The organism is Tranquillimonas alkanivorans, from assembly GCF_900115595.1.
In the GTDB taxonomy this organism is placed as follows: Bacteria; Pseudomonadota; Alphaproteobacteria; order Rhodobacterales; family Rhodobacteraceae; genus Tranquillimonas; species Tranquillimonas alkanivorans.
In genome coordinates this window covers 112607-222342 of record NZ_FOXA01000005.1, presented here as the reverse complement: position 1 = coordinate 222342, position 109736 = coordinate 112607, and the positions used below count along the sequence as shown (strand labels likewise).

The window sequence follows — 109736 nt, the reverse complement described above, 5'->3', positions numbered from 1 at the left end:
GATCGTCCTGCGGGATCGGCTGAAGCGAGTTCATCCAGTACGTCAACTCGACCTCGGAGGCAGGGCCGCGACCGGGTGCGGCATAGTTCCACGACGCCCAGGCACCACGCCGCACCGGCATCACCGACGGGTCGGCGTGCAGCACCGCCCGGTTACCCTGGTAGCGCACCGCCGTGAGCGCAGCCCGCTCGACGCCGGTGACGTCGGACAGAAGGCGGAGCGTGTCGTCGGCATGGGTGGCGAACACTACCTGGTCGAAGCTCTCCGCCTCCGCCCCCCGCACCCGCAGCCGGACGCTCCGCGGCTCGCGTGCCACGGTAGCGACCGGCGCGGCGAGTCTCAGCGCGACGCCCTTGGCGACCAGCGCCGCCTGAAGCCGCCGGACGTATTCGGCCGAGCCGCCGCGCACCGTGTACCAACGGTGCTGGCCTGTGTGGTGCAGCAGTGCGTGGTTGTCGAAGAAGCGGACCAGCGCCTGCGCCGGGAAGTCGAGGATGCGCTCGGCGGGTGTCGACCAGATCGCGGCGGCGAGCGGCAGCAGGTAGTAGTCGCGGAACCACGCCCCCGTGCCCAGCCGGTCGAGCAGGTCGCCGATGGTCAGGTCCGGCCCGTCCGCCGCCGCCAGCGCGCGGGCGTTGAAGCGCAGCACGTCGCGCAGCATCGACCAGAACCGCGGGTCGCACAGGTTGCGCTTCTGCGCGAACACCGCCCGCAGGTCGCGCAGGCCGAACTCGAGCCGGCCGCCGTCGATCGAGGCGGCAAAGCTCATGTCGCTTTCCGCCACGGGCACTTCCAGATCCTCGAACAGGTTGACGAGGCGCGGATAGTTCACGCGGTTAAAGACGATAAAGCCGGTGTCCACCGGTTGGTCGCCGCGCCGGCCCGCCAGCACGGTGCGCGCATGTCCGCCCAGCCGCGGTTCGGACTCGTACAGCACGACGTCATGCCGGTCGGCCAGCATGTAGGCGGCGGCCAGCCCAGAGATGCCGCCGCCCACCACGGCGATGCGTCTGCGGCCGGCCCGCCCGGTTCCCTGCGGCATCTGCGTCCCCTCATTCTCGCGCCGCTCCACTACGCGCGGCTTCGTGTCGCGGATCAAGCGCCGCTGCGGAACCTTATGTCCGATCGACGAATTTTCCGACCGTTCCGGTGATCCGCTCTCGTCCTGCCGGCGTAAGACAGGACATGCTGACCGATGCTTACCTGACGGAGAAACCGGGTGCGACCGCACCGCCGCCGCGTTACGCTGCGCTCAATGCGCCGGCGAAACGGCGCGGGACAAGCAGGAAGCAGATGGTCGCCGAGACGAGACAGACGGACTGGATCGAGCATGTGCGCCGCATCGAACAGGAGCGGGACGAGACCGCGTTCGCCGAGTTGTTCCAGCATTTCGGCCCGCGCGTGAAGGCGTTCCTGATGAAGTCCGGCGCGAACGAGACATTGGCAGAGGAATGTGCGCAGGAGGTCATGGCGACGCTGTGGAACAAGGCGCACCTGTTCGACCCTTCGCGGGCGAGCGTGGCGACGTGGATCTTCACCGTCGCGCGCAACCGCAGGATCGACGCGCTGCGCAAGCAGAAGCGGCCCGAGCCCGAGGATCTGCCCTGGGGGCCCGAGGCCGAGCCGGACCAGGAAGAGGTGCTCGCCCTCCAGCAGGACACCGCACGGCTGGGCCGCGCGCTCGCCGATCTGCCGGAAAAGCAGCGGCACCTGATCGAGAAAGCCTACTTCGGCGATCTGAGTCATACCGAGATAGCGGAGGAAACGGGCCTGCCGCTGGGAACGATAAAATCGAGGATACGCCTGGCGCTGGATCGCCTGCGCCACGCGATGAGGTGACGACACCGATGGACACGATCAAGCACCATCTGACCGAGTCCCTGCTTATGGGATACTCGTCAGGCAACCTGCCCGAGGCGTTCAACCTCGTGGTCGCCGCGCACATTTCGATGTGCGACGACTGTCGGGCACGCCTTGCCAGCTATGACGCGGTAGGCGGCGCGGTGCTGGACGACACGGCGCCGGCCTGTCTGGCCGCCGACAGCTTCGAGCAGACGCTCGCCCGCATCAAGGGCGAGGCGCCGGGCCGGCCGACGATCAGCCGACCCGCGCCGGGCGTTCTGCCGGCGCCGCTGCGGGAATACGTCGGCGGCGACGTGGACGCGATCCGCTGGCGTCCCGTGGGCGGTGGTGTGAAGCAGGCCGTTCTGCCGACCTCGCAGGACGCGACCGCCCGCCTGTTGCGCATCCCGGCGGGTGCCGCGGTGCCGGACCACGGGCACCGGGGGCTCGAGTTGACGCTGGTGCTTCAGGGGGCGTTTCACGACGAAACCGACCATTTCGGACGTGGCGACGTGGAGGTGGCCGGTGAAGAACTTCACCACACACCCACGGCCGAGACCGGAGAGGACTGCATCTGCCTTGCCGCAACGGACGCGCCGCTGCGCTTCCGGGCGCTGATCCCGCGACTGGTCCAGCCGTTCCTCGGCATCTGAAGGATCCGACAAAGAAAAGGCCGCGCGGATCACGCGCGGCCTTCCTGATTCCGGTCGCTTGGCTAGTGGCGCTCAGCCCTCACCGTCGTCCTGCGGCATCTGCTCACTCATCCGCTCGCGCAGCATCGCGGTGATGCGCTCGTTCAGCGCCTCGTCCGTGGTCGAGGCTTCGCCGATCGCGATGTACTCCTCGACCGTGATGCCGTCGGCGTTCTCGATAGCTTGGCGCATTTCCTCGTTCGCATCCTCGATGAGCTGGCGGCGCTCGTTCTCGTCGGCGGCCTGCTGGATGTCGCCCGAGTAGCTTTGCTGAAGCTCCGCCACCTCGATGGCGGCTACGACGAAGGCGTCGAGCTGTTCGTCGGAGAAGTCCGTACCGCCCGCGTCAGCGGTCGCTTCGCCTTCGGGCATCCCGGACATGTCGTCCTGCGTGTTCATCATCTCGCCGTCGGAGGATTGCATCATCCCGCTGTCGGCGTCGTTCATGTTCATGCCGTCATCCGTCGCCTGCTGCGCGGAAAGCGGCGCGGCGAGTGCGAGAGCGGCGGTGGTGGAAAGCGTGGCGATGTAGGTGCGGAAGGTCACTATCGGTTCCTTTCGTGCATTCTTGGATGAGGGCGCGTCGGCGCCGGCTCGGGCTGACAACGTGCCCCGGCCCGCCAGGTTCGGCACGAAGGGGTCACGACAGCGTCACCGGCGAAAGCTTGCACGAATCCTTGCAATGGTTGGCGGATGCGCGCATATGAGTCGGGCGACGTTATCTCTATCGATCCCCTGTCTGACTACCTGGCAGCAGCGCACTCGATCAGCTCTGACTACGCCAGGCTGCTGCAATTTCGCGAGCAGCACTCAGACAGGAGTATTCACGATGGCCACCGGCACCGTGAAATGGTTCAACACCACCAAAGGCTACGGCTTCATCGCGCCCGATAACGGCGGCAAGGACGTCTTCGTCCACATCTCGGCCGTAGAGCGCGCCGGCCTCACCGGCCTTCAGGACGACCAGAAGGTCACCTTCGACCTCGAGTCGGGCCGCGACGGCCGCCAGAGCGCGTCGAACCTGGCGCTGGCGTAAGCCGGCCTTCGGGCGCCGCCACCGCGGCGCCCTTCCCTACGGCGGAGGGTCATCCGCCGAACTCTCCCGACAATTCAGACCAGAGCGCCCGCACTTCGTCAGCCGCGGGCCCTGTGCGTTTGCGCTCCAGCGCGCTCGACCCGTCGCCCAGTGCCTCGGCATAGATGACGCGGTTGCGCACGATGGTGTTTGCCCGGCCCGCGTCCAGCTCCGCGACAGCCCGCTCGACCCGATCCGTCAGACGCGCCCGGGGCGCTGCCCGATTCAGCACGATCCGTGCCGGCCGCCCCTCGCGCCGGGTCAGGTCCAGCACACTTTCAACCGCCCAGAGATCCAGGTGCGACACCGCCACCGGCACCAGCACCAGCGACGCCTCACGCAAAGCCGGCCGCAGGTCGGCGTCGACCTTGGGCGGTGTGTCGACCACGACAAGGTCGTGCACCTTGCGCAGCTTCTCGCACTCATACGACACGCCCCACGCGCTGGCCGTGGCGAAGTCGAAGCCCGGCGCTTCCAGCCGTTCCCGGCGCGCCATGAACCAGCGGCCCAGGCTCCCCTGCGGGTCGGTGTCGAGCAGGGCCACGGAAAGCCCGGCCTCCCGCGCCGCACAGGCGAGGTTGACCGCCAGCGTTGTCTTGCCCGCGCCGCCTTTCTGCTGAGCCAGTGTCAGTACGTGTCCCATGTGTCCTCACCCCCGCTGCGGCGCAGCATAACGACGCAAGGGCAGGCTTGGAAAGCGCTGTGACGCGCCACCCGCTGGCCATTGCGCAAGTGGCGTATAGGTTGCGCGGCACATGCCCTTGCAGGAGGAACTGGAATGATCATCGTTGTCGGGCTTCTGGTTGCCTTCGTGCTCCTGCTGGTCTTCGCCCCACGCGGGACGCGGAACTGCCGCTGGCGCGAGCGGCGGTCCTTCGACCGCGACGGCGAGCGATACTTCCACTGCGCCTATTGCGGCGCGGAGACCTGGAAGGAGGGGGACGCCCCGCCCAAGCGCTGCCTGCGCGACGCCGGGGAGTGAGCGGCTTTCCTTCCCCCGGCCGCCCGGCGATAGTGCCCGCATGATGCCAAAACACGCCGCCCCAACCGACGCCGAAGACCGCCGCGCCGTCCCGCCGGTGATCTGCTACCCGACCGAGACGCTGCCGAAACCGGACCTGGCACTTTATCAAGCCGCGCGCGGGGAGGCCAAACCAATCCACGCCGTCGACGTGCCCCCACGCGACGCCCGTTGCTTTCACGTCGAAGCCGGGCAGTTCTTCCGCATCTCCTGCACCGAAGGCTCGCAGGTGGGCGACCTGAACCTCTGGTCGGAGTCCGATTTTTCCGAGCGGTTCTATTCGGGCAAGACGCGGGCGCTGCACGGCACGCACGTGTCGACCGGCGACCGGCTCTGGTCGTGCTTTCCGTATCTGAGGCCGATGGCCACCGTCATCGAAGACACGCTCGACTGGTACGGCATCGACGGCTACGGCGGCGGCGTGCACGACGTGATCGGGACGCGCTGCGACCCCTATACCGGGCGGCTGCTGTCGGGCGGCGACTACCACTATTGCTGCCACTCGAACCTGACGCGCGCCTTGGCCCAGGAAAAGGACCTGCCGCTGCACGAAGCCGAGGCGCATGTTCACGACGTGCTCAATGTCTTCATGTGCACCGGTTTCACCCGCGACACCGGGCAGTATTTCATGAAGGCGTCGCCCGTGAGGCCCGGCGATTACATAGAATTCTTTGCCGAGATCGACCTGATCGGGGCGCTCAGCGCCTGTCCGGGCGGCGATTGCGGCGACGAACATTCAAGCGACGCGGCACGCTGCCATCCGCTGAAGGTCCAGGTGTTCGCACCACATGCGGGGGTGCTTGAAAGATGGACGCCCCCGACGCGAAATGCGTACGGGGGCGCGCACGGAATCTGAAACGGCCCGACCGGGCCGTGGCAGACCGGCCGATCAATCGGCCTCGATCTCGTTTTCGAACCCGTCGGTCGGTGCTTCGACCGACTCTTCGAAGATAACGCCTTCGCTGTCGTAGCCCATATCGTCGCCCATCGTTTCGCAGCCGGCGAGGAAAAGCGCCACGGGAGCCATCAGTGCAAGCTTCATCTTGGTCGTCATAACACACTCCTTTACGTTCGCACGCGTCCGGAATTGGCCGCGCCGCTCCCCTCTTACTTGTCTTGCGACATACGTCCGTCAAGGGCGGGACTGCTGGCGAAAGCCGCGGCGAGGGCGATTTGCACCATATCGCCAAAGCTGCGCTCACGTTCCGAGGCGGGCATTTCCTCTCCGGTCAGGAGGTGATCCGAGATCGTAAGCACGGCCAGAGCACGGCATCCGTACCGGGCCGCAACCGCATAAAGCTCTGCCGTTTCCATCTCGACCGCCAGCGCTCCGTGTCGCATGAGCAGTTCGTTCAGATCCTCGCGCGCGTCATAGAACGTATCGGACGAATAGATGCCACCCACATGCGTGCGCACGCCCTCCGCCCCGGCCGCGGCATGTGCTGCCGCGAGCAGCCCCCAGTCCGCCGCAGGCGCGTAATTCAGCTCACGGAAGAGGCTGCGGGACGGAGTCGAGACCGAGGAAGCGGTCATCGCGAGGACCACGTCGCGCAGACCCACGTGGCGCTGCATGGCCCCGGCCGACCCGATACGCACCAGTGTCTTCGCGCCGAAGTCACGGATCAACTCGTTCGCGTAGATCGACAGCGACGGCATGCCCATCCCGCTGCCGTGGATTGTGACGGGCCGTCCGTTCCAGGTGCCGGTGAAGCCGAGCATGCCGCGCACCTCGTTCACGAGCCGCGGCTGGTCGAGGAAGGTTTCGGCGGCCCACCGCGCGCGCAGGGGATCGCCGGGAAGGAGCACGGTCTCGGCGATGTCGCCGGGCCGCGCCCCGATATGAACCGTCATGCGCCGGCGCTCAGATCTCGAATTCTTCGATCGAGCGGCCCTGCTTCAGCGCGTCCTTGATCCAGCCCGGCTGGCGGCCACGGCCGGTCCACGTCTGGTTCGGATCCTCGGGATTGCGGTACTTCGGCGCGTTCTTCACCCGCGATTTGCCCTTGGTGCCGTTCACCAGTTCCTCGAGCGCGAAGCCGTGCTCGCGAGCCATTTCCTCGGCTGCGCGGCGCGCTTCGGCCTTCCGGCGCGTCTCGAGCGTCTTGAGCGCCTTCTCGACATCGCTTCGCAGCTTTTCCAGCTCCTTGCGCGAAAGCTTGTCGAGGTCGACCTGTTCGATTTCCATTCCTGTATCTCCGCATAGTGTTTTTGCGCAGATAGAATCTGCGTCGCGCTACATCTATGCTAATTCGAGAAATGGCAATAGGAAAATAAAAATTTTGGCCGCATATATACTTTCGTTAAAACCCCTGAAACGACGAATGGAGTACTTTCATTCCGCGGCAGCAGCCTCGCGGTCGCACAGCCGCAGAATGTCCCGCATGATCGCATCAAGAAGATAGTCTTTCGGCGTATAGACTCCCGCAATTCCGCGTTCGCGCAGTCGCCGCGCATCGGCCTCGGGAATGATGCCGCCGACAAGCACCGGAATGTGGCCCGCACCCGCCGCGTCAAGCCGGTCAAGCGTCTCTTCCACCAGCGACACGTGGCTTCCCGAAAGCACCGAAAGCCCGATAACATCGACCTCTTCCTCGACGGCTGCGCCGACGATTTCTTCCGGGGTCATCCGAATGCCGCGATAGCATATGGCCATGCCGCAATCGCGCGCCCGCGCCGCGATTTGTTCCGCCCCATTGGAATGGCCGTCCAACCCCGGCTTTCCGATCAGAAGGCGCGGCACGCGGCCCAGTCGCGCCGCGACCGCATCCACCTCGGCCCGCAGATCGTCCAGCCCCTCAACCCGGTTCGACGGCGCCGGAGAGACACCGGTGGGCGCACGGTATTCTCCGAAAGCCGTCCGCACCACGTCGCCCCATTCCCCGGTTGTCGCGCCGGCTTTCGCGGCTTCGACGGACGGCGGCATGATGTTGTCGCCATTGACCGCCGCGACCCTCAGCGCGTCCAGCGCCCGGCGCACCGCTGCCTCGTCCCGCTCCCGGCGCCAAACATCTAGGCGGGCGATTTGGTCCGCCTCCGCCGCCGGGTCCGCCTGCATCACCGCCTCGGGTCCTGAGGTCAGGGGTGACGGCTCTCCGTCCCTCCATCGGTTCACCCCGACAACCGTCTGCGCGCCGCGCTCGATCCGCGAAATGCGTTCCGCATTTGCTTCGACCAGCCGCGCCTTCATGTATTCGATGGCCGAAACGGCGCCGCCCATCGCCTCGATCTGGGCGACTTCCGCACGGGCGGCATCCTTCAACGCGGCGACCTTTTTCGCCACCGCCGGGTTCCCGTCGAACAGGTCCTCGTATTCCAGAAGGTCCGTCTCGTACGCCAGGATCTGTTGCATGCGCAGCGACCACTGCTGATCCCAAGGACGCGGAAGGCCAAGCGCCTCGTTCCAGGCCGGCAATTGAACGGCCCGTGCACGCGCGTTCCGGGAAAGCGTCACCGCCAGCATTTCCAGAAGGATGCGGTGGATGTTGTTCTCGGGTTGCTGCTCGGTCAGGCCAAGGGAATTGACCTGAACGCCGTACCGGAAGCGTCGGTATCTCTCATCCTCGACGCCATAGCGTTCGCGGCAAATCTCGTCCCAAAGCTCTACGAAGGCGCGCATCTTGCACATCTCGGTGATGAACCGGATCCCTGCGTTCACGAAGAAAGAGATGCGGCCGACCATCTTCGGAAAATCATCGGCCGCGACCTTGCCGCGCAGATCATCGAGAACCGTGGTGGCGGTCGCGAGCGCGAAGGCGAGTTCCTGTTCCGGCGTCGCCCCCGCCTCCTGCAGATGATAGGAACAGACATTCATCGGGTTCCATTTCGGCAGATGCGCGCGCGTGAAGGCGGCGACGTCGGTGATCATCCGCAGCGACGGCGCGGGCGGGCAGATATGCGTGCCACGCGACAGGTATTCCTTGATGATGTCGTTTTGCACCGTGCCCTGCAGGGCGGCGATGTCGGCACCCTGCTCCCCGGCCACGGCTATGTAGAGCGCCAGCAGCCAGGGCGCGGTCGCGTTGATCGTCATCGACGTGTTCATCTGGTCGAGCGGGATCCCGTCGAACAGCGCCCGCATGTCGCCAAGGTGCCCCACCGGAACGCCCACCTTGCCAACCTCGCCCCGCGCCAGCGGATGATCGCTGTCATAGCCCGTCTGCGTCGGCAGGTCGAAGGCCACGGACAGCCCCGTCTGCCCGCGCGCAAGATTACTGCGGTAAAGCGCGTTCGACGCGGCCGCCGTCGAATGGCCCGCATAGGTTCTAAACAGCCACGGCTTGTCTCGGTCCGACATCGGCACCTCGCGCGCTTGATGTATTATTTCAAATTTCACCAACTATACAGAATAATAATGCTCGTAAAGATGCTGCGTCTGCGAAATGACCTTAGCTTTCGCCCGGCGTGTCGTGAAATCTTCCGCCCGGTCGCGCGATCTGCCACTTTGCCGGGCATGACGGCAACCGTGGACATCCCGATCTGGCTTCTGGTGCTCATCCTGCTTTTCGCAGGAATTGCGGCGCTGGACCGCGTGCTTGGCCCGACCGTGCGCTGGTTCCTTCGCCGGCGGATGGAGCGTGTGGTGGCCGAGCTGAACAAGCGGCTCGAACGGCCGATCCAGCCATTCAAGCTGGCCCGCCGCCACGACATGATCCAGCGCCTGATCTATGATCCGAAGGTGGCCGAGGCGGTGGCGATGCACACGCGCGAGACGGGCCTGCGCGAGGACGTGGCCTTTGAAGAGGCGCGCCGCTACGCGCGCGAAATCGTGCCCTCCTTCTCGGCCTCGGCCTATTTCGGGTTCGCCATCCGCGCCGCGCGCTGGCTCTCGACCCGGCTTTACGACGTGCGGCTCGAGACTGTGGACGAAGCGGCGCTGGCCGCCATCGATCACGATGCGACGGTGGTCTTCGTCATCAACCACCGCAGCAACATGGATTACGTGCTCGTCACCTACCTGGCGGCCGAGCGGTCGGCCTTGTCCTATGCGGTCGGCGAATGGGCACGGGTCTGGCCGCTCAGCCGTCTGATCCGGGCGATGGGGGCGTATTTTATCCGCCGGAAGTCGCGCAACGCGCTCTATCGCCGGGTGCTGGCGCGCTACGTTCAGCTTTCCACATCGGCGGGCGTGACCCAGGCGATCTTCCCCGAAGGTGGGCTTTCGGTCGACGGCCGCGTGGCGCCGCCGCGCATGGGCCTTCTGAGCTATATCGTGGCCGGGTTCGATCCGCGCGCGCGCGACGTGGTCTTCGTGCCCGTGGCGCTGAACTACGACCGCGTCATCGAGGATCGCGTGCTCGTCGCGGCCGCGCGCAGCGGCGATCGACGGTTCCGGGGCTCGTTCCTGACCGGCGCGCGCTTCGCCGCCCGCTGGCTCTGGCGGCGGGTGACCGGTCAGGCCCGCCGCTTCGGCGTCGCGGCCGTGTCCTTCGGCGCACCGCTGTCGATGAAGGCGATCCGGGACGAGACACCGCAGGCCGGCCCCACCACCGTCGCCGACATGCTGATGGCGCGCATCGCGGCGCAGGTGCCAGTGACGCCGGTCCCCCTTATGGCCGCCGCCCTGGCCGAGACCGGAACGCCCGTCATGGCCGAGGACCTGCTGGCGCGGGCGCGGACGCTCCTGCCGCCGGGTGTGACCCGTCCGGAGGACCTGGAGGGCGCGCTACGAATGCTGAAACTGCGCCACATCCTCGTGGACGGCCCGGACGGCATCACGATCCGGCCGGGGCAGGAGGCGGTCGTGGAGTACTACGCCGCTTCGGTCGAGCACCTGATCCGGCCCCGGCGCATCGCCTCCGAGCCGGCTGCAACGGCAGAGTCATAATATTTCACAGATGCCATATTTAAGGTTGCTAAATTACCCTGCCGATCCTATCCGGTAGAGAGCGCGGCGATTCTGCGCCGCGGCATCTTGAGGCGAGGGAGATGGCTGAAATGGCTCTGGACACCAACACCGGCCCGCTGACCTATGACGCGCCGAAGAAGGATCTTTACGCCGTGGGCGAGATGCCCCCGTTGGGTCACGTGCCGGCGCAGATGCACGCCTGGGCAATTCGGCGCGAGCGCCACGGAGAGCCGGACACGTCGATGCAGCTGGAAGTCGTGGACGTGCAGAAACCGGACAGCCACGAAGTGCTCGTGCTCGTGATGGCCGCCGGCGTGAACTATAACGGCGTCTGGGCCGGTCTGGGCGTGCCGATCAGCCCATTCGACGTGCACGAGGCCGAGTACCACATCGCCGGCTCCGACGCGTCGGGAATCGTCTGGGCGGTGGGCGACAAGGTCACGCGATGGAAGGTCGGCGACGAGGTCGTGATCCACTGCAACCAGGACAACGGTGACGACGAAGAATGCAACGGCGGCGACCCGATGTTCTCTCCCTCCCAGCGCATCTGGGGATACGAGACGCCCGACGGTTCGTTCGCGCAGTTCACCTGCGTGCAGGCGCAGCAGCTCATGCCGCGCCCCAAGCACCTGACGTGGGAGGAAAGCGCCTGCTATACGCTGACGCTGGCCACCGCCTATCGAATGCTGTTCGGACACCACCCGCACGAGCTCAAGCCCGGGCAGAACGTGCTGGTCTGGGGCGCGTCGGGGGGGCTCGGGTCCTATGCAATCCAGCTCATCAACACCGCGGGTGCCAACGCCATCGGCGTGATCTCGGAGGAGGACAAGCGCGAGTTCGTGATGTCGCTCGGCGCCAAGGGCGTCATCAATCGCAAGGACTTCGACTGCTGGGGGCCGCTACCCAAGGTGAACACGCCGGAGTACAAGGATTGGTTCACCGAGGTCCGCAAGTTCGGCAAGGCCATCTGGGACATCACCGGCAAGGGCGTGAACGTCGACATGGTGTTCGAGCATCCCGGCGAGGCGACGTTCCCTGTGTCGACCTTCGTGGTCAAGAAAGGCGGCATGGTCGTGATCTGCGCCGGGACCACCGGCTATAACCTGACGATGGACGCGCGCTATGTCTGGATGCACCAGAAGCGCATCCAGGGATCGCACTTCGCGCACCTCAAGCAGGCGGCGGCGGCCAACAAGCTGATGATCGAACGGCGGCTCGACCCCTGCATGTCCGAGGTCTTCGGCTGGGACCAGATCCCGGCGGCGCACATGAAGATGCTGCGCAACCAGCACAAGCCGGGCAACATGGCGGTGCTCGTGCAGGCCCCCCGCACCGGCCTGCGCACGTTCGGGGACACGCTCGAAGCCATCTGAGCCACCGCGCCGCGAAAGCGCTTCAGCCGGCGCCGCCCGACCGGCGGCCGCCGGCATTTCCGCGTCGCGGCCGAGCCACGGCCGCTTCGCCCTCGCTATTTATGGGGAGGACGAATGCGCGAATACCGGCGACACTTTCAATTCGCTATATTTGAGTAACGGATCGTTAACCAATGGGTACGAGGCTCGATCATGGCAGACGAATGGATCCTCGACGTTCTGGCGGACCTGCATGGCTTTGCACGGGACAACGGGATGCCTGCCCTCGCGTCGCAGTTGGACGAAGCCGTCCTTGCCGCGGCGCGGGAACTGGCGCCGAAACCCGGAGGACGACCCGCGGATGCAGCGCAAAACCCAGGCTGCCATCGAGGCGCTCGAGGCGACGGAGTCGCTGGATGAGCTGAGCGGATTCATCCACCGGCTGCGCGACATCCTTGAGGTCGAGCACCTCGTCTATCACGCGGTCAACGGCACCGGCGGGCAATACGCCGCGCTCACCTATTCCGCCGACTGGGTGGCACGCTACGTGGCCGAGGATTACGCCCGCATCGATCCGGTCGTTCTGGAAGCCCAGCGACGATTCCGCCCCGTCGACTGGAGCAAGCTCGACTGGTCGAATCGAACCGCCCGCGCCTTCAAGGCGGAAGCGCTCGACGCCGGCTTGGGCCGCCAGGGTTTCTCGCTCCCCATCCGCGGGCCGGCTGGGCAGTTCGCGCTTTTCAGCGTCAATCACCGGTGCCCGGCGGAAGAGTGGCAGAGGCTGACGGAGAGCCACCTGCCCGACCTCATCCTGCTGGGACACCACATCAACCAGCGCGCGCTAACCATCGAGCGGGGCAGCGACAAGGTGCCGTCCTGCCGCCTGTCTCCGCGCGAGATAGACGCGCTGACCCTGCTGGCCGCCGGACGAAACCGGTCGCAGGCAGCCGAGACGCTGACGATTTCCGAGCATACGCTGCGAGTCTACATCGAAAGCGCCCGTTTCAAGCTGGGCGCCAACAACACCGTCCACGCCGTTGCCATGGCGATGAACCAAGGCCTTCTGCTGCTCTGACCGTACGGTATGGCTGCGCGGCGTTAACGCTTTTGCGGGCATAAGCCTCCGACGAAAACGGAGGACTTCCATGATCCGCTACATTTTCGGCGACGCGCTCGACCGCTATCCCCTGCTGCGCGACAGCATGTTCCGCGACCGCGCCGCGCAATTCCGGGCGCGGCTTCACTGGGACGTGACGACGGACGCGGCCGGGCACGAGCGCGATCAGTACGACGCGCTCAACCCGCTTTACGTAGTGTGGCAGCGGCCCGACGGGCGGCACGGCGGCTCTTTGCGCTACATGCCCACCACCGGCCGCACGATGTTGGCCGAACATTTCCCGCACCTGGTAGATGTGCCAATGATCCGCAGCCCCCATATCTGGGAATGCACGCGCTTCTGCCTTGCCCCGTGTGCGCCGGGCCACGTGTCGGCGGCGCTGATGCTGGGCGGGCTCGAGGCCGGCCTGCGGTTGGGGCTGAGCCACGCGGTCGGCGTGTTCGACGAGCGCATGATCAAGGTCTATCGCCGCCTCGGCTGGCCGCCCGCCCCTCTGGGCAGCACCGGCGAGGGCCGCGACCGCATCTGTGCCGGGCTCTGGGCGTTCGAGCCCGAACTGCGCGCGCCGCTCGCCCGCCGGGCCGGGATCGCGCCGGACCTCGCGGCGCACTGGTACCACCGGGCCTTCGGGGAGGGGCCGCTTGCTCTTGCCGCATGACGACCGCGCGGCAAGGCTGGCGGGCGTGCGCCGGTCGGGCTAGGGTCCGCGCCATGTCGGTGCCCCAGCTCCAGTTCTCAGAAGACCAGGCGGAAGCCTTCGACCGCGTGACCGAGGCCCTGCGCGGCGCGGGCATCGACCTCGACAACGAGGCGCTGCGCCCGATGCAGGCGTCGAAAAGCCAGACGCTTGCCGTCATCGGCAAGGCCGGGTCGGGCAAGACGATGCTTCTGTCCCGCCTCTACCAGTCGCTGGTCGAGGCGGGGGTCGAGGTCGTGGGCGGCGACTACGAAGCGCGCAAGAAGCACGAGCGGCGCACCCTTGCCATCCTGGCCCCCACGAACAAGGCCGCCAGCGTCCTGCGCAACCGCAAGGTGCCCGCGACGACGATCCACCGCATCCTCTACACTCCGGTCTACGACCCGGAATACGAGAAGATCGCCGAGTGGCTGGCCGGCAACGAGGACCGTCCGACCATCGAGGGGATGAGCGACGAGGCGCTGAACCGCGCGCACGCCTTCTTCCAGACGCACGCCTCGATTCCCGGGGCGCTGGCGGCGGCGGGGCTGCGCGGGTCGGACTTCATCACGGGCTGGAAGCGGCGGGACGACCCGCTCGACATCGGGTTCGTCGACGAAAGCTCGATGCTCGACAAGCGCCAGCTCGAGGATCTGCAGGAGATCTTTCCTACCCTCCTGCTCTTCGGCGATCCGGCGCAGCTTGCCCCCGTGAACCAGTCGGGGACGATGGTGTTCGACACGCTGCCGGACGAGGGCAAGCTGGTGCTCAACCGCATCCACCGGCAGGAGCGTGACAACCCGATCCTCGACCTCGCCCACGCGCTCGCCGACGAGAACCTGACCTTCGAGGGGTTTGAGCGGATGGTCGAGGACGCGGCGCGCAAGGACGACCGGGTGGTTCTGGGCCAGCGGGTCGAATCCGACCTGATGGCGCGCTCGCCGGTGCTGGTCTGGCGCAACGCGACCCGCATCCGGCTGATCCACGCCTTCCGCAATGCATATGGCGCGCCAACCGACGCGCTGCTGCCGGGCGAGCCACTGATCTGCGACGGGATCGAGCTGCCGCTGAAGCACCGCAAGAAGCGCATCGACCTGGAACAGCGCGGGCTGATCAAGGGGGCGCAGGTGATCTGGCTGGGCCCCGGCAAGCGGCAGGGCTTCTCGCGCCTGCACGTCATTGGAGCCGAAGACCCGCAATTCAGCGCCGCCTCGATCGTGAAGATCGAGATGCCGGACGAGGAAGAGCCGTTCATCCCCTTCGCGGCCAACATGGGCGCGGCCTTCCTGCACGGGGCGGCGGTGACGATTCACAAGGCGCAGGGCTCGCAATGGCCGGTGGTGCAGGTCTTCGCGCCCGACCTTTATGCCGCGGCGCGCGTGGGGCGGATGGAGGCGGGAGTGCCGCTGTGGAAGCGGCTCGCTTATGTCGCCATCACCCGCGCCGAGGAAAAGCTGATCTGGGTGGTCCGCAACCGACTGGCCCGCCCGACCGAGCCGCTTTCGACAGAGGACCTGCGCGCCAAGCCCGCGCCGCTGAAGCTGGAGTCCGACACGCCCGAAGCGTGAGGCTCAGGTCCGCAGGTACCGGAACGCCGCCGACGCGCCCCACCCCGCCGCGATGGCGATGACGAGCGACAGGATGCCGTAGGCCAGGGGCCGCTCGTGGGCCAGCACGAACAGAAAGCGCTCCAGCCCGACCTTCTGCACAAAGATCGCGGTCGAATAATCGCTGACCACGTGCCCTTCGCGCGTCAGGAAGATGCGGACGTCGTAGTTTCCCTCGACCAGGTTCGCCGGCAGCACGACCGAGGTGTCGAACAGCGTCTGCTCGGTCACGTCCACGGTGCCTTCGTTGAACTGGTAAAGCCCCTGCCCCGACCTGATGCGGATCAGCGCCTCGGTAAAGCGGGTCGGATCCTCGACCTGCGCGCCGACGGCGCGGATGGCCCGCGGAACGGTGATGGCGTGGCGCAGGTCGTCGGTGTGGCGCAGCACCTCTTCGATCGGCCCGCTGGTGGCCACGGCGTAGAAGCTGGGCGCGGCGTCCACTTCCACGAATTCGGTGTTTACCCAGATCAGCGCCGTGCGCGATTTGCGGCGCACCGTCACCGGGCGGCTCGGCCCCGAGACCGTGATCACAACCTCGAGCGGCGGCTCCTCGATGATCGGCTCTTGCCGCTTCACCGCGCCGAAGACCAGTATCTCGGAGCCGTCGAAGTTCGCGGTGATCGAGATGCGACTCTGGCTCAGGCCGGCCACGACCTCCTCGGCCCGCACGGGCAGCGCGAGGCAGGCCAGCAGCAGGGCGAGCCGCAGCATCAGGCGCCCTCCGTCCCGAGCGAGTAAAGCTCGTTCGGCTCGATCAGCAGGTCGAGCGCGATCTTGCCGCAGACGGCCAATACCATGATCGCCAGCAGGATGCGCAACTGCTCGGCCTTCAGCAGCAGCCCGATTTGCGCGCCGACCTGCGCGCCGACCACTCCGCCGATCAGCAAGAGCAGCGCCAGCATCATGTCGACGGTGTAGTTCGTCGTCGCGTGCAAAAGCGTCGTGAAAGCCGTGACGAAGATGATTTGGAACAGTGACGTGCCCACCACGACCTTGGTCGGCATCCCCAGTAGATAGATCATCGCCGGCAGCATCACGAAGCCGCCGCCCACGCCCATGATCGCGGCAAGCACGCCGACGAACAGACCCACGAGAAGCGGCGGGATCACCGAGATATAGAGCCCCGAGGTCCTGAACTTCATCTTGAGCGGCAGGTTGTGCACCCAGTAGTGCTTGCGCCGCTGCGTGCGTCCGCCGGACTTCTTGGCCTTGCGGATGGCGTTCAGGCTTTCGATGAACATCAGCAGCCCGATGGTGCCCAGAAACAGCACGTAGCTGAGCTGCACCAGCAGATCGACCTGTCCCAGCTCGCGCAGAAGGGCAAAGACGCGCACGCCGATGGCCGAGCCGACGAGCCCGCCGATCAGCAGCACCGTGCCCATTCTGAGGTCCACCGTCTTTCGTTTCAGGTGGGCCAGCACGCCCGAGAACGACGAGGCGACGATCTGGTTGGCCTGCGTGGCCACGGCGACTGCGGGCGGGATGCCGATGAAGAACAGCAGGGGCGTGAGGATGAACCCGCCGCCAACGCCGAACATACCCGACAGGATCCCGACGATGCCGCCCAGGCCCAGCAGAAGGAAGATGTTCACCGAAACTTCGGCAATGGGCAAATAGACTTGCATCGGGCGGTCCGGCATTGGGCGCATGTCCTAGAAAGCACCGTTTGGCCGAAATTTCCAGCCCGAGCGGAAGAGGCCGCGTCGCGCGGGTCCGGGCATGGCGTGGGGGAACACCGGAGCTTATCGCTGGTCAGTCCGGGCCAGCGGCCGGCCACGCCTTGGAGCGGGCGCCAACCTGAGGCAGTCACGCCTCATGCAAGCGCAACGTCGTCATTCCCGCGGAAGCGGGAACCTTTCAACGTCAGCGCCAAGATCGGTGCGAAGCGGAAAGAGGCCCCCGCTTGCGCGGGGGTGACAGCGGGAGACCGGGGCCGCGCCCTGTCCGCTCCTCACGCGCCGCGCAGGAACCGCCGCAGCACTTTCTCCAGCTTCGCCGCGCCGAGCGGCGCCATGGCCTTGGTATGCTCGTGGCTGATCGCCTCGTCGCTCATGCCGGCGGCCATGTTGGTGATGGTCGAGATCGCGGCGGCCTTCAGGCCCAGGAACCGCGCCAGAATGACTTCGGGCACGGTCGACATCCCCACGGCGTCCGCGCCAAGGGTGCGGATGGCGCGGATCTCGGCCGGGGTCTCGAAGGAGGGACCGGAATACCAGGCATAGACGCCCTCGGGCAGATCGACCCCCTCGGCCTGCGCCGCCTCGGCCAGCCGCGCGCGCAGCGCCGGGTCATAGGCGTCCATCATCGGGACGAAGCGGGCGTCCGTCGGCTCGCCGATCAGCGGGTTGAGGCCCGAGAAGTTGATGTGGTCGTTCAACATCATCAGGCTGCCGGTCGGCATCTCGGGGCGCAGGCTGCCGGCCGCGTTGGTGGCGATCAGCGCCTCGGCCCCCAGCGCCTTGAGCACCTCGAGCGGCAGGCGCATCGCGTACGGCCTGCCGTGTTCGTAGTAATGCGAACGGCCGCCGAAGACGGCGACGCGCACGCCTTCGAGTTCGCCCACCACCAGCTTGGCGTTATGTCCCGAGACGCCGGTGCCCGGAAACCCAGGAAGCTGGCCATAGTCGATGGCCACGCCCTCGACCTGCTCGGCCAGCGCGCCCAGTCCCGACCCCAGGATCAGACCATAGAGCGGCGGCTCGGCTCCTGCCCGGTCGCGGATGAAGGCGGCGAGGTCCTCAGCGTTCCTTGACATAGGGCTTTCCTCCGGCACGGGGCGGGATCGCGCGGCCGACGAAGCCGGCCAGGATCACCACCGTCAGGATGTAAGGCAGGGCCTGCATGAACTGCACAGGCAGTTCGAAGCCCACAAGCTCGATGTTCTGGTACCGGTTGCCGACCGCCTCGAGCAGGCCGAACAGCAGGCACGCCCACAGCGCGTACCACGGCCGCCACTTTGCGAAGATCAGCGCAGCCAGCGCGATGAAGCCCCGCCCCGCCGTCATGTCCTTCACGAACCCGGCGGCCAGCCCGGTGGAAAGGTATGCGCCCGCGAGGCCGGTCAGCAGGCCCGCGATCAGGATCGAGGCATAGCGCAGCCGGACAACGGACACGCCGGCCGTGTCCACGGCTGCCGGGTTTTCGCCCACCGCGCGCAGGCGCAGGCCGAAGCGGGTGCGGAACAGCACGTACCACGACACCGGCACCGCCAAGAGCGCCACGTAGACAAGGATCGTGTGGCCCGAGATCATGTCCCAATAGATCGCGCTCAGCCCCGTCGGATCGCCGTCCCCGGCCCGTTCGGCGCGGAAGGCGTCACGCATCGCCACGGCGCCCGGCCAATCCAGAGAGTCGAAGCGCGCGTCGCCCGACAGCGATGGCGTGCGGCCGCCTTGGCTGAACCAGTCCTGCGCGATCAGCACCGTCATGCCCGAGGCAAGGAAGTTGATTGCCACGCCGGAAATGAGCTGGTCGCCCTTGAACGTGATCGAGGCCAGCCCGTGGATCAGCGAGAACAGGACCGCCGACACGATGCCCGCGCACAGGCCGATCCAGACCGACCCGGTCATCGCCGCCACGGCGGCCGAGAAGAAGGCCGAGACCAGCATCTTGCCCTCGAGCCCGATGTCGATGATGCCCGAGCGTTCGGAGAACAGGCCCGCGAGGCAGGCCAGCAGCAGCGGCGTCGCCAGGCGGATCGTCGAGTCGAGGATCTGGATGATCGTCAGGAAGTCCATGTGCTCACTCCGCCGGGGTGGTGCCGGGCTGCGGGTCGCGCTTGCCATAACGCAGGAACATCCGCTTGACCGGGTCGCGCACCATGTTGTCGAGTGCGCCGGTGAACAGGATGACGAGCGCCTGAATCACCACGATCATCTCGCGCGGGACGCTGGTTTCGAACTCAAGCTCGGCCCCGCCCTGGTAGAGCGCACCGAACAGGATGGCCGCCAGCAGGACGCCCACCGGGTGCGATCGGCCCATCAGCGCCACGGCAATGCCGACAAAGCCCGCGCCCAGCACGTTGTCCTGCAACAGGCGCTGCTGTTCGCCCATCACCGCGTTGACCGCCATCAGCCCCGCGAGCGCGCCCGAGATCAGCATCGCGAGCATCACGATGCGGAAGGGCGAGATGCCGGCATAGACGGCGGCGGACTCGGAATGGCCGAAGGCGCGGATCTCGTAGCCCAGCTTCGTGCGCCACATCAGCAGCCACACCAGCCAGCAGGCCAGAAGGCCCAGCAGGAACGCGATGTTGAGCGGCGAGCGCCCGAACTCGATCCCAACGGCGGCGAAGATGTCCCGCGCGTTGGGCAGGAATGTGCCGGGCGGGAAGCGCTCGGTCTCGGGCGCCATGCCGGGGGCCTTCAGCGTCTCGACCAGCAGATAGACCAGCAATGCCGAGGCGATGAAGTTGAACATGATCGTGGTGATCACGATGTGGCTGCCGCGACGCGCCTGGAGATAGGCGGGAATGGCCGCCCAGGCCGCGCCGAACAGCGCGCCGCCGATGACGGCCACGGGCAGCGCGAGGATCCAGTGCGGCCACGGGATGGCCAGGCAGACCAGCGCCACGCCGAGCGAGCCGATCTGCGCCTGCCCCTCGCCGCCGATGTTGAACAGCTTGGCATGAAATGCCACCGCCACGGCGAGGCCGGTGAAGATGAAGTTGGTGGCGTAAAACAGCGTGTAGCCCCAGCCATAGGTCGAGCCCACGGCGCCGCGCACCATGATCGCCATCGCCTCGAACGGGTCCTCGCCGATCAGCGTCACGACGATGCCCGACACGACCAGCGCCAGGACGAGGTTGATCAGAGGGATCAGGGCGACGTCGGCCCATTTCGGCATCTTTTCCATCACATCACCTTTCCACGGGCGTGGGCGAGGTTCTGTTCGACCTCGGCGGCGTCATGCGGCTTTTCGGTGTCCGAGATGCCGGCCATCAGCAGGCCCAGCTCGCGCTCGTCGGTTTCGGACGGCAGGCGCTCGCCCATGATGCGGCCGTCGAACATCACCGCGATGCGGTCGGACAGCGACATGATCTCGTCCAGCTCGACGCTGACCAGCAGCACCGCCTTCCCCGCGTCGCGCAGGGCCACGATCTGCTGGTGGATGAACTCGATCGCGCCGATATCCACGCCCCGCGTGGGCTGGCCTACAAGCAGAAGGTCGGGGTTCCGCTCGAGCTCGCGGGCGATGACGATCTTCTGCTGGTTCCCGCCCGAGAAGTTCTTGGCCGTCAGCCAGCAATCGGCGGGCCGGACGTCGAACTTCTCGATCTTGCGGCGGGCGTCATCGCGCAGGGCGTCGTTGTTCATCAGCCAGCCCCGGTTGTACTCGGGGTCGTCGTGATAGCCGAAGCCGACATTCTCCCACGCGTAGTAATCCATGATCAGGCCCTCGCGCTGCCGGTCCTCGGGCACGTGCGCGATGCCGCGCTTGCGCCGGGTGCGCGCGTCGGAGTGCTTGCCGGTCAGGTCGATCTCCTGGCCGTTCACGCGGATCGTGCCGGTGCCGGTGCGCATGCCGCCCAGCACCTCCAGAAGCTCGGACTGGCCGTTGCCGGCCACGCCCGCGACGCCCAGGATCTCGCCGGCCCGCACCTGCAGGTCGATGCCGCGCACGCGCTCGACGCCCTTGCCGTCGATCACGCGCAGGTTCTCGACCTCGAGTACCACGCGCCCGGGCTGGGCCGGTTCCTTGTCGACGCGCAGCAGGACCTTGCGGCCGACCATCAGCTCGGCAAGCTGCTCGGGGCTGGTTTCGGCCGTCTTGACCGTCGCGGTCATCTCGCCACGCCGCATGACGCTGACGGTGTCGGTGATCTCCATGATCTCGCGCAGCTTGTGCGTGATCAGCACGATCGTCTTGCCTTCGCGCTTGAGCCCTTCGAGGATGCGGAACAGGTGGTCCGCCTCGGCCGGAGTCAGAACGCCCGTCGGCTCGTCGAGGATCAGGATGTCGGCCTGCCGGTAGAGCGCCTTGAGGATCTCGACCCGCTGCTGCATCCCGACGCCAAGGTCCTGGATCAGCGCGTCAGGATCCACGTGAAGCTCGTATTCCTCGGAAAGTTGCTTGAGCAACTTTCTCGCCTTCGACAGCGACGGCGTCAGGCGGCCACCCTCCTCGGCCCCCAGCACGACGTTTTCCAGCACGGTGAAGTTCTCGACCAGCTTGAAGTGCTGGAACACCATGCCGATGCCGGCGGCGATGGCCGCCTGGCTGTCGGGGATCGGCGTGCGGTTGCCGTGGATGAAGATCTCGCCGCTGTCGGCCTTGTAGAAGCCATAGAGGATCGACATCAGCGTCGACTTGCCGGCGCCGTTCTCGCCGATGATGCCGTGGATCGTGCCCGGCATGACGCGGATCGAGATGTCCTTGTTCGCCTGGACGGGGCCGAACGCCTTCGAGATGCCTTTGAGCTCGATCGCGGGGGCGGTCGCTTGGTTCATGAGCTGAATCCGATCGGTCGCGCGACCCGTTCTCTGGCGTTCGGGTCAGAAGGATGACGGGCCCCGCGCGGCGCACGCGTCGCGAACGGCGACGGGGCGTGGTCCGTTTGGCCCCGGCGGGCCGTCCGCGTCAAGGGGGCCGCTGCGTCCCATCGCGGATGAAAGAGGCCCGGAGCGGGCGGCTGCGCCCCCGCTCCGGGCCGGTGCCATGCCATTCGGGGGCGGTCCGGGATCGTTCCCCGCATGCGCCGCGCCCGGCCGGCCCGATCGATCACTCGACCGGGCAGCTGTCGGTGGCGGTGTAGTCGTGCACCTCGATCTCGCCCGAGATGATCTTCTGCTTGGCCTCTTCGACGGCGGCGCTCATCTCGTCGGTAATCAGCGCCTCGTTATGCTCGTCCACGGCATAGGCCACGCCCTCGGACTCGAGGTCGAGCACCTGCACACCGGTTTCGAATTTGCCTTCGGCGGCCGACTGGAACGCGTCGTAAACGGCGTTGTCCACACGCTTGACCATCGAGGTCAGGACCGAGCCCGGGTGCAGGTAGTTCTGGTTGCTGTCCACGCCGATGGAATAGATGCCCTCGTCCGCCGCGGTCTGGAGCACGCCAACGCCGGTGCCTCCGGCTGCGGCATACACCACGTCGGAGCCCTGGCTGATCTGGGCGCGGGTCAGCTCACCGCCCTTCACCGGGTCGTTCCAGGCCGACGGGGTGGTGCCGGTCATGTTCTGAATGACCTCGATCTCGGGATCGACCGCCTTGACGCCCTGCACGTAGCCACAGGCGAACTTCCGGATCAGCGGGACGTCCATGCCGCCGACGAAGCTGACGGTGCCCGTGTCAGACGCCATGCCGGCCAGCATGCCGACGAGATACGAGCCCTCATGCTCCGAGAACACGATCGACTGCACGTTCGGCTGATCGACGACCGAGTCCACGATGGTGAAGTTCGTCTCGGGATAATCGGGCGCGACCTTCTCGAGCGTCGAGGCGTTGGCGAAGCCCAGGACGACCACCGGGTTCGCACCACGCTCGGCCATGCGGCGCATGGTCTGCTCGCGCTGCGCCTCGGACTGAAGCTCGGTCTCCATGTAGTCGCCGCCGGTCTCTTCGACCCAGCGCTGCGCACCGGTATAGGCGCTTTCGTTGAACGACTTGTCGAACTTGCCGCCGAGGTCGATGATCAGGCCCGGCTCGGCCATCGCGACACCGGCGCTGAGCGCCACGGTCGCGGCCGCGCCGAGGAATTTGTGCATCAGGGTCATTCGGGTCTCCCAGGGTTTATCAGCCTTGGAGCGGGGGGCGCGGGACGCGCCGCCCGCCCGTGAAACGCGTAGATCCGCTTCAGATCATTGGCAGATAAGGCCGCAGCCCCGGGAGGGGGTCAACAGGTTTTTCCCGCCCGCGTGGTGCACGCGGCGGCACATGCCCGTGAATTGAGCGTGTGACGTGCGGTCACCCGGCGCCGAGGTGACGGTGCATCAGTACCGCGTCCACCGCGCCGCCCTCGGTCACCCGGTAGTAGCGCGGTCGGCAGCCCGTTTCCGCCCACCCGGCACGAGCATAAAGCGCCCGCGCGGCGGCGTTGTCGGCGGCGACTTCCAGGTGCGCCTCGACGGCATCGCGGGCGCGGGCCTCGGCCTCGAACGCCGCGAGCGCCCGCGCGCCCAGTCCCTTGCGCCGGTGGGCGGGATCGACGGCAAGTGTCAGCAACTCGGCCTCTCCGGCCACGGCGCGCCCGAGGGCGAAGCCGTGCGGGACGGTGACGAGGAAGACGCCGGGCAGAGTCAGGAGGTCCGCGAACTCGGTCGCGCTCCACGGTCGCGGAATCCGCATTGCCACAGCGTGCAGCGCGGCCAGCTCTGCTGGTGTCATGGCAGGATCAGCGGCGCCGGGTCACGCGGCGGCGCGGCGTCGGCGGGACGCACATAGAGCGGCGCGGGGCGCCCGCTCTCGGCTCCGTCCGCCAGCTTCCGCGCCGCGATCTCGGCGATGCGGGCGGGCAGCACCGGCGGTTCCGCTTCGACAGGTTCACCCTTCAGCCGCTCGGCCAGCCGCGGCGCGGCCGGCCCGACAAGCCGCAGGCCGTCCCGCCTCAGGTCGTCCACCGGCGCGTCCGGCTGAAGCAGGCGCGGCGCACCGCGGCTCCCGTCCGCTTCGAACATCTGGACGAACGCCTGCTCGCGCGGGGCGTCCAGGCAGATGAGGCAGGGCGCGTCGGCTGCCCAGACCTCGAAATTCGAGACACCGACCGCCGGCACGCCCAGCGACAGCGCCAGTCCGCGCGCGGCGGCGACAGAGATGCGGATGCCGGTGAAGTTACCCGGCCCGACGCCGACGGCGATGGCGTCGAGGTCACGCCAGCCAAGCCCCTGCCCGGCCAGCACCTCCTCGAGCAGCGGCATCAGCCGCTCGGCCTGTCCGCGCGCCATGGACTCTTCCCGCACGTCGAGCAGCGAACCGTCCGAACGCAGCGCGGCCGCGCAATGCGCGGCCGACGTGTCGAATGCAAGGATGGTCGGAGACGTCATCAGACGGCGACGGGACGCACCTCGACCACTTCCGGGATGTAGTGGCGCAGCAGGTTCTCGATGCCCATCTTCAGGGTCAGCGTCGACGACGGGCAGCCCGCGCAGGCACCCTGCATGTGCAGGTAGACCACGCCGCGGTCGAAACCGTGGAAGGTAATGTCGCCGCCGTCCTGCGCCACGGCCGGGCGCACGCGAGTGTCGAGCAGTTCCTTGATCTGGCCCACGATCTCGGCATCCGGGCCGTCATGCGCGGCATGGCCGCTCTCGGCCGCCTCGCCTTCCATGATCGGTGCGCCGGACTGGAAGTGCTCCATGATCGCGCCCAGGATGGCAGGCTTCACGTGGTCCCATTCGACCGGCTCGGCCTTGGTCACGGTGACGAAGTCGTTGCCGAAGAACACGCCGGTGACACCGTCGATCGCGAAAAGCCGCGACGCGAGCGGCGATTTCCCGGCCGTCTCGGCGCTGGGGAAGTCAGCGGTGCCGGCCTCGAGCACGGTCTGGCCGGGCAGGAACTTCAGGGTCGCCGGATTCGGCGTGGATTCGGTCTGGATGAACATGCGCGCCTCCTGTCTGGACACTCATATGCGGAGCGGCCGGCGCCCTGTCAAGTTTTAGAAGCGTTCTAATCTGGGTGCGCCGCCGAATATCCCTCAGGCGCCGTAAAGACCGCCCCACCGCGCCAGCAGCGCCCGCTGAAGATTGCGCGACCGGCCGATCCAGTACCGCCCGCCCTCGGGCCGTTCGCGCTGCGACGGCGCGAGCGCGTCGCGCCGGGGCACGTCGGCGCAGAAGATGGCGAAGGCCAGTTCGCGCCCGTTCGGCGCCGTCTCGAAACCCGTAAGCGCCGAGACGAAGTTCAGCGTGCCGGTCTTGGCCGCGACCTCGACGCCCGGCATCGCCTCAACCGGAAACGGCTTCATCAGGTCGCGCAGGCGGCTGTCGGGGCCGGCCTTCACCATCGCCTTCACCATGTCGGCGGCGCTGATGCGGGAATCGTCGCCGAGGCCGGAGTGATCCTCGAACGCGGCCGAGCGCGCCAGCATCGTCTCGCCCAGCCAGCCGCTCATGTGCCCGGCCGAGGCGGCGAGCGTCGGCACCTCGCCCATCCGGCGGCGCGAGGCGGTCAGGCCCACGATTTCGGCCGTGAGGTTGGTGGAGTACTCCATCATGTCGCGCAGGATGTCGGAGAGCGGCGCACTCAGGTGCTCGACCAGCACCTCGCCCTCGTCCGACTGCGCCCGGCCGGTTTCCTGCCCCAGCTGGATGCCGTGTGAGCGCGCGAGGGTGCGGAACACCTCGGCCGCATAAAGCGCCGGGCGACGCACCGGCAGCCAGCGCGCGCCGCCGCCGCCCAGCGCGCCGCGCGCGACGGTCCAGGCGTCGGCGTCGCCCGTGTCGGTATAGGTGTAGACGGGTGTGCGGCGGTCCACGACTTCCATCTGCGCCACGCTCACGCCGGGGCGGAAGCGGGCGTCGCGCGCCTCGATCGACACCTCGTAGGTGTCCTTCGTCCGCTCCCACCCGAAGTAGACGCGGTTGAAGTTCAGGTTGAGCCCGCTGATCGACGGGTTGTAGGCGACGTGGTCCGGCTGCTCGGCGTCGACCTCGCGCACCTCGGGCAGCGCGCCGGTCCAGATACGGAATGTGCCGGTGATCTCGCGCAGCCCCGCCTCCTTCAGCGCGGCGGCCATGTCGCCCAGCGCGTCGGTGTCGAGCGTGGGGTCGCCGCCGCCCGCGAGGATCAGGTCACCCTCGAGCCGGCCGTCGACCAGAGGCCCGGTCGCCACCAGCCGGGTCGCGAAGCGGAAGTCAGGGCCCAGCGCGTCCAGCCCGTACAGCGTCGTCAGCGCCTTCGCCGTGCTCGCCGGCGGCTGCGGCAGAAGCGGCGCGCGGGACTCCAGGATCTCGCCCGTGCCCGCGTCTGCGACGGCGAAGCTGACCCGGCCGCCCAGGTTCGCCGCGTCCACGAGGTCGCCGGCCGAGGGGATCAGCGCCTTGCGCAGCTCGGGGTCGCGGGCCAGCGGCCTGGGTGAGGTCGCCGGCGCGTTCGCCAGAACCGGCTGCGCCGCCCCCGCCAGGAGCCCCGCCATCATCGCGCGCCGCGTCAGTGTCATGCGCCGTCTCCTTCGCCGATCCGCTTCATTGTGCCCGCCGCCCCATGCGGGGCAACCCTAGCGTGTCCATCCGCCGCGGGCGCGGATCGCCGTGGAGCTTTCCCCGCGCATCGGCATGTTCACGAAACACCAGGCCGGCGTGGGCGTCCGTGGAAGAAGGTGCGACCGCCGCGGGGACAGCCGCGCGTGGCGGAACGCCGAGGCGGCGGGCGACATGCGCGCCGCGAGCCCCTGCCCCGGCCGCGCCAGCACCCCCACCGGGACGTTCCGCATGATCCATCGCCAGTTGTCCCACCGGTGCAGCGTGGCCAGGTTGTCCGCCCCCATCAGCCAGACGAAGCGCACGCCGGGATAGGCGTCATTCAGCCTGCGCAGGGTCTCGGCGGTGTAGCGCGTGCCCAGCCGCGCCTCCAGATCGGTGACGGTCACCTTCGGGTGATCCATCACCGCCCGCGCCTGCGCAAGCCGACGCGCCAGCGGCGCCGGCCCCTCGCGCTTGAGCGGGTTGCCGGGCGACACCAGCCACCAGACCCGGTCGAGCCCGAAGCGCTTGACCGCCTCGCGCGTCAGGTGGACGTGTCCGCCATGGGCCGGGTCGAACGACCCGCCCAGCAGGCCCACCGCCTGCCCGGGCCGCGCCACGGGCCATCCGGGACCGCGGTCACCCATCGGCCGGCCTGGCGTGCGCCGCATGCCGCGGGCGAAACGATCCTTCGACGAAGGATCGCGCGCGCCCGTGGCGCGCCCCGATTTTTCGACCAAAAATCGGGGCCTCCGGCGGGAGTATTTCGGGCAAGAGGATGCGCAGGGCTCAGACGCCCTCGGACGAGCGCGCCCAGAGGTTGATGTCCTCTTCCTGCGCGACGGCGTCGATCTCGGCGAGCTCGTCCCGGGTAAACACGAGGTTGCCGACCGCTCCGGCGCAGTCGCTCACCTGTTCAGGCCTGGAGGCGCCGATGAGCGCGGTGGTGATGCCCTCGCCCCTGAGGACCCAGGCAATCGCCATCTGCGCCAGCGTCTGGTCCCGCCGCTCGGCGATGGCGTTGAGCTTGCGGATGCTTTCGATGGCGGCGTCGGTGATCCATCCCTCGGACAGCGACTTGCCCTGCGCCGCGCGGCTGCTCTCGGGAATGCCGCCGAGGTATTTCTTCGTCAGCATCCCCTGCGCCAGCGGCGTGAAGGCGATGGAGCCGACGCCGAGCTCCTTCAGCGTGTCCTTCAGCCCGTCGCGTTCCACCCAGCGGTTGAGGATGTTGTAGGACGGCTGGTGGATGAGGCAGGGCGTGCCGAGGTCTTCGAGGATCGCCACCGCCTCGCGCGTACGCTGGGAGTTGTAGGACGAGATGCCGGCGTAGAGCGCCTTGCCCGAGCGCACGATCTGGTCGAGCGCGCCCATCGTCTCCTCGAGCGGCGTGTCCGGGTCGAACCGGTGCGAGTAGAAGATGTCGACGTAATCCACGCCCATGCGCTTGAGCGAAGCGTCGCACGAGGCGATCAGGTACTTGCGGCTGCCCCACTCGCCGTAGGGGCCGGGCCACATGTTGTAGCCCGCCTTCGACGAGATGATCAGTTCGTCCCGGTAGCCGCGGAAATCCGTCGCCAGGATCTCGCCGAAGGCTTCCTCGGCCGAGCCCGGCGGGGGGCCGTAATTGTTGGCGAGGTCGAAATGCGTGATGCCGTGGTCGAAGGCCGTGCGGCAGATGTCGCGCTTGGTCTGGTGAGCGAAGTCGTGGCCGAAGTTGTGCCACAGGCCCAGAGACACGGCCGGCAGCTTGAGACCGGAATTTCCGCAGCGGCGATAGACCATCCGCTCGTAGCGGTCTTCGGCTGGAACGTAATTCATCCGGTCCTCCTCGCGTCCGTTTCAACGCGAACAGGTGTCGGCGCGGGCGGCGCGGATGTCAATTCGCCTCCCCCTGCGCCACCGCAGGGGGATCGACCGCGCTGCCGTCGCTGAGGAAACTGCCCAGCACCCGCAGCGCCGGAACGTGGTCGCAGACGACCTTGAGCAGGACGAGGAACGGCACCGCCATCAGCGCCCCCGGCACACCCCAGAGCCAGGCCCAGAACATCACCGTCAGGAACACCGCCACGACGTTCAACTCGAGCCGCCGGCCCACCAGCATCGGCGTGACGAACTGCCCCTCGAACGCGGTCAGCGCGAAGTAGACTAGCGGCACCACCAGCGCGTAGCCCAGCGAGTCGTAGGTCAGGATGGCCACGATGGCGGAGGCCGCGACGCCCACCATCGCGCCCAGGAACGGCAGGAAGTTCAGCAGGAACGCCGCCACGCCCCAGAGCCAGGCCAGCGGCATGTTCAGAAGATGCATCGCCAACCCGATGCACAGGCCCAGCCCCGCGTTGATCAGGGTGATCGCTCCCAGATATCGCGAGATCTGGCGTTCGATGTCGCGCACGATGGTCAGCGCCTGCTTCTTTTCGTGCAGCGTGGTGAGCGCGTTGATGATCCGCCGCTGGATCGCGTCCGAGGCCGCGAGCAGGAACATCGACAGGATCATCGCGACGAACAACGCCGTGCCCGCGCTGGCGACGCTGCCCACGGCCGCACGCAGAAGGCCGCTCGATTCGCGCACCTGGACCTGCTGCACGCCCGGCTCGCCGTCCCCTTCGGTGATCTTCTCGACCTGTTCGCTGGCCTCCTGCACCTGCTCGACCGAGGCCATGACCGAGCGCAGCTTCGTTTCCAGCCGCGCCCCCACGGTCGGCGCCTCGCGCACCACGCGGGTGAGCGGGCCGCTCATGGCGTAGACGCCGAGGGTCGAGGTGACGGCTATGCTGGTCACCAGCACCACCGCCGAAATGGGACGCGGCACCCCCCGGCGATAGAGCCAGCGCACCACCGGCGACAGCGTCAGCGCGATCAGCACGCCCAGCACAATGGGCAGCAGCACGTCCTTGGCGAAGTAGGTGGCGGTGAACACCGCCATCAGGAAGATGCCCAGCAGGAAGCGTTCGATCTTGCGCAGGGAGCGCGCGATGTCGTCGACCGCGCGCCGCTGCGGGGGCGTGCTGTAGCGTTGCTCGGGTTTTGTCACGGGCGCGTCCTCGGGGTCCGAGGATCAACGTAGCGCGAAACGGCGGGTTCCGGTGATCACATCTGGTGCCGCGCGGGCACCGCTTTCCGGTTTGCCAGCGCCCCTGCCCCCGAATACACAGGGCGCTGACATTTTCCGACCAGCCCCGGAGGACCCCAGATGGCCAAGTATCAGTACGTCTACCACATGGACGGCGTCTCCAAGACCTATCCCGGTGGCAAGAAGACGTTCGAGAACATCCGCCTGTCGTTCCTGCCCGGCGTGAAGATCGGCGTCGTCGGCCCCAACGGCGCAGGTAAATCGACGCTGCTGCGCATCATGGCCGGCATCGACAAGGACTTCTCGGGCGAGGCCTGGGCGGCCGAGGGGGCGCACGTGGGCTACCTCCCGCAGGAGCCCGAGCTCGATCCCGACCTCGACGTGCGCGGCAACGTCATGGAGGGCGTGAAGGCCAAGCGCGAGATCCTCGAGCGCTACAACGAGCTGGCCATGAACTACTCGGACGAGACGGCCGAGGAGATGGCGAAGCTGCAGGACGAGATCGACGCGCAGGACCTGTGGGACCTCGACAGCCAGATCGACGTGGCGATGGAGGCCCTGCGCTGCCCGCCCGACGACGCCATGCCCGACCAGCTTTCGGGCGGCGAGAAGCGCCGCGTGGCGCTGTGCCGGCTGCTGCTGGAACAGCCCGACATGCTGCTTCTGGACGAACCGACCAACCACCTGGACGCCGAGACCATCGCCTGGTTGCAACAGCACCTGATCGACTACAAGGGCACCTGCCTGATCGTCACCCACGACCGTTACTTCCTGGACGAGATCACCGGCTGGATGCTGGAGCTCGACCGCGGCCGGGGCATCCCGTACGAGGGCAACTATTCCGCGTGGCTGGAACAGAAGGCCAAGCGGCTCGAGCAGGAGGCGCGCGAGGACAAGTCGCGCCAGAAGACGCTCGAGCGCGAGCTCGAGTGGATGCGCCAGGGCGCGAAGGCCCGGCAGGCCAAGCAGAAGGCCCGGATCAACGCCTATAACGAACTCGCCAACCAGACCGAGCGCGAGCGGGTCGGCAAGGCGCAGATCGTCATCCCCAACGGCCAGCGGCTGGGCTCCAAGGTGATCGAGGTCGAGGGGCTGAAGAAGGCCAAGGGCGACAAGCTGCTGATCGAGGACCTGTCCTTCTCGCTGCCGCCGGGCGGCATCGTTGGCGTGATCGGCGCCAACGGCGCGGGCAAGACCACGCTGTTCCGCATGCTCACCGGGCAGGAGCAGCCGGACGAAGGCAGCATCGAGTACGGCGACACGGTGGACCTGTCCTATGTCGATCAGTCGCGCGACGCGCTCGATCCGAACAAGACCGTGTGGGAAGAGATCTCGGGCGGGGCCGAGCTGATCCCGCTGGGCAATGCCGAGGTGAACTCCCGCGCGTATTGCGGGGCGTTCAACTTCAAGGGCGGCGACCAGCAGAAGAAGGTGGGCCTGCTTTCGGGCGGTGAGCGCAACCGGGTTCACATGGCCAAGCTGCTGAAGTCCGGCGGCAACGTGCTTCTGCTCGACGAACCGACCAACGACCTCGACGTCGAGACGCTGCGCGCGCTCGAGGACGCTCTGGTGGACTTCGCGGGCTGCGCCGTCGTGATCTCGCACGACCGCTTCTTCCTCGACCGCATCTGCACCCACATGCTCGCCTTCGAGGGCGAGGCCCACGTGGAATGGTTCGAGGGCAACTTCGAGGAATACGAGGAAGACAAGAAGCGCCGCCTGGGCGACGACGCGCTGGAGCCGAAGCGGATCAAGTACAAGAAGTTTGCGAGGTGAGGGGTAAATGGTAGCGCACGTACGGGGTAGACTTTCGACCGAAGCGTTTTCGAGGACTTGATCGCTGACGTTCGGAAAGGCGAGATTAAGGTACCTAAGTTTCAGCGGCCTTTTGTGTGGAACGATGAACAGGCACTTAAGCTGGTTGACAGCATCGCTCGCGGCTATCCAGTCGGAAGCGTTCTACTCTGGCGCACGACAGAGAAACTCAAGTCTGAGCGTGAGCTAGGACGATTTCGCCTTCCTGAAACGGACGAGATGACGCCCACAAAGTATGTCCTAGACGGGCAACAGCGCATCACCGTTATATACTCTGCGCTTGGCGCCGCAGCAGCGGAAACAGGGTTTTCTCCGATCTACGATCTTCGCAAGGAAGAATTCGCCACAGAGCCAGAGAATCGAGAAAAGCACCATTTCCCTCTGCGGTTCGCCTACAGAACCACCGATCTGCTCAATTTTCGAACCGAACTACAACGCCTTGAGGACAGCGGGGAGCTTCAAGAGCGCCTAGACTCTCTAATAGGTGCAGTCACTGGGTATCGCATTCCAGTGGTCGAACTTCGGGACCTTAGTGTTGAGGAAGTTTGCCCTATCTTCGAGCGCATCAACAGCTCAGGAACACGACTTTCAACCTTCGACCTAGTCGCCGCCGCAACTTGGTCTCAAACTTTTGATCTTGCAGATCACGCTCAGACTATCTCAGACGAGCTAAAGCCCAAGGGATTTGCAGGAATTACCAACGAAACGATTCTGAAATGCATCTCAGCGCAATTGATCTCCTCCGTAAAGAAGGAGGATGTACTGAAACTGCGCGAACAGGAAGAAGGCAAGATTGAATCCGCGACCTCTGAAACAAAAGAGGCGTTGAGGAAGACAATCGACTATCTTCAGAAAGACTTCGGCATCCAAGCGATGTCCTTCATGCCATATGACGCCCATATGATATGCATGAGAAAAATTTTCAGCGAAGAGAAGAACCTCACCGCAGTACAAAACAGGAGACTTCGGCAGTGGTTCTGGCGCACCGCTTTCTCCCAACACTTTCGAGGCGCATCTGAAGCCTTCGTCACCTCTTCAATCGGGAGCGCAATTGCTTGGATCCTGCGTGGCGAAGGTGCCGCTGATCATTTCGGGCAAGCACCGAAAGCTGACGCAATAAGATCGACAAAGTTTCATTTTCGTGCGGCCATTGCTAAGGCATTTGTGATCGCATTGGCAAAATCAGGTCCGCGCAATATCACGAACGGCGCAGCAGTGGACTTGGTAGATGCTTTATCTACATACAACAACAAGCAGTATCACCACATCTACCCGCAGGCTTGGCTCAAGGCAGAGAAAATCACGAACATCGACTCTCTTTCCAACATCTGCATGCTTTCCGCCTCCCAGAACAACAAGGTTTCAGACACGCCACCGCACGAGTACTTGCCGGCAGCGATAAATGAGTTGGCTTCTGAAGCCGAAGGCGTGTTCGCATCGAACCTAATGCCGTCGCCAGAGGTTACCGACTACTCGACGCTCACATACGACGACTTCTTGGCAGCGCGCTCTGAGGAGATTGCTAGGCACGTTGAGAGCTTGTGCAACGGAGACCTGTGAGGCAGCAATCAGACTGCACTAGGTTACCTACCCCGCAAACCCCACGATCGCCTCTGCCCTGACCGCCCCCGACTGGCGGGCCGTCTCCCGCCCCCGCTCGAAGCGGAGCATCGTCGGGATGCCTCGGATGGCGTAGCGGGCGCCGGCCTGGGGGTCGGCCTCGGTGTTCAGCTTCACCAGGCGGGCGCGGCCCTTGAGCGTCGTGGCGGCCTTGGCGAACTCGGGCGCCATCATCCGGCAGGGGCCGCACCAAGGCGCCCAGAAGTCCACCACCAGCGGCAGCTCGTCCGTCTTCGCCGCCTTCTGCAGCGTCGCCAGGTCCACCTCGGCCACCTTGCCCGAGGCCAGCCCCGCGCCGCAGGTCCCGCATCTCGGCCCTTGCTCCAGCCGCTCGGACGGCACGCGGTTCACCTGGCCGCAATCGAGGCAGACGAGTTTGACGGTAGACATGGGCGGGCTCCTGTAACGCATTCCGTTCGGAAGATGTGTTGTGGGCGGGGGAGGTGCAAGGGTGGTGTTCAGCTTCCCGGTGGCGTCCGTGGCGGTGCGCGATGGCGGGTGGTGGGAGGTCCCCACTTGCGTGGGGATGACAGGGGGATGCCCACCGTTTCCCCCGGTGTCACCCCCCGCGCAAGCCGGGGCCTCCCCGGCACACGCAATACGGTAGCCCCCCCCTCACCCCCACAATTGACAGCTGTCAACTCTCCTCGACGAACTCCGACGCGGACAGCTTGCGCGGCTCGCTTTCGACCGACTGCGCCGGCGCGATGGAGTCGCGGGCCGAGACGACGCCCATCGCCTCGAACTTCCGCGCCGAGGGCAGGATGCGCCCTTCCAGAGATCCGACCGCCTTGTTGTAGTGCTCCACCGACTGGCCGAGCGAGCGGCCCACCCGCTCCAGGTGCCCGGCAAAGGTGCCCAGGCGGTCGTAAAGCTCCTTGGCCAGCTTCTGCACCTCGACCGCGTTCTCGGCCATCTTCTCCTGCTGCCAGCCATAGGCGATGGCCTTCACCAGCGCCATCAGCGTGGTTGGCGTGGCGATGAGCACTTTCTTCTCGAAGGCGAACTCGATCAGGCCCGGGTCGGCCTCGACCGCGGCCGAGACGAAGGTCTCGCCGGGGATGAACATCACGATGAAGTCGGGCGTGGTGGGGATGTTGTCCTGGTACGCCTTCGACGCCAGCACCTGCACGTGCTTGCGGACGTGGGCGGCGTGCAGGCGCAGCTTTTCCTGCTGGAGGTCCGGCGTCTCGGCCTCCAGCGCATCCAGATAGGCTTCGAGCGGCGTCTTGGCGTCCACGACGATGCTCTTGCCACCGGGGATGTGCACGACGGCGTCGGGGCGGCGCACACCTCCGTCGGTGTCGATGGTCTTCTCCAGCACGTAATCCACGCGCTCGGCCATGCCCGCCATCTCGAACACCTGGCGCAGCTGCATCTCGCCCCAGCGGCCGCGGGTCTTGGGCGCGCGCAGGGCCTGGACGAGCTTGCGCGTCTCCAGCCCCAGCGACTTCTGCCCGTCCGTCAGCTCGCGCACCTGCGCCCGGATCGCACCGTAGGCCTCGTTACGGGCCTTCTCGATCTCCTTGATCTGTTGATCGAAAGCGCCGAGCTTCTCGTCCAGAGGCTTGACGAGGTTTTGGATCGCTTCCTCGCGCTTCTTCAGGTCGGCGTCGGCGGCCTGGCTGTGCTTCTGGAACCGCTCGGTGACGAGGCCCAGGAACCGCTCGGAGTTGGTCTGCAGCACGCCCGAGGCCAGCTTGGCGAAGCGGTCCTCGAGGTCGGCCTTCATGCCGCGCAACTCCTCCAGCCGCGCCTCGTGGGCCTGGCGGGTGGTGTGGAGTTCCGATTCCAGACGGTGGCGGTGGCGCGTCTCGTCATTCCTCTCCTCGCGGACCTCGCGCAGTTCGGCCTCGACCTGCGGCAGCCGTTCGGCCTGCGCACGCGTGGCGGCGAGTTCCTCGCGCACGCGGCGCAGGGCGTCGAGTTCACGCCGCTGTTCGCGGATCGTGCCGCCGCGCGACATGGCGAGGGCGGAGGCGCCGACAAACAGCAGCGCGAGCGCGCCGCAGGCGGCGAGGTACAGTTCGGGGTCGAGCGCGAGCGCCTGTTGCAGCATCGTGTCCTCAATGTCCGCCCCTCTGCCGGGGGCTCAGGTGCGGCCGAAAAGCCGCTCGATATCGCCGAGTTTCAGTTCGACGTATGTGGGACGGCCATGGTTGCACTGGCCGGAATGTGGCGTCGCCTCCATCTCGCGCAGAAGCGCGTTCATCTCCTCCCCGCGCATCCAGCGGCCCGAGCGGACCGAGCCGTGGCAGGCGACGCGGGACAGCACCGCCTCGATCCGGGCCTGCACGGTCAGGCTTTCGCCGAGGTCGTCAAGCTCGTCCAGGATGTCGCGCAGCATCGCCTTCGCATCGACGTGCCCCAGGATCGCGGGCGTCTCGCGCACCGCGACCGCACCGCCACCGAAGGGCTCGACGACCAGGCCGAGCCGGGCGAGGTCGCCGGCCATGTCCAGGAGTCGCCCGGCGTCGCCCTCGGACAGCTCCACGATCTCGGGGATCAGCAGGGCCTGGCTGGCGACGCCGTTCTCGGCCATCTGCTTTTTCAGCTTTTCATAGACCAGCCGCTCGTGCGCGGCGTGCTGGTCGACGATGACGATGCCGTCGGCGGTCTGGGCGATGATGTAGTTCTCGTGCACCTGCGCCCGCGCTGCGCCGAGGGGGCGCTCGGTGGCGGGCGGTTCGGCGCTCTCCGACGGCGCGTCCTCGACCACCGGCTCCACGCGGGCGCTGGTGCCGGCGAAGGAAGGTTCGGAGAAGGACGGCTCCGCGAAGCCCTGAGGCGCCGCCGGGGCCTGAGCGGCATAGGACGCGGTGCGCGCGCCGAGCGAGGGGCGATCCATCTGGTAGACGCGCGCGCCCTGCGGCTCGGGCCGCATGGCGCCCAGCGTCGCGCCGGCCACGGTGGTCGATGCGCGGTGCCCGGCCTCCGCCAGCGCGTGGCGCAGGGCCGAGACGATGAGCCCCCGCGCGACGCCGGGTTCGCGAAAGCGGACCTCGGATTTCGCGGGGTGCACGTTCACATCCACGCGCGTCGGCTCGCAGTCGATGAACAGCGCCGCCGCCGGGTGCCGGTCGCGGCTGAGGAAGTCGGCATAGGCCCCGCGCAGCGCGCCGTAGAGCAGCTTGTCCCGCACGGGACGGCCATTGACGAACAGGTACTGCGCCACCGCCGAGCCGCGGGAATAGGTCGGAAGCGCGGCGTAGCCCGCCAGCCGCAGCCCCTCGCGCTCGGCATCGACCTTCAGCGCGTTCTCGGCGAACTCCGCGCCCAGCACGCGGGCGAGCCGGCCATGCAGCGCGTCGAACAGGTCGCCGGTCTGCGCGTCGGCGCGGAACACGACGCGGCCTTCGCCGCCCCCGGTGACGTCGCGCAGCACGAATGACACGAAGGGCTCGGCCATCGCCAGCCGCTTGACCACGTCGCCGATGGCCTGCGCCTCGGCCCGGTCCGAGCGCATGAACTTCAGTCGCGCGGGCGTGGCGTAGAAGAGCTCGCGCAACTCCACCACCGTGCCGCAGTTCAGCGCCGCCGGGCGCACCGGGTCGAGCTGGCCGCCCGCGACCGACAGGACCGCTGCCTCGCCACCCGCCACGCGGCTGGTGACGGTCAGGCGGCCGACGGCGCCGAGCGAGGGCAGCGCCTCGCCGCGGAAGCCGAAGGACTGGATGTTGAGCAGGTCGGAGCCGTCGATTTTGGACGTCGCGTGGCGCGACAGCGCCAGCGGCAGATCCTCGGGCGACATGCCGCATCCGTCGTCCGTCACGCGGATCAAGGACTTGCCGCCGTCGGCATAGGCGATCTCGATCCGCCGGGCCTCGGCGTCGAGCGCGTTCTCGACCAGTTCCTTGACGGCCGAGGCTGGGCGCTCGACCACCTCGCCGGCGGCGATGCGGTTGATCGCGGCGTCGTCGAGTTGCCGGATGACGGGGCGAACTTGGCTTATGTTGGGTTGCGAAGCGGGCATACCACAACGACTAGCACGCCCGCCCACGATTCTGCCACCGGAGAAATCAGTTGGCGACGGTCTCGCCGTCCAGCCCCTCGGGCTCTCCGACCACCACGAAATGCAGGTCTTCGGGGCGGTATATGCGCTCGGCCACGCGGTTGGCCTCTTCCAGCGTCACCGCCTCGATCCTGTCGTTGCGGGTGGCGATGTAGTCGATAGGCAGGTCGTCCATCTGCATGCCCACCATGATGTCGGCGATGCGCCCGTTACCGTCGAACCGAAGGGGATAGGCGCCGGTGAGATAGGTCTTCGCGTCCTCCAGTTCCTTGGCGGTCACGCCGTCCTCGGCGATACGCTCCCACTCGTCGCGGATCACGTCGATCGTTTCGGACGCGCGGGCGTTGGCAGTCGACGCCTGCCCCAGGATCAGCTCGGCATGCTCCATCGGGGCGAGGTAGGTGCCGATGCCGTAGGTCAGGCCCCGCTTCTCGCGCACCTCTTCCATCAGGCGGCTGTCGAAGCCCGAGCCGCCGAAGATCTGGTTCACCACATAGGCGGGGAAGAAGTCGGGATCGTGCCGCTCGATCCCCTCGTGGCCGAACATGATGACCGACTGCGCCGTGTCCATGGGCACCACCGTCATGTCGGCGGTCAGCTGGAACTCGGCCTCGTCCGGCATCGGCGCGCCTTCCTCGGGCAGGCCGGCGAACAGATCGTCGAGCAGGCCGCGCAGTTCGTCGGGCGTGATGTCACCCACCGCACCGACATAGATGCGGTCGCGGGCCAGCGTGCGCTGGTGCGCCTCGACGATGTCCTCGCGCGTCAGGGCCGACACGCTTTCCACGGTGCCGCTGCGGTCCGAGCCGTAGGGGTGGTCACCGAAGGCCAGATCATCAAAGGTCTGGCCGGCCACAGCGTTCGGATCGGTGGCGTCCGAGCGGATGCCCGAGATCACCTGCTGGCGCACCCGCTCGATCGCATCCTCGTCGAAGCGTGGTTCGATCAGCGCCTTGCGCAGAAGCTCGACCGCCTCGTCGCGGTTCTCAGTCAGGAACTGGGTCGAGACGGCGATGGAGTCGTCATAGGCTGCGAACGAATAGCTGGCGGCCAGCGCCTCGCGCGCGGCGGCAAATTCCTGTGCGTCCAGGTCGGCCGCCCCTTCCTCGATGAGCGCCGTCATCAGGTTCACCGCGCCTCGCTCGCCCTCGGGGTCGAGCGAGGCGCCGCCCTTGAAGCGGATCTCGAGCGCAATGAAGGGCAGCGAATGCTCTTCGACCAGCCAGGCGGTGATGCCGCCGGGCGAGGTCACTTCCTGGATGTTCACGGCGGCGCGGGCGGGCAGCGCCGCGACGACGGCGAGCCCGAAGGCGAGTGCGAAACGGATCATTGGGTCACCTCTTCGGCGGCGGCCTCGGCCCCCTCGGGCGCGCGAAGCCAGCCGGTCACGGCGTTGTCACGGTCGAACACCTCGCGGCCGGCCGCGATGATGTCTTCCTCGGTCACGTTCTGCAGGATCTCGGGCCAGGCCTGCACGTCCTCGACGGTCAGGCCGCTGGTCAGCGCCTGCCCGTAGCGGCGGGCGCGGGCCTGCGCGCTGTCCTGCGCATAGATGTTCGACGCGCGAAGCTGCATCTTGATGCGGTCGAGCTGCTCGGGGTCAACGCCTTCCTCGAGGAACTCGGCCACCTCGCGGTCGAGCGCGGCCTCGGCCTCTTCCAGCGACACGCCGGGGGCGGGGACGATGACCAGCCCGAAGGTCGTGTCATCGAGCGACACGCCGCTGTAGAAGGCGGACGTATAGAGCGCGGTCTGCTCTTCGAACTGAAGCTCGCGGCCCAGGACCGAGGTCTGCGACGAGCCGCCCAGCACCTCGGCCAGCAGCGTCAGCGCCGCGGCCTTTTCCTGGTCGCCCGCGTCCCGCTCGGGGGCGAGGTAGGTGCGAATGACGTAGGGCTGCGCGATGCGCGCGTCCTCGTACACCATGCGCCGTTCAGCCAGTTGCGGCGGCTCCTGCGGGCGCTCGCGCTCGGGCAGGTTCTCGGTCGGCTCCAGCGGGCCGTAATGCTCTTGGGCCAGCGCCTTCACCTCTTCGGGGTCCACGTCGCCCGCGACGATCAGGATGGCGTTGTTGGGGGCATAGAACGTCTCGTAGAAGTCGAGCGCGTCCTGAAGGGTCAGGTTCTCGGTCTCGTGCATCCAGCCGATGATCGGCGTGCCGTAGGGATGGTTGAGGTACTGCGCCGCGCTGCGCTGTTCCGAGAACAGCGCGCCGGGGTCGTTCTCGGTCCGCTGGTTGCGCTCTTCCACGACGACCTGCCGCTCGGTCACGATGTCGGCCGCGTCGAGTTCGAGGTCGCGCATCCGGTCGGCCTCCATCTCCATCATCAGGCCAAGCCGGTCGGCGGCCACGCGCTGGAAATAGGCGGTGTAGTCGTAGGAGGTGAAGGCGTTGTCGGTGCCGCCCTGCGCCGCCACAATTTCCGAGAACTCGCCGGGGGCGAGGTCGTCGGTGCCCTTGAACATCAGGTGTTCGAGGTAGTGCGCGATGCCTGAGGTGCCCGCGGGCTCGTCGGCGGCGCCGGTCTTGTACCAGACCATGTGAACGACGACGGGGGCACGGTGATCCTCGATCACCACGACCTCCATCCCGTTTTCGAGCGTGAAGGTCGTCACCTCCTCCTCGGCCGCGCGCACGGGCAGCGTGGCGGCGAGGCTGGCGAAGGCGGCGAGAGCGAGGCTGCGCAGCATGGGCGTTCCCTGTGATCCGTCGGAAGTCACGGCACAATCTACGCCCGCCCTGCGCGGGTTCAATGCCGCCCGGTGCCACCTGTCGGGGTTGTGAGAGCCCGTGGGCGCTGTCGCACGCTCACGCAGCGCCTATTCGGCGGCGGCCTCCGGCGGCGGAGCGGCCGGGGTGCGCACGCCCGCGGCGCGGAAGCGCTCGAGCTCCTGGTACTGGTCCAGCGAATAGGGCTCGTAGGCGTCGAAGTAGGTGTTCATGCTGAACATCCGCTCGAACAGCAGGCCGCGGTGACGGCGGCGGTATTCGAGGTCGGCGGCGGCCAGGTCCTGGCGGATGCCGGGCTGCACGCCGAAGCGGGTGACGTAGTCCACGAGGCCCGGATCGCGCACGCCACCGCCCCGCCGCACCGCGGCCGGGCTGCCGCCAAGCGCCGCCACCGCGTCGGCCTCGGGCGTGGGATCGGTCAGGTTGCCGGCGCCCGGCGTGGGCGCGGGCAGCGCGGCGAAGTCCGGAGGCGACTGGAGCGGCTTGTTCGGCACGATGGCGAACTCGTCCGGGCCCCGGCCCTCGGCGCGCAGGTTCAGAAGCTCGGGTTCGCCCCCGCTTTCGCACCCAGCGGCCAGCAGAACCGCCAGCAGCGCCGCACCGATCTTGCCTGTCGTCGCGCCCATCGACGCCCTCCCCGCCTTCTTCGAGCCCGGTTTAGACCATCGTGCGCGGGTCGTCACGGGGTCTTTCCCCGGCCCGAGAACAGCACCAGCCCCAGCGCGCCCGCGAAAATCGCGATGTCGGCGACGTTGAAGGCATAGGGGTTCTCGATCCCGCAGCACGACATGTTGAGAAAGTCGGCCACCGCGCCATACAGCAGCCGGTCCACGACGTTGCCGATCGCGCCGCCGACCAGAAGCCCCGCCGACAGGAACGACCAGCGGCCGGGGCGGTCGCGGTTCATCCACCACAGGACCCAAGCCGAGATGGCAAGCGCCACCGCGATCAGCACCCAGCGCATCAAGTCGGCGTCATTGGACAGCAGGCCGAAGTTCACGCCCCGGTTCCACGCCATCCGCAGGTTCAGGAACGGCGGCAGCACGTCGATCTCGCCCACCGAGCGCAGGTTCAGCACGTGGACGACGATGACCTTCGTGATCTGGTCGAGGACGAAGACGACCGCCGCGGTCAGGAACAAAAGCCGCATGTCAGTGCCGGAAGTGGCGCATGCCGGTGAAGACCATCGCCAGCCCCGCCTCGTCGGCCGCGGCGATCACCTCGTCGTCGCGCATGGAGCCGCCCGGCTGGATCACCGCGGTCGCGCCGGCCTCGGCCGCCGTCAGCAGGCCGTCGGGGAACGGGAAGAAGGCGTCGGAGGCCACGACGGAGCCTTTCGTCGGCACCTCGGGCAGGCCCACCGCCTCGGCCATGTCCTGCGCCTTGCGCGCGGCGATGCGGGTGGAGTCGACGCGGCTCATCTGCCCCGCGCCCACGCCCACGGTCGCGCCGTCCTTGGCATAGACGATGGCGTTCGACTTCACGTGCTTGGCGACGCGCCAGGCGAACAGCATGTCGGCCATCTCCTCGTCCGACGGTGCACGCTTGGTCACCACCTTCAGGTCGTCGAGCGACAGGCGGCCGTTGTCCTTGTCCTGCACCAGGAACCCGCCCGAGACCTGTCGCAGCATCGTCCCCGCCTCGGCGGGGTTGGCGAGGCCATCCGTGGTCAACAGCCGCAGGTTCTTCTTGCGGGCGAACACCGCTTTCGCCGCGTCGTCCGCGCCGGGCGCGATGACGACCTCGGTGAAGATCTTCACGATCTCCTCGGCGGTCTGCTCGTCGAGCTTGAGGTTCAGCGCCACGATGCCCCCGAACGCCGAGGTCCGGTCGCAGTCGAAGGCGCGGGTGTAGGCGTCGATCAGCGTCTTGCCGCGCGCGACACCGCAGGGGTTGGCGTGCTTGATGATCGCGCAGGCCGGTCCGTCCTTGGGCAGGAACTCGGATACCAGCTCGAACGCGGCGTCGGTGTCGTTGATGTTGTTGTAGGACAGCTCCTTGCCTTGGTGCTGCACAGCACTCGCCACGCCGGGGCGGTCCGATCTGTCGCGGTAGAAGGCGGCCTTCTGGTGCGGGTTCTCGCCATAGCGCAGCGTCTGCGCCAGCGTTCCGGCGAAGGCGCGGCGGCGGGGGGCGGTATCCTCCAGCGCGCCGGCCAGCCAGGTGGACACGGCCGCGTCGTAGGCGGCGGTGCGGGCATAGGCCGTCAGGGCGAGTTTCTGACGGAATGCGGTGGTGGTCGCGCCGTCGTTCGCGTCGAGCTGTTCCAGCAGCGCACCGTAATCCTCGACGTCAACCACGACGTTGACGTAGCGGTGGTTCTTGGCCGCCGCGCGGATCATCGCAGGGCCGCCGATGTCGATGTTCTCGATGCACTCGTCGTAGCCCGCGCCCTTCGCGACCGTCGCCTCGAACGGGTAGAGGTTGACCACCAGCAGGTCGATCGCGCCGATGCCGTGCTGCTCCATCGCCGCCGAGTGCGCCGCGTCGTCGCGCAGCGCCAGCAGGCCGCCATGGACCATCGGGTGCAGCGTCTTCACCCGGCCGTCCATCATCTCGGGGAAGCCCGTGACCTCGGCCACGTCCTTCACCTCGAGCCCCGCGTCGCGCAGCGCCTTCGCGGTGCCGCCGGTCGACAGAAGCTCGACGCCGCGCTTCGCCAGCGCCTCGCCCAACTCGACGAGCCCGGTCTTGTCGGACACGGACAGAAGCGCGCGGCGCACGGGATGGAGGTCGGTCATCGGTGGTCCCCTTTCGCTCAGGTCGTCTCGAGCTCGTCGCGCTCGAGGTCGCGCACGGCATCGGGCGTTTCCTTCGCCTTTGCAAGGGTCCAGGCGACGCGGGTGGCGTATTCGCGCGCGGAAGAAGACAGGACGATCTGCGACGTCGCGCGCGGCGACAGCCGACCGGGCTCCAGAAAGACGCTGGCTTCCAGCGACATGCGGGCGCCGTTGGGGTGGCGGAAATGCCAGACCTCGCCGCTGCGCAGGCGCAGGCGGATGCTGCGGCCGTCGCCCTCGTGCTCGGCCTCGACGTCGGGGTGCAGGTGGAAGCGCACCTTGAAGGGCACGCCGTCACCGCCGGCCTGATCACGGGCCGTGTCGAAGCGGCGCTCGTCCGGGCGCTCCAGCGTCACCAGCAGGTCTTCGCCCTGAAGGCTGCGCCCGTCCGTCGACAGATAGACCTGGCGGACATGCGTCAGCCCGTGGGTGGCGAGATAGCCGTCATGCGCCATAATAACACCGTTGGCGAGGTCGGTATCGTGCCGCTCCATCCGCACGTCGGTGGGCGCATCGACCAGCAGTTCCGCCGTGCCGCCCGCAGTCAACCCCTCGACCCCCAGCCGCGCGGAGGAGAACCCGTCGAGCGCCAGCGTCGAGTGCGAAGCGGTGGCGCGCCCGGCGCGACGCCACTTTTCCCCGAACGCCGCGCCGGTGCCGCAGTTTACGATCAACGGACGGCGGCCGGATGTGACCTCTAATGCCAGGGTCGAGGCGTGTCCGTTGGCCGAGGCTTCCCCCTCGGGCGGCGCGGCGGCGTCGAGGATGACGCTGGTGCGGCCGTGGCGCAGCCGGGCGAAGCCCATCGCCAGCCCCTCGGCCGGGCCCGAGCGCACTGCAGACAACGCCAGCGCATGCTCGAGCCGCCCCTCGGCCCCGCGCCCGCCGCCGTGAAAACGCGGCAGGCCGCCGTCGCCGTGGCGCAGCGCGCGCAGCGTCGGCGCGATCCGCCGCACCGCCGCCAGTTGCTCGGGCTCGGGCGCGCGTCCGGACTCGGCCAGCGCCGCCGAGGCCCAGGTGAGCAGGGTGAAGATCTCCAGCAGCTCTTCGGGGTTGCGGCTGGCGATGCCGCCGCCATCGTCGATGCATTGCCCGGCCTCGCGCGCCAGTGCCTTGGCCGCCGGGCCGGCATGCGCCTGCGCCCCTTCAAGCGCCAGTCCCGCCAGCAGCAGGGCCGTCAACGCCTCGACCCGCGGCAGCCCGCGGGGCGTGGCACGGCAGCGGCGGGCCAGGAAGCGGGTCTGATGCGCGAGCGAGCGGCGGAACGCCTCGGCCACGGGACGGCGCACGCCGTGCAGAAGGACGTCGGCGTGGTCGATGCATCGCACCAGCCGCCGCGCGGTCAGCTCCGGCGTCCAGCCCGGCCCCTTGCCGCGCCCGTAGCGGCGCACCCAGTCATGCGTCCAATCCCGCGCGCGCCGCCGCGCCGCGCCGGTTCCATCGGCGGCAAGGTCGTCGAGCCAAGTGAAGCCATGCAGCGCCGCCTCGAACCGGGGGGCGGGCATGGGCAGGTCCCACGGCGCCGTATCCTCGGACTCGACCAGGTATCCGGCGAAGAGAAATTGGCCGTCGAGCAACTGCCGCCCCCGCCCGACCTGGCCCATCGTCCGAGGCTCGGTCTGTACGGCGAAGCGCGGAGAGGTGCGGGACAGCGTGCTCAGCCGCGCGTGCAGACGGTTCATCAGCCGCGCGTGGCGCGTGCTCCAGCTTTCGCGTCCGGACATCCGACCTGCCCCGCCTTTGCGGCGTGTTCCCGGTTTCCTGCTCTTCCGCGAGCATACGGACGCGGGGCGGTCCTGTCATGGACAAAGGTTAAGATTGCCTTGCCGAAAGGCCGGCGGGAGAAGCTCAAGGCCGCGTCAGCGCCGTGACGAAGAAGCCGTCCATGCCGCCGCGATCGCTCCAGAAGTCGGGGCGCAGCCGCAGGCCCTCGGCCCCGATCCAGGCCGGGTCGATCCCCGACCGTTCGAGCGCCGCGCGATCCACCGTCAGGCCCGGATGCCGCTCCAACGCGTCGCGCACCTGCTCCTCGCCTTCGTCGACGAGAAGCGAGCAGGTGCAGAAAACAACCCGGCCGCCGGGCTTCACCAGCGACAGCGCCCGGTCGATCATGTGCGCCTGAAGCTCGAAGAGCGTCGGGAAATCCGAGGCATCCTTGGCGTAGGGCAGATCGGGATGACGCCGGATCGTGCCGGTGGCCGTGCACGGGGCATCGAGCAGCACGGCGTCGAAGGGCGCGCCAGCCTCCCATTCCAGCGCGTCGGCCACGACGGGGCGCGCGGCGAGCCCGCAGCGGGTCAGGTTTTCCTCCACCCGCTTCATCCGGGTTTCGGAGATGTCGAGCGCCGTGACCTCCGCCCCCGCCGCCGCGATCTGGAGCGTCTTTCCGCCCGGCGCGGCGCACATGTCGAGCACGCGCTCGCCCGGCTGCGGGTCCAGCACGCGAACCGGCACCGCCGCCGCCGCGTCCTGCACCCACCAATCCCCCGACTCGAACCCCGGCAGAGCCGAAACCTGGCCCGCCGTGACCAGCCGGACCGAGCCAGAGGGCAAGGCTTCGCCGCCCAACCGCGCCGCCAGTGCCGGGGCGTCGCCGTCCTTCGGCGTCAGGTCGAGCGGCGCGCCGGCCGCGTGCGCGGCCTCGATCGCCGCGACGACATCTTTCCCGTAATCGGCCACCAGCGGCTTGCGCAGCCATTTCGGCAGGCGCGGCGGCGGCAGCTTCTCCCACGCCTCATGGCCCGCCCGCAGCACGTTGCGCAGCACGGCGTTGACCAGCCCCGCCTGACGCTCGGTCTCGGGCCGCGCGCGCATCAGCGACACGGCGGCATCCACCACGCCGTGCGGCGCGGCCTGTTCGACGAACATCTCGAACACGGCCAGGCGCAAGGCGTTGTGCGCGGTCGGATCGGGGCGACGCTTGAGATAAGGGCCCAGAAGCCGGTCGGACCGATCCAGCCAGCGCAGTGCGCCGGTGGCTAGCCGCTGGGCGCGGGCGCGGTCCGCGGGGTCGAGCGCCTGCACGCCGCCGGGCAGCGCCTCGGACATCAGCCGTCCCTCGACGGTCACTGCGTCCATGAGCGCGACCGCCGCGCGGCGCGGAGCGAGACCGGGTTTCGCCATGAACGGCCTCCGTCATCTTGGCTTCGGATCGCGCGGACGTATATCAGGGGCACGACAGGAACAAGGACCGAGCCCATGTCCGACGCCGCCGACCGCCCCGACCTGCCCCCCGCCGCCCGCCGCGCCCTGGCCGAGGCAGAAGAGCGCCGCCGCAAGGAACGGGCGCTGGAACTGCCGACCGAACTGGGCGGCCGCGACGGCCCCGAACCCGTGCGCTTTGGCGACTGGGAGAAGAAGGGCCTCGCCATCGATTTCTGAGGCGCGGCCGATGCCACATGCCACACAGGGCACGGGAGACGCGCATGAGATCTAGGCGAATCCTGTCGGCCGTGCTCGCCGCCATCGCGGCGATGCCGCTGCCGGCCCTCTCGGCCGATCTGCGCGTGGACGTGACCGGCCTGCGCAACAGTGCGGGAGAAATCCTCGTCGCGGTCTGCCCCGAGGCGCTGTTCCTCGACCCCGCCTGCCCGTATCGCGAGCGGGTCCCGGCGGCGGACAGTGGCCTGACCTTCAGCGATATTCCCCCGGGCGACTATGCCGTTCAGGCGTTCCACGATGAATACGCCAACGGCGAACTCGACCGCCGCGCCTTTTTCCGCCCGCTCGAGGGGCTCGGCTTCAGCCGCGATGCGCGCATGCGGTTCGGGCCGCCCGACTTCCGCGACGCGGCCGTCCGGATAAGGGAGCCGGGCGGCCGCGTCGCGGTGCGGATGCGGTACTACCCCTAGCGCTCAGCCGATATCGGCGAGCGCGGCATCGCAGGCGTCGGCGCAGCGTTTGCAGGCTTCGGCGCAGATGCGGCAATGTTCGTGCATCTCGGCGTGGGTCGAGCACTCGTCACCGCAGGCGCGGCAGGCGGCAGCGCAGGCTTCAATCGTCGCGCGCAGCACCGGCTCGTTCGAGCCCGCCCGGCGCGATCCCATCTTGCCCGCCGCCGCGCAGATGTCGGCGCAGTCGAGGTTGAGACGGATGCACCGGCGCATCTCGGCAACCTTTTCCTCGGCCAGGCAGGCGTCGGCGCAGGCGGTACAGGTCTGTGCGCAGGCGAAAGCCTCGTCGATGAAGCGCACCAGTGCCTCGCTCACGCTGCCCTGCGCGGAGGGATGGGTGGCAATGATCTCTCGGGTTTGCATGTCGTCCTCCTGACGTTCGTCGGTGGAAGTGCGTGTCGCACCTGCCGCCCGACGCGCGGCACCGTCCGGAGTTCCGGCAAACACGGCACACGCCGCCGGGACCGCTGCGCGGCCCGCAACATGACGTCACCGGGTAGAAGAGTGGTGAGCCGTGCAGGATTCGAACCTGCGACCCACTGATTAAAAGTCAGATTCTTCGGGAAAACGCTATCTAACGAATCCTGCCGAGATTCTCCATTTTTCGGAAGCTTTGCCAGTCGCTTACACAGGATAATCGACAGAGTTAGGAACAGCGCCTAACATTCCGTATCAGATGAATCCGTTACCCCAGTGTTACCCCAGCTGGACCATCTGATATTTCATTGGAGCATCTGACATGGCGCGCAAGGCTCTTACCACTCGATCGATTGAAGCTCTCAAGCCGGACCCGGACAGGCGAGTCGAGCATCCGGATCCCGCCCTGCCGGGGCTCTATTTGCAGCTCCAAACCAGCGGCGCGAAGTCGTGGGCCGTCCGCTACCGGATGGCCGGAAAGTCGAAGAAATTGACGCTCGGCAAGTGGCCGGCGATGGGCTTGGCTGACGCCCGCGCGGCGGCCGCCGAGGCGCTCGAGGAAGTCGCCCAAGGACGCGATCCTGCCCTCAAGAAGAAGGCGACGAAGGCCGCGCGGCTCGAGGCGCAGCTGACGGAGCGCGACAAGGTGAGAACGCTGGTCGAGCAATTCGACCGGCGCCACTTGAGCACCCTGAAGAGCGGCGCGGAGGCGCGGCGCCTTCTATATCGCCACGTCGTGCCGGTTTGGGGAAATCGCGACGTGCACGAGATCACCCGTCGCGATGTGGTCGAGCTTCTGGACGGGCTAATGGACACCGGGCGCGGCGTGACGGCGAACCGCACACTGGCCGTCGTCCGAAAACTCTTCGCGTGGGCGGTCGAGCGCGACGTTCTTCAGGTTGCACCGACAGCGGGCCTGAAGCCGCCGGCGAAGGAAGTGCCGCGCGATCGCGTCTTGAGCGATGCGGAACTGCGCCTGTTCTGGCGGGCCTGCGAGGCTGTCGGGCAGCCGTGGGGACTGCTCGGGCAGGTGCTCGTGTTGACCGCACAGCGGCTCCGGGAAGTCGCCGAGATGACCTACGACGAACTCGACGGCGACCTCTGGCACCTGCCCCCAGCCCGGACAAAAAACGCTCGACCACATTCGGTGCCGCTGTCTCGACCGGCGCTCGAAATCCTAGACCGCATGGATCGCATCGGCGACACCAGCTTGATCTTCACGACCAACGGGGCGCGTCCCGTGAGTGGCTTCAGCAAGGCGCGGGACAGGATACACAGGAAGATGGAGGAGATCGCGGCGGAGGAGAGCGGCGAGCGGGTCGATCTGCAGCCTTGGCGCTTTCACGACCTCCGCCGCACAGCCGCCACGGGAATGGCTCGCCTCGGGGTCCCGGTTCGCGTGACGGAGAGCGTGCTGAATCACGTCTCGGGCACAGGCGGCGGGATCGTCGGTATTTACCAGCGTCACGACTTCAGCGACGAAAAAAGGCAGGCGCTCGAGGCGTGGGCGCGATTCGTTTCGGGCCTGGCCGAGGGGCATTCCGACAACGTCGTGCCGCTCGAGCGCGGGAAAGCGCTGTAACTCACCTAAAAGTGCGCCTCGCTGGAATATCGCAATTAGCGACTTTCGCTTGGGGGGCGAAACAGAGGGAAAAGGCGAAATCGGAAACGTGGATCGCTATTAGCGATATATCTGGATCGCCACCCTCCTTCTCCACACCCTAGATGCAGAATTTCTCCTTGTCAGAAGGGGCGCGGCACGCTCGCATATCGGTGTGCCACGCTTTCTAACACGAGGACGGATCATGCCCTCTGAAACCGAGAACAGATTAATCCCGGCCGTCGCCGTTCGGGAAATGATTGGCGGCGTAAGCGACATGACAATTTGGCGATGGCAGCACGATCCGGAGCTGGAATTCCCCAAGCCAACAAGAATTTCTCGCCGTCGCTATTGGCGCTTAAGCGAAATCGAGGCCTGGCTCGAGAAACAGGCGAAGGCGTCATGAGGAGATCAAGCTGATGGGAAATGTCGTCTACGTCCGAGCCCCCGAAGCGCCCGGCGGCGTCGGCGTCTCGTGCGCTATTCAGGAGGGCCGGTGCGGTCCGGTCTTTCTGGTCACGGTTCACGGCCCTACGCAGCGCGCGCGGCTCCTCTTTCATGATGCGGACGAGGTGGCGACCTTCGCCGACGGGATCGTCGCTGGCCGGTTCCCGGACGCGACACGCAGCGGGAGTGGCGCATGAGCTTCCGAGTTCGCGAGCTGGTGGAGGAGCGCGCGATTGGCAAGGCATCGAAGGCCTCGGCCGCAGCTCGGAAATGCGTTCTCCTGGCGATGGCTGACAGGGCGGACGCTGGAGGCGACGACATCTACCTCTCGCGCAACACGCTTTCAGAACTGACGGAGCAGTCGACGTCGACCGTGAAGAACGTCCTGGCCAGCCTCCGGAAAGACGGCCTGATTGCGCGAACCGGCACGCGCCCATGTCGTGGCGGCCATACAGTCAATTACCGGATAGACTTGGAAAAGCTGCAATCCCTACCGCTGAACGCGATCGGCCGTCATCGGCTCGAGAAGGCGTCTGCGACCGACCAAGAGGGCCGGAGGTTGCCCCCCCCAAAGCGGATGGACGAACCGGCCAAGGGGGCCGGAGGTCACCCACTGGTGGGCCGGAGGTTGGCCACGGGTGGGCCGGAGGTTGCCCCCAAACCATCCATTAACCATCCATTAACCGTCCATTCGCAGAGAAAGAGAGATGACTCCTCCGCAGTGAATTCCGCGCGAGGGCATCACTGCGGCGCGGACCATCTCTCCGGAGACGCCGAATTCGAAGAGTGGGTCGAAGAGGAGCGGCGGCGGGCGCTGTCGGAGGCGCGGGAGGACTTCGAGGCGCTCGACGATCCCACCGACGCGAGGGCGTGGGGATGACCAACCCGATGCGGATCAAACAGGAGATAGACTGCGATGGCGAAATATAAGTTCGGGGACTTGAGGGCGTGGACGCGCAAGGTCGGGCAGCGCGCAACCCACGTCGTCCAGCGCTCGACGCACGACGTGTTCGAGGATGCGCAGACGCCGCAGGACAAGGGCGGGCGAATGCCGGTCAAGACCGGGCGCCTGCGCAACAGCCTGAGCGTCCGCCTCGGCGGCGGTCTGAAGCTGAAGGGTGCGACGAGCTACCAAGCTGTCGCGGCCGCGATGCAGCCGGGCGATGTCGTCGCGGGCGGCTGGTGGACGGGGTACGAGCGGGCGGCCGAGTACGGCGACAGCCTCCGGCCGCCAGCGATGTTCCGCGAAACCGCCGCGGGCCGCTGGCTGGGGATCGTCGCGCGCAACACGGCCGAAGCGAAGCGGAGGTTTCGCTGATGGTCCCAATGGCCGGAACATCCGCTCTGGGTGGGGTCGCGGGTCGGGGTGTTCTTTTCTCTCTCCCCAAAAATTCTGGGGGGCAGAATGACGGCTGAGACCGCTCTCCGCTTCCTCGAAACTCTTCGGATCCCGGAAGGGCCGCGGGCGGGCGAGCCTCTGCGCCTGGCGGAGTTTCAGCGCAGATTCGTTCGTGGTGCGCTCGATTCTGCGAACATGGTCGCGATCCTCTCGATCGGGCGCGGCAATGCCAAGACGGCCCTTTCGGCCGGCGTCTCTCTCGGCGCGCTGATGGGTGTGTGGGATCCGCAGCCGCGGCGGGAGGTGATCTTCGCGGCCCGAAACCGCGACCAGGCGAAGATCGCCTTCAACTTCCTCACCGGGTACGTCGAGGGACTGGCGGCGGCGGAACAGGAGTTGTTCACCATCCGCCGGGGCTCGCGCCTCGAGGTCGAGTATTCGGGCAACGGCGGCGGACTCGCTCGATGTATCGCGGCTGACGGCCGTTCCATCCTCGGCGGCGCGCCAACGCTGGCGGTGCTGGACGAGCGGGCCGCTTGGGAACGCGACAAGGGCGACAATCTCGAAAACGCGATCCTCTCCGGCCTCGGCAAGCGCGACGGCAAGGCGCTGATCATCTCCACCTCGGCGCCGGACGATGCGAACACCTTCTCGCGCTGGATGGATGAGCCCCCGCCGGGCACCTACGTCCAGGAACACCGCCCGCCGTTCGGGCTCCCGGCGGACGACCTCGAGTCGCTGCTCATCGCCAACCCCGGCGCAACCGAAGGCATCGGCGCCTCGGCGGATTGGCTGGTGGCACAAGCGCGGCGCGCGATCGCTCGCGGCGGCTCTGCGCTTTCATCGTTCCGAAACCTGAACCGCAACGAACGCGTCTCAACCGAGGATCGATCGGTGCTCGTCACCGTGGACGAGTGGCTCTCGGCGGAAGTGGCGCCGGACGAGCTGCCGGAGCGCGAGGGCGAATGCATTCTCGGCGTGGATCTCGGCGGCTCGCGCAGCATGAGCGCGGCGGCCTGGTATTGGCCGCAGACGGGGCGGCTTGAGGCGCTGGGAACCTTCCCCTCGAGCCCGTCTCTCTCTGACCGTGGTGCCGCCGATGGCGTCTCGGGGCGGTACGCCGAGATGGCGGAGCGGGGCGAGCTTTCAGTGCTGGGCGAGAACACGGTTCCGCCGGGGCCTTGGCTCGCGCAGCTCGCGAAGCAGGTGGACGGCGCCGCGATCGCCTGCATCGTCGGCGACCGGTTCCGGCACGCGGAGTTCACGGAGGCGATGGCGAAGGCCGGCCTGCGCGTCCCGTTCGTGTGGCGCGGCTTCGGATGGAAAGACGGCTCGGAAGATATCGAGCGATTCCGGCGCGCGCTGTTCGACGGTCAGATCCGGACCCGGCCCTCCCTGCTGCTACGCTCCGCCTTCGCGGACGCTATTACGCTCATCGATCCTGCCGGCAACGCCAAGCTCGCCAAGGGCCGCAGTCTAGGCCGGATCGATGCGGCGGCGGCCGCAGTGCTGGCGGTGGCCGAGGGCGCCCGACGCGTGGCGCGGCCCGCTCGACAGGGGAGGGCCGCGGTATGGGTCTGAGGTACGACCGCCATGGCGCGGCCGTTTACCGTGACAAGCGGTGGCCGGCGCTCCGGATGGCCGCAAAGCGCCGCGACGGGTGGCGCTGCGTCCAGTGTGGCTCCCGTCACCGCCTCGAAGTCGACCACGTGTTGCCGGTGCGTGAGAACCCCGGCCTCGCCTTCGACTTGGGCAATCTACAGACCCTCTGCGGCTCCTGCCACGGCCGCAAGACACGCCTGGAATGCGGGCATCCGCCGCTTTCCGACGACCGCCAGAAATGGCGCGACCTGGTGCTCGACACGCACCGTCAACCTATCAAGCAGGAAGGAACGAACGATGCTTGAATCCGTGAAGATCCAGCGGCGGCAATCCGAAATCCGTCAATCTCTCGCCGAGCTGGTGGCGAAGCCCGAGCCGACTGAGGACGAGACGCGTTCGATGGACACGCTCGACAAGGAATACCGGGCGAACGAGACCCGGTATCGCGCCGCCCTCATCGCCGAGGACGAGGAGCGCCGGGACGCAAAGGGCGAACTCGAAACGCGCAGCGATCGCGAGTGGTCCGAGCTGATGGGCCGGTTCGAGATGCGGCAGGTTGCCCTCGCCCTCGATGAAGGACGTAAGCTCGACGGCCCGACGGCGGAGATTGTCGAGGAGCTGCGCGAGCGCGGCGGCTACCGCGGCGTTCCGGTGCCCTGGGAGGCGCTGGAGGTTCGCGCCGGCGAGACGATCGCGAGCGGCACGCCGGACCCGATCCAGACGCGGCCGATTATCGATCGGCTTTTCCCCGACTCCGTGGCGAGCCGGATGGGCGCGCAGATGATCAGCATCGACCACGGCGAGATTGAATGGCCGGTGGTGACGCAGGGTGCCAGCGTGGGCTGGCAGGCGTCGGAGACCGGCGCTGTCGGCTCTCCGCAGGCGTTCCAGACCACGGACAAGGCGCTCGCGCCCGACCAGACGCTCGGCGTGCAGATGAAGATCACGCGCAAGACGCTGAAACAGTCCGGCTCGGCGCTGGAGCAGGCCGTGCGCCGCGACATGAACTCGGCGATGGCGGTCGAGATGGATCGCGTCGTGTTCCTGGGCTCCGGTTCGTCGGGGGAGCCTCTCGGCGTCATCGCCGGAGCGGCGACCTACGGCATCACCGACACCGATCTCGGCGCCGCGCCCACTTGGTCGGCGTTCCGCTCGGCCGTTGTGCGCTTCATGCTCGCCAACGCCGCGGGCTCGCCTTCGGCCGTACGGCTGATGCTTCGGCCCGAGGTGTGGGACGCGATGGACGCAAGCTACATCGACGCCGGCACCGCCGTGACGGAATGGGACCGCCTCGCGAAGAACGTCTCAACGATCGCCATGACCACCAACGGTCTGGCGACTCCGACGGGCACGCCGGCGGCCTCCAAGGCGCTCTTGACGACGAACGCGGGCGGCGTGGCGCCGATCTTCGTGGGCAAGTGGGGGGCGGTTGACCTCATCCGCGACCCCTTCACCGACGCCGCCTCGGGCGGCCTGCGGATTACGGCGCTTGCGACTTTGGACGTGACGGTTGCACGGCCGAAGCAACTCGAAGTGGTTTCGGGGATCCAGTGATGCACTTCGGCCCTCATCTCGGCGGCCTCGAGCTGCGAAAATCCGGGGGCGGCTCAGTCCGCCTCCGTGGCACGTTCCCGTATGGCAAGCTCGCTACGCTGTCGGACGGGGGCAGGAACGGCGGACGCCCGAAGAAGGAGCAATTCGCACCTCGGGCCTTCGCGTACAACGTCGAGCGCGAGGACGTAGACATCCTGTTCTTGTCCGGGCACCGGTACGACAAGCCGCTCGCCAGCCGAAAGGCCGGGACGCTCGACCTCGAGGACACCGACGACGCGCTCATCATGAACGCGACCATCACGCCCGACGTGCAGGAGACGACCTGGGCGCGGGACTTCCTCAAAGCCTATCGTGCCGGTCTGGTCATGGGCCTGAGCCCCGGCTTCCGGCTTCCTCCGCAGCGCACGGTGCCGAACGCGGAGAAGGTCGAGGACGAGGACCCCGCCCTTGGCAACGCGCTGATCCGCACGATCATGGCGGCGTTGCTGTACGAGCTCTCGGCCGTGACGAAGGCGGCATACGAGGATGCGCAGATCGAGGAGCGCAGCTGGCAGGTGACGCCCGCCTCGGCCCGCACCGTTAGCAGATTTGCTCACACGTACCGGTGGAGGGTCTGATGGCGACGACGATCCGACAAGTGGAAGAGAAGCCGGCGGCCTATCCGCCTGCCCCGACCGTGTCCGGCCAATCGCTCACGCCCGACGACGCCGCTGTCCTGTGGCAACGGCTCGAGAGCTACATCGTGCACCGCTGGACGCCCCGACAGGTTGTCTGGACGGTCGAGGGAGAGGGCGAATGGACTCCGCCGCTGACGCCCGCCGATGTGACTTCGGTGGAGGTATGGGAGTCCGGCGCGTGGGTTGCGACGACGCCGCCGGCGGGTCCGCTGGGCGGGTACGATTTTCCTGGCGACGGACCCTATCGCGTCATGGCCACGGCCGGCGACACGGGCGTGCCCGTCGAGGAGGTCAAGCCGCCGGAGGATGTTCTGTGGGCCTTCCGGCGCCTGGCGGCGTACTGCGTCAGCCCGGCTCGGCACGCGAACCTGCTGTCCGCCACCTCAGTCGAGGAAGAAGAACGCGCCGGCGACGGCAGCACGGCGCGCCTGTCCTACGAGCGGCCGGCGACGTGGTTGGGCCGCGCCATCGTCAATTCGGGCGCGGCGGATCTGCTGCGGACTTATCGGAGGGTCCCGTGATGTGGCCGTTTCGCAGAAAAGAACAGCCGGTGGAGACGCGCTCGGCCGCGGCGGGCTTCACCGCCGAGATCATGGCGGCGCGCGAGGCGTACGTCGCCGGCCGCACCGGCATCGCGGAGCTGACCGCGACGGTGCAGTCTTGCGTGAGCCTCTGGGAGGGTAGCTTCGCCCTGGCCGACGTGGACGGCACGGCAATGCTCGACCGGCGGTCGATGGCGCTGGTCGGGCGTTCCCTGGCGCTGCGCGGAGAGTGCGTATTCCTGATCGGCGACACCGAACTCGTGCCGTGCTCGGATTGGGACCTGACGACCCGCGACGGCATCCCGCGGGCCTACCGCGTCAGCATCTCGGAGACGGGCGGCGGGCGGACGAGGACTGCGCTCTCGGCGGAGGTGCTGCACTTCCGGATCGGCAGCGACCCGGCGGCGCCCTACTACGGGACGGCACCGCTGCGGCGTGCTCAGCTGACTGCCGGGCTGCTAAACGCGGTCGAGTCAGCGCTGGCGGAGGTGTACGAGCATGCGCCGATCGGCTCGCAGGTGCTCCCGTTCCCGGAGTCATCAGAGGTCGACCTGGAGAAGCTCGGCCGAGGCTTCCGGGGGCGGCGCGGTCGCGTCCTGCTGCGGGAGTCCGTCAACGTGACGGCGGCCGGCGGCCCGACTCCGGTGCAGGACTGGCGGCCCTCCGATGTGACACCGGACCTTTCGAGAGCGATGACGCGGGAGACGCTGGCGGCTGCACGGGACGCGATCGGCGCCGTCTACGGCGTGCTGCCGGGACTCATGAACCCCGCCACGACTGGCCCGATGGTCCGGGAGGCACAGCGCCACCTCGCCAGCTGGACGCTCCAGCCGATCGCCGCGCTCGTCGCGGAGGAGGCCAGCGCCAAGCTCGGCGGCGAGATCAGGATAAACACGCTCCGGCCCCTCCAGGCGTACGACGCTGGCGGGCGGGCACGAGCGATGGCAGGCATCGTGCAGGCTCTGGCGATGGCGAAGGAGGCCGGGGTGGACCCTGACCTCGCCGCGAAACTTGTCGATTGGGAGAGAAGCCAATGATCGAGATCTTCGGACTGAAACGTGTCCAGAATCCGAGGCCGAACAGAAGCGGCGACACGATACTCGCGTTCTTCGATGCGCAGGTCGAGTGGCTGACGATCGAAGGCGCCGCGCTGGTTCAGCTCGGGAGCGGCGCCGGCATCACGGTGTGGGAGCCGCTCGCCAAGGCTGACCAGCGGCCGCGGCGCTGCATGAGGATGGACGGCCCGGTGCGGCAGAAGGTGGCGGAGGCGGCATTGCCGTTCTTCCAGTCTCTCGGCGGCCGGCTGGACTGAGACGGAGGGAAGAAACCATGACCATCTCGGACGCCCTGCTGCACTTCCTCGAGGTCGCCCCGATCCATGAGAAAGCGCGCCTCGAGCTGATCGTCGCTGCCATGCACCGCGGCGACGAGCACACCTGGCGCGGCCTCATGGCGATGGAGTTCGTCGGTCCCGCAGAGGAAGGGCATTCTGCACTGCCCCCAGATTTGGGGGCAACAGGTCCTTCCGGATTTGGACGGGTCGTGGAGGCGCCGGAGGCCTGGCCCGGGCTCTCGGGCGTCCTCCCACATGACGAGCGTGTCGCCTGGGCGCGCCTGGCGGTGGCGGCGATCGAGGCCGGGGACCGGGAGGCGCTGGCGCTGATCGAGAGACTCGTCCTCCGACGGGCAGCTCACTAATGCCAGAAGCGGAGCGCGTCCTGTGGCTCTCCGTCATCTACGTCGGGCTTCAGGATGCGGCCCGCGGGCAGGACCCGCACTGGCTCTACAGCGACGACTTCAAGACAGTCTGCGCCTTGGCACAGGTCGACGCCTTCTTCGTCCGGCTTGCCTTCCGGGAACGGCAGGAGGAGTTTAAGCGCCCCTCCTACCGGCGCGCCTAGCTCTGCGTACCCCAAGCCCCAGGCTTGGGCTTCGTGTCCACAACATCAAGGTAGATCGCCGGCGGTTCGTTCGAGCCCTCATCGACGTGAAGCCGGCGAGCCGTCACGACATAGCGGGTCGGCTCATCCTCGCCCGGACGCCGCAGGACGATCTGATCATCCTTCTCCGGAACGAAGGCAGCCTCGATGGTGGCGAAGGAGTCGTGCGGCTCTTGGCCTGCTAGCAACAGGCGGATCTGAAAGGTCATCGTAAGCAGCCTCCGGAAGGACGAGTCACCCCTTCCAAGGGGAGCGGCCCGCCGGCCTCGCGTCAAGGTGCTGGAGGCCGCAGTCCCATTCCGTCGGTGCCGGGTTCATCCTCCATTGGAGGACGTCGTATTACGCCCCGCTCGGCCAGCCGTTTGTTACCCCCAGCGTTACCCCACGCCGTTCACGCCGAAAATTAGCCCCCTCGGAGCGAGGCTCCGGAGGTCGATTTTCTCTGCGCCTTCTGAGGCTTGGAGTGGTGAGCCGTGCAGGATTCGAACCTGCGACCCACTGATTAAAAGTCAGTTGCTCTACCAACTGAGCTAACGGCCCACTCGAGGCGCCCTCCTAAAGGTGGTGCCCGGGGGCGTCAAGCGCGTTTTGGAAGAAAAGTTCCGCAACTCTTTCATTGGCTCCGGGCGCGGGATATATGCCGCCGCGATGACCCAGGGTGACACATACGACGGCCTCGCATTCATGAAGATGCACGGGCTGGGCAACGACTTCGTCGTGATTGATCGGCGTGCGGGCGGGCAGCCGGTGACGGCCGCATTGGCGCGTGCGCTGGCCGACCGGCACCGCGGCGTGGGCTTCGACCAGCTTGCGGTGATCGAGGCGGACACGCAGGCGGACGCGGCGCTGACCTTCTTCAACGCTGACGGCTCGCTGTCTGCCACCTGCGGCAACGCCACCCGCTGCATCGCGCGGCACCTCATGGACGAAAGCGGCACGACCGCCCTGACCCTGCGCACCGAACGCGGGGGACTGCGGGCCGAGGATGCGGGCGACGGGCTGACCTCGGTCAACATGGGCCACCCGCTGGTGGACTGGAAGTCGGTGCCGCTGTCGCAGGACGTGGAGACCGACCGACTGCCCATCGAGGGCGTGCCGGTCGCCACCGGCATGGGCAACCCGCACTGCACGTTCTTCGTGGACGATGCCGAGGCGGTGGACCTTCCAACCTTCGGATCGCGGTACGAAACGCACCCGCTGTTCCCCGAGCGCACGAACGTCGAGGTCGTGCAGGTGCTTTCGCCCCGCGCCATCCGCCTGCGGATATGGGAGCGCGGCACCGGCGTCACGTTGGCCTCGGGCTCGTGTTCCTGCGCGGCGGCGGTGGCGGCGGCGCGGCGCGGATTGACCGAACGGCGCGTGTCGGTGCAGGTGGACGGCGGCACGCTGCACATCGACTGGCGCGAGGATGGCGTCTGGATGACCGGTCCCACCGCCCATGTCTTCACCGGCACGCTCACGCGCGCCTTTCTCGAGGGCCTCGCATGACCAAGCCGCCGATCCTGTCGACCCACGGCTGCCGCCTGAACGCCTATGAAAGCGAGGCGATCAAAACGCTCGCGGCCGAGGTGGGCCTGGGCGACGCGGTGATCGTGAACACCTGCGCCGTGACGGCCGAAGCGGTGCGGAAAGCGCGGCAGGACATCCGCCGCCTGCGCCGCGACAACCCCGAGGCGCGGATCATCGTCACCGGCTGCGCCGCGCAGACCGACCCCGACACCTTCGCGCAGATGGAAGAGGTCGACCACGTCGTCGGCAATGCCGAAAAGATGCGCCCCGACACCTGGGCCGGGCTCGCCCCCGACTTCATCGGCCAGACCGAGCGTGTTCAGGTCGACGACATCATGTCGGTGCGCGAAACCGCCGGTCACCTGATCGACGGCTTCGGCACCCGCTCGCGCGCCTATGTGCAGGTTCAGAACGGCTGCGACCACCGCTGCACCTTCTGCATCATCCCCTATGGCCGGGGGAACTCTCGCTCGGTCCCCGCAGGCGTCGTGGTGGAACAGATCGCGCGGCTGGTGGACGGCGGCTTCAACGAAGTCGTGCTGACCGGTGTGGACCTGACGAGCTGGGGCGCCGACCTGCCGGGCGAGCCACGTCTGGGCGACTTGGTGTCGCGCATCCTGAACATGGTGCCGTCGCTGCCGCGGCTGCGCATCTCGTCCATCGATTCGATCGAGGTGGACGAGGCGCTGATGCGCTGCATCGCCGAGGAGGAGCGGCTAATGCCGCACCTACACCTGTCGCTCCAGCACGGCAGCGACCTGATCCTCAAGCGCATGAAGCGCCGCCACCTGCGCGGCGATGCCATCCGCTTCGCGCAGGAGGCCCGCCGCCTGCGCCCCGATATGACCTTCGGCGCCGACATCATCGCGGGCTTCCCGACCGAGACCGAGAATCACTTCGCCGATTCCCTGAAACTGGTCGAGCAGTGCGGCCTGACCTGGCTGCACGTCTTCCCCTATTCCCCCCGCCCCGGCACACCGGCGGCGCGGATGCCGCAGGTCGACGGGCGCGCGATCAAGGAACGCGCGGCGCGGCTGCGCACGGCCGGCGCGGCGGCGGTCGAGCGGCACCTGTCGGCGCAGGTGGGTCGCACCCACCGCGTGCTGATGGAAAACCCGCGCATGGGCCGGACCGAACACTTCGCCGAGGTCCGCTTCGCGACGGACCAGCCCGAGGGGCAGATCGTCGAAACGCGGATCATGGGCATCGACGGCGAGACGCTCACCGGCGCACCCGTGGCGCGCGTCGACATCGCGGCGGAATGATCCGCTCGTACCGGATCGAGGCGCATGCCTGTCGCCTGGTCGAGGGAGAGGCCGATCTCGAGACGGCGGTGTGGATCGACCTTCTCCACCCCACGCCCGACGAGGACCGGACGGTCGAGGACGCCACCGGCGCGCAGATTCCCACGCGCGAGGAGATGGTTGAGATCGAGCCGTCGAGCCGGCTTTACTCGGACGAGGGCGTGTCGGTGATGACCGCGCCGGTCATGGTTCGCTCGACCGGCGACTATCCGCAGATGACCGAGGTCAGCTTCGTCCTGACCCGGCGCCAGCTGATCACGGTGCGTTACGACGAGCCGGTGTCGTTCGAGAACTTCGCCAACGCCGTCATGCAGGCCCCGCGCATCTGCACCGGGCCGGGGACGGTGTTCGTCTCGCTGCTCGACGCGATCGTGGACCGCATCGCCGACACGCTGGAAGCCGCCGACCGCGAGCTCGACGCGCTGGGCCGCGACACCTTTACCGGCGAACGGCAGAGCGGCGAGCTGCACAAGCGGATGCAGCGCCTGGGCCGGGCGGGCGAAGTCGTGTCGAAGGCGCGCATGAGCCTTGTCGGCCTGTCGCGCGTCGTCGCCCATGCCCGCGGCCTCGACGCGCTGCGCCGCCACGACACCTCGGACAACCTGCGGCTGGTCCAGCGCGACGTCGAGACCCTGATCGAGCACGCGGCCTCGCTGGCCGGGAAGTCGACGTTCCTGCTAGACGCGCTCCTGGGCATGATCAGCATCGAGCAGAACGCCATCATCAAGACGTTCTCGGTCGTCGCGGTGCTGTTCCTGCCGCCGACCCTGATCGCCAGCATCTACGGCATGAACTTCGCTTTCATGCCCGAGCTCGACTGGCGCATCGGCTACCCGCTCGCCCTGCTGGCGATGATCGGGTCGATGGGCGGGACCTACGCGTTCTTCAAGCGCAAGGGGTGGATTTGAGCAGGGGCCGGCGTAGGCGCGGCTTCACCGATGGCGCGACGGTCGAGAGTCACCCGCTGTCGCGGGTATGACAGTTGGGACGCGGATCGCCCCCTGTCATCCCGCGCATCGCTCTCACACTGTCATCCCCACGAAGGTGGGGACCTCCCAGCACCAACGCGACGCCCCCAACGCCGCTCCCGCACATGGACACCCGCTTCGCCACCTCCTAGGCTCCGCGCCGATCCAAGGGAGGCCCACATGCTCAGACTGCACCACTCCGCCGCCTCGCCCTTCGTGCGCAAGGTCATGGTCCTGCTCCACGAAACCGGACAGGTCGCGGATGTCGAGATCGTCCCGGCGAATGTCGGGCCGCTCAAGACCGGCGACCCGACGCTGTCGCACAACCCGCTGGGCAAGATCCCGACGTTGACCCGCGACGACGGCCCCGCGCTGTACGACAGCCGGGTGATCTGCCGCTACCTCGACGCCCGCACGCAGGCCGGGCTCTACCCCGAGGCGCGGCTGTGGGAGGCGCTGACGCTCGAGGCCACGGCCGACGGGATCATGGACGCGATCGTGCTGATCGTGACCGAGGGCCGCGTGCGGGACGAGGCGATGCGCTCGCAGCCGTGGATCGAGGCGCAGTACCTGAAGGCGACGCGCGCGCTCGACGTGATCGAGGACCGCTGGATGAGCCACCTGTCCGGCCGGCTGGACATCGGGCAGATCGGCGTGGGCTGCGCGCTTGGCTATCTCGACCTGCGCACGTCCGACCGCGACTGGCGAGCCGCGCACCCGGCGCTCGCCCGCTGGTACGCCCGTTTCGCCGAACGGCCCTCGATGCTGGCCACCGCGCCGCCGGTGTCCTGAGGGTCACGACACGCGACTGCGCCGGAATGTCCGCTGGACGCAGGGGAGAGCGCCTTATAATACCCCGCCAGTCGTGTGCGGATCGCGCGATCCGCTAGAGTTTGGCCCGCCGTCGGGTCCCGCAATGGAGAAAATCGTGTCCCACGCAGAAGAACACGGAGGCACACGCCGGGATTTCCTGTACTACGCCACCGCCGGAGCCGGCACGGTGGTCGCAGGCGCCGCGGTCTGGCCCCTCGTCAATCAGATGAATCCCACGGCCGACGTGCAGGCCCTGGCCTCGATCCGCGTCGACGTCAGCAACGTCGAGCCCGGCTCGCAGCTGACCGTCCAGTGGCTCGGCAAGCCGGTCTTCATCCGCCGCCGCACTGAAGAAGAGATCGCCGAGGCCAACGCCGTCGACGTCGAGGACCTGCCCGACCCGCTGGCGCGCAACGCCAACATCGACGGCACCGCGCCGGCGATCGACGCCAACCGCGCGCTCGGCGAGACCGAGGAATGGCTGGTCATGATGGGCGTGTGCACGCACTTGGGCTGCGTCCCGCTGGGCGACGCCGGTGACTTCCATGGCTGGTTCTGCCCCTGCCACGGCTCGCACTACGACACCGCCGGCCGCATCCGCCGCGGTCCCGCGCCCGAGAACCTGCCGGTCCCGCTGGCCCGGTTCGACGACGAAACCACCATCGTGCTCGGCTAAGGGAGAGAGCGATGTCAGGAATTCCGCACGACCATTACCAGCCGAACACCGGCGGTGAGCGCTGGCTTCATCGCCGTCTTCCGATCGTGGGCCTGCTCTACGACACGATCATGATCCCGACGCCGAAGAACCTCAACTGGATGTGGATCTGGGGCATCGTCCTCATGTTCACTCTGGTTCTTCAGATCGCCACCGGCATCGTGCTGGTGATGCACTACACGCCGAACGTCGATCTGGCCTTCGCCAGCGTCGAGCACATTATGCGTGACGTGAACGGCGGCTTCATGCTGCGCTACATGCACGCCAACGGCGCCTCGCTGTTTTTCGTCGCCGTCTATGCGCACATCTTCCGCGGCCTCTACTACGGCTCGTACAAGGAACCGCGCGAGGTCACCTGGATCATCGGCATCCTGATCTACCTGCTGATGATGGGCACCGCCTTCATGGGCTACGTGCTGCCCTGGGGCCAGATGTCCTTCTGGGGCGCCACGGTGATCACCGGCCTGTTCGGCGCGATCCCCTTCATCGGCGAGACGATCCAGACCTGGCTTCTGGGCGGGCCCGCGGTGGGCAACTACACCCTGACGCGCTTCTTCAGCCTGCACTACCTGTTCCCGTTCGTGATCCTTGGGCTCGTCATCGTGCACGTCTGGGCGTTCCACCACACCGGCAACAACAACCCGACCGGGGTCGAGGTGCGCCGCACGTCGAAAGAGGAAGCCGCCAAGGACACCGTGCCGTTCTGGCCCTACTACGTCCTCAAGGACCTCTTCGCGCTGGCCGTGATCCTCGCGGTGTTCTTCGCCATCGTCGGCTTCATGCCGAACTACCTGGGCCACCCCGACAACTACATCGAGGCCAACCCGCTCCAGACCCCCGCGCACATCGTGCCGGAATGGTACTTCCTGCCGTTCTACGCCATCCTGCGCGCCTTCACCTCGGAAGTCTGGGTGGTGCAGATCGCCTCGTTCGTCACGGGCGGGATCATCGACGCCAAGTTCTTCGGCGTGCTGGCCATGTTCGGCGCGATCGCGGTGATGGCGCTGGCGCCCTGGCTCGACACGTCGTCGATCCGCTCGGGCCGCTACCGGCCGATGTTCAAGTGGTGGTTCGCCCTGCTCGTCGTGGACTTCTTCGTCCTGATGTGGTGCGGCGCCATGCCGGCCGAGGAGCCCTATGCCTCGATCTCGCTGATCGCCGCAGCCTACTGGTTCGCCTACTTCCTGGTGATCCTCCCGCTTCTGGGCGTCATCGAGAAGCCCGCGCGGCAGCCCGCCACGATCGAGGAGGATTTCAACGCGCACTATGCGCCGAACACCGGCGGGTCGCAGACCCTGGTGAAACCGGCCGAGTGAGAAAGGACCCGCTGACAATGCTCAAAGCGATCACCATCTCCGCGGCCCTCGCGCTCGGCCTCACGGCCGGCGCGGTGCAGGCGGCCGAGAGCGAAAGCCACGTCGTCGACTACGACTTCTCGTTCGAAGGCCCGTTCGGGACCTACGACTCGATGCAGCTCCAGCGCGGCCTGCAGGTCTATACCGAGGTGTGCTCGGCCTGCCACGGGCTGAGGTACGTCGCGTTCCGCTCGCTGGCCGAAGACAGCGGCCCGAACCTGCCGGCCGACCAGGTGCGGGCCTATGCCGAGTTCTACGAGGTGTGGGACCCCGACCTGTTCGACGGCGAAGGCGACTTCCGCCCCGCCAAGCCGACCGACCACTTCCCGGAAAGCGCGATGAACAACGCGCCCGACCTCAGCCTGATGGCAAAGGCGCGCGCGGGCTTCCACGGCCCCTACGGGCTGGGCATCAACCAGTTCTTCCGTGGCATCGGCGGGCCCGAGTACCTGGCCAGCGTGCTGACCGGCTATACCGGCGAAACGCGGGAAGAGGCCGGCGCGGTGCTGTACGAGAACACTGCCTTCCCCGGCGGCTGGATCGCGATGCCCCCGCCGCTCTACGGCGACGACGTCACCTATGCAGACGGCGCGCCCGCGGATGTCGAGAGCCTATCCAAGGACGTCTCGGCCTTCCTGATGTGGACCGCTGAACCCAAGATGATGGCGCGCAAGCAGGCCGGCTTCGTCGGGGTGATGATGCTCACGGTACTCGCCGTGCTGCTTTACCTGACGAACAAGCGCATCTGGGCGCCGCTCAAGCATCGCACGAAAGAGGGCGACACGGCCTGATCCGCCACCGCCCGAGAAACCACGAAGCGCGCCCCTCCGGGCGCGCTTTTTCGTTTTCGCATCCCCTGCCCCGCCCCATCTTCGGTCCGGAAGTATCCTCGGGGGTGAATGCGCCTGAAGGGCGCAGAGGGGGCAGACAGCCCCCTTCCGATCTTTCGTCGGAAGATCGGCCAGCGTATTTCGCAGAAATTTCGGCTCGCCTCAGGCCCTCGCGGCCTGCGCCCGCCGCCGCGCCCCGGGCTCGGCCAGCATCAACATGGCCGGCGTGACCACCAGCGTCAGCACCGTCGCCACCACCAGTCCGCCGGCGATGGCGCTCGACAGCTCGGTCCACCATTGCGTCGACGGCGCGCCGTAGACGATGGCGCGAGCGAAGAAGTCGATGTTCACCCCGATCACCATGGGCATCAGCCCCAGTGCCGTGGTGGCCGAGGTCAGCACCACCGGCCGCAGGCGCAGCGCCCCGGTTCTCAGCGCGGCTTCGAGCGGCGACAGCCCCTCGCGGCGTAGATCGTTGTAGGTGTCGATCAGCACGATGTTGTTGTTCACCACGATTCCCGCCAACGCGATCACGCCGATGCCGCCCATCACCACGCCGAAGGGCCGCCCCGTGACCAGCAGCCCCAGCAGGACGCCCGCGACCGAGAAGATGATCGCCGACATCACGATCAGCGCCTGCCGGAAGCTGTTGAACTGCAAAAGCAGGATGGCGAACATCAGCCCGATGGCGGTGGCGAAGGCTGCGGTCAGGAAGCTCATCGCCTCCTGCTGGTCCTCGGCCTCGCCCGCGAAGGACCACGCCACATTGTCCGGCAGGTCGGCGCGCATTAGCGCCTCGCGCAGCGCCTCGATCTGGTCGTTTACCAAGAGCCCCGGCGCGACGTTCGCCTCGATCGAGATGACGCGCTCCTGATCGATCCGCTTGATGGTGCCGGTGCGCGGCGCCGGCTCGAAGCTGACGAAATTCGACACGGGCACCAGACCCGCGTTCGTGGGCACACGCAGCGCCTGAAGTTCCTCCAGCGTCCGGTCCCCGGCGGGGAAGCGCACCCGGATGTCGACCGGCCCCTCGGCATCGTCGGGGCGATAGTCGGCGACGGTAATGCCCTGCGTCAGAAGCTGCACCGCCTGGCCCAGCAGCGACACGTCCGCGCCGAATCGCGCGGCCTCGGACCGGTCGACCTGCACACGCCATTCGACGCCCGGCAGGGGCCGGGTGTCGGTGATGTCGGTGAAGCCGCCCAGCCGCTCCATCTGCGCCAGCGCCGTCTCGACCGCCTCGGCCTGCGCCAGCGGGTCGTTCGACACGATCTCGAGGTTGACGGGCTTGCCCGCCGACGGTCCGCCGGACTGCGTCTGCACCTGCACGTCGATGCCCGGGATCTCGGCCATCTGCGTCCGGATCTGTGCGCCGATGGCCTCGGCCGCGCGCCGCTCGTCCCACTCGATCAGTTCCAGCTGGATGGTCCCGATCACCTCTTCCCCCGCCTGCCGATCAGCGCTCGACCGGGCGTAGACGCTGGCGATCTCGTCGTACTCCAAAAGCCGCGCCTCCACCGCGCGCACCAGGTCGTCACGTTCGTAGATCGAGAAGTTGTCGCGCGCGCGCACCGTCACCTGCATGAACTCGGGCTCCGGCTCGGGGAAGAAGGTCAGCCCGTGCCCGAAACTGGCATAGGCCGAGAACGCCCCAAGCAGCAGTGCCACCGCCAGCAGCACCGTCGTCAGCGGCCGCAGGATCGCCCATTGCAGCACGCGGACATAGCCGCCGGTCCAGCCGCCGATGTCGCGGGGATCGCCATGCTCGGCGGCGAAAAGCGCCCGCTTGGCCGACGCGGGCTGGGGCTGTCGCCGCCCGATGATCCCGCCCATCACCGGGATGAACACCAGCGCCATGGCCAGCGAGGCCGACAGCGTCAGAATCACCGTGATCGGCAGGTATTTCATGAACTCGCCCACCACGCCGGTCCAGAACAGCAGCGGGAAGAACACGCTGAGCGTCGTCGCGGTCGAGGCGATGATCGGCCAGGCCATCCGCTTGGCGGCATGAGCATAGGCCGCCTTCGGCGGGTCGCCGTCGTGCAGCCGCCGATCCGCCAGTTCCACGGTGACGATGGCGCCGTCGACCAGCATGCCGACCACTAGGATCAGCGAGAACAGCACCACGATGTTCATCGTGTACCCCAGCGCATAGACCGCCGCGACACCGGCCAGGAAGGCGCCGGGAATGGCCAAGCCAACCAGCACGGCCGAACGCAGGCCCAGCGCCCAAACGATCACCACCATCACCAGGATGATCGCCGCCAGCACGTTCGACTGAAGGTCGGCCAGCGTCGTCTCGACCTGTTCGCTTTCGTCCTGAAGATAGGTGATGCGCACGCTCTCGGGCCACTCGCCGCGGCTGGTTCCGATGACCTCCTTCACGCGCGCCACCGTCTCGATGATATTGGCGCCGACGCGCTTCTTGACCTCGAGCGCCAGCGCCGGCTGCCCGTTGATCCGGGCGAAGCTGGTCGGATCCTCGAAAGTCCGGCGCACCGTGGCCACATCGCCGAAGGTCACGACCGTGTCACCGCGCACCTTCACGGGCAGCTCCATCACGTCGCCGACCCCCTCGATCAGGCCCGGCACCTTGAGCACGATTCGCCCCGCCTCGGTCTCGATGGCGCCCGCGGCGATCAGGCGGTTGTTGCGGTTGATCTGCGCGATCAACTCGTCGAACGAGAGGGTGTAGGTCTCGAAGATCGTCGGATCGATCAGAACCTCGAGCAGTTCGGTCCGCGCGCCGCCCACATCGACCTCGAGCACGCCCTCAACCGCCTCGATCCGGTCGGTCAGGTCCTCGGCCAGGTCGTTGAGCGTGCGCTCGGGCACCGGACCGGACAGAATCGCCGTCAGGATGGGGAAGAGCGCGGTGTTCACCTCGTTCACGCTGGGCTCGGTCGCCTCCTCGGGCAGTTCCTCGGCGGCGCGGTCCACCGCCTCGCGCACGTCGGAGACGGCCTCGTCCGCGTCGAAGCCCGGCTCGAATTCCAGCGTGACCGAGGCATAGCCCTCGCCCGCGCTGGCCTCCATCTGCTCGACGCCCGTCAGGGACCCCAGCTCGGTTTCCAGCGGCTCGACCAGCAGCCGCTCGGCATCCTCGGGCGAAATGCCTTCCAGCGTCGTGACGACGTATATGACCGGGATCGGCACCTCGGGCGCGCTTTCCTTCGGGATGGCGACATAGGACACGCCGCCGACCATCAGGATCAGGCCAAGAACCAGCGCCACGAAGCGCGAACGCGAAAAGGCCGCGTCGATCAGCCCGTTCATTCCAGCGCCTCCGCCGTCTCGGCCTCGACAGCGCCGGCCTGCGTGATGTCGACCTCGGGCTGCGGCGCGACCAGTTCGCCCGCGCTGACGAAGCCTTGCCCCACGGTGATGATCTCTGCCTCCTGCGGCAGGCCGGCGACCCAGACGCCGTCGGTCTGAGCGCGCACGATCTCGACCTCGTGGAACACCACACGGTCGTCCTCGCCCACCGTCTTGACGCCCAACTCGCCGTCGGGGCCGAGCGAAAGGATCGCGGGCGACAGGAAGTGCGCCACGGCCTCTCCGGTGGGGATGCGTACCTCGGCGCTGACGCCGGCCGGAATGTCCGAGTCCTCATTCGGCACCTCGATCTCGGCCAGGAAGGTGCGCGTCTCGGCTGCCGCGCTGGCGCCGACAAAGACGACCTCGCCTGTGGCCTGCTGGCCGGTGATGAACGACACCTGCGCGGGCTGCCCGACCTCGAGCGCGGCCAGCGATTGCTGCGGCACCTGGATCGCGACGGTCAGCGGCACCGCATCCACGACCTCGGCCACCGTCGCGCCGGCGGTGACGAATTCGCCCTCCTCGATCGGCAGCGCCTCGACCCGGCCGGCGAAAGGCGCGCGCACGAACGTGGCGTCCAGCGCGTCTTCGGCCGCCGCTACCTGCGCGCGCACCGCCGCCACGGTCGACCGCGCCTGCGCCACCCGGTCCACGGTGCCGGTGCCGCGGTCAAGCAGGGTCTCGGCGTTCTGAAGGTCGCGCTCGGCCCGGCGCAGCTCTTCCCGCGCGCCCTCCAGGTCGGCCTCCTGCCGCGCCGGGTCGAGCCGGGCGATCAGGTCCGCGTCCTCGGCCATCGCGCCCTTGCGCACGGCGAGCTCGACGACCTCGCCCGCGGCCTCGGCCAGCACGACGGTGCGGCGCTGGGGCAGTGCCTGCCCCTCGGCTGTGAAATACTGCGTCACGGGCTCGGCCGCCGACTCGCGCACCGCCACGGCCACGGCGCGCGGGGCCTCGCTCACCGGCGTGGCGCTCTCGGTCTCCTCGCTCGGCAGCACGAAGCCGCTGGCCATCCACGCCACCAGGGCGACCACCAGCGCGGCGGCAATCCACTTCGAACGCGAGGCGCCGCGGTCGCTGTCGAAGGTCAGCGGCTGGCGCGCGCCGCGGTCGTCGGGGATGTCGGGCAAAGGCTCGGCTCCGTTGCAGGGCGTCCGCGGCCGCGGACATGTCATAGCACATAGGGATGCGGCCCGCTGTCGCCAGCGGGAGCCATTCCGATTCAACAGGCACTCAGCTTTCGGGTTCCGGCTGCGCCTCAGGCGTGCGCGCCGCCCGCGTCAGCGCCGCCTGCGTCATCACCGGGCCGATCAGCTCGAACGCGACGGTCGTGCCGATCGTGACGGCCAGGATCACGTCGCCGTGCTGCGGGAACCGCTCGCTCGCCACCAGCGCCATGCCCACGGCAACGCCGGCCTGCGGCATCAGCCCCATGCCGGTCAGCACCCCGCGCCGCCCGCTGAGCCCGGCCAGCCGGCCGCCGCCCCAGCCTCCGGCCAGCCGCCCCGCGATCCGCAGCACGAAATACGCCACCCCCAGCAGCCCGGCGGCGCGCAGATGCTCGACCTCGAGCGAGGCGCCGGCCATCACGAAGAACAGCAGCAGGAACGGCCACTCGATGCGCTCGATCTCGTGGAACGGCTGGTCGTGGTGCCGGGCGAGGTTCACGACAACCGCTCCGCAAACGATTCCCGCCAGCAGGTACGACAGCTCGAGCCACAGCGCGATTCCGGCGATCAGGAACACGACGCCCAGCGCCTCGAGCAGAGTTGGCTCGCCCGGCTTCAGCCGCCCGGTCAGGTAAGCCGCCGGTACGCCCACGATCAGCCCCAGCGCCACTGCACCGCCGGCTTCGCGCGCGCCGTGCGCCAGCGCGCCGTTCGCCTCGCCCCCGGCGATCACGCCGGCGGCGGTCAGGGCGGCGCTGAAGATCACCAGTCCCCAGACGTCGTCGATCGCCACGATGCCCAAGATCGTGCGCGCGAACCGGCTGTCACGCAGCGGCGACTGCCGCACCACGTCGCGCGTTGCCGCCGGCGCGGTCGCGGTCGAAATCGCCCCCAGCATCACCGCCAGCACGACGGGCGCCCCGATCAGCCAGAGCCCGCCCGCGACGATCATCATCGACAGAAGCGCCAGCGTGACTGAGACGATCATGATCTCGCGCCCCTGCGCCGCCAGCGTCCGCCGGTCCAACGACCCGCCCAGCAGGAAGGCCACCATCGTCAGCGCCGTGGGTGCCAGCACCGCGTTCGCCCGGTCGATGTCGAGCGGCAGCAGATCGAGCCCCGGCCGCCCCAGCGCCACGCCCAGCAGGATCAGCAGCGTAACCCGCGGAACGTGCACCCGGTGGCCCAGCGCGTCGAGCGCGAGACCCGCCAGGAACAACACGCCGATGGCGGCCAGGACAGGAGCCCACTCCATCGCATTTCCCCTTCACCACAGCGATCTTCCGCCTCTTTACGCGGTCGGCGGCACCCTGCTGCCGCCGCTCTGGCCTCGCCTTGACCTGCGTCAACCGGGCCGCACCCGCCCGGCGCAAGGACGAAATCCGCCTTGACGGGCCACACCCCGCGCACGCAAAGATGAGGGCGCATGGTGCCCCCCGTCCCGCGCCCAAGCGCGAGGGGGCCAAATGGGAATGCAGTGAGGGCGACCCAAGCCGGGGCCCGAAGCCGCAGCCGCCCCCGCGACTGTAAGCGGAGAGCGCCCGTCAACTACGCCACTGGGGCTTCCCGGGAAGGCAGACGGAGCGTGACGACCCGCAAGCCAGGAGACCGGCCATGCACGGGCGCGACAGCGTCCGGCCTGCATAACGGACGGGGTGTTCCGTGAAGGGTAAGCCTGGCACGCGACGGGCCGCCTTTCGACGAGACCCCCCTTTCTAACGAACGGACCGAAAGGGGACAGACATGAAGAAACTGCTTGCACCGGCCCTGGCGCTCACCGCCACGCCCGCCCTCGCCCACCACCCGCTCGGCGGGATGGAGATGACGACCTTCGCCCACGGCGTGCTGTCGGGTGTTGGCCACCCGATCCTGGGCTTCGACCACCTGTTCTTCGTGGCGCTCATGGGCATCGCCGCCGTCTTCACCGGCCGCGCCGCCACCGCGCCGCTGGCCTACATCGCCGCCATGATCGCGGGCGTCGTCATCGCCACCTTCGGCCCCGCCCTGCCGCTGGCCGAGGCGGTGATCGCCGTCTCGCTGCTCGCCCTAGGCGGCGTCGTCCTGTCGGGCCGCGCGCTGTCGGCCCCCGCCGCGCTGGCGCTTTTCGCCGGGTTCGGGCTGTTCCACGGCTCGGCCTTCGGCGGTGCCATGGCCTCGGCCGAGGCGGGCGCGACACTTCCGGTCCTCGCCGGTTACCTGCTGGGCCTCGCCGCGATCCAGTACGCCGTCGCCCGCGCCGCCGGCTGGGTGGCGCAGAACGTCTGGCAGGCGACCGACGCGGGCGCGCTCCAGCCCCGCCTCGCCGGCGCCGTCGTCGCGGGCGTGGGCCTGTTCCTGTCGCTCGAAACCGTCGAGGGCGCGCTTTTCGCCTCGCTCGGCTGGGGCTGATCCCCGCCACATGACGCCCGACACGGCCCTCCGCGCCCCGCGCGGAGGGTGATCCCCTTCCCGGAGACCTCCCGCATGCCCGCCAAGATCCCCGCCACCATCGTCACCGGCTTCCTCGGCTCAGGCAAGACGACCCTGATCCGCCACCTGCTGGCCAATGCCGACGGCCGCCGCATCGCCCTGATCATCAACGAGTTCGGCGACCTCGGCGTGGACGGCGATATCCTGAAGGGCTGCGGCGACGAGACCTGCACCGACGACGACGTGATGGAGCTGTCGAACGGCTGCATCTGCTGCACCGTGGCCGAGGACTTCGTGCCCACCATGCAGAAGCTCCTGGCCCGCGGGACGCCCCCCGACCACATCGTGATCGAGACCTCGGGCCTGGCCCTGCCGCAGCCGCTGGTGCGCGCCTTCAACTGGCCCGAGATCTCGACCCGCGTCACCGTGGACGGCGTGGTGACGGTGGTGGACGGCAAGGCGGTGACCGAGGGCCGCTTCGCCCACGATACCGCAGCGGTCGACCGGCAGCGCGCGATGGACGACAACCTCGACCACGAGACGCCCCTGTCCGAGCTCTTCGACGACCAGATCGCCTGCGCCGACATGATCGTGGTGAACAAGACCGATCTGCTGGACGAGGCCGAGAAGACCGACCTCCTGTCGAAGCTTGAAACCGACAGCCGCGCCGGCGTTCACGTTGTTCCGGCCGTGATGGGCCGCCTGCCCGCCGATGTCCTCCTCGGGCGCTCCGCCGCCGCCGAAAGCGACATGGAGGGGCGTCACGAGGTGCACCATCACCACCACGACGACGAGGACGACGACGACCACCATCACGACCACGACGACTTCGAGAGCTTTGTGGTCACGCTGCCCGAGGTCACCGACCCCACGGCCTTCGCCGAGCTGGTGTCCAGCACCATCCGCGCCCACGACATCCTCCGGCTCAAGGGCTTCGCTGCCGTGCAGGGCAAGCCGATGCGCCTGACGCTCCAGGCCGTCGGACCGCGGATCGAGACCTACTTCGACCGTCCGCTCGCCGCCAACGAACCGCGCGAGGCGCGGCTTGTCGTCATCGGCCAGGCCGGCCTCGACCGGGAGGCGATCACCCGGGCGCTATCGGCATGAAGCACGATCCAGCGCCGCTCGTCATTCGCCCGCTGCACCCGCTGACCGCCGACGCCCGCGCCCTCATCGACGCGAGCCAGATGGCCCTGCTCGAGGTCTATCCCCCAGAGGAGTGCTTCTCCAGCACGGCCGAGGAGCTCGCCGTCCCCGGCGCCCAGTTCTTCGCCGCCTACCTGGGCGACGCGCCGGTGGGATGCGTCGCGCTGGTGGACACCGGCCGCTACGGTGAGGTCAAGCGCCTCTACGTCGCGCCCGAAGCCCGCGGCCGGGGCGTCGGCACTGCGCTGATGGACACGCTCGAAACTGCCGCCCACGACTTCGGCCTGCCTGTGCTCAAGCTCGAAACCGGCGAGGCCCTCGCCGCCGCCTGCGCCCTTTACCGCGCGCGCGGCTACGTGGAGTGCGAGCCCTTCGGCGGCTACCCCGACATCGAGTCGAACCTGTTCCTGGAAAAGCCCCTCTGACACCCGGTCCAACGGGCCACGGAGCCTTCTGATGCACCTCCTCGCCGCTACCCCCGGCGCGATCGACGACGGCACCGAACCGGTCGACCTCGGCCAGGATCCCGCCGACGTCGTCGTCCTCTCCGCCGCTGACACCGAGCTCGCCGCGCTGAGCGAGGCGCGCGCCGAGATGGAGACGCCGCCGACGCTGCGGCTGGCCAGCCTCAACCACCTGCGCCACCCGATGTCGGTGGACCTGCACGTCGAGCGCTGCGCCACGAGGTCCCGCCTCGTCGTCGCCCGCCTGCTGGGCGGCGCGGGCTACTGGCGCTACGGGCTCGAACAATACGCGGCCCACCTCCACGCCGCCGGCGTACCCTTCGCCGCCCTGCCCGGCGACGACAAGCCCGACGCCGAGTTGCGCGGCCTCTCCACCGTCTCCGACGCTGATTACGACGCGCTCTGGGCCTACCTTGTCGAGGGCGGGCCCGAGAATGCCGCCAACTTCCTGCGCCACGCCCGCGCCATGCTGGACGGGGCCGAGGCGCCGCCGCCCGCCAAGCCCCTCCTGCGCGCCGGCCTCTACTGGCCCGGCGCCGGCACCACCGACCTCGCCACCTTGCGCGAAAGCTGGACCGAGGACGCGCCCGTTGTCCCGATCGTCTTCTACCGCGCGCAGGTGCAGGGCGCGGGCCTCAACCCGATCAACCGCCTCACCCGCGCGCTCTTGCGCCAGGGCCTCAACCCGATGCCGATTTTCGTGGCCTCGCTGAAGGACCCGCTCTCGGCCGCCACGCTCGAGGGCCTCTTTGCTGAGGCGCCGCCCGAGGTCATCCTGAACTGCACCAGCTTCGCCGTCGGCTCGCCGCACGACGGCGGCAGCGCCGATAACCCGCTTGCCGCGCCCTTGGCCAACGCCGCGCCAGTGTTCCAAGTCGTCCTCGCCGCTTCCTCCGAACAGGCGTGGGAAGAGGGCGAAAGCGGCCTGTCGGCCCGCGACATCGCCATGAACGTGGCGCTGCCCGAGGTGGACGGCCGCATCCTCGCCCGCGCTGTCAGCTTCAAGGGCGAGGCGTTCTTCGACGACGCCACCCAGTGCCCGATCGCCACTTATCGCGCCCGCGGCGACCGCATCGATTTCACCGCCCGCCTCGCCGCGAACTGGACGCGCCTGCGCAGAACCAAGCCGCAAGAGCGCAAGGTCGCCCTGATCCTCGCCAACTATCCCAACAAGGACGGCCGCCTCGCCAACGGCGTCGGCCTCGACACCCCCGCCGCCACGGTCCACGCCCTCCAGCGCCTCGCCGCCGAAGGCTACGCCATCGATGTCGCCCCCGCCGACAGCGCCACCCTGATGGACCGTCTGATGGCCGGCCCCACCAACTGGCTCACCGACCGCGCCGTCCGCGCGGGCGGAGAAACGCTCCCCCTCGACACCTACCTCGCCCATTACAAGACGCTCCCCTACGCCCTCCGCCAGAAGATCGAAGAGCGCTGGGGCGGCCCCGAGCAGGACCCCTTCCTCTCTGGTCCTCAAATATCCCCGCCGGAGGCTTCGCCCGAAGGGCGAAACGGGCATGAGAAGGCCGTATTCCACCTCTCGCTCCACCGCTTCGGGAACGCGGTGGTCGGCCTGCAGCCCGCCCGCGGCTACAACATCGACCCGACCGAAACCTACCATTCGCCCGACCTCGTCCCGCCGCACAACTACCTCGCCTTCTACATCTGGCTGCGCGAACACTGGGGCGCGCACGCGGTCGTCCACATGGGCAAGCACGGCAACCTGGAATGGCTGCCGGGCAAGGCGGTGGCGCTGTCCGACGCCTGCCTGCCCGAGGCGGTGCTGGGCCCGATGCCGCATCTCTACCCCTTCATCGTCAACGACCCCGGTGAGGGGACGCAGGCCAAGCGTCGGGCGCAGGCGGTCATCCTCGACCACCTGACCCCGCCGCTCACGCGGGCCGAGACCTACGGCCCCCTGCGCGATCTCGAGGCGCTGGTGGACGAGTATTACGAGGCCGCCGGCGTCGATCCCCGCCGCATCGCCCACCTGCGTGACGAGATCCTGTCGCTGGCGCGCACCACCGGGCTGGATGCCGACGTCGGCATGACCGGCGGGGATGCCGAGGGCGACCTCGCGAAGCTCGACGCCTATCTCTGCGAATTGAAAGAGGCGCAGATCCGCGACGGCCTGCACATCTTCGGCCGGGCGCCCGAGGGCCGGCTGGAGCGCGACCTCGCCCTCGCCCTGCTCCGCACGCCGCGCGGCGACGGCAAGGGCGGCAACGCCTCGCTGATCCGCGCGCTGGCCATCGACCTCGCGCTCGACTTCGACCCGCTCGACCCCGACATGGCCGCCCCCTGGACCGGCCCGCGCCCCGAAGCCCTCGCCGCCGTCTCCGACGCCACCTGGCGCAGCACCGGCGACACGGTAGAGCGGCTGGAACTCCTGGCCCAGAAGCTCCTCGACAGCGAGGTGGCCCGCCCAGGGCCGACGAGCGATACCGTGCTGCAGGAGGCCGAACGCACGATCCGCCCCGCCATCACCGCTTGCGGCCCGGCCGAGATCGACGCGCTCGTCGCCGGGCTGAATGGCCGCGCCATCACCCCCGGTCCGTCCGGCGCGCCCACGCGCGGGCGGCCCGACGTGCTGCCCACCGGCCGCAACTTCTTCTCGGTCGACAGCCGCGCCGTGCCCACGCCCACCGCCTGGTCACTAGGGTGGAAGTCGGCCAGCCTGCTGATCGACCGGCACCTGCAGACCCACGGCGACTGGCCCCGCGCCATGCTTCTGACCGTCTGGGGCACGGCGAACATGCGAACGGGCGGCGACGACATCGCGCAGGGCCTCGCGCTGATGGGCGTGAAGCCGCAGTGGGATAGCGCCAATCGCCGCGTCACGGGGTTCGAGGTGATCCCCCACACCGCGCTCGGCCGCCCGCGCGTCGATGTGACCTTCCGCGTCTCGGGCTTTTTCCGAGACGCCTTCCCGCAGCAGATCGCGCTGCTCGACAGCGCCGCGCGCGCCGTCATGGCGCTTGATGAGCCCGAGGACGTGAACCCCGCCGCCGCCCGCGCCCGGGCCGAAGGCTCCACCGCCCGTGTCTTCGGCTCGAAGCCGGGCGCCTACGGGGCGGGTCTGCAGGCGCTCATCGACGAGCGCATCTGGTCCGACCGCGCCGACCTGGCAGACGCCTATCTCGACTGGGGCAGCTATGCCTATGGCGCGGGCGAGGAGGGACGCAAGGACCGACGCGCCTTCGAGACCCGCCTGTCCCAGACCGAGGCCATCGTCCAGAACCAGGACAACCGCGAGCACGACCTGCTCGACAGCGACGACTATTACCAGTTCGAAGGCGGCGCCGCCGCCGCCGTCGCGACGCTCCAGGGCCAGGATCGACCCATCTACCACAACGACCACTCGCGCCCCGAACGCCCGCTGATCCGTACCCTGGAAGACGAGATCGGCCGCGTCGTCCGCTCGCGCGTGGTTAACCCGAAGTGGATCGAAGGCTGCAAGCGCCACGGCTACAAGGGCGCCTTCGAGATTGCGGCGACCGTCGATTACCTTTTCGCCTTCGCCGCCACCACGCGCGCGGCAAAGAACCACCATTTCGACCTGGTCGAGTCCGCCTTTCTGGAAGACGACGCCACCCGTGAGTTCATCGCCGACGCCAACGCGCCTGCGCTGCGCGAGATCGCGGAGAGGCTACAGGAGGCCATCGACCGCGGCCTCTGGTCACCGAAGTCGAACTCCGCCCGCGCGCGTATCGACGCCCTGCGCAGCGGCTAGCACACCAGCTCCGCCCGCTGAATCGATTGGTCGCCTTCCAGCGTCCCGGCGGCGATCCCGCACCCCGTGGTGCGCCGGATCGCCGTCACGCTTCGTCGGAAGACCCCGGCCTTCGACGGCAGCCATTCGAAGCCCGTCCGGTGCACCTCCACCCTGTCGCCCAGCCGGTGCACGGTGAAGGTGCTGCCGCCGACCTCCACCGCCTGCGTCTCCGCATTTCGGAAGGCAAGGCTTGGGCCGGAACAGGCGGCGAGGAGAAGGAAAAGCACGGTGTATCTCATGTCGCCGATCCTCGCTCACAACAGTTAATCCCGGCTTAACCTGCCCGGCTTGCCCCGCGCGCCGCAGTCTCTAGGATCGCCGGGCCGACCGGAGCCCGTGCATGATCCTGAACGTCACCATCCTGCTTCTCTTCCAACTCGCCGGCGAAGTTATGGCGCGCGGGCTCGGTCTGTCGGTCCCCGGACCCGTGCTCGGCCTTGCCGGCCTCTTCGCGTTGCTCCTCGCCCGTCCCTCGCTCGCCACCCGCATGTCGAAGACAGCGAACGGCCTTCTGGCGCATCTCTCGCTGCTGTTTGTCCCCGCCGGCGTCGGCGTCGTAGGCCACCTGGGCACCTTCGGCTCCGACGGGCCCGCCCTCCTCGCCGCGCTCGTGGGCAGCACCGTGCTCGCTATCCTCGCCGCCGTCGCCGCCTTCCTCGCCGTCGCCCGCCTTACCGGGGCCGCCGATGAGTGACGTGACCGACCTCTGGAGCTACCTCGCCCGCGAGCCGCTCCTGTGGCTGACCGCGACGCTCGTGGCATACGTCATCGCGGACGCGACGGCGGAGAAACTGAAGCGCCACCCGCTCGCCAACCCGGTGCTGATGGCGGTGATCCTGCTGGCCACCCTGCTCGCGGCCACAAGCACCCCCTACGCTACCTATTTCGAGGGCGCGCAGTTCGTGCACTTCATGCTGGGCCCCGCGACCGTCGCTCTGGCGTTGCCGCTCCACGCCAACCTCAAGCGGATCCGGGCCAGCCTGCTGCCCATGCTGGCCGCGTTGTTCGCCGGGTCGCTGACCGCCATCCTCTCGGCCCTCGGCATCGCCGCCGCGTTCGGCGTCCGCGGCGAAACGTTGCTGTCGCTCGCGCCGAAATCGGCGACGGCGCCCGTGGCCATCGGCGTTTCCGAGGCGATCGGCGGCGCGCCGACCCTCACCGCCGTGCTGGTGATCCTGACCGGCATCATCGGGGCCATCGTGGCCACGCCGATCCTCAATGCGCTGAAGATCACCGACTGGCGCGCCCGAGGCTTCGCCGTAGGTGTCGCCGCACACGGCATCGGCACCGCGCACGCCTTCCGCGTCCACCCCACCGCCGGGGCCTTCTCGGGCATCGGCATGGGGCTGAACGCCCTGCTCACCGCGATCCTGGCGCCCCTCGTGGTCGCCTGGCTACTCTGACCCCGGAGGACGACATGACCGACGATCCCGACCGCCACGCGCAGAAGATGGCCAAGAAGAAGGCCGCGCGCGACAAGATCATGGCCACCAAGACCGACGAGAAGGGGCTGGTGATCGTCCACACCGGCAAGGGCAAGGGCAAGTCCACCGCCGCCTTCGGCATGATCTTCCGTTGCATCGCCCACGGCATGCCCTGTGCCGTCGTGCAGTTCATCAAGGGCGGGATGAGCACGGGCGAGCGCGACCTGATCCTCGACCGTTTCCCGGACGTCTGCCAGTTCCACACAATGGGCGAAGGCTTCACCTGGGAGACGCAGGACCGCTCGCGCGATACCGAGATGGCGCAAGCGGCGTGGGAGAAGGCGAAGGAGCTCATCCGCGATCCCGCCAACCGCATGGTCCTGCTCGACGAGATCAACATCGCCCTGCGCTACGACTATGTCGACGCGGCCGAGGTCGCGCGCTTCCTGGCCGAGGAGAAGCCGCCGATGACCCACGTGGTCCTGACCGGGCGCAACGCCAAGGACGAGATCATCGAGATCGCCGACCTGGTGACCGAGATGGAGCTGGTGAAGCACCCGTTCCGGTCCGGCATCAAGGCGCAGATCGGCGTCGAGTTCTGAGAAGCGGCGGGAGCGGGCCGCGCCGCCCGCTCCCGCCGCGTTTCGCAGCGAAGCTAGAAGCCCAGGATCAAGGCCACGTTCAGGCTTTGGTCGGTGTCGTCGAAGCCCGGCAGCGGGTCGGTGTTGTGCTCGACCTGATAGCTGATCCGCGTGGTCAGCGTGTTCGACACCTCGAAGTTCACGCCGAGGTCGTTCCAGTAGGTCGTGTTCTCGTCCGACCCCAGGATCTCGGTATCGTTCGTCAGCGCCACGGTGTCGGTCAGCCCGTAATAGACGCGCGAAGCGGCGATCCAGGCGAACTCGGTATTGTCGTCGCCGGTCTGGTCCTCGGTGTACCGCCAGCCGGGGCCGGCCTGCACTCGCCAGGTCAGGTCGGGCTGGTTGATGATCCGGTAGCCGGGCCCGAGGCCGATGAAGGCGTCGCGCTCGATCGTGTCGAAGTTGTCGTACTCGAACCGCCCGATGCCGAAGGCATAGAAGCGCGGCGTGAAGTACCGCGTGCCTTCATAGGTGGCGTAGAACTCCTCCTGGTCCTTGTCGCCGTCCGATTCGCCGTATTCCCCGGCCAGCCCGAAGCTGTGGACCCAGTTGCCGATGCCGTAGGTCAGGCGCCCGGCGATGGACAAGTCGCCTTCGTCGGTGTTGCCGTCCGAGACCGAGCCCGACAGCGCGAACGACCCGCGCCAGCCCTGTGGCACCTGGTTCGGGCCGAAGCGGTCGGCATCGCGCCCCTCGGCCAGGTCCTCGCGCACATCGAGCTCGATATCCTCGATGCGCTCGTCCAGCGCCTCTGTCCCGATCAGCGTGCCCTGCGCGAGGGCGGGCGCGGCAGACAGCAGGGGCAGCAGCGCCAAGGTGTAAGTAAGTTTCTTCATGATGCGACCTTGAGAAAAGCATTGTGAGCCGCCGGAAACGGGCGGCCGAAGACTGAGTACGCATTGCACTTGAAATGAACTGCATCTTCATGATGCACGGGCGCGGGCGAAAGGCCGCACGCGTTTTCGCCGCACCGGCCGCGATCGGCGCCAATCCGCCGACCGCGGCACGCGTCAGCCGCCGCGCACCTCGCTGAGGGTCGCGCCGGGGCTCAGCGCCTCGGGGTCGAGCCGCAGCTCGATCACGGCGAGCGTGCCGGAGGCGCGGGCGCGGGCGAAGGCCTGCGGGAACGCCTCGCCATCCTCCACCACCTCGCCGTAGCCGCCATAGGCGCGGGCGAGCGCGCCGAAATCCGGGTTGGCCAGGTCGGTGCCCGAAACCCGGCCGGGATACTGCCGCTCCTGGTGCATCCGGATGGTGCCGTAGCGGCCGTTGTTGCAGACGATGACGACGGGTTTCGCGCCGTGCTGCATGGCCGTCGACGCCTCGTTCAGCGTCATCTGGAAGCACCCGTCGCCCGCAAGGCATACGACCGTGCGGTCCGGATGCGCGATGGACGCCGCGACCGCCGCCGGAAAGCCATAGCCCATCGAGCCACTCGTCGGCGCGAGCTGGGTGCCGAAGCGGCGGAAGCTGTAATACCGGTGCAGCCACGCGGCGTAGTTGCCCGCGCCGTTCGTGACGATGGCATCGTCCGGCAGGTTCGCGGCCAGCCAGCCGACCACCCGCTCCATCTTCACCGCGCCCGGTGTCTCCTTCGGCGTCTGCCAGGCCTCGTAGTCAGCGCGAGCCGCCTCGGTCCACGCCGCCCAGTCTCCCGGCGCAGGCGGATCGGCGGCAAGCGCAGCGACCACGTCGGCGGCCTGCGCCACCACGGCCAGGTCCGAGCGGAACACCCGCCCGATCTCGTCCGCGTCGGGATGCACGTGGAGGATGGTCTTGCCGGGCTGCGCGGGGTCGAGGTGCTCGTACCCGCCCGTCACGATATCGCCCAGCCGCGTGCCCAGCGCCAGGACCAGGTCGGCGTCGCGCAGCCGCTTGGCCAAAGCCGGGTTCGCGCCCACGCCCAGGTCGCCCACGTAGGACGGCGATCGGTTGTCCATCCGGTCCTGCCGCCGGAAGCTGACGGCCACGGGCAGCTTCGCGGCCTCGGCGAACGTCTTCAGCGCGTCGGCGGCCTCCTGCGACCAGCCGGGGCCACCGGCCACGACCAGCGGATGTTTCGCGCGCGAAACATTCTCGACAATTTTAACGATCTGCTCCGGCGTGGCCCGCGACACCGCCGGCGCGGTGGGGGCCAGGTCGGGCACGTCGGCCTGCGCCGAAAGCATGTCCTCGGGCAGTGCCAGCACCACCGGACCAGGGCGGCCCGATTGTGCCACGTGAAACGCCCGCATCACGTATTCCGGCAACCGCTCGGTCTGGTCCACCTCGGCCACCCACTTCACCAGCGGGCCGAAAAAAGCGCGGTAGTCGACCTCCTGAAACGCCTCGCGGTCCCGGTGGCCCCGCGCGATCTGCCCCACGAAGCAGACCATCGGCGTCGAGTCCTGCATCGCAACGTGCAGCCCCGACGAGGCGTTCGTCGCCCCGGGCCCGCGCGTGACGAAGACGACGCCGGGCGTGCCGGTCATCTTGGCCGTGGCCTCGGCCATCATCGCCGCACCGCCCTCCTGCCGACAGACCACGTTCCCGATGCCCAGCTCGTGCAACCCGTCGAGCGCGGCCAGGAAGCTTTCACCCGGCACCGAAAACACCCGCTCGACGCCATGCGCACGCAGCGCCTCGGCCAGGATCAGGCCGCCATGTCTCAGTGCCACAGGTTTCGCTCCACGTCGCCCTCGAACCCCTGCGAACAGAAGCCGCCGCCTTGGAACCGATCCCCCACCGGGTCCGGCGCGCCATCGCCCTTCACGGCGTCTGCTGCCCAGTGCTCCGCATCAAAGGCGGGCCGATAACCCAGGGCGAAGGCGGCGGAGTTGTCCCACCACGTCCGCGCGTTGCCAGAGGCTCCGAAGACCACCTGGTTGTGCACCTCGGGATGCTCCAGCCCGATGACACATAGCTGCATCAGGTCCTCGGGGTGCAGCCACATCGACAGCCGGCGGGTGTCGGCGGGCTCCATGGCGACGTTGCCGATGCGAATCGAGAGCGTGCCGATCCCGTGCTTGTCGGCATAGAGCGCGGCCAGCGCCTCTCCGAAGGCCTTCGAAACGCCGTATAAGCTGTCGGGGCGCACCCGGTCGTCCGCCCCGATCCGCCGGTGGCGGCCATAGAAGCCGATGGCGTGGTTGGAAGACGCGAAGACCACCCGCTTCACGCCGGCAGCCCGCGCGGCCTCGTAGAAGGTGTGGAGCCCGGCGATGTTCGATGCGTTCACGGTGTCCCAGTCCGCCTCGACCGGCTGGCCGCCCAGGTGGATCACCCGGTCCACGCCCTGCAGCGCCGCGGCGATGGCCTGCGGATCGCTCAGTTCGGCCTGCCGGAACTCCTCGCCCTCGACAAGGTCCGTCATCTCGGCCCGGTCGCTCAGGATCACACGGCCATAGCATTCGCGCAGAAGCGGGCGCAGGAAGCTTCCCGCGCCGCCGGCCGCACCCGTCATAAGAAGATCGCCCATCTGGTCTCCTCCGTTCTTGCCCGTGCCGCGGTGCGGCTTACTTCCCCGCGCAACAAGACGGGGGAACTCGCGATGTTGCTTGGCATCTCGGGGTCGCTGCGTAAAGGCGCGACCAACACGAAACTGGTGCGCGAGGCCGCGCGCCTCTACGGCGGGCCATTCGCCCTGGCTGACGTGCGCCTGCCGCTTCTGGACCAGGATCTGGAGGACGAACACGGCATCCCGCCCGAGGTTCAGCGCCTCGCCGACCAGGTGCGCGAGGCCGAGGCGGTGGTGATCTCGTCGCCCGAATACAACCAGTCGCTCTCGGGCGTGCTGAAGAACGCGCTCGACTGGATCAGCCGTACGGAGGGGTCGCCCTGGCGCGGCAAGCCGGTCGCGCTGATGTCCGCCGCCGCCGGCCGCGCAGGCGGCGCGCGCGCGAACTACGCCCTGTGGCTGGCCATGGCGCCTTTCCGCCCGCGCGTCTCGACCGGGCCCGAAGTGCTTGTCGCCGACGCCCGCAAACAGTTCGACGACAACGGCTGCCTGACGTCCGAGCGCTATCTCAAGACCCTGACGGAGGCGATGGAGACCCTGCGCCGAGAAGCCCGCAGCGGCTGACGCCCCCCCTGTCCATCTTCGGTCCTGAAATATCCCCGCCGGAGGCACCGCGCCGGGCGCAGCCCGGCGCGAAAACAAGGGTGTCGCGCCGCAGGCGCGGCCGCGTTCTTACCTCAGACTCGCCGCGACCCCGAAGCCCTCGGGGATGCGGCCCCGCCCCTCCAGCACCAGATCCGCCATCACCTGCCCGGCGAGCGGCGCAATGCCGAAACCGATCTTGAAGCCTCCGTTGGCGATGAAGTGGCCGGGGCGGTCAGGCCACGCCCCCAGCATCGGCGCACGGCTTTTCGCGCGGGGTCGGACGCCGGCCCAGCGGTGCAGCACCCGCGGCTCGGCCAGCGCCGGGACGGCGGCGCGGGCACGGGCGACGACGTCGTCGAGCGCGGCGTCGGTCGCGGACGGATCGGCGTAGTCTCGTTCGCTGGTCGAGCCGACCGCGGTGGTGCCGTCGCCGTGGGGCACGACGTGCAGGCCGTCCACGAAAAGCTGCGGCGCGTCGCGCACGTCGAGGTCCAGCACCGCCGCCTGCCCCTTCACGCCGGTCCCGACGTTCCTCCCGAGCTCCCGCGACAGCGTCTCGAGCCCCGCCGCGCCGGTGGCCCAGACGACTGCGCCCTCGTCCCCGGCCTCGCGCACGACCTCGCCGCCCAGCGCCTGCACTGCGGCGGCAAGGCTCGCCACCGCCTGCGCCGGGTGCAGGCGGGCGGTGAGCGTGTCGCGGACGAGGACGCCCGAGGGCGACGGCGGCACCCACGCTCCGGCCTCGGCCGCCGGGATCACCTGCCAGGCCGCCTTGCCCTCCCACAGCTCCGCAGCCCCCGCCTCGCGCGCGCGCGCCAGCTCCACGGCGCGCGCATCGGCGAGGGATTGGAGGCGGCCGGTGGCGGCATAGCCGGAGGCCAGGCCCGACAGCGCCTCGACCTCGGGCCAGAAGCTGCGCGACAGGATCAGGCTCTCGAACTGGAACGCCTTCTTGGGGTTCCAGCCCTCGGGCACGTGGGGGGCCAGCGCCCCGACCAAGCCGCCGCTTGCCCCCGCGCCGGGGCCGTGCGGGTCGACCACCCGCACCCTTGCGCCGGATTGCAGACAGGCATAGGCAACCGAGAGGCCGAATATCCCGGCCCCCCTGACAGTTACGTCGATGCGCGCCATGACCGGGCTCCTGTTTCGATCGCCGCGCCGCGACCCGGCGAAGGTGGACGAGACGATGGCGTTGCCAGAGGCGCAGGCGAATGTCGAGTGGCGCGAGGGCCGGGTGCCGGTTTCGACGCGCTTCGACGATCCGTATTTCTCGCTTCAGGACGGGCTGGCCGAGACGGCGCATGTTTTCCTGACCGGCAACGCCCTGCCCGCGCGTTTCGCGCCGGGGTTTCGGGTGGCCGAACTGGGCTTCGGCACCGGCCTCAACGCGCTGGCCGCCGCCGCCCTGTGGCGGCAGGCGGGGATCGCGGGGCGGCTGCGCTTCACCTCGTTCGAGGCGTTCCCGATGGGCGCCGAGGACATGGCCCGCGCGCACGCGGCTTTCCCCCACCTCGCCGCGCTCTCGGCCCCGCTGGTCGAAGCCTGGGCGGCCGGCGCGCGGCAGATCGTGACGGACGCGCTGCACCTGACGGTGATCGTGGGCGATGCACGTGAAACACTCGCGGGCTGGGAGGGCGGCGCGGACGCGTGGTTCCTCGACGGCTTCGCCCCGGCCAAGAACCCCGAACTGTGGGAGCCCGCGCTGATGCACCAGGTCGCCCGGCGCACTGCCCCCGGCGGCACCGCCGCCACCTATACCGCCGCCGGCCGCGTCAGGCGGGCACTGCAGGAGGCCGGTTTTCGCGTCGAACGCGTGCCGGGCTTCGGGCGCAAGCGGCACATGACGCGGGCGGTGCTCGCATGAGCCAGAGGAACGACACCCGGCTCGGCATCATCCTGATGGCGATCACCACCCTCGTCTTCGCAGCGCAGGACGGCATCTCGCGCCACTTGGCAGCGGAGTACAACGTGCTGATGGTGGTGATGATCCGCTACTGGTTCTTCGCCGCCTTCGTGGTGGCCGTCGCCGCGCGGCAGTCGGGCGGTGTGCGGGCTGCGGCGGCGACGGTGCAGCCGGGCCTTCAGACGCTGCGTGCGCTGGTGCTGGTGGGCGAGGTCTGCGTGATGGTGCTGGCCTTCGTCTTCCTGGGCCTGGTCGAGGCGCACGCGATCTTCGCCTGCTACCCCCTGCTGGTGGCCGCGCTGTCCGGCCCCGTGCTGGGCGAGGAGGTCGGGTGGCGTCGCTGGGCCGCCATCGCCGTTGGCTTCGTCGGCGTCCTGATCATCCTGCGCCCCGGCTTCGCCGTCTTCGCGCCAGAGGCGCTGGTGGCGCTGGTGTCCGCCCTGCTCTTCGCGCTCTATGCCCTGCTGACGCGGTATGCGGCGCGGCGCGACGACGCGGCCACGAGCTTCTTCTGGACCGGGACCGTGGGTGCGGTGGCGCTGACGATCCTGGGCGTGTGGTTCTGGGAGCCGATGTCGCCCGCCGACTGGGGCTGGATGGGGCTGCTGTGCGTCACCGCCTCGCTCGCGCACTTCCTGCTGATCAAGACCTACGAGGTGGCCGAGGCGAGCGCGGTGCAGCCCTTCGCCTATCTGCAGCTCGTCTTCGCGTCGATCATCGGCGTCGGTATCCTGAGCGAGACGATCGAGTGGAACGTGGCGCTGGGTGCGGCCATCGTGGTCGGCGCGGGGATCTTCACGCTGGTCCGCGAGGCGCGGGCCAAGAGGCAGGCACGGCGGAGGGCGACGGCATGACGGGTGTTTCGTGGTCGGGGGCGGCGACGCGCTTCCTGGCAGTCCGGCTGGAGCCAGGCGCGGACCTGCGGCGCGGCCTGATCGAGGTTTTCGACGCCCAGCCCGAACGCGCGGGATTCGTCGCCGCCGCCGTCGGCAGTTTGACCGTGGCGGCGCTGCGCATGGCGGGCGAGCCCGAGGTCGAGCGGATCGCCGGCCCGCTGGAGATCGTGGGCCTGTCCGGCACGCTGTCGGTGGACGGCCCGCACCTGCACCTCGCCGTGTCGTTGTCCGACGGGCGGATGCTGGGCGGGCACCTGATGGACGGCGCGAGGGTGCGCACCACCGCCGAGATCGTGCTGGGACTGGCCGCGGGCGTCGTGTTCGAGCGGCCGGTTGACCCTGCCACCGGCTACCGCGAACTGTCGGGGCGCGAAGGCTGAGCCCTAGCTGCCCTTGAGTTCGGACGTGAACTCGAGCGGCCCCTGCGGCGTCTCGCCCGACACCCGCGCGCGGTAGACGGGCAGAGACTCGGCCACGCGCATGACGTAGTTGCGGGTTTCGTCGAACGGGATGTGCTCGATCCAGTCGATCACGTCCACCGCCGGCGTGCGCGGGTCCCCGAAACGCGAGATCCACTGGATCGGCCGCCCCGGCCCGGCATTGTAGCCCGCCGAGACCAGCAGGGGATTGTTGCCGAAACGCTCGATCAGCCCGTCGAGGTAGGCGGTGCCAAGCGTCGCGTTGAAGGCCGGGTCGGAGTAAAGCCGCTCGCGGGTATAGGACAGGCCCAGCCGCTGCGCGACCTCGCGCGCGGTGCCGGGCATCAGCTGCATCAGCCCTCCGGCGCCGACGTGGCTGCTGACGCCCGGGTCGAACTCGCTTTCTCGCCGGGCGATGGCGAGGGCCAGCTCCACCGGCACCGGCAGGTTGTCCACGCCCAGGTCGATGACAGGAAAGTATGGGCGCGGCAGGGTATGGCCCATTCGCGCGGCCTGTTTCGCGACACGCAGCGCGATGTGCGGCTCGCCCAGCGTCTCGGCCAGCGTGGCAAGGGTGCCGAGTTCGGCTTCGCTGAGCACTTCGCCCAGGTGGACCATGAAGCGCTCGGCCAGGTCACGCTCGCCCGCCGCCTGGAGCAGCAGCGCCGCCTCCAGCACCGAGCTGTCGCGGAAGGCGGCCTCGGAGATGCTGGGATAGCTCTCGGTCCCGGTCAGCGCGGGGTCGAGCGGCAGGCCCGCCCGCTCGGCCGCGAGCAGGCCGTAGAAGCTGGTCTGGTACTCGGCCCCGAAGGCATAGGCCTGCTGCGCGGCCTCGTCGTCGCCCAGCGCCTCGTGCGCCCGGCCCTCCCAGTACCCGGCGCGGCCCAGACTGATCGGCGTGTCGACAGCGATGCGCAGGTGGCGGAAATGCTCGAGCGCCTTGTCCGGCGCGTCGAGGAAGCGCAGGGCCAAGTAGCCGGAAAGCCACTCGAGGTCGGAATAATGATCCGCGCCCGGAGGCAGGTGGTGCGCGGCGGCGACGGCATATGCTTCCTCGTACTCGGCATCCCGCATCAGGTCGCGCGCCATGTCGCCGCGAAACCGCGCCCACGGGGCCGGTTCGCCCAGCAACTCGGGCCGGGCGCTGCGCCCGACCAGAAGTTCGCGCGCGGAGTCGTCGCGGTTCTTGCTCATCCGCCAGCGGAAGCGTTCGTAGGCGAGGCCGGGATCGTTCTTCAGTCGGGCGGGCACGGCGTCGATCAGCGCGTCGACGCCCAGCGCCTCGGCCCGCAGCGCCATGCGCGCCTCGGCCAGCGCGGTCCATCCGGGGTCATCCACGCGCGGCAGCATGCGGCGGACGGCGTTCGACGCACCGCGCCACAGCAGCATGTCCAGCCGCGCCTCGTGCAACGGCTCGAGCACGTCGGGATAAAGAGCGAGCAGCGCACTTTCGACCTCGAACGTCAGGGTCTGGTTCAGCCAGGCCATCGCCGCCTGCGCCTGCGCGTCGCCCTCGGCGCCGATTTCGTGGAACGCGCGGACCAGCGCCAGCGCCCCATGCGCCGTTTCGGGCGCGGTCTCGGAGAAGAAGACGATGACGTCGGGGCCGCTGCCGGTCAGCGGCAGCGTCTTTTCCATCTGCTCCTTCAGGTAGGGCAGGCCCGGCCAGTCGCCCCGGCGCGCCAGGAAGTCGAGCGCCTCGTCGAACGTGCCCCGGCCGGCGCGCAGGCGGTGCCACTCCACCACGTCGCGCCCCACCGGCCCGGCGTCGCGACCATGCGTCTGCGCCGCACTCCAGTCGCCGCGGCGAACTTCGGACATTGCCTCTCCCATCGCATGGGCGAGCGCGCTTTCCGACGCGAGCGCGGGCTCCGCCGGAAGCTGAGCGAACAGGAGGGGCAGGACGAGGGCGATAAGGGCTGAGAGTCGCATGTGGCGGAGAGTATGCGCAGGCAGCGAAGGAGCAACTCACAAACTTGGCAAGGTGCGGCGTCATCGCTAGGGTCCGCCGCGGATTCGCAGTCGGATTCTCCACCTGAAGTCAAAGCAAAGGATGCGTGTCATGTTCACGGGTTCCCTTCCCGCCCTGGTCACGCCGTTCAAGGACGGCGCAGTGGATTTCGACACGCTGAAGAAGCTGGTCGAGTGGCATATCGAGCAGGGCAGCCACGGCCTGGTGCCGGTCGGCACCACGGGCGAAAGCCCCACGCTCACCCACACCGAGCACGAGCAGGTCATCGAGGCCGTGGTCGAGGCCGCCGCGGGCCGCGTGCCGGTGATCGCCGGGACCGGGTCGAACAACACGACCGAGGGCGTGCGCTTCATGGAGCACGCCGCGCGCGTGGGCTCGAGCGCGGCGCTGGTGGTGACGCCCTACTACAACAAGCCGACGCAGGCGGGCATGATCGCGCACTTCACGGCGATGCACGACGCCGCCGACCTGCCGATCATCATCTACAACATCCCCGGCCGCTCGGCCGTGGACATGTCACCGGCGACGATGGGCGAGCTGGCCAAGCTGCCCCGGATCATCGGCGTGAAGGACGCGACGGGCGATCTGGCGCGGGTGAGCCTGCAGCGCATGACCTGCGGCAAGGAGTTCCTGCAGCTTTCGGGCGAGGACGCCACGGCCATCGGTTTCAACGCGCAGGGCGGACGCGGCTGCATCAGCGTGACCGCGAACGTCGCGCCGAAACTCTGCGCCGAGTTCCAGGAGGCGACGCTGCGCGGCGACTATGCCACCGCACTCGAATACCAGGACCGGCTGATGCCGCTGCACCGGGCGATCTTCCTCGAACCGGGGCTCGTCGGTGCGAAATACGGACTTTCCCTTCTGGGCCTGTGCTCGGACGAGGTGCGCCTGCCGCTGACCCCGCTGACCGAGGGCACGCGACTGGCCATCAAGGACGCGATGATTCACGCCGGGCTCATCAGCTAGAGGATTTCGTGCGGCTCTGGCGCTGGCCGAGCCGCACGTTGCGCATCACCTCGACCAGCATGGCGGTCAGCAGGCCGAAGTTCAGCAGCCCGTTGGCTGCGGCCATGCCGCCCAGCAGCCGCCATTCCTGCGGCAGGAGAATGTCGCCGAAGCCGAGCGTGGTGAAGGCGACGAGCGAGAAGTAGACCGACGCCTCCATCGTCGTGAAGATGCCGAGGGCATACAGCGACAGCGCCCAGATCCAGACGCAGACAGTCATCATCGCCAGCGTCCAGACCACCGACAGGCACAGCACCAGCATCAGCTTCGGTCCATGCGGTTCCCGGTGGAGCCACTTCTGCCGCACGCTCAGCAGCCATTCCAGCGCCCAGAAGGCGCCTGCCCCGACGACGATGGTGAGCAGGATCAGTGTTGTGGCGATCGCGATCTGCAGGAACATGTGTCGGATGCTTCACCGGTGGGCCGGGTGGGTCAACCGTGGCTAAGCGCCGCTTAACCCTGATCCTGCATCCTGCAGCCACCGTGAACCCTCGCGGTGGAAGGAGGTGATCGCCTTGAGTGAGCGGAGCTTCCGCAGATGGATGGTGACGATTGCGGCCCTGTCGCTTCTCGTCGCCATCGCGAGACTCGGACTCGGCCGCCGAGCCGGGAACGGGTCGCCCCCGCAGAGCTGCAACTCTGCGGGGGCATTAGGGAGGTGATCCCCCAGAGCGTTACTTCCGCAGACATGAAGTATGCTGCCAACTCCCTTACAGAAAGTAAAGTTTCGCGCCTCGGCCTCCGCTTGATCCCCCCTCCTCCAACCTCTATCTCGCTTGGCATGGCAAAGCCCAAGGACAACCCGAACTACAAGGTGATCGCCGAGAACCGGCGGGCGCGGTACGACTATGCCATCGAGGACGACCTCGAATGCGGCATCGTCCTGACCGGGTCCGAGGTGAAGTCGCTGCGCCAGAACACCTCGAACATCGCGGAGTCCTACGCCGCGGTCGAGAACGGTGAGCTCTGGCTGGTGAACGCCGATATCGCGCCCTACGAGCAGGCGATGTTCGGGCACGAGGACCGGCGCCGGCGCAAGCTGCTGGTCAACAGGCGCGAGATGGCGCGGTTGTGGAACGACACGCAGCGCAAGGGCATGACGCTGGTGCCGCTGGTGCTCTACTTCAACCACAAGGGCATCGCGAAGGTGAAGATCGGGATCGCCAAGGGCAAAAAGGCGCCCGACAAGCGCGAGACCGCCGCCAAGCGCGACTGGCAGCGCCAGAAGCAGCGGCTTCTCAAGGAGCAGGGCTGAGGCCGGGGCCCGGCCTTGCCACCGCGCGCGGCGGCGTTTAGGCATTCGCCAGCGCCGTCCCTGCCGGAGGAGGCCCATGGCCGCAGACGACCCGACCACGCTGGTCTCGACCGACTGGCTTGCCCAGCACCTGTCCGACCCGGACATCCGTATCCTCGACGCCAGTTGGTACCTGCCCGACGCGGAACGTGATCCAAAGGCCGAGTACGAGGCCGCGCACATCCCGGGCGCCCGTTTCTTCGATATCGACGAAATCAGCGACAACCGGTCGGACCTGCCGCACATGGCGCCGCCGCCCGAAAAGTTCATGAGCCGCCTGCGCGCCATGGGCGTGGGCGACGGGCACCAGGTGGTGGTCTACGACGGCATGGGCCTGTTCTCGGCTGCGCGGGTGTGGTGGCTGTTCAAGCTGATGGGCAAGACGGACGTCGCGGTGCTCGACGGCGGGTTCGCCAAGTGGCAGGCCGAGGGGCGGCCCGAGGAGGACCTGGCGCCGGTCATCCGCGACCGGCACATGACGACCTCGCGCCAGAACCACCTGATGAAGGACGTCACGCAGGTGGCGCAAGCCTCGAAGATCGGGGATCACGAGATCCTCGACGCTCGCGCCCCCAGCCGCTTCGCCGGCGCCGAACCCGAACCGCGTGCGGGACTGCGCGCCGGCCACATCCCGAACTCGAAGAACGTGCACTACCGCACGCTCCTGAACGACGACGGCACCATTAAAAGCCCCGAGGCCCTGCGCGCGGTATTCCGCGAGGCGGGCGTCGACCTCGACAAGCCGGTCATCACCACCTGCGGGTCGGGGGTGACGGCGGCGATCATCAACCTTGCGCTCGCCCGGATCGGGCACGTGAACCACGCACTTTATGACGGGTCGTGGTCGGAATGGGGCATGTACAACGACCTCAGGGTCGCTACCGGAGAGAAATGAGATGCTCGACAAGCTGAGCCCCCAACCCGCCGATAAGATCCTCATGCTGATGCAGATGTTCCGCGAGGATCCCCGCGAGGACAAGATCGACCTCGGCGTCGGCGTCTACCGCAACCCCGAGGGCGTGACCCCCGTAATGCGCGCCGTGAAGGCAGCCGAGCAGCAGGTGTGGGAGACGCAGACGACCAAGGCCTATACCGGGCTGGCCGGCGATCCCGCCTACGCAGAGGCTCTGGGCAAGCTGATCCTCGGCACCTCGGTCGAGAGCGAGCGGACCTCGGCCATCGCCACGCCCGGCGGCACCGGCGCGATCCGGCAGGCGATGGAGCTGATCCGCATGGCCGCGCCAGAGGCGACGGTCTGGGTGTCGCAGCCGACCTGGCCGAACCACCTGTCGATCATCAAGTTCATGAAGATGCCGATGGCTGAGTACACGTACTTCGACAACGCCACCCGGCAGGTGGACTTTGATGGCATGATGGCCGACCTCGAAGGCGTGAAGGCGGGCGACGTGGTGCTGCTGCACGGCTGCTGCCACAACCCGACCGGCGCCAACCTGACCGAAGAGCAGTGGGGCAAGGTTGCCGATCACCTGCTTGCGAAGGGCGCGATCCCGTTGATCGACATCGCCTACCAAGGCTTCGGCGACGGGCTCGAGGCCGACGCGGCGGGCACGCGCCTGCTGGCGTCGCGCATGCCGCAGATGCTGGTGGCGGCGAGCTGCTCGAAGAACTTCGGCATCTACCGCGAGCGGGCGGGCCTGCTGATCGCCATCTCGCCCGACGCGAAGGCGCAGCCGACGGTGCAGGGCAACCTGAACTACCTCAACCGGCAGAACTATTCCTTCCCGCCGGACCACGGCGCGCGGCTGGTGATGACCATCCTCAACGACGACAAGCTGACTGCCGACTGGAAGGCCGAGCTCGAGGACATGCGCACGGGCATGCTGGCCCTGCGCAAGCAACTGGCCGAGGAGCTGCGCCAGCGGTCGAACTCGGACCGGTTCGACTTCCTGGCCGAACACCGCGGCATGTTCTCGCGCCTGGGCGCCACGCCCGAGCAGGTCGAGGCGCTGCGCCGTGATCACGGCATCTACATGGTTGGCGACAGCCGCATGAACATCGCCGGGCTGAACGCCAAGACGGTCCCGATCCTCGCACAGGCGATCGTCGACGCGGGCGTCTGAGCCGTCGGCAGTTCTCCTCCTGCGCCCGACCCGATTCGGTCGGGCGCAGGGAACCATCTCCCCCTCTCCAAGAGTTGACGCACCGAACGGCCGCAGCGCGACGCTGCCGACAAGCCGTGCGTCAAACGCCTGGACGAGGAGAGATGTCATGGCAGACGAGAAGACGACAAAGGAAACGCTGGGCGACGAAGCCCGCGCTACCGCCGACAAGGCGAAATCCAGCGCCCACAACATGGCCGACGAGGCCCGCGCCAAGGCCGCCGAGATGGCCGAAGAGGCGCGCGACCGCGCCTGGCAACAGGGCGAATACTACAAGAACGCCGCCGCCGACGAGACCGGGAAGGTCGCCTCGGCCCTGCGCAAGGCGTCCGACGACCTGCGCGACGGTACCCCGCAGGAGCGCGTGATCGGTCGCATGGCTGAAGGGCTGGCCGAGACCGCCGACGGCATGCGCGAGATGGACGTGACCGAGATCGGCCGCGAATTGACCGGCTTCGCCCGCCGCAACCCGGTGGCTTTTTTGGGCGGTGCGGCCCTTCTGGGCTTCGCGGCGAGCCGCTTCCTGAAGGCCAGCGCGCACCACGATGACGGCTATACCGCCGGCCCGCCGATGCGCCGCCCGAGCGATCCGTACCCGCCGCGCCCGGTCGGAGACGTCGACCCCGTCGGCACCACTCCGCCGCGTCCCGCGCCGACGCCCGGAGGGACTGTCTGATGGCCGACACCGAGCACGAGAAGCACCACCGCACGACGGCGCAGCTCCTCTCGGACGCCATGGGCCACATCAACGGCCTGTTCCGCAAGGAGATTGACCTCGTGCGGGCCGAGGTGAATGAAAGCCTCAATCATGCCGGTGTGGCGGTCGGCCTTCTGGTCGCTGCGGTCGTCGTGGTCCTGACCGGCCTCGACGTCGTCAGCGCCGCCATCGTCGCGGGGCTCGTCGAACTGGGGCTCGAGCCCGGCTGGGCCGCTCTCATCGTCGGCGTGGTTTACTTCTTCATCGCCTATCTCATGGCGCGCAAGGGACTGAACGAGCTGCGCGAGATCAGCATCGCGCCCAAGCGCGTCGCCGACAATGTCCGCAAGGACGCCGAAGCAATCAGAGGAACCGAGAATGCCCGTTGATCATGTCCGCACACCCGAAGAGATCGAGCGCGAGATCGAGGAAGAGCGTTCCGGCCTTTCGCGCACCATGCACGACCTTCAGGAGAAGATGTCCTTCGACGGCGTGATGGGTGACGCAATGGAAAGCCTGAGCGCCAGCAGCTCGGACATCGCCTATACCGTCAGCCGCACCGTGCGCCGCAACCCGACCGGCTTCGCCATCGCGGGTCTGGGACTGGCGTGGCTAGCCTATTCCATGTCGCGCAACTCCGAGCGCGACGACCTTTACAACTACGAGCGCGGCCACAGCAGCATGTACCCGACCTATGGCGGCGGCGACACGCGCTATACCGGCATGGATCCGGTGGACCGGGTTCCGCCCCGTGGTCCCGTACCAGCCGGCACGCCGTATCCCGGCGCCGGAACCGAGGGCGGACACGATTCGCCCTGGGACGAGGTGGCCGAGCGCGTGCGCGAACACCGCCGTGCAGCCGAAATCGGTGGCGCCAACGCCAAGGCGCGTGCCCGCGGATACGCCAGTCAGGCCGGAGCACGGTTTGAAGGCGCCAAGCACGACGCCGAAGGCCGCTTGGAAGGGGCCAAGGCCCGGGCCCGCGGCTACGCGCACGAGGCGGAAGGTCGCTGGGAGGGCGCGAAGGCCCGCGGTCGGGGCTACGGCGCGCGCCTACGGTCGTCGGCGCACAGCCTGCGCGAGCGCATCGCCGACGGCACGCACGAGATGAACGAAGAGGCGCGCCGCCGCGTGATCGCCGCGCGCAACCGCGCCTACGAGGCGCAGGTGCGGGCCGAGTACATGGCGCGCCGCGGCAGCAGCCAGGCCGGCGACTTCTTCGAAGAGCAGCCGCTGGTGGCCGGTGCGCTGGCGATGGCGGTGGGTGCCGCGATTGGCGGCATGCTTCCCTCGACCCGCCGGGAGGACGAGGCGTTCGGCGCATACCGCGACGACCTCTTCGCCGAGGCGCAGCGCGTCTACGAGGAAGAAAGCGCCAAGCTCGCCGACGTGGCCCGCGCCACCGCCGACGAGGCCAAGAAGCAGGCCCAGGAGGTCGCCGACACGGCCAAGAAGGACGTGAAGGAAGGTGCCTCGGACGTCAGCTCCAAGGCGCGCGACGCCGTCGACAAGGTCGGCGACAAGGCCGAGGAAGAGGCCAAGGACAAGAACGTGGGCGGATCGGTCAAGTCGTGACCGTGCCCGTGCCGCGAAGACATGGAAGGGCGCCCGGTCGGGCGCCCTTTCTCGTGCGGCAGGACGGCGCCTTGTATCGGTCCGCCATCTCATTATATTCCGTTTTGCTAATATGAATAACGCAAGCAATGAGGTTGCCATGTTCACCCGCACCAGTCCCTCGACGGGCCCCGGCTCGCCCCGCGTCACCGGCTTCTACGAGGCCGACAGCGGCAGCATTCAATACGTCGTCGTCGACGAGGCGACGAAGAAGGCCGCTTTAATCGACGTGGTCCTGGACTTCGACCCCGAACACGGGCGCACGCGCACCGACAGCGCGCAAGAAGTCCTCGACTACGTGCGCGACGAGGGGCTTGAGGTGCAGTGGGTGCTCGACACCCACCCACACGCCGACCACATGATGGCCTCGGCCTGGCTAAAAGAGCAGACCGGCGCGCCCAATGCCATCGGCGAGAAGGTGCGCGAGATCGCCAAGCTGTGGGAGAAAATCTATAACACTCCCGGCGCTTTCGACCCCGACCGCGACTTCGACCGGCTTCTGGCGAAGGGCGACACGATCCCGCTGGGCGAGCTCGAGATCCGGGTGATGTTCTCGCCCGGGCACACGCTGGGCTCGATCACCTACGTCGTCGGCGACGCGGCCTTTGTGCACGACACGCTGATGCACGTCGACGCGGGCACCACGCGCGCCGACTTCCCCGGAGGCGACTCGGGCGAACTTTATCGCTCGCTCATGGAGATCCTGGCGCTGCCCGAGGATACCCGGCTGTTCGTCGGCCACGACTATCCGCCCGTAGGCGACCGCAAGGACCCGGCGTGGGAAGCCACGGTGGCCGAGCACAAGGCGCACAACAAGCACCTGGGCGGCGGCGTGACGGAGAAGGATTTCCGCAAGATCCGCGACGAGCGGGACGCGACGCTGGCCCTTCCCGACCGGATGCTGCACGCGCTTCAGGTAAACCTGCGCGGCGGCCGCCTGCCCGAGCCCGAGGATGACGGCAACAGCTACTTCAAGATCCCCGCGAACAAGTTCTGAGGAGGACACGATGAAGACGGAGCAAACCGAGCACGGCACGCTTGAAACCTGGACGCCGCAAGAGGTGGCAGAGGCCTACGGAAAAGGCGAGATCGCCTTGATCGACGTCCGAACGCCGCAGGAGTACATGTTCGAGCATGTCGAGGGCGCGATGCTTCTGCCGATGTCGTTCGTCGATCCCGACAAGCTTCCCTCGCAGCAGGGCAAGCGGCTGGTCTTCTACTGCGGCTCGGGCGCGCGCTCGGGCAAGGTCGCGCACAGCTGCCTGGCGAAGGGCATTCAGCCCCTGGCCCACATGGAAGGGGGCTTCGGTGGCTGGAAGCAGGCCGGGCTTCCGCACATCGGCACCGACATGGCCACCGGCGCGCCGAAGCGGGTGCCGGGCAAGAGCTGAAGTTCGACGGCGGATCGTGAAAAGGCCCGGGCGCGATCTGCGCCCGGGCCTCTTTCTTGCGATTGGTCCGGGATCAGCCTTTCGCGAACTCCGGATAGGCTTCCATACCCAGTTCGCCCACGTCGAGGCCCGTGATCTCGGCTTCTTCGCTGACGCGGATGCCCATCACGCCCTTCAGCACGGCCCAAACGACGGCGCTGACTACGAAGACGAATACCCCGACAATGATGATCGACAGAAGCTGCCCCATGAAGGTCGCCGCGTCGTTCGTCAGCACCACGGCCAGCGTGCCCCAGATGCCGGCGAAGAGGTGCACCGGGATGGCACCGACGACGTCGTCGATCTTCAACTTGTCGAGGAACGGCACCGTGAAGACCACGATCACGCCGCCCACGGCGCCGATCAGGGTGGCCGCGCCCAGCGACGGGGTCAGCGGTTCGGCCGTGATCGACACCAGGCCCGCCAGCGCACCGTTGAGCACCATGGTCAGGTCCGGCTTCTTGTAGAGCACCTGCGTCAGGATCAGCGCAGCAATGGCACCGCCGGCCGCGGCGGTGTTGGTGTTGGCGAAGATGCGGCTGATGTCGGCCACGTTACCCGCGGTGTCCATGTAAAGCTGCGAGCCGCCGTTGAAGCCGAACCAGCCTAGCCACAGGATGAACGTGCCCAGCGTGGCCAGCGGCAGGTTCGCGCCCGGCATCGGGTGCACCCCGCCATCCTTGTACTTGCCGATGCGCGGCCCGAGGATCAGCGCGCCCGCCAGGGCGGCCCAGCCACCGACCGAGTGCACGACGGTCGAGCCGGCGAAGTCCTGAAAGCCCAGCGCCGAGTCGAGGTAGCCGCCGCCCCACTTCCAGCTTGCCTGGATCGGGTAGATCAGGCCGGTGAGGATGACGACGAAGATCAGGAACGGCCACAGCTTGATCCGCTCGGCCAGCGCACCCGACACGATCGAGGCGGTGGTGGCGCAGAACATCAGCTGGAAGAAGAAGTCCGAACCGACGGAGGCATAGGTCAGATCGGTTTCGGTGTCGGCCAGGCCCACCGGCTCGAGCGAGGCAATCGAGAAAGCGCCGAGCCAGCCGTCGATGGCCCAGCCATCGCCCGGGTACATCAGGTTGTAGCCGACGAGGTAGTACATGATCGCGGCGAGCGAGAAGAGGCCCATGTTCTTCATGAGCTGCATCGTCGTGTTCTTCTGCCGCACCAGCCCGGCCTCGAGCATGGTGAAGCCCGCGGCCATCCAGAACACCAGGAAGCCGGCCACCAGGAACATGAACGTGGTGAAGATATAGCCGATCTCGGTGTTCAGCGGCGTCTCGTCCACGAGCACGGCCGCCTCCTGCGCAAGGCCCGGCTGAACCGTCGCCGCGGTGGCGAGCACCGCCAAAGCGATCGAGGATTTCAGTTTCATAGAGTTTCCCCTCTGTGTCTCAGGAACTTTCAGCGCCGGGTCACAGCGCTTCTTCGTTGGTTTCGCCGGTGCGCACGCGCATGGCGCTCTCCACGTCGAGGACGAAGATCTTGCCGTCGCCGATCTTGTCGGTCTTGGCGGTGGTGGCGATGGTCTCGACGACCTGCTCGGCCATCGCGTCCCCCACCGCGATCTCCAGCTTCACCTTCGGCACGAAATTCACCGCGTACTCTGCGCCGCGGTAGATCTCGGTGTGGCCGGACTGCGAGCCGAAGCCCTTGATCTCGGTCACCATCATGCCGCGTACGCCGATGGAGGTGAGCGCCTCGCGCACCTCCTCGAGCTTGAACGGCTTGATCGCTGCAATGATCAGTTTCACGTCTGTCCCCTTCCGTTGAGCGGCGACCGGGGCACGCCGCAGAGAGTTCACGCTTCGCAAAAGGCGGCGGGCGGGCGGACGACTCAAGATCGAGGGGGTGACGCGACGGGCGGATTCCAAGGCATGTTGCACAATTTTTGCACAATCATATCCACGCGCACATTTATTGAGCAGATCATAAAATGGTCAGGCGAGGCCGGCTTCGTATCCACATCCTCCGCCCCTACCTGTATGGTCAGCGGCAGCAGGCAGGCAGCGGGGACCGGGAATGCAGCGTTCCGGCAAAAAGAAGCCGCCCCTCGTGGCGGACCGTCGGGCAGGACGCAAGGCGCAGAAAATGACCGGTAAGGCGAAACGGAAGCCGGCGCGCCGCAAGGCCGCTTCGCGCCGGCGTGGCCCCTTGGGGCTGCTCGGCGCGCTGTTTCGCTGGCTGTTCGGGCTGGTCTGGCGCTTAGCCTGGCGCAGCGCGCTGGTCGTGGGCCTGCTGATCGGTGCCGCCGTCTTCTATGTCTATACCACGCTTCCACCGGCGCACGCCCTGCTGGACGGACGTTCGCGCGGATCGGTGACGCTACTCGACCGGCATGGCGAGATCTTCGCCTGGCGCGGCGAACAGTTTGGCGGGCAGATCACGGCGGACACGATCTCGGAGCACCTGCGGAACGCCATCGTCGCGACCGAGGACAAGCGTTTCTACAACCATCCCGGCGTCGATCCCGTCGGCATCGCCAGTGCCATCAGGATCAACTTGAGAGAGGGGCGCGGTCCTCTGTCGGGCCACGGCGGTTCCACCATCACGCAGCAGACGGCGAAGCTTCTGTGCCTCGGCGTGCCGTACGACCCCGACGTCTGGGCGAACGAGACCGAGTACGAGAGCGACTGCCGCGAGACCTCGCTTTGGCGCAAGATCAAGGAAGCCGTCTATGCGCTGGCGATGGAGACAAAGTATACCAAGGACGAGATCCTGACGATCTACGTCAATCGCGCCTTCCTGGGCGCAGGCTCGCGCGGGTTCGAAGCGGCGGCGCAGCGCTATTTCGGCAAGTCCGCGAACGAGGTCGAGCCGGCCGAGGCCGCAATGCTGGCGGGCCTGCTGGTCGCGCCGACACGTTACGCGCCCACCAACAATCTCGAGCGAAGTCAGAACCGCGCGATGGTCATCCTCGGGCTGATGGAGGATCAGGGCTACCTAACCGAGGCGCAGGCCGACTACGCGCTCGCCCACCCCGCCCGCCTGTCCGAGGCGGCCGAGGCGCGCGCCGGCGGCTATTTCGCGGATTGGGTCATCGACACCGCCCCGCCCTTCGTGGGCAGCGACACGACCGAGGACGTGATCATGCGCACGACCTTCGACCCCGCCATCCAGCGGGCGGCCGAGGGCGCGCTGCGCGCCGTGTTCGAGAACAAGGTCCGCGACGGCTCGAAGGCGCAGGCCGCGATCGTTGTGATGTCGGCGGACGGCGCGGTGCGCGCCATGGTCGGCGGACGCAAGTTCAAGGGCGTGGCCGGCCAGTTCAACCGTGCGGTCATGGCCAAGCGGCAGACCGGCTCGGCCTTCAAGCCGTTCGTCTATGCCACCGCGCTCGAGCTGGGGCACTCTCCGCGTGACACGGTGGTGGACGAGCCGCTGACCATCCGGATCCCCGGCTCGGGCCCGTGGTCGCCCAGCAACTACGACAACCGGTTTCACGGCCGCGTGACGCTGACCGAGGCGCTGAAGCAGTCGCTGAACATCCCCGCCGTGAAGGTGAGCGAAGCGGTGGGCCGCGACAACGTGAAGAAGGTGGCCGAGGATTTCGGCATCGACAGCACGCTCGCCAACGGCCCCGCGCTGGCACTGGGGACCTCGGAGTCGAGCCTGCTGGAGATGACGGGCGCCTATGCCGGTATCCTGAACGGCGGCACGTCCGTCGACCCGTACGGCCTGACCGAGCTGACTCTCCAGGGCGACGACGATCCGCTGATCGGGCAGGACGGGGGGCTGGGCGAGCGCGTGATCTCGACCGAGGCCGCGCGGCAACTCGTCTACATGATGAGCCAGGTGGTCGACGGCGGGACCGGCGCACGCGCGAAGCTGTCGGGGCGCGAGGCGGCGGGCAAGACGGGCACGACGCAGGCGGCGCGGGACGCTTGGTTCCTGGGGTTCACCGCTGACTACGTCGCGGGCGTCTGGATGGGCTACGACGACAACACCCCGCTGACCGGCGTCACCGGCGGCGGGCTGCCCGCCGAGATCTGGCGCGAGACGATGGAGCGCGTGCACGAGGGCCTGCCGCCCCGCCCGCTGCCGATGGACCCGCCCGTGCCGATGACGGCCAACAGCGAACGGGCCGCCGACAGTCGCAACGCCGCGCCGCGTCAGCCGCGGCGCGAGCAGGGGGACAACGTTGTCGAGCGCGTGATCTTGGATGTGCTTGGCGAGATCCTGGGCAACTGAGCAGGCCGCTCATTCGCCGTTGGTGACCCCGATCTCATCGGCGCGCGTGACGGTGCCGGTCAGCGCACCGTCGGGGCACCGGTCGTACTTGAAGGCAAAGCCGTCCCACGCCATCACCAGCCCGCCGTCGGCGGCGGCCATGACGAAGGCGCGCTGGGTCCACTCCAGCCCCTCGCCTTCGCACTCCATGTCGAAAAGCTGCGCGTTCATGTCCCGCACGTCGACCGGCTGGGTCATGCGGCACTCGCTCTCGACGCCGTAGAACACGCCCTCCTCGATGCGCAGTGCCCCGCCCTCGACTCCGCTGACCGAGCAGTCGGTCGTGGGCGACGGCATGTAGAGCCCGTCGAACGCCCCCTGCCCGAGGGCGGGGGATGCCAGAAGACACAAGGCGGCCGTCCAGCCGCGCCGCAGCCGCATCAGCCGGCCCGGCGCAGGTCGGCGGCCAGCGCGCCGACGTCGCCCCGATTGCGGTCGAGCATCGCGCGGATCTCGACGGCCTCGGACTTCAGGAGGCTCACGCCCTCGATGTACATGTCGAAGAACAGGTCGCGACCCGAGCGGTCGGAGACAAGGAACACCACCTCGAACGGCGCCTCATTGCGCAGGTTCACCGTCGACCGGACCTCGTAGAAGCTTTTCACCGCGCGGGCCGACTTCACCGCGATTTCGCCGCCGATGAACTCGCGGAAGCGCTTGCCGTACTTGCGCGCGATGTAGCCGGTGAAGGCGTTGGTGTAAGCCTGAAGTTCGCCGGCGGAGGCGCTGCGCGCCGCCGGCCCGAGCGCGGTGCGTGCGATGGTCGGCACGTCGGCGTAGCGCAGGAAGATGCGCTCGAACTCATCGATCATCTGCGACTCGGAGCGGCCCGAGTTGATGACCGCGTTGATCTGCGCGACCAGCGACGAGATCAGGCCCGCCGCCTCCTGCGTGTTCAGCGCGAGCGCGGGACGGCCGGTCAGCCCCAGCGCGGCCACCGCGCCCAGACCGGCGAGCACGCCGCGGCGAGTCGGGGTATCAGAAATCAAGGTCTTCATAGGGGTCGATATAGACATCATCGGCCTCGTCACCAGACGTTTCGAAGTTTCGGTTCTGCAGATAGATGCTTCGCGCCTGCGCATAGGGGTCTGCGCTGTCGTAAAGCACGGAGTCGTAGCTTTCGGAGTACCGCAGCCGGTCGAACACCTCGTCGCCCGCGCGCACGGCCAGCGTCCAGAACTGTTCCTCGACCGGCAGGGTGTAGCGTACCGGGTTGATCGCGAAGTCGACGACCATGCCGGCCAGGTCGCGCTGGCTGGACGGCCCGATGACCGGCAGCACGAGGTACGACCCTTGATCGACGCCCCAAACGGCCAGTGTGCGGCCGAAATCGTTCTCGCGCTCTTCCAGTCCAAAGGACGAGGCCGGGTCGAAGATGCCGCCCACGCCCAGCGTCGCGTTGATGGCGAAGCGGAACGAGTTGTGCACCGCGTCCTCGACATCGCCCTGTAGCACGTCGTTCACGACGTGGCTCGGCGCCTGCACGGTCGAGGCCAGGTTCGCCGTCGCCGCAGCCAGCGGACCCGGCACGTCGGGGCCGCTCCCACCGCCGCCGAAGGCCGAGTCGAAGCTCTGATTGGCGCCGAATACCTTCCGGTTCGTCGGCTCGTAGACGTCGTTGACGCCCTCGGGCGTCGTGGTGGGGCCGCAGCCGGCCACGAATGCCGCAAGGGCAAGAGCGGCACCGAGCCGGGCGATCTGGACAGGCTGGCTCATCTGGAAGGGTCACCGTGGGTCGTGATCAGCGATATCTCATCGGCTTGCACTCCGCCTCGCAGCGCAGGGTCGCCGAATGCAGAACGATAGTGAAGCCGGCGAAGGGCCACAACAGCAGGTGGCGGATCAACGTAAAGGTGAACGACCCTGCGGCACGTTCGGCCCCTTGCGTTCCGGGCCGGGTCGTCTAGCGTCGCGGCAACTTCAACCCGAGGAGACCTTTCATGCCCGGACCCATCGAAGCGCGGCTGGCCGACCTGGGCGTCACGCTGCCCGACGCCCCCGCCCCGGCCGCCAATTACGTCCCGTTCATCTCCGCCGGCGACATTGTCTACGTCTCGGGGCAGGTGTCGATGCAGGATGGCGAGCTGATCCGGGGGAAGCTGGGCGACGGCATGAGCGTCGAGGACGGCGCGCAGGCCGCCCGCGCCTGCGCGCTGAGCCTGCTGGCGCAGGTTCGCGCGGCCTGCGGTGGCGACCTTGACCGGCTTGTGCGGGTGGTGAAGCTGACGGGCTTCGTCAACTCGACCGGCGACTTCACCGACCAGCCCAAGGTGATCAACGGCGCCTCGGACCTGATGGTCGAGCTTCTGGGCGACAAGGGGCGGCACGCGCGCTCGGCGGTCAGCGCAGCCTCTCTGCCGATGGGCGTCGCGGTCGAAATCGAAGGGATCTTCCAGGTTCGATGACGACGTTTCCCCACGTGTTCCTCGGCGCGCCCATCGCGCACCGCGCCCTGCACGACCGCGACGGCGGCCGGCCCGAGAACAGCCGCGAGGCGATCATGGCCGCCGTGGAGCGTGGCTACGGGATCGAGATCGACCTTCAGCCGTCCTCGGACGGCGTGCCGATGGTGTTCCACGACTACCATCTCGATCGCCTGACTGACGAGACGGGTGCGATCCGTCTCCGCACCGCCGAAGAGCTGTCGGGAATTCGCCTGACCGGCGGCACCACCGGCATCCCGACGCTGGCCGAGGTGTTGGAGCTGGTGGACGGGCGCGCGCCCTTGTTGGTCGAGGTGAAGGACCAGGACGGCGCGATGGGCTCCCATGTCGGCGCCCTCGAACGGGCGGCCGCCAAACTCATCGCGGACTACCGCGGCCCCCTGGCGCTGATGTCGTTCAACCCGCACAGCATGGCCGCCATGGCCGAGCTTCTGCCGGACGTGCCGCGCGGGCTGACCACCTGCGCCTTCCGGCCCGGGGACTGGCCGCTGCCGCCCGAGCGGCTGGAGGAACTGGCTCAAATCCCCGACTACGACCGTGTCGGAGCCTGCTTCATCAGCCACGGTCACCGGGATCTGGCGATGCCGCGCGTGGCCGAGTTGAAGGACGCGGGCGCAGCGCTTTTGACCTGGACGATCCGGTCGCCCGAGGACGAGGCCGCCGCGCGCCGCATCGCGCAGAACATCACGTTCGAGCATTACGATGCCGCGTTTCCGACCGCTTGACGGCCGGGCGCACGGTGCCAAGTAGAAGGACGTGACACTGAGGCCCTCCCCTTCCCGATGAGCGACACCCGGATCGAGATCAACGTCCTGACCTCGCTCGACCAGATCGCCCCCGGCGATTGGGACGCATGCGCCTGCCCCGAGGCGGCGGGGGGACGTCCGATCGACCCGTTCACCACGCACCGCTTCCTCAAGGCGCTCGAGGACAGCGGCTCGGTCGGGAGCGGCACCGGATGGCAGCCGCGCTATCTGGTGGCGAAGGCGGACGGAGAGGTGATCGCCTGCGCGCCGGCTTACGCCAAGGGCCACAGCCAGGGCGAATACATCTTCGACCATTCCTTCGCCCATGCCTACGAGCGCGCGGGCGGACGCTACTATCCCAAGCTCCAGATCGCCGTGCCCTTCACCCCGGCCACCGGCCGCCGCTTCCTGACGAAGCCCGGCTGGGACGAAACCGGCATGGCGGCGCTGGTGCAGGGGGCGGTGCAGATCGCGGCGGACAACGAGCTTTCCTCGCTCCACGCCACCTTCTGCACCGAGGCCGAGGCCATCGCGGGCGAAGCGATGGGCCTTCTGCGCCGCACCACGCAGCAGTTCCACTGGGTGAACCACGACTACGCCGACTTCGACGCATTCCTCGCCTCGCTCTCGTCCCGCAAGCGGAAGAACATTCGGAAAGAACGGCGCACGACGCAGGATTTCGGCGGGCGCATCGTGGGGCTGACCGGGGACGACCTGCGCCCCGAGCACTGGGACGCCTTCTGGCGCTTCTACCAGGACACCGGCGCGCGGAAATGGGGCACGCCCTATCTGACGCGCGAGTTCTTCGACCTCGTGCAGGAGACGATGCGCGACGACGTCTATCTGGTGCTGGCCGAGGACGGCCGGCGCTACGTTGCCGGCGCGCTGAACTTCATCGGCCGCGACACGCTCTACGGCCGCTACTGGGGCTGCGTCGAGGACCACCCCTGCCTGCACTTCGAACTGTGCTACTATCAGGCCATCGACTACGCCATCGCCCACGGCATGAAGCGGGTCGAGGCCGGAGCGCAGGGCGAGCACAAGCTGGCGCGCGGCTACCTGCCGGTGCCCACGCACTCGCTGCACTGGATGGCGGACGAAGGGTTCGCGCAGGCGGTGCAGCAATACCTCGAGGCCGAGCGCAACGCCGTGGATGAGGAGATCGAGATCCTCACCAGCTACGGCCCGTTCCGCAAAACGATGACGGAGGACTGATGCCCAAACTGACCGACGCAGAACGCGACGAGATGCTCAAGCCGCTTTTCGACACCGGCTGGCGCATGGTCGACGGCCGCGACGCGATCACCAAGACCTTCGAGTTCAAGAACTTCGTCGAGGCCTTCGGCTGGATGACCCGCTGCGCCATTCACGCCGAGAAGCTCAACCACCACCCGGAGTGGTCAAACGTCTACAAGACGGTCGAGGTCACGCTGTCCACCCACGACGCTGACGGGCTGACCGAGAACGACGTGAAGCTGGCAAAGAGGATGGACAAGCAGGCGGGATGATCCCCCTGTCACCCCCTCGCAAGTGGAGACCTCCCACCATTGGCGACGAAGGCCGCCAGTGCGCCGCTGCAAGAAGTGCCCGCTTACGCGGGCATGACAGCATTGAGGGCATGCTTGTCTAGCGTGGCCGCGACCGAATCGCGCAGAGGGACGGGCCGGGCCACCGCCCCGCCCCTTTTCGGACCTTACATCGTCGCCAGGATCGCCTCGCCGCCCGACGCGTCGCACACGCCCGGGTTATCCTCGACCTGCAGCGTCGTCACGACGCCGTCCTCGACCACCATCGCGTAACGTTTCGAGCGGTCGATCATGCCCCGCGCCGGCGACGAGAAGTCCATCCCGATCGCCTTGGTGAAAGCCGACTCCGCGTCGCCCAGCATGGTGATACCGGCCTCGGTCGCGCCGGTGCTCTCGCCCCAAGCCGCCAGCACGAACGGGTCGTTGACCGAGACGCAGATGATCTCGTCCACGCCCTTCTCTCTCAGCGCATCCGCCGTGCGCACGAAACTCGGAACATGGGCAGTGGTGCAGGTGCCGGTGAAGGCGCCCGGCAGGCCGAACAGCACGACCTTGCGCCCGTTCAGCCGGTCGGCAAGCTGCACCTGCTCGGGCCCGTCCTGCCCCATGGTCACCAGCGTCGCGCCCGGCAGAGTCTGTCCTTGCTCGATCGGCATGATCTGTCCCTTCCTTGATTGCTTTCGGTTCAGCCGCGGATATAGGGTCCGCCCGCACCCCTGACCAGCGGAGAGACGGGCATGACGCATATCGTGGTCATCGGCGGCGGACAGGCCGGCGCATCCCTCACGGCCAAGCTGCGCGCCGAGGGGTTCGAGGGCGACGTCACCCTGATCTCGGAAGAGCCCGTCCCGCCCTACCAGCGTCCGCCACTATCTAAGGCGTACCTGCTGGGCGAGATGGAGGAGAGCCGCCTCTACCTCCGCCCCGAAAGCTTCTATGTCGACAAGAACATCGCCCTGCGGCTGGGCGAGCCGGTCACCGCCGTCGACACCGATGCGCAGACGGTGACGGTCGGCGGGGAAACGCTGCACTACGACGAGCTTGCCCTGGTCACCGGCTCCCGCCCCCGCCGCCTGCCCGCCGCCATCGGCGGCGACCTCAACTGCGTCTACGGTGTCCGCACGCTGGCCGACGTCGACCGCATGAAGCACAAGTTCGAACCGGGTCGCCGCGTGCTGATCGTCGGCGGCGGCTATATCGGGCTCGAGGCCGCCGCGGTGGCGGCGAAGCTGGGTCTGAAGGTCACGCTGGTCGAGATGGCCGAGCGCATCCTGAGCCGCGTCGCCGCGCCCGAGACCTCCGACTACTTCCGCGCGCTTCACCATGACCACGGCGTCGACATCCGCGAGGGCGCGGGGCTCGAACGCCTTCTCGGCGGCACCGACGTAACCGGCGCACGCCTGACCGACGGCACCGAGATCGACATCGACTTCGCCGTCGTTGGCGTCGGCATCGCCCCCTGCACCGAGCTCGCGGAACGCGCCGGGCTCGCCGTCGAGAACGGCATCCGTGTCGACGAATACGGCCGCACCTCGGCCCCGCATGTCTGGGCCGCGGGCGACTGCGCCTCCTTCCCGCGCGACGGTGCACGGCTGCGGCTGGAAAGCGTTCAGAACGCTATCGACCAGGCCGAGGCGGTGGCGAAGAACATGCTCGGCGCCGATCAGCCCTACGAGCCGAAGCCGTGGTTCTGGTCGGACCAGTACGACGTGAAGCTGCAGATCGCCGGCCTCAACACCGGCTACGACCGCGTCGTCGTGCGCAAGGGCGGCGACCCGAAGGCGGCGAGCCACTGGTACTATGCCGGCGACCGCCTGATCGCCGTGGACGCTATGAACGACGGCCGTGCCTACATGATCGGCAAACGCCTGATCGAGAGTGGCAAGTCGCCCAACGCCGAGACGGTCGCGGATCCGGACGCCGACCTCAAGTCGCTCCTCAAATGAGGATCATCGGCGGCCAGTGGCGCGGCACGGCGCTCGCCTCGGTCGGCAAGGGCGACGCCGGCGCGCACCTGCGGCCGACGACCGACCGCGTGCGCGAGAGCATCTTCAACCTTCTGCTCAACGGCAGCCACGGCGATGCGCTGACAGGGGCGCGCGTGCTCGATCTCTTCGCCGGCACCGGCGCGCTGGGGCTCGAGGCGCTGTCGCGCGGCGCCGCCCACACCACCTTCGTCGACGACGGCACCAAGGCCCGCGCCCTGATCCGCCAGAACGTCGAGAAATGCCGCGCGCAGGGCGTCACCAAGCTCTCCCGCCGCGACGCCGCCCGCCTGGGCGAGCGGCAGGGCCCGCCCTTTGACCTCGTCTTCCTAGATCCGCCCTACGGCAAGACGCTGGGCGAACGCGCGCTGACTGCGGCGCTGGCGGGCGGGTGGATCGCCGACGGCGCGATGATTGTCTGGGAGGAAAACGCGCCCCCCGCCCTCCCCGCCGGCCTCGCCCTCCTCGACCAGCGCCGCTACGGAGACACGATCGTCACCCTTGCGCGGCACGACCCGCACGAAACGTGATTTGGCCGGACGGGCGAACACCGATAGCCTGAGGCATGACCCAGCTTCCCGGCACAGTGTCTCTCTTCGACCTCTTCGCCGCGCACCGCGCCGGAGCGCGCGCCACACCGCGGCGCCCGGCTCCGTCGCATCCCGTCCTGATCGGCGACATCCTCGCCGATCGCGCGGGCGTGCCCGAACTCCTCATCCAGATGGAACGACGGGATCCGAACCGCGCCGCACCCACTCCATCTTCGGTCTCTAAATATCCTCGGGGGTGAATGCGCCCGCAGGGCGCAGAGGGGGCAGACAGCCCCCTCCCGATCTTTAGACGAAAGATCGGGCCGCCGCTCAGCCCAGCGCGGCCCAGGTCGGGTGGAACAGACCCTTGGGCGACAGGGTGAAGATGTCGGCCCCGTCGGCGGTCACGCCGACCGAATGCTCGAATTGCGCCGACAGCGACTTGTCGCGCGTCACCGCCGTCCAGTCGTCGGCCAGCACCTTGGTCTCGGGCCGGCCCAGGTTCACCATCGGCTCGATGGTAAAGAACATGCCCTCTTCCAGCACCGGCCCGGTGCCCGGGCGGCCATAGTGCAGCACGTTCGGCGGGGCGTGGAACACGCGGCCCAGACCGTGGCCGCAGAAGTCGCGCACGACCGACATGCGGTTGCCCTCGACAAAGCTCTGGATGGCGTGGCCGATGTCGCCGAAGGTGTTGCCGGGCTTCACCGCCTCGATCCCCTTGAACAGGGCATCGTGGGTCACCTGGATCAGCCGCTCGGCCTTGCGGCTGAGCCTGCCCGCCACGTACATCCGAGACGTGTCGCCGAACCAGCCGTCGACGATCACCGTGACGTCGATGTTCAGGATGTCCCCGTCCTTGAGAACCTTGCCGCCCGGGATGCCGTGGCAGACCACGTGGTTCACCGAGATGCAGCTGGCGTGCTCGTAGCCCTTGTAGCCGATCGTGGCCGAGGTCGCGCCCGCCGCCTCGACCCACTCGGTAATCAGCTCGTCCAGCCGACCGGTGGTCTGGCCGACAACCACGTGTTCCGCGATCTCGTCGAGGATGCGCGCAGCAAGCTCACCCGCGCGGTGCATGCCGGCGAAGTCCGAAGGATCGTGGATGCGGATGCCGTCTTTTGTCAGACGGCCGCGATTCGTGTCCAAGAGGGGCTCCTTGATTGACCGGCTGTCAATTTATTCCGTCGGCCACCGTTTTGCCACCCTCGCCGCACTGCGGCGCGTCGTCCACGGGCAGCGCGTGGCCCAGCCGCACGCCTTCGTGATCGATCCGGGTGCCGTAGCACAGCATTTCGACCCCCGCCGCCCGCGCCGCGTCGAACGCGGCGGCGTAGGCCGGGTCGAGGTCGTTCGCCATCCGCAGCCGCCCACAATCGGTGCGCTGCACGAGGTACAGCATGACGGCCCGGTGCCCCGCCGCGACCATCGCCGACAGCTCGGCCAAATGCTTCGCACCCCGCACCGTCACGCAGTCGGGGAACTCGGCCCAGTCGCCCTGGCGCCGCAGGTGCACGTTCTTCACCTCCACATATACGTCCGGCAGCCCCGGCTCGCTCAGCAGGAAATCAACGCGGCTGCGGGTGCCGTACTTCACCTCGGGCCGGACCGTCCCGTAGTTGCTCAGCTCGGCCACCGCCCGCGCCTCGAGCGCCTCGCGCACCACGCGGTTGGGCACGGCGGTGTCGATCCCGGCCAGATGCCCGCCCGGCAGCTCGACCAGCCGCCAGCCGTGGCGCAACTTGCGCCGGGGATCGTCGTTCGGCTCCAGCCACACCCGCATGCCCGCGTCCCGCAGCCCCAGCATCGCGCCGGGGTTCGGGCAATGCGCCGTCACGTCCTCGCCCGTCTCCTCCAGCGTCACGTCGGCAAGGAAGCGATTGTAGCGGCGGATCAGGCGGCCGGGGACGAGTGGGGTTTGAAAGCGCATGGCGCGCGACCTATACCGCAGGTGGTCCGCAGACAAGGAGAGGTGCCATGCCCAACCCCACCGCCGCCATGCTGGTGATCGGGGACGAGATCCTGTCCGGCCGCACCCGCGACGCGAACATGCACTTCCTCGCCGGAGAGCTGACCAAGCACGGCGTCGATCTGCGAGAGGTCCGGGTCGTCTCGGACGACGCCGACGCCATCGTCGAGGCTGTGGATACCCTGCGCGGGCGGTTCGACCACGTTTTCACCTCGGGCGGAATCGGGCCGACGCACGACGACATCACCGCCGACTGCATCGCCCGCGCCTTCGACGCCCCTATCGACGTGCGCGACGACGCGCGCGAGATCCTGCAGGCGCACTACGACCGGCAAGGCACGCAGATCAACGAGGCGCGGTTGCGCATGGCGCGCATCCCCGAGGGCGCGACGCTGATCGACAACCCCGTCTCGGCCGCGCCGGGCTTTACGCTCGGCAACGTACACGTCATGGCCGGCGTGCCTCAGGTCTTCCAGGCCATGGTCGCCTCGGTCCTACCGACCATCACCGGCGGCGACCCTGTGCTCAGCCAGACACTGCGGATCGAGCGCGGCGAGGGCGACATCGCCGCCCCGCTGCGCGAGCTGGCCGAGGCGCATCCCGACCTCTCCTTCGGCTCCTACCCCTACATCCGCGACGGCGTCT

114 protein-coding genes, 2 tRNA genes and 1 riboswitch (2 of these 117 running past the window's edge) are annotated in these 109736 nt (G+C 68.2%); of the genes, 63 read left to right on the top strand and 53 right to left on the bottom strand.

Annotation, left to right across the window (positions count from 1 at the left end; genetic code table 11):
• Positions 1-1042: the 5' portion of an NAD(P)/FAD-dependent oxidoreductase gene (locus BM162_RS08845; protein ID WP_093420558.1), read on the bottom strand. The gene continues 257 nt to the left of window position 1, outside the view; 1042 of the gene's 1299 nt are visible here — the first part of the coding sequence; the start codon lies at positions 1040-1042; its stop codon lies beyond the left edge, outside the window.
• Positions 1043-1293: 251 nt separating this feature from the next.
• On the opposite strand from BM162_RS08845, the gene BM162_RS08840 reads away from it, so the two are divergent.
• Both BM162_RS08840 and BM162_RS08835 read left to right on the top strand, forming a co-directional pair.
• Positions 1294-1839 carry a sigma-70 family RNA polymerase sigma factor gene (locus BM162_RS08840; RefSeq protein WP_218153081.1) on the top strand — a complete coding sequence of 182 codons (546 nt, stop codon included), beginning with the start codon at positions 1294-1296 and terminating at the stop codon, positions 1837-1839.
• A gap of 8 nt (positions 1840-1847) precedes the next feature.
• Positions 1848-2495 carry a ChrR family anti-sigma-E factor gene (locus BM162_RS08835; protein ID WP_093420553.1) on the top strand — a complete coding sequence of 216 codons (648 nt, stop codon included), beginning with the start codon at positions 1848-1850 and terminating at the stop codon, positions 2493-2495.
• A 72-nt stretch (positions 2496-2567) separates the two neighbouring features.
• Here the strand turns inward: BM162_RS08835 and BM162_RS08830 are convergent, their stop codons facing one another.
• Positions 2568-3080: a DUF4168 domain-containing protein gene (locus tag BM162_RS08830; RefSeq protein WP_093420551.1), complete on the bottom strand. Its 513-nt coding sequence runs from the start codon at positions 3078-3080 to the stop codon at positions 2568-2570.
• Between the two features lie 283 nt (positions 3081-3363).
• Here BM162_RS08830 and BM162_RS08825 point away from each other — a divergent pair, with 283 nt between their 5' ends.
• Positions 3364-3570 carry a cold-shock protein gene (locus BM162_RS08825; RefSeq protein ID WP_093420549.1) on the top strand — a complete coding sequence of 69 codons (207 nt, stop codon included), beginning with the start codon at positions 3364-3366 and terminating at the stop codon, positions 3568-3570.
• Positions 3571-3619: 49 nt separating this feature from the next.
• Here the strand turns inward: BM162_RS08825 and parA are convergent, their stop codons facing one another.
• Positions 3620-4252: a ParA family partition ATPase gene (parA, locus tag BM162_RS08820; protein ID WP_093420546.1), complete on the bottom strand. Its 633-nt coding sequence runs from the start codon at positions 4250-4252 to the stop codon at positions 3620-3622.
• A 135-nt stretch (positions 4253-4387) separates the two neighbouring features.
• On the opposite strand from parA, the gene BM162_RS08815 reads away from it, so the two are divergent.
• Together BM162_RS08815 and BM162_RS08810 are read left to right on the top strand one after the other, a co-directional pair.
• Positions 4388-4591 (top strand): hypothetical protein, encoded by a 204-nt coding sequence (locus BM162_RS08815; protein ID WP_093420544.1) that lies wholly within the window; start codon positions 4388-4390, stop codon positions 4589-4591.
• Positions 4592-4631: 40 nt separating this feature from the next.
• Entirely contained in the window at positions 4632-5486 is an 855-nt protein-coding gene (locus tag BM162_RS08810; protein WP_093420542.1) for an urea carboxylase-associated family protein, read from the top strand.
• A 33-nt stretch (positions 5487-5519) separates the two neighbouring features.
• On the opposite strand, the gene BM162_RS22750 is transcribed toward BM162_RS08810, so the two are convergent.
• From BM162_RS22750 to BM162_RS08795, 4 genes are all read right to left on the bottom strand, one after another.
• Positions 5520-5684 (bottom strand): hypothetical protein, encoded by a 165-nt coding sequence (locus BM162_RS22750; RefSeq protein WP_177215105.1) that lies wholly within the window; start codon positions 5682-5684, stop codon positions 5520-5522.
• 53 nt (positions 5685-5737) lie between these two features.
• On the bottom strand, positions 5738-6481 hold the full coding sequence (deoD, locus tag BM162_RS08805) for a purine-nucleoside phosphorylase (protein WP_093420540.1): 744 nt from the start codon (positions 6479-6481) through the stop codon (positions 5738-5740).
• Positions 6482-6491: 10 nt separating this feature from the next.
• The gene (locus tag BM162_RS08800; RefSeq protein WP_093420538.1) at positions 6492-6815 is read right to left on the bottom strand and encodes an H-NS histone family protein; all 324 of its coding nucleotides are present in this window, start codon (positions 6813-6815) and stop codon (positions 6492-6494) included.
• Positions 6816-6962: 147 nt separating this feature from the next.
• Positions 6963-8924 carry a protein meaA gene (locus BM162_RS08795; protein ID WP_093420536.1) on the bottom strand — a complete coding sequence of 654 codons (1962 nt, stop codon included), beginning with the start codon at positions 8922-8924 and terminating at the stop codon, positions 6963-6965.
• 168 nt (positions 8925-9092) lie between these two features.
• Here BM162_RS08795 and BM162_RS08790 point away from each other — a divergent pair, with 168 nt between their 5' ends.
• The 5 genes from BM162_RS08790 to BM162_RS08770 all read left to right on the top strand — a co-directional run bounded on the left by BM162_RS08790 (position 9093) and on the right by BM162_RS08770 (position 15188).
• Positions 9093-10454: a 1-acyl-sn-glycerol-3-phosphate acyltransferase gene (locus BM162_RS08790; RefSeq protein WP_439332826.1), complete on the top strand. Its 1362-nt coding sequence runs from the start codon at positions 9093-9095 to the stop codon at positions 10452-10454.
• Between the two features lie 110 nt (positions 10455-10564).
• Entirely contained in the window at positions 10565-11848 is a 1284-nt protein-coding gene (ccrA, locus tag BM162_RS08785) for a crotonyl-CoA carboxylase/reductase (protein WP_093420531.1), read from the top strand.
• A 340-nt stretch (positions 11849-12188) separates the two neighbouring features.
• On the top strand, positions 12189-12902 hold the full coding sequence (locus BM162_RS08780) for a helix-turn-helix transcriptional regulator (RefSeq protein WP_093420529.1): 714 nt from the start codon (positions 12189-12191) through the stop codon (positions 12900-12902).
• A 70-nt stretch (positions 12903-12972) separates the two neighbouring features.
• The gene (locus BM162_RS08775; RefSeq protein ID WP_093420527.1) at positions 12973-13602 is read left to right on the top strand and encodes an acyl-homoserine-lactone synthase; all 630 of its coding nucleotides are present in this window, start codon (positions 12973-12975) and stop codon (positions 13600-13602) included.
• Between the two features lie 53 nt (positions 13603-13655).
• On the top strand, positions 13656-15188 hold the full coding sequence (locus BM162_RS08770; protein WP_093420525.1) for an ATP-dependent DNA helicase: 1533 nt from the start codon (positions 13656-13658) through the stop codon (positions 15186-15188).
• A gap of 3 nt (positions 15189-15191) precedes the next feature.
• Here the strand turns inward: BM162_RS08770 and BM162_RS08765 are convergent, their stop codons facing one another.
• From BM162_RS08765 to BM162_RS08700, 14 genes are all read right to left on the bottom strand, one after another.
• The gene (locus tag BM162_RS08765; RefSeq protein ID WP_093420523.1) at positions 15192-15941 is read right to left on the bottom strand and encodes a TIGR02186 family protein; all 750 of its coding nucleotides are present in this window, start codon (positions 15939-15941) and stop codon (positions 15192-15194) included.
• Positions 15941-16855: a sulfite exporter TauE/SafE family protein gene (locus tag BM162_RS08760; RefSeq protein ID WP_093420520.1), complete on the bottom strand. Its 915-nt coding sequence runs from the start codon at positions 16853-16855 to the stop codon at positions 15941-15943. The genes BM162_RS08765 and BM162_RS08760 overlap by 1 nt, the downstream gene beginning before the upstream one ends.
• A gap of 326 nt (positions 16856-17181) precedes the next feature.
• The gene (locus BM162_RS08755; protein WP_093420518.1) at positions 17182-17985 is read right to left on the bottom strand and encodes a purine-nucleoside phosphorylase; all 804 of its coding nucleotides are present in this window, start codon (positions 17983-17985) and stop codon (positions 17182-17184) included.
• Complete coding sequence (locus BM162_RS08750) at positions 17969-18967, bottom strand: ABC transporter permease (RefSeq protein WP_093420515.1); 999 nt, start codon at positions 18965-18967, stop codon at positions 17969-17971. Before BM162_RS08750 ends, BM162_RS08755 begins: the two co-directional genes overlap by 17 nt.
• A gap of 4 nt (positions 18968-18971) precedes the next feature.
• Positions 18972-20084 (bottom strand): ABC transporter permease, encoded by a 1113-nt coding sequence (locus tag BM162_RS08745; RefSeq protein ID WP_093420513.1) that lies wholly within the window; start codon positions 20082-20084, stop codon positions 18972-18974.
• Positions 20084-21679, bottom strand: a complete 1596-nt coding sequence (locus BM162_RS08740; protein ID WP_093420510.1) for an ABC transporter ATP-binding protein — start codon at positions 21677-21679, stop codon at positions 20084-20086. Before BM162_RS08740 ends, BM162_RS08745 begins: the two co-directional genes overlap by 1 nt.
• A 271-nt stretch (positions 21680-21950) precedes the next feature.
• Positions 21951-22946: a BMP family lipoprotein gene (locus BM162_RS08735; protein ID WP_093420508.1), complete on the bottom strand. Its 996-nt coding sequence runs from the start codon at positions 22944-22946 to the stop codon at positions 21951-21953.
• A 190-nt stretch (positions 22947-23136) separates the two neighbouring features.
• Entirely contained in the window at positions 23137-23556 is a 420-nt protein-coding gene (locus BM162_RS08730; RefSeq protein ID WP_093420506.1) for a GNAT family N-acetyltransferase, read from the bottom strand.
• Complete coding sequence (tsaB, locus tag BM162_RS08725) at positions 23553-24215, bottom strand: tRNA (adenosine(37)-N6)-threonylcarbamoyltransferase complex dimerization subunit type 1 TsaB (protein WP_093420503.1); 663 nt, start codon at positions 24213-24215, stop codon at positions 23553-23555. Before tsaB ends, BM162_RS08730 begins: the two co-directional genes overlap by 4 nt.
• Positions 24212-24772, bottom strand: coding sequence for a NifU family protein (locus BM162_RS08720; RefSeq protein ID WP_093420501.1), 561 nt, complete (start codon positions 24770-24772; stop codon positions 24212-24214). The genes tsaB and BM162_RS08720 overlap by 4 nt, the downstream gene beginning before the upstream one ends.
• A 93-nt stretch (positions 24773-24865) precedes the next feature.
• Entirely contained in the window at positions 24866-26329 is a 1464-nt protein-coding gene (dacB, locus tag BM162_RS08715; RefSeq protein ID WP_093420498.1) for a D-alanyl-D-alanine carboxypeptidase/D-alanyl-D-alanine endopeptidase, read from the bottom strand.
• Between the two features lie 57 nt (positions 26330-26386).
• Positions 26387-26998, bottom strand: a complete 612-nt coding sequence (locus tag BM162_RS08710; protein ID WP_093420641.1) for a nicotinate-nucleotide adenylyltransferase — start codon at positions 26996-26998, stop codon at positions 26387-26389.
• A 142-nt stretch (positions 26999-27140) separates the two neighbouring features.
• Entirely contained in the window at positions 27141-28172 is a 1032-nt protein-coding gene (gene mgrA / locus BM162_RS08705) for an L-glyceraldehyde 3-phosphate reductase (RefSeq protein ID WP_093420496.1), read from the bottom strand.
• 58 nt (positions 28173-28230) lie between these two features.
• Complete coding sequence (locus BM162_RS08700) at positions 28231-29385, bottom strand: AI-2E family transporter (protein ID WP_245759211.1); 1155 nt, start codon at positions 29383-29385, stop codon at positions 28231-28233.
• Positions 29386-29544: 159 nt separating this feature from the next.
• Here BM162_RS08700 and ettA point away from each other — a divergent pair, with 159 nt between their 5' ends.
• Together ettA and BM162_RS08690 are read left to right on the top strand one after the other, a co-directional pair.
• Positions 29545-31200 (top strand): energy-dependent translational throttle protein EttA, encoded by a 1656-nt coding sequence (gene ettA / locus BM162_RS08695; protein ID WP_093420493.1) that lies wholly within the window; start codon positions 29545-29547, stop codon positions 31198-31200.
• Between the two features lie 57 nt (positions 31201-31257).
• A complete protein-coding gene (locus tag BM162_RS08690; RefSeq protein WP_093420491.1) occupies positions 31258-32799 on the top strand; it encodes a DUF262 domain-containing protein in 1542 nt (513 codons plus the stop codon).
• Between the two features lie 27 nt (positions 32800-32826).
• Here BM162_RS08690 and trxC read toward each other — a convergent pair whose 3' ends face one another.
• From trxC to BM162_RS08640, 10 genes are all read right to left on the bottom strand, one after another.
• Complete coding sequence (trxC, locus tag BM162_RS08685) at positions 32827-33249, bottom strand: thioredoxin TrxC (protein WP_093420488.1); 423 nt, start codon at positions 33247-33249, stop codon at positions 32827-32829.
• A gap of 247 nt (positions 33250-33496) precedes the next feature.
• Positions 33497-34918 carry a DNA recombination protein RmuC gene (locus BM162_RS08680; RefSeq protein ID WP_245759210.1) on the bottom strand — a complete coding sequence of 474 codons (1422 nt, stop codon included), beginning with the start codon at positions 34916-34918 and terminating at the stop codon, positions 33497-33499.
• 33 nt (positions 34919-34951) lie between these two features.
• Positions 34952-36832 carry a DNA mismatch repair endonuclease MutL gene (gene mutL, locus BM162_RS08675; RefSeq protein ID WP_093420486.1) on the bottom strand — a complete coding sequence of 627 codons (1881 nt, stop codon included), beginning with the start codon at positions 36830-36832 and terminating at the stop codon, positions 34952-34954.
• A gap of 46 nt (positions 36833-36878) precedes the next feature.
• Complete coding sequence (locus tag BM162_RS08670) at positions 36879-38201, bottom strand: M16 family metallopeptidase (protein ID WP_093420483.1); 1323 nt, start codon at positions 38199-38201, stop codon at positions 36879-36881.
• Positions 38198-39562 carry a M16 family metallopeptidase gene (locus BM162_RS08665; RefSeq protein ID WP_177215104.1) on the bottom strand — a complete coding sequence of 455 codons (1365 nt, stop codon included), beginning with the start codon at positions 39560-39562 and terminating at the stop codon, positions 38198-38200. Before BM162_RS08665 ends, BM162_RS08670 begins: the two co-directional genes overlap by 4 nt.
• Before the next feature lie 129 nt (positions 39563-39691).
• Positions 39692-40228, bottom strand: a complete 537-nt coding sequence (locus BM162_RS08660) for a DUF3035 domain-containing protein (protein WP_093420480.1) — start codon at positions 40226-40228, stop codon at positions 39692-39694.
• A gap of 53 nt (positions 40229-40281) precedes the next feature.
• Entirely contained in the window at positions 40282-40752 is a 471-nt protein-coding gene (lspA, locus tag BM162_RS08655) for a signal peptidase II (protein WP_093420478.1), read from the bottom strand.
• Position 40753: 1 nt separating this feature from the next.
• Complete coding sequence (purH, locus tag BM162_RS08650) at positions 40754-42343, bottom strand: bifunctional phosphoribosylaminoimidazolecarboxamide formyltransferase/IMP cyclohydrolase (RefSeq protein WP_093420475.1); 1590 nt, start codon at positions 42341-42343, stop codon at positions 40754-40756.
• A 17-nt stretch (positions 42344-42360) separates the two neighbouring features.
• A complete protein-coding gene (locus BM162_RS08645) occupies positions 42361-44106 on the bottom strand; it encodes a heparinase II/III family protein (protein WP_093420473.1) in 1746 nt (581 codons plus the stop codon).
• A gap of 124 nt (positions 44107-44230) precedes the next feature.
• Positions 44231-45505 (bottom strand): RsmB/NOP family class I SAM-dependent RNA methyltransferase, encoded by a 1275-nt coding sequence (locus BM162_RS08640; protein ID WP_093420470.1) that lies wholly within the window; start codon positions 45503-45505, stop codon positions 44231-44233.
• 75 nt (positions 45506-45580) lie between these two features.
• Here BM162_RS08640 and BM162_RS08635 point away from each other — a divergent pair, with 75 nt between their 5' ends.
• On the top strand, positions 45581-45763 hold the full coding sequence (locus BM162_RS08635; RefSeq protein ID WP_093420466.1) for a DUF1674 domain-containing protein: 183 nt from the start codon (positions 45581-45583) through the stop codon (positions 45761-45763).
• Positions 45764-45807: 44 nt separating this feature from the next.
• Positions 45808-46233, top strand: coding sequence for a DUF2141 domain-containing protein (locus BM162_RS08630; protein ID WP_177215103.1), 426 nt, complete (start codon positions 45808-45810; stop codon positions 46231-46233).
• Positions 46234-46236: 3 nt separating this feature from the next.
• Here BM162_RS08630 and BM162_RS08625 read toward each other — a convergent pair whose 3' ends face one another.
• Together BM162_RS08625 and BM162_RS08620 are read right to left on the bottom strand one after the other, a co-directional pair.
• Entirely contained in the window at positions 46237-46638 is a 402-nt protein-coding gene (locus BM162_RS08625) for a four-helix bundle copper-binding protein (protein WP_093420461.1), read from the bottom strand.
• A gap of 142 nt (positions 46639-46780) precedes the next feature.
• Positions 46781-46873 (bottom strand) — tRNA-Lys (locus tag BM162_RS08620).
• 141 nt (positions 46874-47014) lie between these two features.
• Between BM162_RS08620 and BM162_RS08615 the strand changes: the two genes are divergently transcribed.
• The 14 genes from BM162_RS08615 (at position 47015) to BM162_RS08550 (ending at position 56354) form a co-directional block, all read left to right on the top strand.
• Positions 47015-48274 carry a tyrosine-type recombinase/integrase gene (locus BM162_RS08615; protein ID WP_093420458.1) on the top strand — a complete coding sequence of 420 codons (1260 nt, stop codon included), beginning with the start codon at positions 47015-47017 and terminating at the stop codon, positions 48272-48274.
• 223 nt (positions 48275-48497) lie between these two features.
• The gene (locus tag BM162_RS08610) at positions 48498-48698 is read left to right on the top strand and encodes a helix-turn-helix transcriptional regulator (protein WP_093420456.1); all 201 of its coding nucleotides are present in this window, start codon (positions 48498-48500) and stop codon (positions 48696-48698) included.
• Between the two features lie 13 nt (positions 48699-48711).
• A complete protein-coding gene (locus BM162_RS23095) occupies positions 48712-48936 on the top strand; it encodes a hypothetical protein (RefSeq protein WP_093420452.1) in 225 nt (74 codons plus the stop codon).
• Positions 48933-49619, top strand: a complete 687-nt coding sequence (locus tag BM162_RS08600; protein ID WP_093420449.1) for a helix-turn-helix domain-containing protein — start codon at positions 48933-48935, stop codon at positions 49617-49619. Before BM162_RS23095 ends, BM162_RS08600 begins: the two co-directional genes overlap by 4 nt.
• Before the next feature lie 36 nt (positions 49620-49655).
• Positions 49656-50057 (top strand): hypothetical protein, encoded by a 402-nt coding sequence (locus tag BM162_RS08595; RefSeq protein ID WP_093420447.1) that lies wholly within the window; start codon positions 49656-49658, stop codon positions 50055-50057.
• An 87-nt stretch (positions 50058-50144) separates the two neighbouring features.
• Complete coding sequence (locus BM162_RS08590) at positions 50145-51659, top strand: terminase large subunit domain-containing protein (protein ID WP_177215102.1); 1515 nt, start codon at positions 50145-50147, stop codon at positions 51657-51659.
• On the top strand, positions 51650-51985 hold the full coding sequence (locus BM162_RS08585; protein WP_093420444.1) for an HNH endonuclease: 336 nt from the start codon (positions 51650-51652) through the stop codon (positions 51983-51985). Before BM162_RS08590 ends, BM162_RS08585 begins: the two co-directional genes overlap by 10 nt.
• Entirely contained in the window at positions 51978-53234 is a 1257-nt protein-coding gene (locus BM162_RS08580) for a phage major capsid protein (RefSeq protein ID WP_093420442.1), read from the top strand. The genes BM162_RS08585 and BM162_RS08580 overlap by 8 nt, the downstream gene beginning before the upstream one ends.
• Positions 53234-53851 (top strand): HK97 family phage prohead protease, encoded by a 618-nt coding sequence (locus BM162_RS08575; RefSeq protein ID WP_093420438.1) that lies wholly within the window; start codon positions 53234-53236, stop codon positions 53849-53851. The genes BM162_RS08580 and BM162_RS08575 overlap by 1 nt, the downstream gene beginning before the upstream one ends.
• Positions 53851-54432, top strand: coding sequence for a hypothetical protein (locus tag BM162_RS08570; protein WP_093420436.1), 582 nt, complete (start codon positions 53851-53853; stop codon positions 54430-54432). The genes BM162_RS08575 and BM162_RS08570 overlap by 1 nt, the downstream gene beginning before the upstream one ends.
• A complete protein-coding gene (locus tag BM162_RS08565) occupies positions 54432-55490 on the top strand; it encodes a phage portal protein (RefSeq protein WP_093420432.1) in 1059 nt (352 codons plus the stop codon). The genes BM162_RS08570 and BM162_RS08565 overlap by 1 nt, the downstream gene beginning before the upstream one ends.
• Entirely contained in the window at positions 55487-55765 is a 279-nt protein-coding gene (locus BM162_RS08560) for a hypothetical protein (RefSeq protein WP_093420429.1), read from the top strand. The genes BM162_RS08565 and BM162_RS08560 overlap by 4 nt, the downstream gene beginning before the upstream one ends.
• Positions 55766-55782: 17 nt before the next feature.
• Entirely contained in the window at positions 55783-56151 is a 369-nt protein-coding gene (locus BM162_RS08555; protein WP_093420427.1) for a hypothetical protein, read from the top strand.
• Positions 56151-56354 carry a hypothetical protein gene (locus BM162_RS08550; protein WP_093420423.1) on the top strand — a complete coding sequence of 68 codons (204 nt, stop codon included), beginning with the start codon at positions 56151-56153 and terminating at the stop codon, positions 56352-56354. Before BM162_RS08555 ends, BM162_RS08550 begins: the two co-directional genes overlap by 1 nt.
• On the opposite strand, the gene BM162_RS08545 is transcribed toward BM162_RS08550, so the two are convergent.
• Positions 56351-56602, bottom strand: coding sequence for a hypothetical protein (locus BM162_RS08545; RefSeq protein WP_093420421.1), 252 nt, complete (start codon positions 56600-56602; stop codon positions 56351-56353). The genes BM162_RS08550 and BM162_RS08545 overlap by 4 nt on opposite strands.
• A 255-nt stretch (positions 56603-56857) precedes the next feature.
• Positions 56858-56933, bottom strand: a tRNA-Lys gene (locus BM162_RS08540).
• A gap of 108 nt (positions 56934-57041) precedes the next feature.
• On the opposite strand from BM162_RS08540, the gene dapF reads away from it, so the two are divergent.
• The 7 genes from dapF (at position 57042) to BM162_RS08505 (ending at position 63848) form a co-directional block, all read left to right on the top strand.
• The gene (gene dapF / locus BM162_RS08535; protein WP_093420629.1) at positions 57042-57881 is read left to right on the top strand and encodes a diaminopimelate epimerase; all 840 of its coding nucleotides are present in this window, start codon (positions 57042-57044) and stop codon (positions 57879-57881) included.
• A complete protein-coding gene (mtaB, locus tag BM162_RS08530) occupies positions 57878-59167 on the top strand; it encodes a tRNA (N(6)-L-threonylcarbamoyladenosine(37)-C(2))-methylthiotransferase MtaB (protein WP_093420418.1) in 1290 nt (429 codons plus the stop codon). Before dapF ends, mtaB begins: the two co-directional genes overlap by 4 nt.
• Positions 59164-60114 carry a magnesium transporter CorA family protein gene (locus BM162_RS08525; protein ID WP_093420415.1) on the top strand — a complete coding sequence of 317 codons (951 nt, stop codon included), beginning with the start codon at positions 59164-59166 and terminating at the stop codon, positions 60112-60114. The genes mtaB and BM162_RS08525 overlap by 4 nt, the downstream gene beginning before the upstream one ends.
• 240 nt (positions 60115-60354) lie before the next feature.
• Positions 60355-60966: a glutathione S-transferase gene (locus BM162_RS08520; protein WP_093420413.1), complete on the top strand. Its 612-nt coding sequence runs from the start codon at positions 60355-60357 to the stop codon at positions 60964-60966.
• 136 nt (positions 60967-61102) lie between these two features.
• Positions 61103-61663: a ubiquinol-cytochrome c reductase iron-sulfur subunit gene (gene petA, locus BM162_RS08515; RefSeq protein ID WP_093420626.1), complete on the top strand. Its 561-nt coding sequence runs from the start codon at positions 61103-61105 to the stop codon at positions 61661-61663.
• A gap of 11 nt (positions 61664-61674) precedes the next feature.
• Complete coding sequence (petB, locus tag BM162_RS08510; protein WP_093420410.1) at positions 61675-63018, top strand: cytochrome b; 1344 nt, start codon at positions 61675-61677, stop codon at positions 63016-63018.
• Positions 63019-63035: 17 nt separating this feature from the next.
• A complete protein-coding gene (locus tag BM162_RS08505) occupies positions 63036-63848 on the top strand; it encodes a cytochrome c1 (RefSeq protein ID WP_093420407.1) in 813 nt (270 codons plus the stop codon).
• 201 nt (positions 63849-64049) lie between these two features.
• On the opposite strand, the gene BM162_RS08500 is transcribed toward BM162_RS08505, so the two are convergent.
• The 3 genes from BM162_RS08500 to BM162_RS08490 form a co-directional block, all read right to left on the bottom strand.
• On the bottom strand, positions 64050-67163 hold the full coding sequence (locus tag BM162_RS08500; protein WP_093420405.1) for an efflux RND transporter permease subunit: 3114 nt from the start codon (positions 67161-67163) through the stop codon (positions 64050-64052).
• On the bottom strand, positions 67160-68332 hold the full coding sequence (locus BM162_RS08495) for an efflux RND transporter periplasmic adaptor subunit (protein ID WP_245759209.1): 1173 nt from the start codon (positions 68330-68332) through the stop codon (positions 67160-67162). Before BM162_RS08495 ends, BM162_RS08500 begins: the two co-directional genes overlap by 4 nt.
• Positions 68333-68435: 103 nt before the next feature.
• Positions 68436-69626 carry a cation:proton antiporter gene (locus BM162_RS08490; protein WP_093420400.1) on the bottom strand — a complete coding sequence of 397 codons (1191 nt, stop codon included), beginning with the start codon at positions 69624-69626 and terminating at the stop codon, positions 68436-68438.
• A 155-nt stretch (positions 69627-69781) separates the two neighbouring features.
• Positions 69782-70002: riboswitch (cobalamin riboswitch) on the top strand.
• Between the two features lie 112 nt (positions 70003-70114).
• On the opposite strand from BM162_RS08490, the gene BM162_RS08485 reads away from it, so the two are divergent.
• The 4 genes from BM162_RS08485 to cobN all read left to right on the top strand — a co-directional run bounded on the left by BM162_RS08485 (position 70115) and on the right by cobN (position 76123).
• Positions 70115-70759: a HupE/UreJ family protein gene (locus BM162_RS08485; protein ID WP_093420397.1), complete on the top strand. Its 645-nt coding sequence runs from the start codon at positions 70115-70117 to the stop codon at positions 70757-70759.
• Between the two features lie 75 nt (positions 70760-70834).
• The gene (gene cobW, locus BM162_RS08480) at positions 70835-71887 is read left to right on the top strand and encodes a cobalamin biosynthesis protein CobW (RefSeq protein ID WP_093420395.1); all 1053 of its coding nucleotides are present in this window, start codon (positions 70835-70837) and stop codon (positions 71885-71887) included.
• Positions 71884-72351 (top strand): GNAT family N-acetyltransferase, encoded by a 468-nt coding sequence (locus tag BM162_RS08475; protein WP_093420392.1) that lies wholly within the window; start codon positions 71884-71886, stop codon positions 72349-72351. The genes cobW and BM162_RS08475 overlap by 4 nt, the downstream gene beginning before the upstream one ends.
• A gap of 31 nt (positions 72352-72382) precedes the next feature.
• Positions 72383-76123, top strand: a complete 3741-nt coding sequence (gene cobN / locus BM162_RS08470) for a cobaltochelatase subunit CobN (protein WP_093420388.1) — start codon at positions 72383-72385, stop codon at positions 76121-76123.
• Here the strand turns inward: cobN and BM162_RS08465 are convergent.
• Positions 76120-76404, bottom strand: a complete 285-nt coding sequence (locus BM162_RS08465) for a hypothetical protein (protein WP_093420386.1) — start codon at positions 76402-76404, stop codon at positions 76120-76122. The two genes, cobN and BM162_RS08465, sit on opposite strands and share 4 nt — an antisense overlap.
• Positions 76405-76505: 101 nt before the next feature.
• Between BM162_RS08465 and BM162_RS08460 the strand changes: the two genes are divergently transcribed.
• Genes BM162_RS08460 through cobO form a run of 3 tightly spaced genes read left to right on the top strand, consistent with a single transcriptional unit; the run spans position 76506 to position 78191 of the window.
• On the top strand, positions 76506-76859 hold the full coding sequence (locus BM162_RS08460) for a CidA/LrgA family protein (protein ID WP_093420383.1): 354 nt from the start codon (positions 76506-76508) through the stop codon (positions 76857-76859).
• Complete coding sequence (locus BM162_RS08455) at positions 76852-77568, top strand: LrgB family protein (protein ID WP_093420380.1); 717 nt, start codon at positions 76852-76854, stop codon at positions 77566-77568. Before BM162_RS08460 ends, BM162_RS08455 begins: the two co-directional genes overlap by 8 nt.
• Before the next feature lie 14 nt (positions 77569-77582).
• Complete coding sequence (gene cobO / locus BM162_RS08450) at positions 77583-78191, top strand: cob(I)yrinic acid a,c-diamide adenosyltransferase (RefSeq protein ID WP_093420377.1); 609 nt, start codon at positions 77583-77585, stop codon at positions 78189-78191.
• Between the two features lie 53 nt (positions 78192-78244).
• Here the strand turns inward: cobO and BM162_RS08445 are convergent, their stop codons facing one another.
• From BM162_RS08445 to BM162_RS08435, 3 genes are all read right to left on the bottom strand, one after another.
• A complete protein-coding gene (locus BM162_RS08445) occupies positions 78245-79066 on the bottom strand; it encodes a DUF481 domain-containing protein (protein WP_093420374.1) in 822 nt (273 codons plus the stop codon).
• Positions 79067-79240: 174 nt separating this feature from the next.
• The gene (locus BM162_RS08440; RefSeq protein ID WP_093420624.1) at positions 79241-80881 is read right to left on the bottom strand and encodes a thiamine pyrophosphate-binding protein; all 1641 of its coding nucleotides are present in this window, start codon (positions 80879-80881) and stop codon (positions 79241-79243) included.
• Positions 80878-81687, bottom strand: coding sequence for an NAD-dependent epimerase/dehydratase family protein (locus tag BM162_RS08435; RefSeq protein ID WP_093420372.1), 810 nt, complete (start codon positions 81685-81687; stop codon positions 80878-80880). The genes BM162_RS08440 and BM162_RS08435 overlap by 4 nt, the downstream gene beginning before the upstream one ends.
• A 72-nt stretch (positions 81688-81759) precedes the next feature.
• Between BM162_RS08435 and BM162_RS08430 the strand changes: the two genes are divergently transcribed.
• Positions 81760-82290: an NADPH-dependent FMN reductase gene (locus tag BM162_RS08430; RefSeq protein WP_093420369.1), complete on the top strand. Its 531-nt coding sequence runs from the start codon at positions 81760-81762 to the stop codon at positions 82288-82290.
• A 108-nt stretch (positions 82291-82398) separates the two neighbouring features.
• Here BM162_RS08430 and BM162_RS08425 read toward each other — a convergent pair whose 3' ends face one another.
• Positions 82399-83442, bottom strand: coding sequence for an NAD(P)/FAD-dependent oxidoreductase (locus BM162_RS08425; protein ID WP_093420367.1), 1044 nt, complete (start codon positions 83440-83442; stop codon positions 82399-82401).
• A 55-nt stretch (positions 83443-83497) separates the two neighbouring features.
• On the opposite strand from BM162_RS08425, the gene mnmC2 reads away from it, so the two are divergent.
• Genes mnmC2 through BM162_RS08410 form a run of 3 tightly spaced genes read left to right on the top strand, consistent with a single transcriptional unit; the run spans position 83498 to position 85490 of the window.
• The gene (gene mnmC2 / locus BM162_RS08420; protein ID WP_093420621.1) at positions 83498-84175 is read left to right on the top strand and encodes a tRNA (5-methylaminomethyl-2-thiouridine)(34)-methyltransferase MnmC2; all 678 of its coding nucleotides are present in this window, start codon (positions 83498-83500) and stop codon (positions 84173-84175) included.
• Positions 84172-85068: a DMT family transporter gene (locus BM162_RS08415; protein ID WP_093420364.1), complete on the top strand. Its 897-nt coding sequence runs from the start codon at positions 84172-84174 to the stop codon at positions 85066-85068. Before mnmC2 ends, BM162_RS08415 begins: the two co-directional genes overlap by 4 nt.
• Complete coding sequence (locus BM162_RS08410; protein WP_093420362.1) at positions 85065-85490, top strand: PPC domain-containing DNA-binding protein; 426 nt, start codon at positions 85065-85067, stop codon at positions 85488-85490. Before BM162_RS08415 ends, BM162_RS08410 begins: the two co-directional genes overlap by 4 nt.
• Positions 85491-85493: 3 nt before the next feature.
• Here the strand turns inward: BM162_RS08410 and BM162_RS08405 are convergent, their stop codons facing one another.
• The gene (locus tag BM162_RS08405; protein WP_245759208.1) at positions 85494-87350 is read right to left on the bottom strand and encodes a lytic transglycosylase domain-containing protein; all 1857 of its coding nucleotides are present in this window, start codon (positions 87348-87350) and stop codon (positions 85494-85496) included.
• A 241-nt stretch (positions 87351-87591) separates the two neighbouring features.
• On the opposite strand from BM162_RS08405, the gene dapA reads away from it, so the two are divergent.
• Positions 87592-88467: a 4-hydroxy-tetrahydrodipicolinate synthase gene (gene dapA / locus BM162_RS08400; protein WP_093420357.1), complete on the top strand. Its 876-nt coding sequence runs from the start codon at positions 87592-87594 to the stop codon at positions 88465-88467.
• On the opposite strand, the gene BM162_RS08395 is transcribed toward dapA, so the two are convergent.
• The gene (locus tag BM162_RS08395) at positions 88460-88906 is read right to left on the bottom strand and encodes an ion channel (protein WP_093420354.1); all 447 of its coding nucleotides are present in this window, start codon (positions 88904-88906) and stop codon (positions 88460-88462) included. The genes dapA and BM162_RS08395 overlap by 8 nt on opposite strands.
• 381 nt (positions 88907-89287) lie before the next feature.
• On the opposite strand from BM162_RS08395, the gene smpB reads away from it, so the two are divergent.
• From smpB to BM162_RS08355, 8 genes are all read left to right on the top strand, one after another.
• A complete protein-coding gene (smpB, locus tag BM162_RS08390) occupies positions 89288-89761 on the top strand; it encodes an SsrA-binding protein SmpB (protein ID WP_093420352.1) in 474 nt (157 codons plus the stop codon).
• Between the two features lie 76 nt (positions 89762-89837).
• Complete coding sequence (gene sseA / locus BM162_RS08385) at positions 89838-90695, top strand: 3-mercaptopyruvate sulfurtransferase (RefSeq protein ID WP_093420349.1); 858 nt, start codon at positions 89838-89840, stop codon at positions 90693-90695.
• A gap of 1 nt (position 90696) precedes the next feature.
• On the top strand, positions 90697-91881 hold the full coding sequence (locus tag BM162_RS08380; protein WP_093420347.1) for an amino acid aminotransferase: 1185 nt from the start codon (positions 90697-90699) through the stop codon (positions 91879-91881).
• Positions 91882-92029: 148 nt separating this feature from the next.
• The gene (locus BM162_RS08375; RefSeq protein WP_093420344.1) at positions 92030-92596 is read left to right on the top strand and encodes a hypothetical protein; all 567 of its coding nucleotides are present in this window, start codon (positions 92030-92032) and stop codon (positions 92594-92596) included.
• The gene (locus tag BM162_RS08370; RefSeq protein ID WP_093420342.1) at positions 92596-93006 is read left to right on the top strand and encodes a phage holin family protein; all 411 of its coding nucleotides are present in this window, start codon (positions 92596-92598) and stop codon (positions 93004-93006) included. The genes BM162_RS08375 and BM162_RS08370 overlap by 1 nt, the downstream gene beginning before the upstream one ends.
• Positions 92996-94192, top strand: a complete 1197-nt coding sequence (locus tag BM162_RS08365; RefSeq protein ID WP_177215101.1) for a DUF3618 domain-containing protein — start codon at positions 92996-92998, stop codon at positions 94190-94192. The genes BM162_RS08370 and BM162_RS08365 overlap by 11 nt, the downstream gene beginning before the upstream one ends.
• A gap of 139 nt (positions 94193-94331) precedes the next feature.
• The gene (locus tag BM162_RS08360; RefSeq protein WP_439332825.1) at positions 94332-95228 is read left to right on the top strand and encodes an MBL fold metallo-hydrolase; all 897 of its coding nucleotides are present in this window, start codon (positions 94332-94334) and stop codon (positions 95226-95228) included.
• A gap of 10 nt (positions 95229-95238) precedes the next feature.
• A complete protein-coding gene (locus BM162_RS08355) occupies positions 95239-95622 on the top strand; it encodes a rhodanese-like domain-containing protein (protein WP_093420335.1) in 384 nt (127 codons plus the stop codon).
• Between the two features lie 73 nt (positions 95623-95695).
• Here the strand turns inward: BM162_RS08355 and BM162_RS08350 are convergent, their stop codons facing one another.
• Both BM162_RS08350 and BM162_RS08345 read right to left on the bottom strand, forming a co-directional pair.
• Positions 95696-97036: an ammonium transporter gene (locus BM162_RS08350; RefSeq protein ID WP_093420332.1), complete on the bottom strand. Its 1341-nt coding sequence runs from the start codon at positions 97034-97036 to the stop codon at positions 95696-95698.
• Positions 97037-97076: 40 nt separating this feature from the next.
• Positions 97077-97415, bottom strand: coding sequence for a P-II family nitrogen regulator (locus BM162_RS08345; protein ID WP_093420330.1), 339 nt, complete (start codon positions 97413-97415; stop codon positions 97077-97079).
• A 268-nt stretch (positions 97416-97683) separates the two neighbouring features.
• Here BM162_RS08345 and BM162_RS08340 point away from each other — a divergent pair, with 268 nt between their 5' ends.
• Positions 97684-99852 (top strand): transglycosylase domain-containing protein, encoded by a 2169-nt coding sequence (locus BM162_RS08340; protein ID WP_093420327.1) that lies wholly within the window; start codon positions 97684-97686, stop codon positions 99850-99852.
• 9 nt (positions 99853-99861) lie between these two features.
• Here BM162_RS08340 and BM162_RS08335 read toward each other — a convergent pair whose 3' ends face one another.
• From BM162_RS08335 to BM162_RS08325, 3 genes are read right to left on the bottom strand one after another with little or no spacing between them, the layout of a single operon-like run.
• The gene (locus BM162_RS08335; protein WP_245759207.1) at positions 99862-100272 is read right to left on the bottom strand and encodes a hypothetical protein; all 411 of its coding nucleotides are present in this window, start codon (positions 100270-100272) and stop codon (positions 99862-99864) included.
• The gene (locus BM162_RS08330) at positions 100272-100889 is read right to left on the bottom strand and encodes an MlaC/ttg2D family ABC transporter substrate-binding protein (protein ID WP_093420324.1); all 618 of its coding nucleotides are present in this window, start codon (positions 100887-100889) and stop codon (positions 100272-100274) included. The genes BM162_RS08335 and BM162_RS08330 overlap by 1 nt, the downstream gene beginning before the upstream one ends.
• Positions 100870-101607 carry an MlaA family lipoprotein gene (locus BM162_RS08325; RefSeq protein WP_093420322.1) on the bottom strand — a complete coding sequence of 246 codons (738 nt, stop codon included), beginning with the start codon at positions 101605-101607 and terminating at the stop codon, positions 100870-100872. Before BM162_RS08325 ends, BM162_RS08330 begins: the two co-directional genes overlap by 20 nt.
• Positions 101608-101831: 224 nt before the next feature.
• Between BM162_RS08325 and BM162_RS08320 the strand changes: the two genes are divergently transcribed.
• From BM162_RS08320 to BM162_RS08305, 4 genes are read left to right on the top strand one after another with little or no spacing between them, the layout of a single operon-like run.
• Entirely contained in the window at positions 101832-102296 is a 465-nt protein-coding gene (locus tag BM162_RS08320; protein WP_093420319.1) for a RidA family protein, read from the top strand.
• Positions 102293-103060, top strand: coding sequence for a glycerophosphodiester phosphodiesterase family protein (locus tag BM162_RS08315; protein ID WP_093420317.1), 768 nt, complete (start codon positions 102293-102295; stop codon positions 103058-103060). The genes BM162_RS08320 and BM162_RS08315 overlap by 4 nt, the downstream gene beginning before the upstream one ends.
• A 57-nt stretch (positions 103061-103117) precedes the next feature.
• Entirely contained in the window at positions 103118-104296 is a 1179-nt protein-coding gene (locus BM162_RS08310; protein ID WP_093420314.1) for a GNAT family N-acetyltransferase, read from the top strand.
• Positions 104296-104589 (top strand): 4a-hydroxytetrahydrobiopterin dehydratase, encoded by a 294-nt coding sequence (locus BM162_RS08305; RefSeq protein WP_439332824.1) that lies wholly within the window; start codon positions 104296-104298, stop codon positions 104587-104589. Before BM162_RS08310 ends, BM162_RS08305 begins: the two co-directional genes overlap by 1 nt.
• A gap of 185 nt (positions 104590-104774) precedes the next feature.
• Here BM162_RS08305 and BM162_RS08300 read toward each other — a convergent pair whose 3' ends face one another.
• Positions 104775-105263 carry a peroxiredoxin gene (locus BM162_RS08300; protein WP_093420308.1) on the bottom strand — a complete coding sequence of 163 codons (489 nt, stop codon included), beginning with the start codon at positions 105261-105263 and terminating at the stop codon, positions 104775-104777.
• Positions 105264-105344: 81 nt separating this feature from the next.
• Here BM162_RS08300 and BM162_RS08295 point away from each other — a divergent pair, with 81 nt between their 5' ends.
• Positions 105345-106553 (top strand): NAD(P)/FAD-dependent oxidoreductase, encoded by a 1209-nt coding sequence (locus BM162_RS08295; RefSeq protein WP_093420305.1) that lies wholly within the window; start codon positions 105345-105347, stop codon positions 106551-106553.
• Positions 106550-107122, top strand: coding sequence for a 16S rRNA (guanine(966)-N(2))-methyltransferase RsmD (gene rsmD, locus BM162_RS08290; protein WP_093420303.1), 573 nt, complete (start codon positions 106550-106552; stop codon positions 107120-107122). The genes BM162_RS08295 and rsmD overlap by 4 nt, the downstream gene beginning before the upstream one ends.
• A gap of 330 nt (positions 107123-107452) precedes the next feature.
• On the opposite strand, the gene map is transcribed toward rsmD, so the two are convergent.
• Complete coding sequence (gene map / locus BM162_RS08285; RefSeq protein WP_093420300.1) at positions 107453-108271, bottom strand: type I methionyl aminopeptidase; 819 nt, start codon at positions 108269-108271, stop codon at positions 107453-107455.
• 25 nt (positions 108272-108296) lie between these two features.
• Positions 108297-109052 (bottom strand): DNA/RNA nuclease SfsA, encoded by a 756-nt coding sequence (gene sfsA / locus BM162_RS08280; RefSeq protein WP_093420298.1) that lies wholly within the window; start codon positions 109050-109052, stop codon positions 108297-108299.
• Between the two features lie 47 nt (positions 109053-109099).
• Between sfsA and BM162_RS08275 the strand changes: the two genes are divergently transcribed.
• Positions 109100-109736, top strand: the 5' portion of a protein-coding gene (locus BM162_RS08275) for a competence/damage-inducible protein A (RefSeq protein ID WP_093420296.1). Its footprint extends 95 nt past the window's final position; 637 of the gene's 732 nt are visible here — the first part of the coding sequence; it begins with the start codon at positions 109100-109102; its stop codon lies beyond the right edge, outside the window.

What these genes read in the sequence shown, in the direction of transcription:
- BM162_RS08840 (WP_218153081.1), top strand. Translation starts at nt 1,294, where the DNA reads ATGGTCGCCGAGACGAGACAGACGGACTGGATCGAGCATGTGCGCCGC.
- BM162_RS08835 (WP_093420553.1), top strand. Translation starts at nt 1,848, where the DNA reads ATGGACACGATCAAGCACCATCTGACCGAGTCCCTGCTTATGGGATAC.
- BM162_RS08825 (WP_093420549.1), top strand. Translation starts at nt 3,364, where the DNA reads ATGGCCACCGGCACCGTGAAATGGTTCAACACCACCAAAGGCTACGGC.
- parA (WP_093420546.1), bottom strand. Translation starts at nt 4,252, where the DNA reads ATGGGACACGTACTGACACTGGCTCAGCAGAAAGGCGGCGCGGGCAAG.
- BM162_RS08815 (WP_093420544.1), top strand. Translation starts at nt 4,388, where the DNA reads ATGATCATCGTTGTCGGGCTTCTGGTTGCCTTCGTGCTCCTGCTGGTC.
- BM162_RS08810 (WP_093420542.1), top strand. Translation starts at nt 4,632, where the DNA reads ATGATGCCAAAACACGCCGCCCCAACCGACGCCGAAGACCGCCGCGCC.
- BM162_RS22750 (WP_177215105.1), bottom strand. Translation starts at nt 5,684, where the DNA reads ATGACGACCAAGATGAAGCTTGCACTGATGGCTCCCGTGGCGCTTTTC.
- deoD (WP_093420540.1), bottom strand. Translation starts at nt 6,481, where the DNA reads ATGACGGTTCATATCGGGGCGCGGCCCGGCGACATCGCCGAGACCGTG.
- BM162_RS08800 (WP_093420538.1), bottom strand. Translation starts at nt 6,815, where the DNA reads ATGGAAATCGAACAGGTCGACCTCGACAAGCTTTCGCGCAAGGAGCTG.
- BM162_RS08795 (WP_093420536.1), bottom strand. Translation starts at nt 8,924, where the DNA reads ATGTCGGACCGAGACAAGCCGTGGCTGTTTAGAACCTATGCGGGCCAT.
- ccrA (WP_093420531.1), top strand. Translation starts at nt 10,565, where the DNA reads ATGGCTCTGGACACCAACACCGGCCCGCTGACCTATGACGCGCCGAAG.
- BM162_RS08780 (WP_093420529.1), top strand. Translation starts at nt 12,189, where the DNA reads ATGCAGCGCAAAACCCAGGCTGCCATCGAGGCGCTCGAGGCGACGGAG.
- BM162_RS08775 (WP_093420527.1), top strand. Translation starts at nt 12,973, where the DNA reads ATGATCCGCTACATTTTCGGCGACGCGCTCGACCGCTATCCCCTGCTG.
- BM162_RS08770 (WP_093420525.1), top strand. Translation starts at nt 13,656, where the DNA reads ATGTCGGTGCCCCAGCTCCAGTTCTCAGAAGACCAGGCGGAAGCCTTC.
- BM162_RS08765 (WP_093420523.1), bottom strand. Translation starts at nt 15,941, where the DNA reads ATGCTGCGGCTCGCCCTGCTGCTGGCCTGCCTCGCGCTGCCCGTGCGG.
- BM162_RS08760 (WP_093420520.1), bottom strand. Translation starts at nt 16,855, where the DNA reads ATGCAAGTCTATTTGCCCATTGCCGAAGTTTCGGTGAACATCTTCCTT.
- BM162_RS08755 (WP_093420518.1), bottom strand. Translation starts at nt 17,985, where the DNA reads ATGTCAAGGAACGCTGAGGACCTCGCCGCCTTCATCCGCGACCGGGCA.
- BM162_RS08750 (WP_093420515.1), bottom strand. Translation starts at nt 18,967, where the DNA reads ATGGACTTCCTGACGATCATCCAGATCCTCGACTCGACGATCCGCCTG.
- BM162_RS08745 (WP_093420513.1), bottom strand. Translation starts at nt 20,084, where the DNA reads ATGGAAAAGATGCCGAAATGGGCCGACGTCGCCCTGATCCCTCTGATC.
- BM162_RS08740 (WP_093420510.1), bottom strand. Translation starts at nt 21,679, where the DNA reads ATGAACCAAGCGACCGCCCCCGCGATCGAGCTCAAAGGCATCTCGAAG.
- BM162_RS08735 (WP_093420508.1), bottom strand. Translation starts at nt 22,946, where the DNA reads ATGACCCTGATGCACAAATTCCTCGGCGCGGCCGCGACCGTGGCGCTC.
- BM162_RS08730 (WP_093420506.1), bottom strand. Translation starts at nt 23,556, where the DNA reads ATGACACCAGCAGAGCTGGCCGCGCTGCACGCTGTGGCAATGCGGATT.
- BM162_RS08720 (WP_093420501.1), bottom strand. Translation starts at nt 24,772, where the DNA reads ATGTTCATCCAGACCGAATCCACGCCGAATCCGGCGACCCTGAAGTTC.
- dacB (WP_093420498.1), bottom strand. Translation starts at nt 26,329, where the DNA reads ATGACACTGACGCGGCGCGCGATGATGGCGGGGCTCCTGGCGGGGGCG.
- BM162_RS08710 (WP_093420641.1), bottom strand. Translation starts at nt 26,998, where the DNA reads ATGGGTGACCGCGGTCCCGGATGGCCCGTGGCGCGGCCCGGGCAGGCG.
- mgrA (WP_093420496.1), bottom strand. Translation starts at nt 28,172, where the DNA reads ATGAATTACGTTCCAGCCGAAGACCGCTACGAGCGGATGGTCTATCGC.
- ettA (WP_093420493.1), top strand. Translation starts at nt 29,545, where the DNA reads ATGGCCAAGTATCAGTACGTCTACCACATGGACGGCGTCTCCAAGACC.
- trxC (WP_093420488.1), bottom strand. Translation starts at nt 33,249, where the DNA reads ATGTCTACCGTCAAACTCGTCTGCCTCGATTGCGGCCAGGTGAACCGC.
- BM162_RS08680 (WP_245759210.1), bottom strand. Translation starts at nt 34,918, where the DNA reads ATGCTGCAACAGGCGCTCGCGCTCGACCCCGAACTGTACCTCGCCGCC.
- mutL (WP_093420486.1), bottom strand. Translation starts at nt 36,832, where the DNA reads ATGCCCGCTTCGCAACCCAACATAAGCCAAGTTCGCCCCGTCATCCGG.
- BM162_RS08670 (WP_093420483.1), bottom strand. Translation starts at nt 38,201, where the DNA reads ATGATCCGTTTCGCACTCGCCTTCGGGCTCGCCGTCGTCGCGGCGCTG.
- BM162_RS08665 (WP_177215104.1), bottom strand. Translation starts at nt 39,562, where the DNA reads ATGCTGCGCAGCCTCGCTCTCGCCGCCTTCGCCAGCCTCGCCGCCACG.
- BM162_RS08660 (WP_093420480.1), bottom strand. Translation starts at nt 40,228, where the DNA reads ATGGGCGCGACGACAGGCAAGATCGGTGCGGCGCTGCTGGCGGTTCTG.
- lspA (WP_093420478.1), bottom strand. Translation starts at nt 40,752, where the DNA reads ATGCGGCTTTTGTTCCTGACCGCGGCGGTCGTCTTCGTCCTCGACCAG.
- purH (WP_093420475.1), bottom strand. Translation starts at nt 42,343, where the DNA reads ATGACCGACCTCCATCCCGTGCGCCGCGCGCTTCTGTCCGTGTCCGAC.
- BM162_RS08645 (WP_093420473.1), bottom strand. Translation starts at nt 44,106, where the DNA reads ATGTCCGGACGCGAAAGCTGGAGCACGCGCCACGCGCGGCTGATGAAC.
- BM162_RS08640 (WP_093420470.1), bottom strand. Translation starts at nt 45,505, where the DNA reads ATGGCGAAACCCGGTCTCGCTCCGCGCCGCGCGGCGGTCGCGCTCATG.
- BM162_RS08635 (WP_093420466.1), top strand. Translation starts at nt 45,581, where the DNA reads ATGTCCGACGCCGCCGACCGCCCCGACCTGCCCCCCGCCGCCCGCCGC.
- BM162_RS08630 (WP_177215103.1), top strand. Translation starts at nt 45,808, where the DNA reads ATGAGATCTAGGCGAATCCTGTCGGCCGTGCTCGCCGCCATCGCGGCG.
- BM162_RS08625 (WP_093420461.1), bottom strand. Translation starts at nt 46,638, where the DNA reads ATGCAAACCCGAGAGATCATTGCCACCCATCCCTCCGCGCAGGGCAGC.
- BM162_RS08615 (WP_093420458.1), top strand. Translation starts at nt 47,015, where the DNA reads ATGGCGCGCAAGGCTCTTACCACTCGATCGATTGAAGCTCTCAAGCCG.
- BM162_RS08610 (WP_093420456.1), top strand. Translation starts at nt 48,498, where the DNA reads ATGCCCTCTGAAACCGAGAACAGATTAATCCCGGCCGTCGCCGTTCGG.
- BM162_RS23095 (WP_093420452.1), top strand. Translation starts at nt 48,712, where the DNA reads ATGGGAAATGTCGTCTACGTCCGAGCCCCCGAAGCGCCCGGCGGCGTC.
- BM162_RS08600 (WP_093420449.1), top strand. Translation starts at nt 48,933, where the DNA reads ATGAGCTTCCGAGTTCGCGAGCTGGTGGAGGAGCGCGCGATTGGCAAG.
- BM162_RS08595 (WP_093420447.1), top strand. Translation starts at nt 49,656, where the DNA reads ATGGCGAAATATAAGTTCGGGGACTTGAGGGCGTGGACGCGCAAGGTC.
- BM162_RS08590 (WP_177215102.1), top strand. Translation starts at nt 50,145, where the DNA reads ATGACGGCTGAGACCGCTCTCCGCTTCCTCGAAACTCTTCGGATCCCG.
- BM162_RS08585 (WP_093420444.1), top strand. Translation starts at nt 51,650, where the DNA reads ATGGGTCTGAGGTACGACCGCCATGGCGCGGCCGTTTACCGTGACAAG.
- BM162_RS08580 (WP_093420442.1), top strand. Translation starts at nt 51,978, where the DNA reads ATGCTTGAATCCGTGAAGATCCAGCGGCGGCAATCCGAAATCCGTCAA.
- BM162_RS08575 (WP_093420438.1), top strand. Translation starts at nt 53,234, where the DNA reads ATGCACTTCGGCCCTCATCTCGGCGGCCTCGAGCTGCGAAAATCCGGG.
- BM162_RS08570 (WP_093420436.1), top strand. Translation starts at nt 53,851, where the DNA reads ATGGCGACGACGATCCGACAAGTGGAAGAGAAGCCGGCGGCCTATCCG.
- BM162_RS08565 (WP_093420432.1), top strand. Translation starts at nt 54,432, where the DNA reads ATGTGGCCGTTTCGCAGAAAAGAACAGCCGGTGGAGACGCGCTCGGCC.
- BM162_RS08560 (WP_093420429.1), top strand. Translation starts at nt 55,487, where the DNA reads ATGATCGAGATCTTCGGACTGAAACGTGTCCAGAATCCGAGGCCGAAC.
- BM162_RS08555 (WP_093420427.1), top strand. Translation starts at nt 55,783, where the DNA reads ATGACCATCTCGGACGCCCTGCTGCACTTCCTCGAGGTCGCCCCGATC.
- BM162_RS08550 (WP_093420423.1), top strand. Translation starts at nt 56,151, where the DNA reads ATGCCAGAAGCGGAGCGCGTCCTGTGGCTCTCCGTCATCTACGTCGGG.
- BM162_RS08545 (WP_093420421.1), bottom strand. Translation starts at nt 56,602, where the DNA reads ATGACCTTTCAGATCCGCCTGTTGCTAGCAGGCCAAGAGCCGCACGAC.
- dapF (WP_093420629.1), top strand. Translation starts at nt 57,042, where the DNA reads ATGACCCAGGGTGACACATACGACGGCCTCGCATTCATGAAGATGCAC.
- mtaB (WP_093420418.1), top strand. Translation starts at nt 57,878, where the DNA reads ATGACCAAGCCGCCGATCCTGTCGACCCACGGCTGCCGCCTGAACGCC.
- BM162_RS08525 (WP_093420415.1), top strand. Translation starts at nt 59,164, where the DNA reads ATGATCCGCTCGTACCGGATCGAGGCGCATGCCTGTCGCCTGGTCGAG.
- BM162_RS08520 (WP_093420413.1), top strand. Translation starts at nt 60,355, where the DNA reads ATGCTCAGACTGCACCACTCCGCCGCCTCGCCCTTCGTGCGCAAGGTC.
- petB (WP_093420410.1), top strand. Translation starts at nt 61,675, where the DNA reads ATGTCAGGAATTCCGCACGACCATTACCAGCCGAACACCGGCGGTGAG.
- BM162_RS08505 (WP_093420407.1), top strand. Translation starts at nt 63,036, where the DNA reads ATGCTCAAAGCGATCACCATCTCCGCGGCCCTCGCGCTCGGCCTCACG.
- BM162_RS08500 (WP_093420405.1), bottom strand. Translation starts at nt 67,163, where the DNA reads ATGAACGGGCTGATCGACGCGGCCTTTTCGCGTTCGCGCTTCGTGGCG.
- BM162_RS08490 (WP_093420400.1), bottom strand. Translation starts at nt 69,626, where the DNA reads ATGGAGTGGGCTCCTGTCCTGGCCGCCATCGGCGTGTTGTTCCTGGCG.
- BM162_RS08485 (WP_093420397.1), top strand. Translation starts at nt 70,115, where the DNA reads ATGAAGAAACTGCTTGCACCGGCCCTGGCGCTCACCGCCACGCCCGCC.
- cobW (WP_093420395.1), top strand. Translation starts at nt 70,835, where the DNA reads ATGCCCGCCAAGATCCCCGCCACCATCGTCACCGGCTTCCTCGGCTCA.
- BM162_RS08475 (WP_093420392.1), top strand. Translation starts at nt 71,884, where the DNA reads ATGAAGCACGATCCAGCGCCGCTCGTCATTCGCCCGCTGCACCCGCTG.
- cobN (WP_093420388.1), top strand. Translation starts at nt 72,383, where the DNA reads ATGCACCTCCTCGCCGCTACCCCCGGCGCGATCGACGACGGCACCGAA.
- BM162_RS08465 (WP_093420386.1), bottom strand. Translation starts at nt 76,404, where the DNA reads ATGAGATACACCGTGCTTTTCCTTCTCCTCGCCGCCTGTTCCGGCCCA.
- BM162_RS08460 (WP_093420383.1), top strand. Translation starts at nt 76,506, where the DNA reads ATGATCCTGAACGTCACCATCCTGCTTCTCTTCCAACTCGCCGGCGAA.
- BM162_RS08455 (WP_093420380.1), top strand. Translation starts at nt 76,852, where the DNA reads ATGAGTGACGTGACCGACCTCTGGAGCTACCTCGCCCGCGAGCCGCTC.
- cobO (WP_093420377.1), top strand. Translation starts at nt 77,583, where the DNA reads ATGACCGACGATCCCGACCGCCACGCGCAGAAGATGGCCAAGAAGAAG.
- BM162_RS08445 (WP_093420374.1), bottom strand. Translation starts at nt 79,066, where the DNA reads ATGAAGAAACTTACTTACACCTTGGCGCTGCTGCCCCTGCTGTCTGCC.
- BM162_RS08435 (WP_093420372.1), bottom strand. Translation starts at nt 81,687, where the DNA reads ATGGGCGATCTTCTTATGACGGGTGCGGCCGGCGGCGCGGGAAGCTTC.
- BM162_RS08430 (WP_093420369.1), top strand. Translation starts at nt 81,760, where the DNA reads ATGTTGCTTGGCATCTCGGGGTCGCTGCGTAAAGGCGCGACCAACACG.
- BM162_RS08425 (WP_093420367.1), bottom strand. Translation starts at nt 83,442, where the DNA reads ATGGCGCGCATCGACGTAACTGTCAGGGGGGCCGGGATATTCGGCCTC.
- mnmC2 (WP_093420621.1), top strand. Translation starts at nt 83,498, where the DNA reads ATGGCGTTGCCAGAGGCGCAGGCGAATGTCGAGTGGCGCGAGGGCCGG.
- BM162_RS08415 (WP_093420364.1), top strand. Translation starts at nt 84,172, where the DNA reads ATGAGCCAGAGGAACGACACCCGGCTCGGCATCATCCTGATGGCGATC.
- BM162_RS08410 (WP_093420362.1), top strand. Translation starts at nt 85,065, where the DNA reads ATGACGGGTGTTTCGTGGTCGGGGGCGGCGACGCGCTTCCTGGCAGTC.
- BM162_RS08405 (WP_245759208.1), bottom strand. Translation starts at nt 87,350, where the DNA reads ATGTCCGAAGTTCGCCGCGGCGACTGGAGTGCGGCGCAGACGCATGGT.
- dapA (WP_093420357.1), top strand. Translation starts at nt 87,592, where the DNA reads ATGTTCACGGGTTCCCTTCCCGCCCTGGTCACGCCGTTCAAGGACGGC.
- BM162_RS08395 (WP_093420354.1), bottom strand. Translation starts at nt 88,906, where the DNA reads ATGTTCCTGCAGATCGCGATCGCCACAACACTGATCCTGCTCACCATC.
- smpB (WP_093420352.1), top strand. Translation starts at nt 89,288, where the DNA reads ATGGCAAAGCCCAAGGACAACCCGAACTACAAGGTGATCGCCGAGAAC.
- sseA (WP_093420349.1), top strand. Translation starts at nt 89,838, where the DNA reads ATGGCCGCAGACGACCCGACCACGCTGGTCTCGACCGACTGGCTTGCC.
- BM162_RS08380 (WP_093420347.1), top strand. Translation starts at nt 90,697, where the DNA reads ATGCTCGACAAGCTGAGCCCCCAACCCGCCGATAAGATCCTCATGCTG.
- BM162_RS08375 (WP_093420344.1), top strand. Translation starts at nt 92,030, where the DNA reads ATGGCAGACGAGAAGACGACAAAGGAAACGCTGGGCGACGAAGCCCGC.
- BM162_RS08370 (WP_093420342.1), top strand. Translation starts at nt 92,596, where the DNA reads ATGGCCGACACCGAGCACGAGAAGCACCACCGCACGACGGCGCAGCTC.
- BM162_RS08365 (WP_177215101.1), top strand. Translation starts at nt 92,996, where the DNA reads ATGCCCGTTGATCATGTCCGCACACCCGAAGAGATCGAGCGCGAGATC.
- BM162_RS08360 (WP_439332825.1), top strand. Translation starts at nt 94,332, where the DNA reads ATGTTCACCCGCACCAGTCCCTCGACGGGCCCCGGCTCGCCCCGCGTC.
- BM162_RS08355 (WP_093420335.1), top strand. Translation starts at nt 95,239, where the DNA reads ATGAAGACGGAGCAAACCGAGCACGGCACGCTTGAAACCTGGACGCCG.
- BM162_RS08350 (WP_093420332.1), bottom strand. Translation starts at nt 97,036, where the DNA reads ATGAAACTGAAATCCTCGATCGCTTTGGCGGTGCTCGCCACCGCGGCG.
- BM162_RS08340 (WP_093420327.1), top strand. Translation starts at nt 97,684, where the DNA reads ATGCAGCGTTCCGGCAAAAAGAAGCCGCCCCTCGTGGCGGACCGTCGG.
- BM162_RS08335 (WP_245759207.1), bottom strand. Translation starts at nt 100,272, where the DNA reads ATGCGGCTGCGGCGCGGCTGGACGGCCGCCTTGTGTCTTCTGGCATCC.
- BM162_RS08330 (WP_093420324.1), bottom strand. Translation starts at nt 100,889, where the DNA reads ATGAAGACCTTGATTTCTGATACCCCGACTCGCCGCGGCGTGCTCGCC.
- BM162_RS08325 (WP_093420322.1), bottom strand. Translation starts at nt 101,607, where the DNA reads ATGAGCCAGCCTGTCCAGATCGCCCGGCTCGGTGCCGCTCTTGCCCTT.
- BM162_RS08320 (WP_093420319.1), top strand. Translation starts at nt 101,832, where the DNA reads ATGCCCGGACCCATCGAAGCGCGGCTGGCCGACCTGGGCGTCACGCTG.
- BM162_RS08315 (WP_093420317.1), top strand. Translation starts at nt 102,293, where the DNA reads ATGACGACGTTTCCCCACGTGTTCCTCGGCGCGCCCATCGCGCACCGC.
- BM162_RS08310 (WP_093420314.1), top strand. Translation starts at nt 103,118, where the DNA reads ATGAGCGACACCCGGATCGAGATCAACGTCCTGACCTCGCTCGACCAG.
- BM162_RS08305 (WP_439332824.1), top strand. Translation starts at nt 104,296, where the DNA reads ATGCCCAAACTGACCGACGCAGAACGCGACGAGATGCTCAAGCCGCTT.
- BM162_RS08300 (WP_093420308.1), bottom strand. Translation starts at nt 105,263, where the DNA reads ATGCCGATCGAGCAAGGACAGACTCTGCCGGGCGCGACGCTGGTGACC.
- BM162_RS08295 (WP_093420305.1), top strand. Translation starts at nt 105,345, where the DNA reads ATGACGCATATCGTGGTCATCGGCGGCGGACAGGCCGGCGCATCCCTC.
- rsmD (WP_093420303.1), top strand. Translation starts at nt 106,550, where the DNA reads ATGAGGATCATCGGCGGCCAGTGGCGCGGCACGGCGCTCGCCTCGGTC.
- sfsA (WP_093420298.1), bottom strand. Translation starts at nt 109,052, where the DNA reads ATGCGCTTTCAAACCCCACTCGTCCCCGGCCGCCTGATCCGCCGCTAC.